We start from the raw sequence: 115,343 nt of genomic DNA, 5'->3' as shown, positions 1-115,343 counted from the left end.
CATAGTGATTTTTTAAACTATTTCTTCTTTCAAATAAAAATTTTTGTATTTACTCCACCACTCGGAGAAATTAATAGAGCATCAAGTTCAAAAACTCCCACTTTATTAATAAAAGCTATTTCTTACCTTCATAAAATTGTTATACACTAGAAAAATAAAAAACAAACTATTCGTTAGCAGGTGAAAGAATATGTATGATGTTACAATTATCGGCGCTGGAGTAAGTAGCATTTTTATGGCTTATTCACTAGCTAAAAGTAACAAAAAAGTTTTAATTCTTGATAAAGGTAAAGCGCTAGAAGATCGCCATTGTCCTTTAGACGAAGGAAAAGTGTGTAATTGTACTACATGTGATAAATATTTTGGGTTTGGTGGTTTAGGAAAATCTGAAGGGAAATTTAATTATACAAACGGATTTGGCGGAGAACTTGAGCAAAAAGTCGGTAAAGAGGGCTTTATACAACTCATGGCTGAAGTAGATGAAATTCTATGTCAGTTTGGTGGAAGTTCTGTCTCAAAATATTCTACTGAAAATTCAAGTCTCACTAAGAGAGCTGAAGCGTGTGGTTTACAAATGCTAACAACAGAAGTAAGACATCTTGGTACTACACTTTCCAGTAACATTTTTCAGCAGCTCTATGAATTTTTACTGACGAAAATAAAGATCCAATTTCATATAGATGTACAACATATTCTGAAACAGGAAGATCATTTTACAATAGAGACAAATCAAGGAACAGCTCAAACTAAGCAACTAGTATTTGCAACTGGGCGTTCAGGGGCTGACTGGTTAAAAGATATGTGCAGTTCTCTAAATATTTCTCAGGAGCAAACACGTGTAGATTTAGGAATTAGAGTAGAAATGAAAGAACATCAATTACGTTCTATATTAAAAGATACTTTTGAAACAAAACTTTCTTATCAAGGTGAGCATTTCACAGCAACTACTTACTGTATGAATCCAAAAGGACGCATCATTCGAAAGTACGAAGAAGGTTTAGTTATGCCTGACGGTCAAAATTTTCGAGAGCAAGGAACTGGCACTTCTAATTTAAATTTCACTTTATTTATTCCTCGCTATTTTCCAACTCTCAAAGAAGCAAATGTATACGCAAGTTCAATTATTAAAGGCATTAACCAAGGACGAGATCGGATTGTTATACAGCGCTTAGAGGACTTACTAAAGAAACAACCTACGGCGGAAAACAGCATGGAACATAATCGTATACAGCCTACACTACAGGGGGACTATGGAGATTTGAATCAAGAAATTCCTCAATTATATATTGAAGGGCTCAAAGAATTTTTATTACGCTTAGAACAATTTATACAAGAGCCTATCGATCAGCATACTTTACTATATGGAATTGATGGAAAGTTCTATGCTCCTACGATAAAAATTAATAATCATTTTGAAACTAGTATACATGGGCTATTTTTAATTGGAGATTGTTCAGGCGTTACGCATTCATTATCTCAAGCAGCTGCAAGTGGTCTGTATGTTGGAAAGTACTTATCTGACATTTAATTTCTATTATTAAGATGTCAGTCAAATATATTCAATTTCAAAATACTTTACTTATATAGAGTAAAAGTATATTAATAAGTCCCCTATTCTTCCCGGCTAATAATTAACCGACAAAAAGTCGAGATTTTACAAGATACATATGTAATATAACTGTATATTTAAAACGATTGACATTCAATTCTAATAAATTGAATGTCAACAGTTTTAAAAGTCTCTATCCATTTTCATTTTCATTTGTTCGATATTTTGTAACATCATCATAGTGTTTAATATGGTAGGATGTCTATAAGTCAATTTCACTACAACTATGACTTGTTCTGCCCGTTTCTCAAAAAGAGTTATATTTATGCTACTACGCTTTAAAAATCCCCATTGTATGTATATGAATACTTCAAATTATTCCCTTTAGAAAATAGAGTCTAAATGGTTCATTACACTCTAATAGTTATAAAAACATAATATATAACTTCAGTTAAATAAATTGTATAAAGAAGGTGTAAAAATGAAGAATAAAATAAATTTACAAATGCAAAATATAAGCTTTGTTATAATAATGGCTTTAGCAGTATGGTTAAAAACATATCTTATTACGCGATTCAGTTTTGATTTAAAAATCGAGTCTTCAACGCAAGAGCTTATTTTGTTTATTAGTCCTCTAGCCGCATCATTAGCATTTGTTGGATTAGCATTATTTGCAACTGGTGAAAAGCGAAATTATATAGCGCTATGTATTAATTTCTTATTAACAATCGTACTCGTTGGAAATGTAATGTTCTATGATTTTTATAGTGATTTCGTTACATTACCAGTACTTGGACAAACCTCAAACTTTGGACAATTAGGCGGCAGTATTATAGAAATATTAAACTACAAAATTATACTCGCATTCATAGACATTGTTTTCTTCTTTATTTTATTAAAAAAGAAATCATTGGTCTTTAAAACAGAACGTGTAACTCATTCTACACGCTTGTTATACTTTCTTTTAACAATTGGTGTATTCTTTGCGAATCTACATCTTGCAGAAAAAGAGCGCCCTGAATTATTAACGAGATCATTCGACCGAGTAATGCTTGTCAAAAATTTAGGCCTATATACTCACCAAGTATATGACTTAACACTGCAAGTAAAAGCCGGTTCACAAAAAGCTCTTGCTGATAGTAGTAAATTACAAGAAACTGAAAACTACGTAAAAGCAACCCAAAGCGAGCCAAACCCTAATATGTTTGGTACAGCGAAAGGAAAAAATGTAATTGTCGTCACTCTTGAATCCTTGCAAACCTTCTTAATAGGCGCATCAGTCAATGGGCAAGAAGTTACACCATTCCTAAATGAATTCATAAATGAAAGTTATTACTTTGATAACTTTTTCCATCAAACTGGTCAAGGGAAAACATCCGATTCTGAATTTCTAATCGATACGTCGTTGTATCCATTAAATCGAGGGGCTGTATTCTTCACACACGGTAACAATGATTATACTGCGACTCCAGAAATTTTACGTCAGCAAGGTTATTTCACTTCTGTATTCCATGCGAATAACGCAACATTTTGGAATCGTAATATCATGTACTCTGCTCTTGGTTATGATCGTTACTATAATGAGCTTGATTACAAAATTACACCAGAAACAAATTTAAATTGGGGATTAAAAGATATCGAATACTTTAATCAATCAGTAGATATATTAAAAACTGTTAATCAACCATTCTATGCTCGTTTCCTCACTTTAACAAACCATTATCCATTTACGTATGATGAAGATACAAAATTCATTGAACCATACAACTCTGGTAATGGCGTATTTGATCGTTACTTCGTAACAGCACGTTACTTAGACGAATCAATTAAAAAATTTATTGAACGTCTAAAGGCCGAGGGGCTTTACGATGATTCTATTATTGTGTTATACGGTGATCATTATGGTATTTCCGAAAAACATAATCGTGCAATGGCACAGTTTTTAGAAAAAGATCAAATAACAGAATTTGATACTTTAAATTTACAACGTACGCCTTTATATATTCATATTCCTGGACAAACAGAAGGTCAAACTATTTCAAAGCCTACGGGACAAATCGATATGAAACCTACTATTCTAAATTTATTAGGTGTTGATTCTACGAATGATATTCGTTTTGGCCATGATATGTTTTCAGATGAATATACTGGCTTTGTTGTTTTACGTGATGGTAGCTTCGTTACAGATAAGTATGCATACAAAAACAACACTTTCTACGACCGTATAACAGGTGAAATTGTAGATTTACCAAAAAAAGAAGCTCAAGCCCTCATTAAACGTGCCCAAAATGAATTACGAATGTCTGACAAAATTATTGAAGGCGATTTATTACGCTTCTCAGAAAGCAATAAAATTAAAACTGGCGAAGTACAAACTAAAATTAAAGAAACAGAAAAATAATCTATATATGAAAAAGGGAGCAACTTATTACAGTTGCTCCCTTTTTCTTTTATTCTACGCTTGTTTCTAAAGCTACATCCGTATAGGTATTATCATTACCAATATTTAAAATTACTTCACATTGACGCAATCTCAATTCAAAGAGCATGATAGAATCATGATAGATTTCAGGATTTGATTTCATCTTATGTAATATCTCTTGTTTTTCTTGTATTTCTATATGCGTGTTTTCTACAGCTTGCTTTAAGGAGTTAAATGGATTCCTAAAGAATATATTAATATCTCGCTCTTGTGTGTTTTCAAACAGCTCAAATTGCAAGAAAAATTTCTTCATAATAGAAGCCGTTACCTCAGTATAATCTTCATTTTCTACATACTGTTTGTATTTGTTATATAGCATAGATTTATTTTTAGGAAGAACTCCAAATAATTTACCGGCACTTTTCAGTAAAAATTGTGCTGGCGTAAATCGACGTAAAATATTTACTTCATCCATTTGTATTCTAGTCGTCATCCTGTCAGTATCTCTGCGCCAGTCATCAAGCACTTTAAAGTCACATTCTAACTGTATTCTATTTTCTCCAAATAGTGAATTAAGCCCTTCACTAAGTTCTTCTAAATACGTTTGACTTTGAAGAAGCTCATTATTAGAAGTTGCAATCCAATTTTGCATAGAAAGAGCAAGATTAGGTAATACAGTTTGTTCTAAATATTTATGCACTCTTTCATTCATTGCTTTATTTAGTTCCGTATCCATGTGCCCGAAATCACTTTCTTCACTAATTAAATTAGAACAGCTCTTTAATATCTTCGGAATATTTTCAGTAAGATCATTTGTAATTTCAGTTTTCATTGAACGATATGATTGTGTAATGAGATGAATTTTTTCCCGCTCAAATGCAGTAAGGTTATTAATGCTACCGTTTAGTTTCACTAGCATCTCTTCATTCCAATTAATAGCATCCACTAGATTGTTTTCTTTCTCAACACGTTTATCCAAAAGATATGTAATTGTTTTTCGAATGAAATATAATAACTTTTCAGTACGTTCTGCATCTATATGTTTATGATTAAAGTTAAAATGAATAAACTCAGTTAAATCATTTAATTGTTGACTACTTGTATATAACGAAGAATAAGGGAAAATTCTCGCATGCGGGAAATATGTGTTTATTCTCGTTGCCGTATCATGTAATACCCTTTTCACTTCTGCTTCACTGTAAATGTTATCGATTTTATTTAATAAGAAATGAATTTGTAAATTTGGCGTATGTTCTTGAATACTTAATAGAATGTCACGTTCCTTATCAGTAAAAGGTGAATCCGCATTCAATACGAATAGTAATTCGTCTACAGAATTTAAATATTCGAATATCTCATCTCTAGTGTCGTTATTCCTATTAAAGCCAGGTGTCACTACAAATGTAAGTTTATTTTCATTTAAAAATCTGCATGGTAATTTAAATTCAACACACGCTCTATCTCTATATGTTTGATGGTGCTGAGACATCATATTATGGTAATCAGAGACATCTTCCGTTGTTGTAATTGCTGAGTCTGTTATAGCGTTTATTTCTATATGAGCATCATTTTTTAAAACTACTACATTTGAAATTGATTTTTCTAATATATTTTCTCCTAATATAGAGTTAATAAATGTAGTTTTTCCGTTTCCTGAAGTTCCCGTTACTAAAATACGATTTGTTCTTAAATCTGCGAGCTCGTCAACTAGCCATTTAAACCGGTGACCTATTTCTATATTGTGCTTTTGTGCCCATTGTGTAATAGATTCAAAAAGGTGTAAGCTGTACTCTAAGCCATTTACATGATTAATAGAATGTGACAGTAAGTTTTCCGCATGTTCTATATTTGCTGAATCTATTTTGGAAGGGAAAATCTCATCCCATGCCAATACAGCTGCAGATGGAAATACAGCATAAGATGGATTGACTACCTTTAACCAATTTGCTAACAGATTTGGTATGATATCGTTTAATTGTCTAAGCGTATATTGACCTTGAATTAATGCAAAGTACGTTTCTTCGTAAAGAGCAGAAACTTTGTTCCATATATCGGACGAATGTATTTCAATATGTAAGAAAAATTCATTTATTGTGTTAAGCCACAATAAGTAATTTTTTTCATTTTTATAACTGTTCCAGAGTGATGAAACCATTTGCGTAAATTGTACTTGATCTACATTATTTAATGTAGCTAATGCATCATAAAAATAGTCTGGTGAAATATGTTTAGTAAACCCTTTATCGATATATCCTTTTAACACCTCAAACCAAGGATACGATTCTATGCGAATTAACTCATTCACAGCAAGCTCTACTGCACTATCAAAATCTTGCTGTTCCTCATAAAAGGAACGGGCAATTTTTGTGACATTCGGATAATCAGGATTTAAAGAAACTGCTTCTTTAATAACACCGAAAGCTGAGTCAAAATTATTTTGCTCAATGTAAAGAGAAAGTAATTGTAGTCTAATTTCGGTCATCAATATTTTATTATCAGTAGTAATAGAAGTATAAATATTTTCAGCAAATGATAACTGATTAAGTTCGAAATAAGCATCCGCAATATTTTTTTGTGCCCATGGTGCTAATTCATTACTAACCTTCTCCCATTTAAAAATAGCTGCTTCAAAATCTTGATGACGATAATAAAATTCACCTTGTGCAAAACGAATATAAGACCCATCAGAAATCTCATTTTTTTCTTCGTTTACATAAGCTTGTCCAAGTACGTCAAGAGTTGGTTTTGTTTCATTCTCCATTAGGAATGTTTCATAATACATCTTTTTTATTAATTGTTTTTCTAATCTCATCTTTTCCCCCACTATATCTTGAAAATACATTTTTAAGATATGTCAATACTTTTTGTATGTATGCTTTTTATCTTAACAAAGAATATCTTTTGGAAAATTTCATTTTCCTTTCATTTTTCAAGTTAGATTGAATTTTTATGAGAAAAGTTTCAGTTTTTTTTCAATTCCCTTTCAGTTATGAAACAGCATTAAATGTTCCTAATAACCTAATAACACTATAATATTCCACATTATATTATCAGGAAAACCCCATATAAACCATATTATAAAAACAATCTATATTGAATTTATATACACAATTCACTGTGCTGTCAAACAAAAAAAACAACAATAAGAGCCAACAGCTATTCATACCATTTCTTTCTCAAATTGTTTTCCTTTAAAATGTTTCAGTAGTTATGTAATTAAATTCCATTAACCTATATAAATAACTAGTCCAAAAAATATCTATATGCATATCATGTTATAGTAAAGAATTTAGGAGATCCTAAAAGGAGGCATTTTCATGTTTGAAGATAAATCTAAAATAAATTACCCATATGAATTTACTGAAACTACAACAGTTCCTCTAAAGAACCCCATTGACAAAAAATTCAAGAACGGGACAGGTACACATAACTTTCCAATTAAGAAGCACTATAAAGAGCAAGTTCTATACACTGAAAAAATCAATAATAATAAAAATAAATAATTGTATAGATCCTTATAACAATTAGCCAAATAAGAAGCAACATTTGGCCATGCATAGTTATTTGGTTAGTAATGTAGAAATCTTTATTATACAATTCATGCACCTTTTAAAAAGTGCTGTATACAGCGCTTTTTTATACATAGATAAATTTAAGCTAACGCAACCAAGAAATAAACTGCCAAATTACTCCACCTTATTTTCGTTTAACAATTAAATCTACATATTAAAAGGGAGCAACAGTAAATGTTGCTCCCTTTTGAAAAGTAATTTTATTCACTCTACATAACCCTCTTAAACATCTTTTCCAACTCATAAGTAGAATGATGCACAAGAATCGGTCTTCCGTGTGGGCATGTGTATGGGTTTGTTGTTGTACGTAATTCTTCCAGTAAGGCAAATATTTGATCGTTCGTTAAATATTGATTCGCTTTAATGGATGCTTTACAGCTCATCATGATGGCTGCTTCTTCACGTAACTTTTTAATATCAACTTTTTTTAGTTTAACAACTTGCTCCATCATTTCATCGATAATTTCTGTTTCTTGTCCTTTCGGGAACCATGTTGGATGCGAGCGGACGATAAATGATTGATGGCCGAATTGTTCTAAAAATAGCCCGACTTTTTTTAGTTCTTCTAACTGTTCTTCGACACGTAAAAATTCAGTAAGAGATAGATCAATACGGTACGGTACAAGTAACTCTTGTACTTCTTGCGCTACCCTTCCTACTTTATCACGGAAGTATTCATAATTAATACGTTCCTGCGCGGCATGCTGGTCAATCATATATAAGCCTTTATCATTTTGAGCGAAAATATATGTTCCATGCATTTGTCCAATTGGATAAAGTGGTGGTAAGTCATTCCCGTTCATTTCAATCTCTTTTATTTCCCGAACTTCTTCTTCTAATTCCTCTAGTTCAAAGTCCTCTTCATTACTGTCCCACGATTTCTCTTCTTGAATTGGTTCTTCGATTATCGGTTTAGTGGATGGTTGCCAACTTTGCTCTTCTCTTATGAGCGACTGTGGTGGTTGCCATTCTTGTTTCAGCGGTTGCCAAAGCTGCGCTGGCTGTTTCACAGCCTGCGGTTCTTCTTGTTTTGCATCCATGCCAGTTGGTAAAACAATGTCCGGCATAGATGGTTCTTTCGGCTTCGCATGCTCAAACTGGAACTGTTCTTGCACACTTTCGTCTTTTTCTTTTTTCTTCGTTGTTACGCCTGCATCTGGAATGAGCTGTATTTTTTTAAATGCAGCTTGCAATGTTTCTTCGATCAGCTTTAGCAATTCTTGTTCTTTACTAAAACGAACCTCTAACTTCGCTGGATGTACGTTAACGTCAACTAGCATTGGATCCATTTCAATAGATAAGAAGCCAATTGGATACCGGCCGACTGGCAGTAATGTATGGTATCCTTGCTGAATTGCTTTCATTAGTACAAAGTTTCGAACGTAACGACCATTTACGATCGTTGACATATAATTTCGAGATGCTCTCGTTACTTCTGGTAATGTTACATAGCCTTTAATTGTAAAGTCTAAAGATTCAGCTTCAATTGGAACAAGCTTCTTCGCAACTTGAATACTGTAAATCGATGCAAGTACTTGTCTTACATCACCGTTACCTGATGTATGAAGCAATTTCTTTTCATTATGAAACAGTTTTAACGATACTTCTGGATGTGACATTGCAATACGATACACGATATCTGTAATATTTCCGAGCTCTGTATGAATGGTTTTCATATATTTAAGACGCGCTGGTGTATTAAAGAATAAGTTTTGTACTGTAATATCTGTTCCTTTTCGGCTCGCAGTCTTCTCTTGCTTTATAATGTCTCCACCTTTAATAATAAGGTGTGTACCAGGTGCATCACCTGTGCTAGTAATTAATTCTAATTCACTAACAGAGGCAATACTCGGCAATGCCTCACCGCGGAAACCGAGTGTTCTTATGCGAAACAGATCATTTTCATCTTTAATTTTACTCGTCGCATGGCGTTCAAAAGCGACGATACAGTCTTCTTCTGCAATACCATCACCGTTATCAATGATACGAATTTTCGATAACCCAGCTTCTTCTAAGTGGATTTCAATAGATGTACTATTCGCATCGATAGAATTTTCCACAAGTTCTTTTACGACTGAAGCAGGGCGCTCTACTACTTCCCCTGCCGCAATTAAGTTAGAGAGTTGGTCATCGAGTTTGCGAATTTTCCCCATCTACTTACTCATCCTTTCTTTAACTTCTTCTGTAAGCGATACAATTCGTTCATCGCTTCTAAAGGTGTCATATCAAGTAAATCAATTTTTTTAATTTGCGCAAGTACTGCGCTTTCTTTTTGATCAAGCACAGGCTTGTCTTGTTTTTTTGAAGATTGGTCTCCTCCAAAGAAAGATAGTTGTGACTCTTCTTCAGTCTCTTCTTTCTTTTCTTGTATTTCTGCCGGTTCTTCTTTTACAACTACAGGTTCTGGAACAACTTCTTGTACCTTTACTTCTACACGCTTTGGAATAATAATTTCTTCCTGTCCTTCTAGTTGTGCTAACACTTCTTTCGCGCGGGCGATTAAGCTATCTGGAAGCTCTGCAAGTTGCGCAACGTGAATTCCGTAACTTTTATCAGCTGCTCCATCTTGAATTTTATGAAGGAATACTACTTTTCCATTCTCTTCAATTGCTGAAACGTGTACATTTTTCAGTTGATCTAAACTCTCTTCTAACACAGTCAATTCGTGATAATGCGTAGAGAATAACGTTTTTGCACCAATTTGGTCATGAATATGTTCAATAATCGCTTGTGCAAGTGCCATGCCATCATACGTAGATGTACCTCGTCCAATTTCATCGAATAAAATTAAACTTCTTTCTGATGCGTTTGCAATTGCATTTTTCGCTTCTAACATTTCGACCATAAATGTACTTTGACCTGATATTAAATCATCCGCTGCACCAATTCTCGTAAAGATTTGATCAAATACAGGTAATACTGCTTCTGTTGCTGGTACGAAACAACCAATTTGTGACATAACCGTTACAAGTGCTAACTGTCTCATATACGTACTTTTACCAGACATGTTCGGTCCTGTAATTAAAAAGACATCCATCTTCTCTGGCATAATACAGTCATTCGGTACATACAATTTCCCGTTCAATACTTTTTCAACGACAGGATGACGACCATCTTTAATAAAGATTTCACGCTTCGTTGTTAGTACAGGTTTTACAAACTGTTCTTCTTCACTAACTGTCGCAAAACTTTGCAGTACGTCTAATTCACTAATTACTTTTGCTAAATGTTGTAATTTCGGAATAAATACTTTTACTTCTTCACGAAGCGCTGTAAATAAATCGTATTCTAGTTGTACAATTTTTTCTTCTGCTTCTAAAATTAACGTTTCTTTTTCTTTCAGTTCATCTGTAATGAAACGTTCAGCATTAGCAAGCGTTTGTTTTCGTTCGTAGCGGCCTTCTGGAAGTGCTGCAAGATTCGCCTTCGTCACTTCAATGTAGTAGCCGAAAATACGGTTGTACCCGATTTTTAACGATTTAACTCCTGTAATATCACGCTCTCGTTTTTCAAGCTCAGCGATCCACGTTTTTCCGTTTTTACTAACGTAACGATATTGATCAAGCTTGTCATTATAACCGTCTTTAATAATATCTCCATCTTTAATAGAAAGCGGTGGGTTTTCTTGAATACTTCTTCCTAGTAATTCAGTTAAGCTCTCACATGGATCCGCTCCTTGAATTAACCTTGCTGCATAAGCATTATCTAACAAACTAATCGCTTCTAAAATAGCTGGCACTTGAAGTAAAGATCGTCTTAACTGTAATAAGTCCCTTGCATTGACATTACCAAATGCAACTTTTCCTGCTAAACGTTCTAAATCATATACTTCTTTTAATTTTTCTTTTAAATCTTCACGTAAGAAGTAATCATTTACAAATGTTTCAACCATTTCTAAACGCTCTTCAACTTTTTCTTTCTGAATAAGTGGACGTTCCATCCACTGTTTTAACATACGACCACCCATAGCTGTTTTTGTTTTATCCAATAGCCATAATAATGATCCTGTTTTTTCTTTCGTTCGAAGTGTTTCCGTCAGCTCTAAATTTCGCTTTGAATGCACATCAATTTTCATAAATTGATTCGTATAATAAATTTCTACAGGTTGTAAATGATCTAATGAACGTTTTTGTGTTCTTATCACATAGTTAAATAAGCGTCCAATTGCTTTAATTAACTTTGCTTGCGAAACATTTTTCACAAGATGTTCTAATCCTTCAGGAATTGCCGTTGCATCTTCATATGAAATTGTCATTTTTAACGTTTCAGTTAATTTATTTAATTCATCTTTAGAAAATGAAGAATCTACAACAATTTCTTTCGAACCAGTTGCATACACTTCCAATAAAATATCTTCTACTGAACCAGTCAATAACGTTACTGTATTTTGTCCAGTCGTTAAATCATTACAAGCTAAAGCATATGATCCATCTTCAAAATATGTTAATGCGGCTAAGAAGTTGTTTTCTTTCTCATCAATTGTACGCCCTTCCATCATCGTTCCTGGCGTAATTAGTTGTACTACTTCACGGCGCACTACACCTTTAGCTGTTTTTGGATCTTCCACTTGCTCACAAACAGCAACTTTATATCCTTTTTCAACAAGTTGTTCAATATAGTTTTTAGCTGCATGATGGGGTACACCGCACATCGGTATACGATCACTACTGCCACCATCTCGGCTCGTTAATGTAATCTCAAGCTCATGAGCTGCTTTAACGGCATCTTCAAAGAACATTTCATAAAAATCGCCTAATCGGAAAAATAAAAAGGCATCTTGATAGTCTGCCTTAACCTTTAAATATTGCTGTATCATAGGGGTATATTGCGTCATACTTTTCCTCCATAATTCTTACATAGTAATCAATTTTCATATATGTCACATTTCACGGACATCCATATCTCCTATTTCAGGAGTCTATCTTCATTATAACATATTTCATAAAGAATCATGTTCATTCAGCGCCACTTATGTAAAGTAAAAAGCTAGGAAGAACTTCTCCCTAGCTTTCTATTACTCTTCTTCTGCATCAACGATAAAGTTCGGATCTAATTCTTCAAATTCATCATCAGCAATTTGGAAATCATCATCTGATTCTACGCAGCCTTCAGGATTTACACTTACACAAATTTTCGTTTCTCCAACTACTTCTGTTACAAATTCACGTTCTACAGTTACAACAATTTTATTACCGTTTGGTGATACAAGCGCTTCTAAACAATTTGGTGGCTGAATAACACGAGCAATAATTTCTAAATCGTCACCAGAAAAGTTTTTATCACGATAACCAATGCTTACTTCGTCCGTGTAGTTCACACGTTCTGTTACAACTTCAGTCTTTGTATTTCCATCAAATGAATACCAAGTGTTCACATCATAGAAACCTTCAATTTCCACATGCTTCCCATTCTTTCTTGCTTCGTACGAGTGGTTAATTACCCAGCACCCTAAAATACTTGTTGGTTCATTATTCGATTCACATGTATGCGTTGACTTTGTATACTTACGTCCTTTTCCAACCACTGCTTTTGTAATAATCTCTCTAAATTCGGACATTCGTAACCCTCCTCAATCACTATTCACTTAATCATATGCGTGACAATAGCGGAATGTGTCATTCTTTTTTTGAGAAGAACTTACGTTTAATCAACTAAAAAAAAGAGATGTCAATATGACATCTCTTTAACAACCACAATTTCCTTTTTTACTTTCTACCGCTGCGCCAGTTTCACCCTTTAGTACATCGCCACCAGTTGAAATTAATATTTCATCTGTTACGTTGTTAGAAATTGTACTAGCAACTAACTGTAATAAGTCATTTACATATGTTTGTGAAGATTTAAATTCTTGTACAACTGGAATACTGTCTAACTTATCTTGCAATGCATCAATTTCAGCTTCTACCTTTTTTAAAGCTTCCCATTTCCCGTAATGTTGCAAGTTTACTGCTTGTTTTTGCAGTGCTTTAATTTCATCGATTGCGCGTTTTACATTTTCATTTTTATGAATTTGCGCCTCTGCTTTCTTAAAAAAATCAACTTCTTCTGTTTCAGAAATCATTTTTGCTAATTCTTTCGCTTGTTCAACAATGTCATCTTTCGAATATACTTTCATCTATTATTTCACCTCAATCGGCTCTTCAACTAATTCCCCGTTAAGAGACCAAGTTTTTGCTTCCGTTACTTTTACTTTCACAAGCTGACCAATTAAAGATTTTGAAGCGACGAAGTTTACAAGTTTATTCGTACGAGTATAACCTGCAAGTACTTCCGGATTATTTTTACTTTCCCCATCAACTAACACTTCTACAATTTGACCTTTATAACGACTATTCTTTTCAATTGCCAACGTATTTACTAGTGTATTTAAGCGTTGAAGACGTTCTTTCTTTACTTCCATCGGTACATTATCTTTCATTTTTGCAGCTGGTGTACCTTCGCGAGGAGAATAAATAAATGTAAAGGCAGTATCAAACCCTACTTCACGATATAACGACATCGTTTCTTCAAATTGCTCATCTGTTTCATTTGGGAAACCAACGATAATATCTGTTGTTAATACTGCATCTGGAATTGCTTCTTTAATTTTTCTTACAAGTTCTAAATAATGCTCACGCGAATATTTACGCGCCATAATTTTCAACATCTCTGTACTTCCAGATTGAACTGGTAAATGGATATGTTCTACTAGGTTGCCACCTTTGCCAAGTACTTCAATTAAGTGATCATCGAAATCACGTGGATGGCTCGTTGTAAAACGAATACGGGCTATATCAACTTTACGAAGTTCGTCCATTAAATCACCAAGACCGTATTTTACATCTTCAAAGTCTTTACCATATGCATTTACGTTCTGTCCAAGTAATGTAATTTCTTTATAACCATTCGCAGCTAAGTGACGAATCTCTTGGATAATATCTTCTGGACGTCTACTTCGCTCTTTTCCGCGTGTATACGGTACAATACAATACGTACAGAACTTATCACAGCCATACATAATATTTACCCAAGCTTTAATATCACCACGGCGTACTTTCGGAAGGTTTTCAATTACGTCCCCTTCTTTTGACCAAACTTCAACTACCGTTTCCTTCGAGAACATCGCATCTTTTAGAATGTACGGTAATCTATGAATATTATGCGTTCCAAACACCATATCTACATGCTGATTTTTTTGCATAATTTTATTTACAACAGATTCTTCTTGAGACATACAACCACATACACCAATTAAAAGGTCCGGATTTCTTCGTTTGAGTGACTTTAAATGGCCTAGTTCACCAAACACTTTATTTTCAGCATTTTCACGAATCGCACAAGTATTTAATAAAACTACATCTGCATCCTCAGTTGAAAAAGTTGGTTCATATCCAAGCGTTGTGAAAATACCTGCCATTACTTCCGTATCATGCTCATTCATTTGACAACCATATGTACGAATATAGAACTTTCTTCCTGTACCAAAATTACGAAACTCTTCAGGTAAGCCAAAATCCCGTTCAATTTTAACTTCTTCTTTCCCTCGCTTTTTCGCATCCTTTAAGGAAGGTGGTTGATATACACTTTCAAAGTATTTACTATAATCTTTCTCTTCTTTTTTCGTAGAGGAATTTGCTTGTTGACTTGCTAATCGTTGTTGCTCGTTCATCGGTAATCTCCTTTCACCCTTAACTATACACACTCTATAGTCCATTTTAATGCGCTTAGACTCACCTCAAAAATGGTTAGATAGCTTGGAGATAACTTGTCCTTTGAAACTTGAGTAATCAATCTAATCATTCATAAGAATGAAGTCTTCCCCACGCAAATAGACATTCCCTTTTTATTATTTCTTGTTGTCCTACCCAAAAGCATATTGCTTTATCCCTATAAACATTACCATAGTATGACGTGTTTCGCCAATTTTAACAATCCAGAGTCCCTTTATTATCTTACATTTCATAAGCAATGAACTTGCCATTTTCATACAACGATTTACATATTATTTTACCATTCTGAATTTTCTAAGTAAATAAAACTATCCTATATTTTTTGCACATAAAAAAGGTTGCCAAATCGGCAACCTCCTCTTCTTACATTACATAAATTCAGCAACAAGCTCATCAAACATTTTCTGATCCATATTTAAATCAGATTTCACTAAAGGCTCTTCACTATAGCCTTTAACAAGTTCTTGATATGATGGTTGCTTAGTATTTTGATAAATCAAACCTGTTACTAAACCGTTATTTTCCATTAACGTTTGCATAGCCATCATGCGATTAGATGGATCATATCCCTCTACTGTGCTTAGTTTCGTTAAGTTCTCTTTAAACCAATCGTAAGTATTTACTTTATTATAAGTAACACATGGACTGAATACGTTAATTAATGAAAATCCTTTATGGTTAATACCAGCTTCAATAATTTGTGTTAATTCTTTTAAATCACTCGAAAAGCTTTGCGCCACAAATGTCGCACCAGCTGTTAAAGCCATTTCCATTACATTTAGTGATGGTTCAATTGAACCTTGTGGTGTGCTTTTCGTTTTAAATCCCGCTTCACTACGTGGTGAAGTTTGCCCTTTTGTTAACCCGTAAATTTGGTTATCCATTACGATGTACGTAATGTCGATATTACGACGAATAGAATGGATTGTATGTCCCATACCAATCGCAAATCCATCACCGTCACCACCTGAAGCGATAACTGTTAAATCACGATTTGCCATTTTCACACCTTGTGCAATTGGAAGGGCACGACCATGAATACTATGCACACCATATGAATTAATATAACCTGAAATACGGCCTGAACAGCCGATACCAGAAATAACAGCAAGTTCATCTGGATTTAAGCCAACGTTAGCTGCTGCACGTTGAATTGCAGCTTGCACTGAGAAGTCTCCGCAACCTGGGCACCAGTTTGGCTTTACACTGTTACGAAAGTCCTTAAATGTTGCCATTTAATACAACCCCTTTTTTGCATTCGTTGTAAATCTCTTTCGGCAAGAATGGGTTTCCATCATATTTTAAAAGACTAGAAATTTTCTCACCATTACCAAGATTCATTTTCATAATGTTAGCAAGTTGACCTGTTGCATTGTTTTCTACTACTACAACACGCTTCGCCTTTTTCACAAGTGGATCGATTTCAGCTGTTGGGAACGGGTGAATTAAACGCACATGAGCATGGTTTACTTTCATACCCTCTTGTTCTAAACGCGTCATTGCCTCTTCGATCGCACCACGAGTTGAGTTAAATCCAACAAGCAATACGTCTGCTTCTTCATGCTTAACATTTTTATAAACAGGGGTATTAAACTTCAAGTTCTCCATTTTACGGAAACGTTTGTCCATTTGATCTTTACGGTTTATTGCTGATTCCGATGGTTTTCCAGTTTCATCATGTTCTACACCTGTAACATGGTGAACACCATTTTTCATACCAGGTAAAACACGCGGCGAAACGCCGTCTTCTGTTACTTCATAACGCTTGAAGTATGCTTTATTTTCACGTTCTGGTAATTCTGCTTCTAAATCAAGCTTACCACGACGAATTTCCACTTTATCTAATTTAAGTGGTTCTACTGTTTGTTTTCCTAACGAAAGCTGTAAATCTGTTAAGAAAATAACAGGAACTTGATATTCTTCAGATAAGTTAAATGCTTCTACAATGTCATAGAAAGCTTCTTCGACTGTACTTGGCGCCATTACGATTTTTGGAATTTCACCATGCGTACCGTAAATCATCGCCATTAAGTCAGACTGTTCTTGTTTCGTTGGTAATCCCGTACTTGGACCGCCACGTTGTGTATCAACAATTACTAATGGGGTTTCTGTAATACCTGCTAAACCGATTGCTTCCATCATTAATGAAAGACCAGGACCAGCAGATGCAGTTAATGTACGAACACCAGCATAGTTTGCACCGATCGCCATTGTACAAGCTGCGATTTCATCCTCAGTTTGAATTACTGTTCCGCCGACTTTCGGTAATTTTTTAATTAAGTATTCCATAATTTCTGATGCAGGTGTGATTGGGTATGCTGACATAAAACGAGCACCACCAGCTACCGCACCAAATGCGATTGCATCGTTTCCAATCATAAACATGCGTTTTTTACCATCAGCTTTTTCAAGCTGCATCATGTTTACTTTCTCGCCTAGTAATTCTTTCATATATTGAGAGCCGCGTTTAATTGCGTCCATATTCTTTTGAACGACTTGCTCTCCTTTACGACCAAAGATTTCTTCAACAACATCCAAATAAGCTGTTTCGTCTAATCCTAATACTGCACTTGATGCTCCAACAGCAACCATGTTTTTCATTAATGATGTGCCTAATTCTGAAGCAATATCTGTAAACGGTATCACATATAGATTTACATCTGTATTGTCGGGTATTGTTGGATTAAATTTCGCATCCGCAACTACAATTCCACCTGGACGTAGTTCGTGGAAGTTAAAATCAATTGTTTCTTGGTCAAAAGCAATTAAAATATCTAAATCATCTGAGATCGCGCGTACTTCTGTTGTACTTACACGAATTTTATTATTTGTATGGCCGCCTTTTATACGTGATGAGAAGTGGCGGTAACCGTATAGGTAATATCCTAATCGGTTTAATGCAATACAGAAGATTTCTCCTGTACTTTCAATTCCTTCACCTTGTTGGCCTCCAACTTTCCATGAAAGTTGACTAATCATCTCCTACACCCCTTTTGGCTGCATTCATTGTAGTGTATTTTTTTACAGTAATAGTTTAGCATTTTTTATGCAAATAAACTACAACGGACGCAAATTATGCCTCTTCTGATTTCCCTGAATCTTTAGTATAAAGCTATTTTGTTTTTCATTCTAGTATTAGGTCTTAAAAAAAGCAATAAAATCAAATGAATTAATTTTAATTTTTCTGAATTTTAAACCACAAACTTAAAAACTCATATGTTCAACAAAATTATCATATAAAAATCTTTCTACAGTAGATGCAGCATAGTATTTATAAAGCTCATTCATGACATTTTCATAATCTCCATAGGCAGATACATTGACAACCGTATCTACAATCCCATCAAAATCTGAACCAAACCCTATATTGTTTTCTCCACCTAGCGAGCAAATATATTCGATATGTTTTATGATATCAGTTATATTTGCTTGCCTTTCACTTGTTAGAAACTGCGGTACAAAAGTGACACCGATCATGCCATTTTTCTTTATAAGAGCTTTAAGTTGTTCATCGTTTAAATTACGTGGGTGCTCGCAAAGTTTCATACAATTTGAGTGGGAAGCAATAGGATTTTTTGCAATCTCTATAACATCCCAAAAACTTCTCTCATTTAAATGTGATAGATCCGTCCATAGGCCCAAAGTATTTAGCTCGTGTACAACTTGTCTACCAAAAGTAGTTAAACCTGCTCCACGTGTCTCTAGCGCCCCATCAGCTAACAAATTCGCATAGTTCCATGTTAATCCGAAAGAACGTACACCTAACCGATAAAACAAACGTAATTTCATCGCTTCTTTACCAATTGCTTCGCACCCTTCTAACGTTAATAGCGCGCCAACCTCGTCCTGTTTTAATCTATTTATATCCTCTTTCGTTCGGATAAATCTCACACCTGATAGCGATAAAATTTCATTATAAAAAATATCTACCATTTGTAATGCTGCTTCAAATCGGTTTTCATATGCCACTGTTTCTGGTACATATATAGCAAAACATTGTATACTTCCTTTTCTTCTCTTTAACTGTTCAAATGTAATATGTAATTGTGAATCATCGTTAAAATTCCTTTTCCCTTGTGCACTCCATAACTGAAGAAGCACGTCACAATGAGCATCAAAAATTTTCATTTTCATTCCTCCATTATAAAAACAACCTGTTTGCATACTGCAAACAGGTTGTTTAAAACTTAACGAGGTTCTACAATTAATTTTATTGCTGTACGCTCTTCGCCATCAATCATAATATCTGTAAACGCTGGGATACAAATCAGGTCCAAACCACTAGGCGCTACAAATCCTCTTGCGATTGCTACTGCCTTTACCGCTTGGTTCAATGCACCTGCACCAATAGCTTGAATTTCTGCTGTTCCGCGTTCGCGAATAACACCTGCAAGTGCACCAGCTACAGAATTAGGGACCGACGTTGCTTTAACTTTTAATATTTCCATTCCGCGTTTCCTCCTCGTTTCTTTAAAAAGTATTAGCAATTATTTCACTTTAACTTATATTCACGAGGAATGGCGCGTATTCCTGCTAAATTTTCGTAATTTTTCTAAAAAATTAAAATATAATAACTTATCTAAAATTTAACGGAAATTTACTCAAAAAATGGTTGATCGTCATTAATTAAAATGCGCTCAATTTTCTTTGCTTTTCCTGTATTTGGATCCACATCAATTAACACTGCACTTAATTGCGTTCTACCACTTGTTACTTCAAATCGTACCGGTAAGTTCGTTAAAAACTTCTTCAATACCGCTTCTCGGTCCATACCTAATATTCCATCATATGGCCCTGTCATCCCAACATCTGTAATATATGCCGTTCCGCTTGGTAAAATACGGTTATCCGCTGTAGGGACATGCGTATGCGTACCTACTACTGCTGTAGCACGTCCATCTACATACCAACCTAGCGCTTGTTTTTCACTTGTAGTCTCCGCATGGAAATCAACAAAGATAATATTCGTACGTTTTTTCGCAATATTAATTAATTCATCCACTTTACGGAATGGACAATCAATCGGAGGAAGGAAAGTACGTCCTTGTAAGTTAATAACTGCAACTTCTGTTCCATTACAGTTCACAAAGATAAGTCCTTTTCCTGGAGTTCCTTCTGGGAAGTTAGCTGGTCTTGCAAGATATTTTGCATCATCGATGAATTCAAATACTTCACGATTATCCCAAGCATGGTTTCCAAGTGTAACTGCTTGCGCCCCACACTCTAAAAAGTTTCGATATATTTTTTCTGTAATCCCACGGCCACCTGCTGCGTTTTCTCCATTAATGATTGTTACTGTAGGTGTATATTTTTTCTTTAATGCCGGTACGTATTGTTGAATCATACCTCTACCAGGAGATCCTACTACATCCCCAACAAATAATATTCTCATATGTCTTACCCTTTCTATGTACTGCATTTTTTATTGCTATAGCATCAAGGAAATTCCTTATAATATGTTTATTATAAGTTTGTTTCACTTTTACGCTATATAACTAACTGTCTTTATTTTATCCAATTCCAACACAAAAAAATAAAGTGGTGTTTCACCACTTTATTTTGCGTATTCCACTGCACGTGTTTCACGAATAACAGTTACTTTAATATGTCCTGGGTAATCCAGTTCATTTTCAATACGTTTTCGGATATCACGAGCTAAACGATGAGCTTCTAAATCATCGATTGTATCTGGTTTTACCAAAATACGAACTTCACGTCCTGCTTGAATTGCAAATGATTTTTCAACGCCTTCATAAGACTCTGAAATCTCTTCTAACTTTTCAAGACGACGAATGTAGTTTTCAAGCGTTTCACTACGAGCTCCCGGTCTTGCAGCTGATAAAGCATCTGCTGCTGCAACTAAAACTGCAATGATAGAAGTTGGTTCTGTGTCACCATGGTGAGATGCGATACTGTTTATAACTACAGGATGCTCTTTATATTTCGTTGCGAGTTCAACACCAATTTCAACGTGGCTACCTTCTACTTCATGGTCAATCGCTTTTCCGATATCATGTAATAGACCAGCACGTCTTGCTAGTTTTTCATCCTCGCCAAGCTCTGCTGCCATAAGTCCAGTTAAATATGCAACTTCCATAGAGTGTTTTAAGACGTTTTGTCCATAACTTGTACGGTATTTTAAACGACCTAAAATTTTAATTAAATCTGGGTGTAATCCATGAACACCCACTTCAAACGTTGTTTGCTCTCCGACTTCGCGAATATACTCGTCCACTTCACGTCTTGATTTTTCGACCATCTCTTCAATACGCGCTGGGTGAATACGTCCGTCCTGTACTAGTTTATCAAGAGCGATACGAGCTGTTTCACGACGAATTGGATCGAATCCAGAAAGGATTACCGCCTCTGGTGTATCATCGATAATTAAGTCAATACCCGTTAACGTTTCTAACGTACGAATATTACGACCTTCACGCCCGATAATACGTCCCTTCATTTCGTCATTTGGAAGATTTACAACCGAAACGGTTGTTTCAGCAACATGATCAGCTGCACATCTTTGCATTGCAAGAGATAAAATCTCTTTTGCTTTCTTATCCGCTTCTTCTTTCGCGCGAACTTCACTTTCTTTTACCATAACAGCGATTTCATGAGAAACTTCATTTTCTACTTTACCAAGAATAATTGCTTTCGCTTGTTCGCGTGTCAGATTGGAAATGCGCTCTAATTCTGTTTGTTGCTTTTGAACTAACTCTCCCACTTTGCTTTCCAACTCTTCAATCTGTTGTTGTCTCGCTACAAGAGAATCCTCTTTCTTCTCTAACTGCTGCTCGCGTTTATCGAGCGTTTCGTCTTTACGATCAAGGTTCTCTTCTTTTTGCATTAAACGATTTTCTTGTTTTTGTAATTCGCTTCTACGGTCACGAATTTCTAATTCAGCTTCTGTACGAAGTGTATGAATTTCATCCTTTGCTTCTAAAAGCGCTTCTTTCTTAAGTGCTTCAGCCTCACGATTCGCTTCGTCTAGAATACGTTTCGCTTCATTAGCCGCACCATTAATCTTCGCTTCAGCAATAGACTTTCGAACAAAAAAGCCAACAACTGCACCGACTGTTGTTGCAAGCAAAATGGAGATGAGTATCCAAACTGTACTACTCATGATTTCACCTCCCCTTGCTATGAATGAAAAAAGACTGTCGGCATGTACATTAAATTACAACATACAGCAAAGACCGTCGTCCCGCTTTTTTAAGGGACTTTCTTCATTTCACAATTAAAATGTCATATTATTATTTCGGTAAGTTTTAAACCTTACTCCGAATATTACTTCTCTTCTTGAGAAGAGTATATCGTATATAAGAAAAAATATACATTCTCATTGTATCTATCGTAATTTTCATTGTCAAGCGTTGTCTACTTTTACTTTCTTTACCTTCAGTCCTGAATGTTATCTGAATTTGAAAAATTGATAGCATATTATCCTGGAAAACCTTAGTAAATACCATTTTATTCCCTTAAAACGCATGAATATTCCTCTTTACACATCCCATTTGAGTCAAAAAAATATTTTAACCACTACGATAGATACCCCTTTAATAGAAGGTAAAAAATAAAAGACACGGGACCCGTGTCTTTTATTTTTTAATCTTGAAGAGTTGAATCTTCCGTGTCTTCCACACCAGAATCTTCACCAATTCCGTGATGATCACGAACAAAGAAGGCAATTTCCTCTCTTAAGTCCGTATTCTCTTTTAAGAATTGCTTCGAATTTTCACGACCTTGTCCTAAACGTTCTTCATTATAAGAATACCAAGCACCGCTCTTTTGAACGATATCAAGCTCAGAAGCCATATCCAAGATTTCCCCTTCTCTTGAAATACCTTCTCCGTACATAATATCAACTTCAGCAACACGGAATGGTGGCGCTACTTTATTTTTCACTACTTTTACTTTTGTTTTATTACCAACGATGTCGTTACCTTGCTTTAATTGCTCCGCACGACGCACTTCAAGACGAACAGTTGAATAGAATTTCAACGCACGACCACCTGGAGTTGTTTCTGGCACTATCTATAGATTTTCCATCTCTATAGTCTGGACTATCTCTTCATCTCTTTACAGAGAGCCTTGCACTTCCAGCAGTAGCCTATCATCTGCCGTACCCTACTCAGTTAACTAAAAGTCCTTTTCGGTAGTCTCTACACCTTCCCCATATCACTATGGAGCTTGGCACGGTATTACCCTAAATAATGGTGGGCTTCACCGTTAGCAACTATATGGATAGTTACACCCTTAGGCAATAAGGTTCACAAGGTTTTTTAACATGCTATCACTAGCAAGGGAAACCCATGGTAAACTCCTTAATCTTTTCGATTAAGCAACTTGTAGTTGATTTCCGAACATAACCCCAACTTTTTCACGAATTTGGTTAATAAAGATTGCAATTGTTTTTGATTTGTTGATTGCTCCTGAAAGCTTGCGAAGTGCTTGTGACATTAAACGTGCTTGTAAACCTACGTGTGAGTCACCCATGTCTCCTTCAATCTCTGCTTTCGGTACAAGAGCTGCTACAGAGTCAATTACGATAATGTCAACCGCACCACTTCGTACAAGTGCTTCTGCGATTTCTAATCCTTGCTCCCCTGTATCAGGCTGTGATAATAGTAATTCATCTATGTTAACGCCTAATTTTTGTGCATATACAGGATCCATTGCGTGCTCCGCATCGATGAATGCTGCTTGTCCACCTTGACGTTGTACTTCTGCAATTGCATGTAATGAAACTGTCGTTTTACCTGAACTTTCAGGTCCGTAAATTTCGATAATACGGCCACGTGGGTATCCGCCTACCCCTAGCGCCACATCAAGTGCTAAAGAACCACTTGAAATTGTAGAAATTCTACGTTCCGCTTGTTCTCCTAATTTCATAATTGAACCTTTACCGAATTGCTTCTCTATTTGTTTTAACGCCATATCTAATGCCGCTTGACGATCACTCATTCAAAATTCCTCCTTAACTGAATTGCTAATCTTATTATACCTATTTTCAATTCAATTTGCCAACAAAAATCGAACATTTATTCGTTTTTTTTATTTTCCATCACACAAATACGGAGTTTAACTATAAAAAAAGCTAGAAGAGACTTATATCTCTTCTAGCTTTTTATATAAATGATAAAATCCATATTTTGCTGATCGTTCTCTAATTTGTTGACGACTTCCACTTAAATTAAGAGGAAAGACTGCAGTTTGTTCACCTTTAATCGCTAATCCAACAAATACTGTTCCTGGCTCTTTCTGTTCTGAAGCATCTGGCCCTGCTACCCCAGTGAAACTAATTCCGATATCCGCTTTTAATAAATCCTTAACATTTTCAGCAAGATAACGAGCACATTCCTTACTAACTGCACCATCAGTATGCAATACTTCTTCAGGCACACGTAAAACATGTTGCTTCACATCATTATGATAACAAATGACACCGCCCTTAAATACAGAAGAAACACCAGCATTTTCAGTTACTTGATTTCCAAAAAGACCACCTGTTAAACTTTCTGCACATGCTAAAGTTAACCCTTTTCTCTTCAATAACTCGATTGCCTTATAATGCAAAAATTCTTGGTCATATCCGTAGAAAAATTCTCCTACTCTTTCTAAAATCAAATCTTCCACATGTTGAATTAGTTTCTCCGCTTCGCTAACATTTTGATGCTTAGCAGTTAAACGTAATGTCACTTCTCCATCATTTGCTAGCGGGGCAATTGTTGGGTTTGTTTGTCCATCAATTAAATCTTGAACTTTCACCTCTAATTGGGACTCCCCAATACCGAAGAAACGAAGCACACGTGAATAAATGTTTTCTCCTGTTGTAAAATTACGTAAAAAAGGCTCTACGTAACTTACATACATTGGTTTCATTTCTTTTGGCGGCCCTGGTAATAAAATATAAACTTTTCCGTTCTTATTTACCCCCATACCCGGCGCCATACCGTGGTCATTTGCAAATACTGTTGCTCCATTTAAAACGAGCGCTTGCTTTTTATTATTCTCCGTAAATTCACGGCCTGTACGCTTAAAGTAATTACTTATTAAGGCTAATGCCTTTTCATCATACACAAGCTTTTCATCTAAACTAGTCGCTATTGTTTCTTTCGTTAAATCATCTTTTGTCGGCCCTAACCCACCTGTAAAAATAAGGATATCAGCACGTTCTTCCGCAGCTTCAATTGCCTTTTGCAGTCGCTTATTATTATCACCAACAACAGTATGATAGTACACGTTAATTCCAATTGAAGCCAACTTTTCAGATAAAAACTGGGCATTTGTATTTGCAATTTGTCCAAGTAATAATTCAGTTCCAACCGCAATAATCTCAGCATTCATCCCAATTCCCCCATAAACTTCTATTTTGAGTTTACAAATGCAGCTCTATTTTTCCAGAAATAATCCCATCCTGAAATAACAGTAAAGATTAATGCAATCCATATGAAGATATCCGCAACTGGAATATGGATTAAATTTAAAGGTACATCGTGTAATAAATATGCTGCAATCGCAATAATTTGTGTCCATGTCTTAATTTTCCCTAGCTGATTTGCCGCAACTACTTCCCCTGTTCCAGCAAGTACAAGACGTAAACCTGTTACAGCAAACTCACGACTGATAATTACAATAACAATCCAAGCCGGTACATATCGCATCTCTACCAATGTAATAAGTGCTGCTGAAACAAGTAATTTATCAGCTAACGGATCAAGAAACTTTCCTAAGTTCGTTACAAGATTATACTTCCTTGCGTAATGTCCATCAATCCAATCTGTAGCTGAAGCAACGATAAAGATAAGTGCCCCCACTAAATGTTGAATTGGTAAATCAACATCACCAATTGTGTATGAACCCCAATTAAAGGGCGCTAACATAATTACCATGAAAATTGGAATTAAGAAGATTCTAGATATTGTAATTTTATTTGGTAAATTCACAGCTATTCCTCCATCATATCAAAAACATTTGTTCATTGAAAAAAGTCATCGAAGCGATGACTGTTATTGTGCAGGTTGCCCTATCCCTTGGTTTTTTATCACCAATCTTTGGTGAAGTTCTTTTTCTGGGTCCAATGGGAAAGCAACCACTTGGCCATTCAGTTTAACTTCAACATTCGTTGCATTTCCAATATTAAGTCGTACTTCTTTTAATGTTGATACATCACGTTTTTCTGTTTGACCACCTTGTACTGTAGTGTTTAAAATTTCGTTACCCGCATCATCTTTAACATCTACATAGCTTGTACCCTTCGCTATGATTTCCAATTCTAACGTTTTATTATTATGAATTTCCAAAGTAGATACCTTACCAGTTGTTCCAACTACTTTCACTTCTTGCTGTCCCGTTGGTGGTGCTGGTTGCTCTTCTTTCTTTGGTTCTTCTTTCTTTGGTTCCTCTTTTTTTGGCTCTTCCGCTTTCGCTTCATCTTTCTTCGTATCTAACGGAGAATCTTTTGCTTTTTGAACTTCAATTTTCTCACTTTGAGCACTCGGAACTTTTTCATCATCTTTTCCAGTTAACGCTTGAAACACAAACCAGATTACCACTCCAACTGCGATTACTAACAACGCAACTAAGATTTTCGGCATGTGATCTGCAATTGGCCATGATGAAGATTTTTGCATTGTTTCTTGTGTTTTTTGTCCCGTTGATACTTGTGGAACTTCACGCTTTTCAGATTGTGGTATCGTACTCTGATGTTCTACAAGCAGTTCCTCTCCATTTAATCCAACCGCATCTGCGTATTGTTTAATGAATGCACGCGCATAAAAAGCTCCTGGCAATACATCATAATTGCCTTCTTCAATTGCCACTAAATGGCGTTTTTGAATTTTTGTAATCTCATGCAGCTGATCAATAGTCAAGCCTTTCGCTTCTCTTGCTTCTTTCAGCTTTTGTCCCAATTCCGTCACTACTAACACCTCAATATTTCTTTAAAAGTCAAACATAGAGAAATTATTTTGCGTACCTTGCTCAATTTCATCTACTAAATTATATTGAATTTCTTCATCATAATCGTTGCGCAACTCGATAATATAATCAAAATCATCCAATGTGTATTCTGACTGACTCACAAATACATCAGGATGTTCTACAACTTTTGTTGCAGGCAATCTCATAATTTCACGAACGAGCTGCCAATGTCTTTCGTTAGCACGCTTCGTTGACACAATTCCATCTAGGATGAAAATATTGTCATCGCTATACTCATCTTCAATTAATTGACTACGAACAGTTTGCTTAATAAGAGTAGATGATACAAATAACCACCTTTTATTTGCACAAACACTTGCAGCAACAATGGATTCTGTTTTTCCGACACGAGGCATTCCGCGTATCCCAATTAGTTTATGGCCTTCTTTTTTCATAATTTCTGCCATAAAGTCTACAAGTAAGCCTAATTCATCACGCACAAATCGAAATGTTTTCTTATCATCTGCATCTCGTTGTATGTACCTACCATGCCTAACCGCTAGCTTATCTCTTAGCTTTGGCGGACGATATTTCGTTACCGTTATGTTATCCATCGTATTTAAAATTGATTCAAGTCTAGAGATTTGCTCTTGATTATCACACATAAGAAGTAACCCACGTCGTGCATTATCTACACCATTAATTGTGACAATATTAATGCCGAGCATACCGATTAACGAAGAAACGTCACCAAGCAAGCCAGGTCGGTTTTTATGTATTTCATATTCAAAATACCATTCAATCATCCAAGATCACTCCCCTTGCTTACTTTACACCTACGTACTATATTATATGATTTCACCTTAATAGGGAAGCTAAATGTATAATCTATCCTGTGTAATTATTATACAAAAAAAGTAGAGAGGAGAATCTCCTCTCTACTTTTACTTATGTTGTACAAACTTAACCATTAAGTTTGCAATGGTATGTTGCTCCTGTTCATCAGCAACTTTCCAAAGCTCAGCTAATAATTTCTCTTGGTCATTGCGTCCTTCTACTTCATTAGCAAGGTAGTCGCCAACACGAAATGCCATATCTGATACCGCACCGCCGTCTAAACCTTTTCCTTGCGCTTGCTCTAAACGATCTCCTAAAAAGCTCTTCCACTGATCAAAATTATCTAATACTGACATAATTAAGCACCTCACTATTGAGTAATAAAATCATGCTTAATTTGTGCAACTGTTCATTTTTTATGTAAGAAATTTTTAACAGTGCCAACCACCATTCACTCCAATGATTTGTCCAGTTATGTAAGATGCTCCTGGTGATACGAGGAATGCAACTGTTTTTGCTACTTCTTCTGGTAACCCTATTCTACCTAATGGTATATCTTCAGCAATTCCCATTTTATCTTCTTCAGAAAAAACACTTAACATTTCCGTTTCAATTGCTCCTGGTGCTACCGCATTCACACGTAATCCACTTAAAGACACTTCTTTCGCCAAAGCTTTCACATATGAATTTTGCGCCCCTTTTACCATTGAATAAAGCACTTCACAAGAAGCCCCTATTTGTCCCCATATAGATGAAACAATTACAATATTACCACTTCTCCTCCCAATCATAGGCGGAAGTGCCATTGAAAGTAATTTATATACGTTCTTCACTTGAAGTTCTACCATATAATCCAATTCATCGTTTGTTACATCTGTTACTAGTCCAAAAATACTCTTCCCAGCTGCATATACAATAACATCAATAGGATGTTCAATTTGTCTCCACAATTGCTCTGCTCCATCACTAGAAGCCAAATTCGCTTGCACAGGGATAACTTCCCCCCATGCTTTCTGCAATTCCAATACCTTTCCTTCACTGTTATTGTAATGAACATAAACTGTATATCCATCTTGAATTAATTGTTTCGAAATAGCAGAGCCAATCCCTCCGCTCCCTCCAGTTACTAACGCATACTTTTTCATAAATTCCCTCTCTTATCTCTACAAGTTCACTTTTTACACAACTAAATAATACCCTCATCTTACAATTTTTCAATGATAAGATGAGGGTATCTTTAAAATGTTATTTTTTCGGTAACACCTGACAAACACTCATTTTTTCTTCTGATAACAATAATTTTGCTACTTCTTGTAAGTCTTGAACGGTTAGCCCTTCTAATACAGTCAATGCATCAAATAGACTAGATTCATTAAACGCATATCGTGTAAATTGATTTGCAATATATTCTGGTGAATTCAACGAGCGTAAAAAACCACCAATTTTCTTTTTCTTCACTCGTTCTAATGCCGCCGCATCTAATTGATCATAATCTGTTTTTAATAAAATATCTTTTAAACGATCTGCCAATTCATCAGGTTGTTTCGTATCACCGCCAACCATTGCAAAACCGAAGTTATTTTCTTCTGTATAGTCATACGAGAATGAATCATCAATAAGCCCTTCATTATATAAAGCTTCGTAATGAACAGAACTTTTTCCAAATAAATAATCTAAAAGTAACGTAAGCGCAATTTCTTGTTTTAAAAGCGCTTGCCCTTTTTCTTTTAAATTAGTCGCTTTAATACCAACTAAACATTTCGGTGTTTGCACAGGCATTGAAATAATTTTTTTCTTTTCATTTACCTCATTTGGTTCCTCTTCAAATGAACGCACAATTTCTGGCTGGTTTTTATAATCTTTTTTTGCTTGATTTTCACGTACTAAATCCATTGTTTTCTCTGGATCAATTGCACCCACAACAAATAATAACATATTGCTCGGATGATAAAATGTTTCATAACATTCATATAATAAATCTTTCGTAATTTTACTAATAGATTCGATTGTCCCTGCAATATCAATTTTAATTGGGTGTTTTACAAACAAGCTATCAATTAACCCAAAGTACAAACGCCAATCTGGGTTATCTTGATACATTTGAATTTCTTGCCCAATAATCCCCTTCTCTTTTTCAACTGTTTTTTCAGAGAAATAAGGCTCTTGCACAAAGTTTAGTAATGTATTTAAATTTTGTTCTACGTTTGAAGTACATGAAAAAAGGTAAGCTGTTCGTGTGAAGGATGTAAAAGCATTTGCCGATGCTCCTTGTTTACTAAACAATTGGAAAGCATCGTGATCTTCTTTTTCAAATAATTTATGCTCAAGAAAATGTGCAATCCCATCAGGTACACGAATCATTTCTTCTTTCCCTAATGGTACAAATGTATTATCTACTGAACCATATTTCGTCGTAAACGTCGCAAATGTTTTATTAAATCCTTGTTTCGGTAAAACATATACATCTAATCCATTAGGAAGTTTTTCATAATAGAGTGTTTCTTTTAATTGCTCATAAATAATTTTCTCCATTTACTCTCCCTCCGTTCCTTGTAAAAAGTAAATTGTATCTAGTTCAATATTTTTAGCAACTTTTACAATTTCTTCTTTTGTCACACTTTCTATACCTGTAAGCCATTCTTCAACTGGACGTGTACGATCTGAAATAATACCATGATATAGCATTTCTACAAATCCACGCGGTGTATCAATCGCCTCTAATATTTGATTTTGGATGACACTTTTTGTTTGATGTATTTCTTCTTCAGAAAACTCTCCGTTTTGCATCGCAAGCATTTGTTCTTTAATAATCTCAACTGCTTTTTCATAATTTTTCGCTTCAATTCCTGACATAACAAATAATAAACCTTTATGACTTTCAAAGCGCGATGCTGCATAGTACGCTAAACTATTTTTTTCACGCACATTTACGAATAACTTCGAATGAGAAAAACCACCAAACAATCCATTGAACAATTGCAATGCAAAATAATCTTCATCTTTATATGTGACAAATGTACGATAACCGATGTGTAATTTACTTTGTTTTAATTCTTGTTTTTCAACAACTTCTTTTTCTTCATTATTTCGTCTATGAAGGAGTACATTTCTTTCTCTCACTGGACGAGCTGAAATAGAAAAATACTTACTTACAAGATCAACGGCGTTTTCTGAAATATCACCAATAATATATAGATCCATCTCATCTTCCGCTAACACCTTTTGATAATATTGATACAGACTTTCATTTGTAATAGAAGCAACACTCTCTTTTTTTCCATTTGCACTTAAACGATACGGTTCTACTTTGCACATTTCTTCAATTAAACGCTCGTTTGCATAACGCATTTTATCGTCATAAGTAGCTTCAATTCTCTGTAACAGTGCTCTTTTTTCACTTTCTACGATAGAAGGTAGGAAACCGTTCCCCTCCGTCGCTGGATGTAACACAATATCCGACAACATAGAAAGCGCTTTTTCAAATAACGGTGGTGCATCATGTAAATATACTTCATTTGCAATGTCTACATAAATCGAGATAATATGGTCTTCCCCTTTTTTACTTACATCTACTGCTAAAGAAGACCCGTATAATTCTTCTAAATATTGACGAAGACGAATTACAGAAGGTAATTTTTCTGTCGCACTTTGCAATACGTATGGCAATAGGGCACGCTCTGTCACCGTCTCCTCATTTAAAGGCGCTTTAAAACGAAATACAAAGGTATTCGTTTTATATTTATCAGTCGGAATAATATGTACGCGCAAACCACCTAACTCATGTAGTTGTTGTTCCATTAGTTTCATTTATAGCCCTCCTTTACGTATATAGGAATATTCCTCTTCAATATACAGTTTTTAGAAATAAAAAATCAACTTTTCTCCCTTATTATGCTTACATATGATTCTTTCTAAAAACTTTAATATGTAAGGAACATAGTAAAATTCCGTATTAAATATATTCTATGTAAAAAAGCCCACACTAATGTGCGAGCTTTTTTATACTTATAAAATACTTATCGTTTTCCTTTTTCATAAGGAGTTCCTAATGCTTTCGGAGCTTCAGAACGACCTACAAAACCAACAAGCGCTAATATTGTGAATACATATGGTAATATCGTTAATAAAACACTTGGAATTTGATCTAATACAGGAATTGTTCCGCCCGTTACACTAAGAGATTGTGCAAAACCAAAGAATAGAGCTGCACCTAGTGCGCCTAGTGGATTCCACTTTCCAAAAATCATAGCAGCTAAAGCTAAGAAACCTTGTCCTGTAATAGTTGCCCCTGAGAAGTTATTAGAAATTGACATTGCAAAAATCGCTCCACCAATTCCAGCAAACACTCCTGAAATACAGACTCCAATATAGCGCATTTTATATACGTTAATCCCCATCGTATCCGCTGCCATTGGGTGTTCACCAACAGCACGTAGACGAAGACCGAACGGTGTTTTATAAATAACATACCAAACAACGAATGCTAAAATAATGGCAATATACGACGTTATTGGTACGTTCGAGAAAAATATTTTCCCTAAAACCGGAATATCCGAAAGGCCTGGAATATCAATCTTTTCAATACGATACTGAATAAAGTCAGTCTGCCCTTTATCAAAAATCTTCTTAATTGCAAATACCGTTAAACCAAGAGATAAGAAGTTAATTGCTACACCACTTACAACTTGATCTGCTCGGAATGTAATAGAAGCTACCGCATGAAGTAATGCAAATAATCCACTACCAATTGCCGCAAATAATAACGCAATCCACGGAGTCATCGTTCCCCAAGTATCACCCATTAATAAGTTTGTAACAACTCCAATAAATGCACCAAATAGCATTAGTCCTTCTAATCCGATATTTACAACACCCGATCGTTCACTAAATACACCACCTAGTGCTGTGAAAATGATAGGTGCCGATGTATATAACGTACCCGTCACAAGAATGGCTAATATATCTAAAAAGCTCATTTATTTCCCCTCCTTGCTCATGCGTGTAAGCGCCCATCTTAACACATAACTACATGCAACAAAGAAGATGATACATGCAATAATTACATTAATAAGCTCTGATGGTACATCTGCCTCAAAGTTCATTTGAGGGGAAGCACTTTTCAAACCACCAAATAATAAAGCTGAAAGGATTATCCCAAACGGATTATTCCCTCCAAGTAATGCTACAGCAATCCCATCAAATCCTACTCCTGTAAACGAAGACATCGCTGTCATACTCTGGAATGTTCCTAATCCTTCCATCGCTCCACCAATCCCCGCAAATGCACCAGCAATTGTCATGGAGAATACTACATTACGAGAAACTTTCATACCTGCATATTGAGAAGCATGCTGATTAAATCCTACCGACTTTAATTCGTAGCCTAAAGTTGTTCGATCTAATAAGAACCACATTAAAATAGCAATTAATATTGCTACAATAATTCCCCAGTGAAGACGCGAACCATCAGTAATAGAAGCAAGCCAGTCTGAAGATAGTGATGCACTCTCTTTAATGTCATACGTTTTATCATTACCTTCATGTAAAAAGCGCTTAATGATGTCATATGTTACATATAATGCGATATAGTTCATCATAATTGTTACAATAACCTCATTAACTTGAAACTTTCCTTTTAAATATCCAGGAATGAAGCCCCAAATTCCTCCTACCAATGCTGCGAATAAAATAGATAATGGAATATGAAGGAAAGCTGGTAGTGAAACTGCATAACCGAACCAAACCGCTGCAAGCCAACCAACTAGCAATTGACCCTCTACCCCGATATTAAATAAACCTGTACGAAATGCAAACGCCACTGACAAACCAGCAAGAATAAGCGGTATCATTGTACGAAGCGTTTCACCAATCGCACTTGCGCTGCCGAACATCCCTGTCCAAAGTGCACTATAACCAACAATTGGATCATAACCACTAACTAGCATTACAATCGCTCCGACAAGTAAGCCAAAAATAACGGATAGTACTGGGACTAAAATATTTATCGTTCGTTCTGTTAAAAGTTTTTTAGCCATTTGTACCCACCTGCTCCTTCTTTGTTCCTCCAGCCATTAACAATCCAAGCTGTTGTTCATTCGTTTCTTTCGCATCAACTATTGCTACAATTTTCCCTTCATAAATAACAGCAATTCGATCGCTAACATTTAAGATTTCATCTAACTCTAGTGATAAAAGTAATACACCTTTCCCTTTATCCCTTTGCTCTATTAATCTCTTATGAATAAATTCAATTGCTCCTACATCTAAACCACGTGTTGGCTGTGCTGCGATTAATAAATCTGGATCACGGTCTACTTCACGTGCAATAATTGCTTTTTGTTGATTTCCCCCAGATAGAGCGCGTGCTAACGTTTGCTCACTAGGTGTACGTACATCAAACTGTTCAATAAGAGCCTTTGCTTTTTCTGTAATTTTGCTGAAATTTAAAATCCCTTTCTTTGAAAACGGATTCTTATAGTACGTTTGCAGAACTATATTATCTCTAACAGAAAAATCAAGGACGAGTCCGTGTTTATGACGATCTTCTGGAATATGACCAATTCCTTCTTCTGTTATTCTTCTAACAGGCCAATTTGTTATTTCTTTCCCTTTAATTGCAATAGAACCTGACTCAACTTTTCGTAAACCAGTAATTGCTTCTATTAATTCACTTTGTCCGTTTCCATCAATCCCTGCAATCCCAACAATTTCCCCCGCACGAACAGTTAAGTCAAGGCCTTTTACAGCAGGTAGTTGACGTGCATCGTGAACAACAAGGTTTGCAATTGAAAGTACCTCTTCTTTTGGTTTCGCGTCTATTTTTTCTGTTTTAAAATTCACTTGACGTCCGACCATTAATTCTGCAAGTTTATTTTCATCCGTATTTGCAACGTCAACCGTTCCAATTCCTTTTCCTTTACGAATAATCGTACAACGATCGCAAACTTCCATAATTTCTTTCAACTTATGTGTAATAAGAACAATAGATTTTCCTTCTTGCACAAGCTTTTTCATAATTTGAATTAGCTCATGAATTTCTTGCGGTGTTAACACAGCTGTCGGTTCATCAAATATTAAAATTTCTGCACCGCGGTAAAGAGTTTTCAAAATCTCAACACGCTGTTGCATACCAACTGAAATATCCTGTATTTTCGCATATGGATCTACAGCTAAACCGTATTGTTCAGACAGTTTTTGAATTTCTTTAGCAGCTTCCTCAACAGCAATTTTCCCTTTTTTCTTCGGTTCATTTCCGAGAATAATATTTTCTGTAACTGTAAAATTATGAACAAGCATAAAGTGCTGATGAACCATTCCAATACCAAGGTCATTTGCCACATTCGGATTGGTAATGTTTACAGACTTTCCTTTAATTTTAATTTCACCTTGTTCTGGTTGGTACAAACCAAATAGTACATTCATCAATGTGGATTTCCCTGCACCATTTTCTCCAAGTAAAGCATGTATCTCACCCTGCTTTACTTGCAGCGTAATATCATCATTCGCTACAATGCCTGGGAATACTTTCGTAATGTTATTCATCTCAATTACGTATTCCATTGTGTTCCTCCTTTTAACAGGGAACATTCCCTATTACACTATTAACTTATTAAGCAATTCGGAAGTTTTATACATACAAAGGTTAGTTCTATGAACTAACCTTTGCTATTTCTCTATTTATTTTTTTAGAGAAGCTTCATATTCTTTATACTCTTTATCTGTAGCTGGTACTTTAATTTCACCGTCTGTAATTTTCTTTTCAAGCTCTTCTACTTTTGTTAAAATTTCAGGGTTAACTTTTTTCACGTTGTCAGTTGTTTTTGCAATACCAACACCGTCATCTTTTAAACCAAACGCTTCTACTTTACCGCCTTTTAACTTACCGTCTTTCGCTTCTTGTGCTACTTTTTCAACAGCGATATCTACACGTTTTACCATTGAAGTTAATGTTACGTTTTCAGGCATACCTTCTTGGTTTTGGTCACGGTCAACACCGATTACCCAAACATTTTCACCTTTTTTCTTACGGTTTTTCGCTTCAGTGAATACACCGTTACCTGTACCACCAGCAGCATGGTAAATTACGTCTACGCCTTGACCGTACATTGCTGATGCAAGAACTGTACCTTTTTCAGGTTTATCAAATGCTTCTGCATATTCAGATACGATTTCAATGTTTGGATTTACTGCTTTTGCACCCGCTTTAAATCCATTTTCGAATTTACTAATTAAATCACTCTTCATCCCACCAACAAATCCTACTTTATTTGATTTTGTTGACATAGCTGCTACCGCACCTACAAGGAATGATCCTTCATGATCTTTAAATGTAATGCTCGTTACGTTTGGTGCATCTACTACAGTATCAACGATTGCAAATTGTTGTTTTGGAGATTCTTTTGCTACTTCTTTAATTGCACCTTCTAATTTATAACCAATTCCGAAAGATAAATCATACTTATCTTTTGAAAATTTCTTTAAGTTTGGAATATAATCCGCTTCTTTTTCAGACTGTAGGTAACGATAATTTGTCTTTTCCTTTAATCCATTATCTTTACCAAACTTTTTTAGTCCTTCCCAAGAAGATTGGTTGAACGATTTGTCATCAACGCCCCCAACATCCGTTACCATACCAACCTTGAAGTCTTTCGTGTCTTTCTTGTCACTGCTTGCCTTATCCGAGTTACCACATGCACCTAAAACTGTACTTGCTACTAATGTTAATGATAATAAAAGACCTGCTTTTTTCTTCATACTAGAAACCCCTCCAAAAATGATATATATTTATTTATTCTTTCGCTGCTGTCCCTTACTTCTTGCTGTCACCTCCCTAAAAAGGAACTTACCTACATACGCTTTCTTAATACGTGGAAGCTAAACTTATCAGCTCTAAAGTAATTGATAGAATATAAGATTGGCTCATCATTTTGATCATAGTGCATTTGTTTTAATACAAGCAGTGCTGTTTCAGGCTCACATTCTAAAATTGGTGAGATTTTAGGGTGATAGCCAATTGGCTCAATGTGAGCAACCGCATATGTTATGCGCTTATGCGTGTTATTATGTATCACCGTTAATAATGATTCCTCATTGTAACCCGATAAATCTGGCAATATTTCTTTTGCAAGTTTATCGATACAATATACAACAGGTTCCCCATCTGCTGTACGCACGCGTTCAATCATCACTGCATTAAAACCATCTTCACTATTAAACTTCTCTTTTTCCTCTTCTGTTAAAGTTGTAGTAGATGATGATAAAAAGATCGTTCCTGGTGTTTTCCCCACACTAGAAATCATATCTGTAATACTAGAAAGTTGTTCTATTCCAGAAGAAAATAATGGCTTTGCATTTACAAATGTCCCTACACCATGTCTACGAATGACAACATTTTCTTCTTCTAAAATACGTAATGCTTCCCTTAAAGTCGCTCTACTTACGCCAAGTTCTTTCGCTAAATCAAACTCCGATGGTAACTTTTGTCGTTCTTTATAAGCCCCATCTTTAATTTTTTCTTTGATGTGATCAATCACCCGTAAATATAGGTGACGACTATCGGATTTTACTGACATAAGACTCCCCCGCATTTCAATTATTCGACCTCTGATGTAAGACTTCTTTTCTCTTTTTTCAACTTACAACATAGTACAAATGACTAACCACTAAAAATAAGCACAATTGTCGAATAAATAATAATAATTTTTTAAAATGAAATTTTCACTCTTTACTGTATAAAAAAAACTTTGCACCATAAACATTCCTCATTTCGAGAAAAAGTTCGGCACAAAGATCCTTTACATCCTTTGTTACACACTTTTCCCCTCATAGTCTAGCAATTCATGGTTGCCAGGTAGAAACTTATGGACCTTATCTCCAAGATTATATGAGGCAGTGATTCTTTTCGAAGTAATCTTACCACTTGCTCTCATACGTGTCAACAAAATCCAACATTTTTCTGCATTAAATATCGAACATTTACATAAAACATACTCAAAGTATTCGTATTCTATAGGGACCCTATAAATGTAAGCCCTTTCTTTATTGCTGAGTATAGTATATAACAAAAACACTATATAAAAAAGCCTAATTGTAAAAACAATTAGGCTTTTTTTAAGAACTTTTTTCTTGTACATCATTAATGAGTACTTCTCTCGGTTTACTACCTTCATATGGACCTACTACACCATTCATTTCCATTGCATCAATTAGACGAGCAGCTCGCGTATAACCTACTCTAAACCTACGTTGTAGCATAGAAACAGATGCTGTTTGCATTTCCACTACAAGTTGAACCGCTTCATCATATAATTCATCTTCTACTTCCTGCTTCGTATCAGGAACATCTTGCGGAATCATATCTTCTTGATATTGTGCTTTTTGCTGTCCAATAACATATTCTACAACTCTCTCAACTTCATCATCTGATAAAAATGCGCCTTGTACACGTACAGGTTTCGATGCACCAATTGGTATAAACAGCATGTCGCCACGACCTAATAGCTTCTCTGCACCACCACCGTCAAGAATTGTACGAGAATCTGTTTGAGAAGATACAGCGAATGCAATACGTGATGGAATATTTGCTTTAATAACACCCGTAATAACGTCAACTGACGGACGTTGCGTTGCAATAATTAAATGAATACCAGCAGCACGAGCCATTTGCGCTAGACGCATAATCGCATCCTCTACATCAGACGAAGCAACCATCATTAAATCTGCTAACTCGTCCACAATTACTACAATATACGGTAATTCGGGTTGTTTCGCTTCTGATTGACTATTATGTTCTTTTATATAATCATTGTATCCTTCAATGTTACGTGTACCACTATGAGCAAATAATTCATAACGACGTTCCATCTCACTCACAACTTTTTTCAATGCTTGCGATGCTTTTTTCGGATCAGTTACAACTGGCGTTAACAAATGAGGCACACCGTTATATACATTTAACTCTACCATTTTCGGGTCAATCATCATTAATTTTACTTCATGCGGTTTTGCACGCATTAAAATACTAACAATAATACCATTAATACATACACTTTTCCCGCTACCTGTCGCACCAGCTACGAGTAAATGGGGCATTTTATTTAAACGGGCTAATACAGCTTCACCTGTAATATCTCGGCCAAGACCAATTAACAACTTCTCTTCCGGATGATTATTAGCCTTAGAATCAAGAACTTCCCTCAGCGTTACCATCGAAACTTCTGAGTTCGGAACTTCGATCCCTACAGCTGATTTCCCGGGAATTGGCGCCTCAATACGAATGTCCTTTGCAGCTAAAGCAAGGGCTAAATCATCACTTAAACTGACAATTTTGCTTACCTTTACCCCCATATCAGGATACACTTCATATTTTGTAACTGCAGGACCTCTATGCACTTTGGTTACTTTCGCTTTCACTCCGAAACTTTGGAATGTACGTTCTAATTTACGAGCATTCTCATAAATTTCCGCGTTTTCATTTGTAACTTGCTTATTCTTTGGAAATTTTAATATATCAAGTGAAGGAAGCTTGTAATCTTTATTTTCTACATTTGAAAATTGCATAGGAGGTGCTTGCGCTTCACTCTCTAACGATTCAACGATTTTTTCTCCACGCTTTTTCTTTGATTCTTCAATTGGTGGAGTCTCTTCAATAAACGGTGAAGTGATCAAATCTTCTTGCTCTACTTCAATTCGTTTATCCTCTTCTTCATTTACAGGATAATTCTCAGTGAAATTTGAAATAATTGGCGGATCAATTTGGATTTCTTCCATCGGCTCAATAACTTCTTCTTGTTCTGCAGCACGTTTGCTTCTTGTACTTCTTGTTGTTTTTTTCTTTTCTGTTTGTTCAGCCGTTCTTTTGGATCTCCAATCTTTATAATCCCCTTGTATCACTTGAAATTGACTTCTAAGAATTCTACCAACTGGAGCTAACACTTCTCCAATATGTTTATTTGTTATACAGAGTACCCCGAGAATAACTAAAATAATTCCAATGATATAGGCTCCTACTTCGTCGAATAGGAAGTAACATGTCGCGAACATAAGCGCACCAAACATACCACCACCTAAATGAACGCTATCTGGCCCTTTTTTCATTTCAAGAAAGAAGTTATCTTTCGTACTCACAATAACAGAAGTATTTTGCACTGCTCCATCTTTTGTAAGAAGGTTAAATAATGTAATATGACTAAACATTAATATTGCCAATACAATTAAATAAAATCCAATTAACCGTTTATTTAAAAGGTTCGGCCATCCGCGTTTTATAACAAAGGAAACCGATAAAGCTATTACACCTAACACACCAATTATGTACCACTCACCAAAGAAGAAGCGAAAAAATAACACAAACGATTTCCCTACAACGCCTAGCTGTAAAATCGTAATGATTGAAAGTGCAAAAAGAGTTAAACCGACGATTTCATAATACAAAGTTGGCTTTATCGTACGTCTTGCCTTTGCCTTCGTCCCTCTTTGCTTTTGTTTTGCCATTTCTTCACCTCGTGTTCTACATATAAGTAAAGCTCTCCTAAAAACACTCTATTTATATGTCTGTTTTCTCTATTTTTCAGGTCTTTATATCTTCTATTTTTACACTTCTTGTAAAATGCTAAATAAACAGAAGAAAGCAGCCTACTCATGGCTGCTCAACCGTCTTGTTTTTTATATTATACCATAGCTTCTAAACAAAATCCTTCTTTTTGCTAAAAGGTTATTTTCTGACCTGGCTCAAACTCTAAATAGTGAAGTGGGTCCGTACTTAGCACACGTACAATAGAATAACACCCATGTTCCTCTTCAGAAACCATTAATTCCACACCATTTATATTTACAACTTTTTGACTTTCACATTGTGAATAATCGGCCGGATACACAAGTTGCTCTGGCATAATTGTATATAAAATCATTGTAACATTGTCCCTTCTGCACTACCTTCCGCGCGAACATCGATTAATTCGTTTAATTTTCGAATTGCATTTCCAATACCACCAACATCATCTATAAGACCGTACTTTACTGCATCCCCACCAATTACATTCGTCCCAATATCTCGCGTTAAATTTCCTTTCGCAAACATAAGCTCTTTAAAACGATCTTCTGTTACTTTCGAGTGCTTCGTCACAAAACGAATGACTCTTTCTTGCATCTTATCCAAATACTCAAATGTTTGTGGCACACCTATGACAAGACCTGTTAAACGAATTGGATGAATTGTCATCGTCGCAGTTTCCGCAATAAACGAATAGTCAGTAGAAACAGCAATCGGTACACCAATGGAATGTCCCCCACCTAAAACTAAAGATACTGTTGGCTTTGAAAGTGAAGCTACCATTTCAGAAATTGCTAGTCCAGCTTCAACGTCACCTCCAACCGTATTTAATATTAACAGCAAACCTTCAATTTTTGGATTTTGTTCAATCGCAACAATTTGCGGAATGATATGCTCGTATTTTGTTGTTTTATTTTGCGGCGGTAATTGAACATGACCTTCCACTTGTCCGATAATCGTTAAACAATGAATACGTGATTCATTCATCTGTGGTACATTTGTCTGTCCAAGCTGTTGAATTTTTTCTACTATTGAAGCCTCTTTTCCAGCTTCTTTTGGCTCAGCTTCTTTTTCTTCATTTGTATATCGATCACGTTCTGTCATTTCGCATCCCCTTTCACTCGTATATAACTATTATTTCTTAAGTTATAAATTTCATTCGATAGGGTTAAAAAGAAAAAAAAGATCACCCATAAGGGTGATCTTTTTTATACTTCCATAATAATCGGTAAAATCATAGGTTTTCTCTTTGTCTCTTCGTACAAGAACTGTCCTAATAATTCACGAATATTTTGTTTTAACATTGACCATTCAATCGAATATTCTTTAATTGACTGCTCAACAATCATACGTACAATCTCTGTAGATCGTTCAATTAACGCTTCTGATTCACGAACATATACGAAACCACGTGAAATGATTTCTGGACCAGAGATAATTTTCTTTTCATCTTTACCAAGTGTTACAACAACTACTAATATTCCATCTTGAGATAACATCTTTCTATCTCGAAGAACGATATTACCAACGTCACCTACACCTAATCCATCAATTAAAACATTACCAGCTTGTACTTTACCGACTAAGTTCGCTTCATCGTCACCAAAAGCAATTACATCGCCTTTTTCTACGATAAAGATATTTTCTCTTGTAATACCTACATCTTCAGCTAAATACGCATGTGCTTTTTGCATACGAAACTCACCATGTACGGGTACAAAGTACTTCGGTTTCATTAAATTTAACATTAATTTTAATTCTTCTTGGCTACCGTGACCTGAAACGTGAACTTTTCTTTCGCCGTAATAAACAACTTCAGCTCCAGCTCTAAATAACAAATCAATAATTTTTGATACAGATATTTCATTACCCGGAATTGGCGAAGCAGCAATGATAACAGTATCACCTTTACGAATTGAAATTTGTTTATGTGCTTGTTTTGCCATTCTAGATAGAGCAGCCATCGGTTCACCTTGACTACCTGTCGTTAAAATAGCTACCTTTTTCTCTGGGAAGTTGTCTACTTCTTGTAATGAAATAACCATACCTTCTGGAACATCTAAATAACCAAGACGTCTTGCAATGTCTACTACTTTCACCATACTACGTCCTACTACCGCTACTTTTCGCCCTGTTTCGGCAGCTGCATCAAATACTTGTTGAATACGATGTACATTCGATGCAAATGAAGCAACGATAATACGACCTTCTGCGCCGTAGAACACTTTAGAAATTTCTACACCAACTTCTTTTTCTGAACCTGTATACCCTGGACGCTCTGCATTTGTACTATCAGATAATAGGCAAAGTACACCTTCATTTCCGATTTGCGCCATTTTCCCAAGATCTGCTCCACTATTTCCAATTGGAGTTTGATCGAATTTAAAGTCTCCAGTATATACGATTGCACCTTTTGATGTATGGAAACAAACGCCAACAGAATCCGGAATACTATGTGTCGTTCCGAAGAATGACACTGTTGTAGTGTTAAACTCTACTGTTGAATTTGAATCGATTGTTTTTAGGTCTACACGGCCTAACATGCCCGCTTCACCAAGTTTTTCTTGTATAAGTCCTACTGTTAATTTCGTTGCATAGACTGGAATAGATAATTTACGAAGCACATACACAATTCCACCAATATGATCTTCATGACCGTGAGTAATAAATAAACCTTTTACTCGCTCTTGATTTTCCACTAAATATGTAATATCAGGAATAACGATATCAATTCCAAACATTTCATCTCCCGGGAACATTAACCCCGCATCTACGATAAAGATTTCAGAATCAATTTCAACACAGTACATGTTTTTCCCGATTTCACCTACTCCACCAAGAGCAAATACTTTAACAGACTCATTCTCTTTTCTCTTCATGTTGTTGCCTGGTTTAAAAATCTTGCAAACACTGATTTCACTAAAATTGCAGAGACACCAGGGGAAACTCTACAACCACCATATTTTCACCGTCCAAGACGAATGTCCTTACCGTTATGCGATATCATGTCCTTGTTTATTTTTTAAACCAGGTTTCACCTCTCTTTCATTATATAAATCAAATATCTTATTCGATATGATATGAAAATTTAATTAAATTATAATTTTTCCCAATTTTGCTAAGCATACCCGTACTAAGCTACTTAGCCATATTATACCTGATACAAGAAATAGAACACAAGTTAAATCGTGCGAAAGAAAGAGGAAAAGAACGGAATGACAACAAAAGTATCGAACGTATTTCCTTTATATTTACTCCGATTTTATACTCCATATTATTTTGAAGAACTAGCCATACATACGCTAAATTCATTTCATAATAGGGAGTTTCAAGATTTATTTTTCTAGAATCCAACAAAAACACTTACAAAATGGAGTTTTTTTATGAATTACGTCACATTTGAGGGGATTTCTCTAAAAACAGACACCGTAGTTTATTACGTTTATGCCATAATATCTATCATTTTTTGACTCAGTTAAAGGGGTACGATTATTTTCTTATACACATAATGAAGAAGCGATTAATATTCTTATAAGAACACATATAAGTAAGAAAAAGAGGAAAAGATTTGCATATAATAAAAAATGACCTAGTCCTACACTAGGTCATTTTTTATTAACGAGGGATAGATTGCATTACAGATTGTAACGTTACTCTTTCTTCTTCTGTTAATGGAAGAAGTGGTAAACGTACAGAACCTACATCTAATCCAACCATTTGTAACGCTGTTTTTACTGGAGTTGGACTTGGCGCCATAAATAATGAATCAGTTACTCTTACAAGTAATTGATGTAATTTTTGTGCCTTCTTAAATTCTCCTGCTTGAAATGCTGTAATCATTTCTTGCATTTCGTTTCCGATAACATGAGAGGCTACCGAAACGATACCTTTCGCTCCAACTGCCATAGCTGGTAACGTTAAACCGTCATCACCGCTGTATACCGCAAAGTCGTCCGCTGTTTTTTCAATGATTTCTGTCATTGTTAACACATCGCCGCCGGCATCTTTAATAGCAACAATGTTTTCTATTTCTGATAAACGAACAACTGTATCAACGGAGATTTGTACAATAGATCGTCCTGGAACGTTATATAGCATAACCGGAAGCGGCGTGCTTTCAGCAATTGCTTTAAAATGCTGATACATTCCTTCTTGACTCGGTTTGTTATAATACGGTGCTACTAGCATTACTGCATCCACACCAACTTCTGTTGCCTTTTTAGTTAAGTCAATAGAAGCATGCGTATTATTGCTACCTGTTCCAGCGATTACGGGCACTCTTTTATCGACAACAGATACGACATGGCGATATAACGCTACTTTCTCTTCTGAAGTTAATGTAGGAGATTCTCCTGTCGTTCCTCCTACCACGATTGCTGTTGTACCGTTATCAATTAAATAATTTACCAATTTCGTTGTCTTTGCAAAATCGATATTCCCGTTTATATCAAACGGTGTTACCATCGCGGTTGCAATTGTCCCAAAATCTATCATGGTCTCACTCCTTATTGTTCCAGTTGCTTTTCTTTTGAAAGCTCAAACGCACTATGTAATGCATTTACAGCCTCCACTAAATCAGTTTCTTTTACAAGAACCCAAATTGTTGTATGACTATCTGCCGATTGCAGGATTTGAATACCTTTTTCCGTTAAAGCTGTAACGATTTTCGCAGTAACCCCTGGGTATCCTGCCATTCCAGCTCCAACGATAGATACTTTCGCACAATGCTCTGTCACAATTGGCTCATATCCAAGGTTCTTTAATAATTTAACTGCATGACTTGATACATTATCACTCACCGTATATGCTACACCAGTAGGTGAAATATTAATTAAATCGACACTTATTCCTTCGTTCGCCATCTCTTTAAACACATGTTGTTGCAAATCATATGCCGTTTCTTTTGCAAGCACTTTAATTTGCGTTACGTTTGATACGTGGGCGATACCTGTAACAGGACGTTCTTCTACATCACGACCTCTTGTAGCACCGTCATATGCTGAAATAAGCGTACCTTCACTATCAGAATACGTAGAACGTACACGAAGTGGCACTTTTGCATGCATCGCAATTTCAACTGCACGTGGATGAACGACTTTCGCACCTTGATAAGCCATGTTACAAATTTCGTTATACGTTACAGTTTGAAGATGACGTGCATCTTTTACAATACGAGGATCCGCAGTCATAACACCTTCTACATCAGTGAATATATCGATGTATTCAGCATGAAGTGCAACACCTAATGCTGAAGCTGAAGTATCACTACCTCCGCGTCCAAGTGTTGTCGTATCACCTTTTTTCGTTTGCCCTTGGAATCCTGTAACGACGATTACATCTACATTTTCTAACTCTTCATGTATACGATCGCAATTCATTTCAATAATCTTTGCATTCGTAAAGTCATCATTCGTTACAAAACCAGCTTGTGCACCATTTAATGCTGCTGCTTTTATACCGTTCTCATTCAACATATTAGAGAAAACAATTGCAGAGATTAACTCTCCGCACGATAATAATAAATCTTGCTCACGTTTAGAAATAGTAGATTCCTCTTGATTTACAAGACTTAATAACGTATCCGTTGCATATGGTTCACCTTTACGACCCATAGCAGATACGACAGTAACTACTTTATAACCAGCAGCTAATGATTTCTTTATATGATGAAGCGCATGCTTACGTCCATTGTCATCACGTACTGATGTGCCACCAAATTTTTGAACAATTATTTTCATATTTTGCACCTTCTCTTAGCCGTTTACACTAATTGTAATTTTACTAAGCGCTCTGCAATTTGAACAGAATTCCATGCAGCGCCTTTTAATAAGTTATCAGATACGACCCAAAGATGGAATCCTTTATCGTTATTTAAATCTTTACGGATTCTTCCAACGAATACTTCGTTTTTACCTACTGCAGTAGCTGGCATTGGATATAACTGCTCTTCTGGATTATCTTGCAGAACAATACCTTCCGCATTTGCAAGTAAGCTCTTTAATTCTGCTACTGTTACGCCTTCTTTTTCTACTTCGATGTAAACAGACTCAGAGTGTCCTGATACAACTGGTAAACGTACACATGTTGCCGCTACTTCTAATTCAGGCATATGCATAATTTTTTTTGTTTCGTTAATCATTTTCATTTCTTCAAATGTAAATCCATTATCTTGGAACTTATCAATCTGTGGAATCGCATTAAAAGCAATTGGGAAATGCTTCTTATCACCTGATACAGGAAGAACATTTGCCTTAACTTCTTCGCCATTTAAGATTGCTTGTGATTGTTCATGAAGTTCTTCAATAGCTGCCGCACCAGCACCTGATACAGCTTGATATGTGGAAACGATTACTCGTTTTAAACCATATTGCTGACGAACTGGCTCAAGAGCTACTACCATTTGAATTGTAGAACAGTTTGGATTTGCAATAATACCATTATGTTCTTTTAAGTCGTTTTCATTTACTTCAGGTACAACAAGTGGCACGTTTTCTGTCATACGGAATGCACTTGTATTATCAACAACAATCGCACCGCGTTTTGCTGCTTCTGGCGCTAATTGTTTCGATACAGATCCACCAGCACTAAATAGTGCGATATCTACTCCTTCAAAGCTTTCAGGAGTTGCCTCTTGAACTGTAAATTCTTCGCCTTTAAATACAAGTTTCTTACCTGCAGATCGTTTAGATGAAAGTAACGTTAATTTCCCGATTGGAAATTCTCGTTTCTCTAAAGTATTTAACATTTGTTCACCAACTGCGCCGGTTGCTCCAACTACAGCGACATGAAAAGTTTTTTGCTTTTCCATCACTATGCCCCTTTCTAGATACCAATCCTTCTATAACTTAGAATCAGAAGGAGTATACAATACCCCTTCTAATCTTAATAACGTTAATTTTATCATATTCTACAGTAAGAATGATGGTTTCATCAAAAATTGTCCGTTTTTTTTCGTTTTTTAATTCATATATCTGAATTTTTCTACGACCACCGGTTGCAATTGCTTTCCTTGCAGCGCTTCTAATACTGTATCTTCCAGTAACTCCATACGAGCTACCATTGAGTTCGGTTTTTTCTCTGGCGCATCTTGACCGAATGGGACGAAATAGATATTTTTTGTGGCCATTAGGCGCATGAGGTTTACCCCATTTAATCCTAAAGCATCATTCGTCGAAACTGCCAATACGACAGGCTTGCCATTTCTTAGCGTCGCTTTTGCTGCCATTAGTACTGGAGAATCTGTCATTGCATTTGCAAATTTACTCATAGAATTTCCTGTTAAAGGAGCGATTACCATGCAGTCTAATGGAATTTTAGGTCCAAGTGGCTCTGCTCCAACAATTGAATTAATTGCTTTAAAACCTGTTATTTCTTCAATCTTCTTAATCCACTCTGCTCCTTCTCCAAATCTAGTATTTGTTGATTGAACAGTGTATGAAACAACGGGACGTACTTCTGCCCCTTCAGCAATTAATTTTTCTAAGTGCGGCATAACTTCCTCATACGTACAATGTGAACCCGTAAATCCGAAACCAATTCGTTTCCCCTTCAAACTCATTTCTTTTCCTCCTCCTTTGCAATTGCATCTGCTGCTAATAACTGAGAAAGAACATTTGCTAAAATTTGCCCAGCCGTTTTTGGAGCAACAATACCTGGTAATCCAGGTGCTAGCAACGCTTTGACTCCTCTTTTTTCCGCATATCTAAAGTCAGTACCACCTGGTTTAGAAGCTAAATCAATCACTAACGTATGAGCTGGCATTTTTGCAATAACATTCGCTGTTACAACGAGGTGCGGAATTGTATTGATTACAATATCGATATTCCCTACTTCTTTCTCTATGTCTTGCATATGAAAAGGAGAAAACATCATTTCTGTAATACGTGCAATATGTTCAGATCGTCTTGCTCCAACTTTGACATGGGCTCCTAATGATTGAAATGCTCTCGCAACACTCATTCCTGTTCTACCAAATCCTAGAACCATTACATTGGACCCATGAATTGTATAGTCGGTATGTTGAATTACCATCATTAATGTACCTTCTACAGTTGGAATAGAATTGTATATTGCCACATCATCACGATCAAATAATTTAACAAGTTTTCGGTTCGTAGTAGATACGAGATTTTCCAAGTAAGGTGTACCAATACCCGAATATATAGTAAAGTGTTCTGGTGTATTTTCAATTTGTTCTTTCGTTATTGAAACTTTTTCATTTGAAAAAATAGTATCTACTTCTCCTTTAGCATTTGTACCTGCAACCGGCAAAATGATTGCGTCTACAGAAGTGAAATCTAAATTTTGTATACTTTCTTTTGCTGCCCCTGTGAAACCATGATCTAACTGATCAAACCCTATCAAAGAAAGTTTCGCATCCAATTCAACTAGCTTACGAATTACTTCTAGCTGCCTTGCATCTCCTCCTATGACAGCAATATGCATCTCAGTCAACATTCCCTAATTCACCTTCTTTTTCTGTCATTTATAAGAAAAGTGCCTACTTTTTCTTTTTCCTCCACATCATATGTAATGTACGAGTTTATGGTGATTGAAAATCCAAATGCACATATGATTTATCAGGTTTCTATGTAGATACAAAAAAAGATGACCAAAATGGCCATCCTTCACTCCGAATTTGAACGATCTATACTATCACAAAGAAGCATATCATGTCCGACTTTCTTTATTTGATTCCATGCCACCCTTACTTCTTGTGGTTCCTTTTTAAAACCTCCCCACTTCCCTACAGGTATTATAAGTGTTTGTATTTGTCCGTCTTTCTCATTAATCTCTAAATCCATATAACCTAAGACTCCCATTTTTTCCGCTTTTTCTATATCTACAACCTCTTTACCACTTAATTCACTTAATCGCATACATACTCCACTCCCCTACTGAATTTTTCATTTGCATTGTCTATAATTAGTACCTATTCTATATGTATAAAAAAATAACCTTCTCTCATTTAAAAAGAGAGAAGGTTATTATCAGATACATCATAAAAATCGATTATAGTTTTATTCCTTTTGGAAGTTTTCCGTCTGGACTAATAAGTGCCGCAGAGAATTCATCAGTAAACATGTTGCGAATTAATCCGTCCACATTTTCTTTTGTTACAGTGTTTACACTTTCAATAATCTCATCAAGTGAACGATGTTTACGAAGAAGCAATTCATTTTTACCGTTACGACTCATACGGCTATTTGTACTTTCTAAACTTAACATTAAGTTTCCTTTTAATTGCTCTTTACTATTCATAAGCTCTTTTTCTGTAATACCTGTATTTTTCAATGTCTCTAATGTTTCTTGCATTGTTTCATACAGTGTATCTAATTGTTGGCTACCTGTTCCACCGTAAAGTGTTAACATACCTGTATCTTCATAAGAAGAGTGGTAAGAAAATACCGAGTAAGCTAATCCACGTTGCTCACGTACTTCTTGGAATAAACGGCTACTCATGCTACCACCTAAAACATTATTTAATACAATTAAGTTATAAATATCTTCGTGTCCCATTTGTAAGCCTTTATATCCTAGACATAAATGAGCTTGTTCCGTTTCCTTTTTACGGGCTACCTTATTGAAATGGAAAATTGGGCTATGTACTTGTTCACGGTTTGTTGTTCCTTCATAACTACCGAAATATTGCTCCACTGTTTGTAAAAATGCTTCATCAATATTTCCTGCAACTGATACAACTACATTTTCAGGTGTGTAATGATCTTTTATATATTGACGTAACGTATCACCTGTAAACGTATTAAGCGTTTTTTCTGTTCCTAAAATAGGATATCCAAGTGGATGCGTTTCATATGTTGCTTTCGTTAACATATCATGCACAATATCATCTGGCGCATCTTCGTACATTTTAATTTCTTCACATACGACATTCTTCTCTTTTTTCAGTTCTTCCTCATCAAATGTTGAATTAAAGAACATATCTGCTAAAACATCTAAAGCATATTTAGCATGCTCATCTAATACTTTTGCATAGTAACAAGTATATTCTTTTGAAGTAAATGCATTCACTTGACCACCAATGCTATCAAATGATTCTGCAATCTCTCGTGCACTACGTGTTTCTGTCCCTTTAAAGAACATATGCTCTAAAAAGTGAGAAATCCCATTATTTTTTTCATTTTCATTTCTTGATCCCGCATGGATCCAAATACCAATTGCAACCGATCTTACAGTTGGTATATTCTCCATAACTATTCTTACACCATTTTTACAAGTATATTTTTTAATCAAAAACTTTCCTCCTACTGCCAGTTTCTCTAAATAAAACGCTATTATTTAATGATAACAAGTTTAAGGATGAATGTCATGCAAATGTATTTAATCCACACGTTTTTCATCCAGTAATTCAGTTATATTCCCCACTTTATATCCTTGTTCCTTCAATTTTATAATCATTGTTTCTAAAGCCTCTGCTGTAGACGAAGTAGGATGCATTAATATGATAGCACCTGGATGTATTTTTCTCATTACTCTCTGCAATAGTACATCCGGCTCAGGTCGCTTCCAATCAATCGTATCTACAGTCCACATAATCGTTCCCATTTGAAAATCATCTGCAATCTTTACGACTTCATCTCGAAAGCTTCCACTCGGCGGGGCAAACCATCTTACTTTTTGATTCGTTGCTACTTCTATCATTCGATTTGTTTTTTGTAACTGATCTCGTATTTCATCTGACGATAACGTTTTCATATTAGGGTGTGTGTATGAGTGATTTCCAACTTCTTGTTTTGCATCGACAATCATTTTTGCAAACCGCAAATTTTCTTTCACCCAACGTCCTTCTAAAAAGAAAGTGGCCTTCACATCATGCTTTTTCAAGATTTCTAATATGCGAGGCAAATACTCATTTCCCCATGCCACATTTATTGTTAATCCTACCATCTTTTTATTTGGATGCCCTCTATAAATTGGAGCTGGTGATAAATCTTCCAAATGAACACTCGGTGAGACTTCTTTGAATTCAAGATATTTTTGATCAAATTCCTTTAGCTTCTTCATATTATTATACGATGCTTCAATATCCACTTGTCTTCCATTATATCCAGGTGTTGCCTTCCATATTTTATCAATCATCGCATTTTGAGGTGCAATCTCATACTGTTTTGCATGCTTTTGAATTTCTTCATGCAAGTTATCTTGTGCAAAAACAGAATAAGAGCCTAAACTGACATATAAAGAAAATATACATATGTATGCCAATATACGAACTTTCATATAAACCCTCCCAAATTAACTATATAAAAACATTTTCTTCTTATCTTTGTTAATTTGAGCGTTATAATGAAAACTATACCTATACCGACATAAAAATATATGAACATCATGTTTTTTACATAACAAAAAAAGCCAGTTTAACTGGCTTTTACTTATTGCTGCTCTTGTTTGTTTTCTTCTTTAGCAGCTTCTTTTTCTTGCTCTTCTTTTAGCAATACTTTTCTAGATAGATTTACGCGACCTTGCTTGTCAATCTCGATAACTTTAACTGTAATTACATCACCGATTTTCACAACGTCTTCTACTTTACCTACACGCTCAAGTGCAAGTTCAGAAATATGAACTAATCCATCTTTACCGCTGAATAATTCAACGAAAGCACCAAATTTCTCAACACGTTTCACTTTTCCTTCGTAGATCTCACCTACTTGTACTTCGCGAACGATATCTTCGATAATCTTCTTAGCTTTGTCGTTCATTTCTTGATTTATTGATGAAATGAATACTGTACCATCTTGCTCGATGTCAATTTTAACGCCAGTTTCTTCAATAATTTTATTGATTTGTTTACCGCTTGGTCCAATAACGTCACGGATTTTATCTGGGTTGATTGTCATTGTAATAATCTTTGGAGCGTAAGCTGATAATTCAGTACGTGGCTCTGCAATAACAGATAACATATGATTTAGAATGTGCACACGACCAATTTTCGCTTGTTGTAATGCCTCTTCTAAAATCTCACGTGATAAACCATCGATTTTAATGTCCATTTGCAGCGCAGTTACACCTTGTGCTGTACCTGCTACTTTAAAGTCCATATCACCTAAATGATCTTCCATACCTTGAATATCAGATAAAATTGTGTAATGCTCACCAGATTTAACCAGACCCATTGCAATACCTGCAACTGGAGCTTTAAGTGGAACACCCGCATCCATCATTGCTAAAGTACTACCACAAATACTTGCTTGTGAAGTAGAACCATTTGATTCTAATACTTCAGATACAAGGCGTACTGTGTATGGGAAATCTTTTTCAGATGGAATTACAGGCTCAAGTGCGCGCTCTCCTAGTGCACCGTGACCAATTTCACGACGACCTGGTCCACGCATCGGTCTTGTTTCACCAACACTAAATGATGGGAAATTGTAATGGTGCATAAAGCGTTTTGATTCTTCTACACCAAGACCATCTAAAATTTGCACATCGCCTAATGCACCTAATGTACAAATACTTAATGCTTGTGTTTGTCCACGTGTGAATAAACCAGAACCGTGTGTACGAGATAAAATACCAACCTCTGATGCTAAAGGACGGATTTCGTCACCTTTACGGCCATCTGGGCGAATTTTTTCAACTGTAATAAGACGACGTACTTCTTCTTTTACAATTTTATATAAAATCTCATTTACTTGTCCTAATGTATCAGCGTCAGCTTCCTCAGCTTCGTAATGCTCAATTACACGCTTTTTCACTTCGTTAATTGCATCTTCACGTGCATGTTTCTCATGTACTTGAATTGCAGAATGCATATCCTTCTCAGCCATTTCGCGTACAGCTTGATTAAGATCAGCGTCAACTTCATAAAGTTTCACTTCTGATTTCTCTTTACCTACAGCTTCTACGATCTCTTCTTGGAATGCAATTAAACGTTTAATTTCATCATGACCAAACATAATTGCTTCTAACATTGTTTCTTCAGGCACTTGATCTGCTCCTGCTTCAACCATGTTAATCGCATCTTTCGTACCAGCTACAACTAAGTGGATATCACTTTGTTCTTGCTGTTCTACTGTTGGATTAATAACGAATTCGCCATTAATACGACCAACTGTCGCACCAGCGATTGGACCTTCAAATGGAATATCTGAAATCGATAACGCTAATGAAGAACCAAGCATAGCTGCCATTTCAGAAGAACAATCCTGATCAACACTCATTACAATGCTGACAACTTGTACTTCGTTACGGAAACCATCTGCGAATAGCGGACGAATTGGACGGTCGATTAAACGACTTGCCAAAATTGCTTTTTCACTTGGACGACCTTCACGCTTAATAAAACCGCCAGGAATTTTTCCGACTGCATATAAACGCTCTTCATAGTTTACTGTAAGTGGGAAAAAATCTACATTTTTAGCTTCTTTTGATGCAGTTGCTGTAGATAGAACCGCTGTATCGCCATATCTTACTAATACTGCTCCGTTCGCTTGTTTGGCAAGCTGACCAGTTTCAACTGTTAGCTGGCGACCAGCTAAATCTATCGAGAAGACTTGCTTTTCTTGACTCATTTAAGTACCCCTCTCAATTTAAAGTATTCAATTCTTCTATGTAAATGGATAGTATATCACAATATTCTACCTCTAGTATTGCCTAAAATTAAGTAAGCTATAAAGCGTAGAAGATATATTTTTACCTAACAAAAAAGCGGGAATATTCCCGCTTCTTTGACTATCGACGTAAGCCAAGCTTTGTGATTAATTCACGGTAACGTGTGATATCGCTATTACGAAGGTAAGTTAGTAAATTACGACGTTTACCAACCATCTTTAATAGACCACGACGTGAATGATGATCTTTCTTGTGAGTACGTAAGTGCTCGTTTAGAGTGTTAATTTGCTCCGTTAGGACAGCAATTTGAACCTCTGGAGAACCAGTATCAGTCTCATGAGTTCTAAATTGTGCAATGATTTCATTTTTACGCTCTTGTGTTAAAGCCATCCTATTTCACCTCCTATTAATTAAACCCCCAATTACCTAGCAAGCGTCGGTGAGTCGCAATGCCAAGCAATGGTTGTCATAAAGTACATAACATAGAATACTACTTTTCATTTGAAAAAGCAAGTATATTCTTTTCGCTCGCAAAATATTCTTGTGCTGTTTTCTTATCTTTTGCGATTTGTTCAACTAACTCATCAATGCCATTGAATTTCTTCTCTTCTCTTATACGCATATGCCACTCTACTGTAACATTTTGATCGTATATATCTTTGTTAAATTCAAATAAGTGCACTTCAATTGATAATTGACGCTCATCTTCTTTAAAAGTCGGTTTATATCCAATATTACATACACCATCGTACCATTCATCGTGAACTTTTAATCTCACTGCATAAACACCTACAGGTGGCAATAAATACTCATCACTTAAACCTACATTAGCTGTTGGAAAACCAATTTGACGCCCACGTTTGTCGCCGTGTATAACTGTTCCCGCTACAGTATAGGCTCTACCTAAAATAGATGGAATTTGTTCCATTTCGCCATTTCGAATTAACTTTCGTAATGCTGTAGAACTTACTTTCTCTTCTTGAAATTCAACTTTTTCAATCACAGTCTGTGTAAACTCCCCTCTTGCATGAAATGGTAAAGTCTCCATCTTTCCTTTTCCTAAACGTCCATATGAATAATCAAACCCTGCTACTACATGCTTTACATTTAAACCAATAATATAATCATCTACAAATTGTTGTGGTAATAACCCTGCAAATGATTCATCAAATTTAATCACATATAATATATCGATTCCTAAGCTTTCGACTATTTTTTCTTTATCACGCATTGGTGTAATATACTCCACATGCGCATCCTTTTTCCCTAAAACAACAGATGGATGAGGATGAAATGTCATAACTGCACTTTTATATCCTCGGTCGTCCGCTATTTTTTTCGCAGTTCGAATTACACATTGATGTCCTAAATGAATGCCATCAAAAAATCCTAATGCCATTACAGTAGGTGGTAATTCTAATTTATTTTGTTCATGTGGATGAGTTAAATGAATAAGTTTCACGCTTGAATTCACCTTTTTCTGTAATAATCCTTCCAATAATTCATTATAGCTTTAGTTCTTGATTATTCACAAGTACTTTCATCGGCTTTAACATGCCAGGATGTTTCGGATGATGTTCATAAATTGCTAAGCAACGATCATTTTTATTAAACACTGTAATAAATGGTGCTGTTATTTCTAATTCATTCTTTAAGAACATACCATTCTTGATTTTCTCTGCTTGCTTTTCATCTACAACCATTTTTGGAAACTTACTTAATGCTTCATCAATTGAAATGAGGATAGACTCTACTGTTCCATTTTGCACGTTTTCTTCAATTTCTTCAAATGATATGCAATCTTCTAATAAAAATTCACCAGATGCCGTTCTTACAAGGTGAGACATATGTGATGGGAAACCAAGTTTCTCCCCGATCATTACCGCTAACGTTCTTACATATGTTCCTTTACTACACGTTACACGGAAACGGAATGAAATATTTTCTCCTTCAAAAACTTCACGGTCATCAAGTAATACGAATTCATGAATCGTAATTGTACGAACTGGACGTTCCACCTCTTGTCCTGCTCTTGCATATTCATATAATTTTTTCCCGTTTACTTTTACAGCTGAGAACATTGGTGGCATTTGTTCAATCGTGCCTGTTAATTCCGCTAGTACCTCTTCTACTTCTTTACGTGTAATAACACGGTTTACATCTTGTTTCTCCACAACTTCACCAGAAGCATCTTCTGTTGTTGTTGAAAACCCTAATGTTACTTCACCTTCATATGTTTTCGTTTCACTTGTTAAAAATTGTGCAATCTTCGTTGCTCTCCCCACACAAAGTGGTAATACTCCCGTTACATCTGGGTCTAATGTTCCCGTATGACCAATTCTCTTTTCTCGCAATATCTTTCTTAATTTAAATACACAATCATGTGATGTCATGCCTTTTGGCTTATGTAATAATACTACACCTTCCATATATGTTCACCTCATCATAATTCTTTCGTAGTAAATATCCAAAACTTATTTTGCATTGAAAAAATGGATAGACAAATGTCTATCCATTATTCTTCACGTTTACCGTCTTTATTAATTTCATGTAAAAGTGTATCAATTCGATGACCATATCCGATAGACTCATCAAACTCAAAGGTAATTTCCGGTGTTTTACGAAGACGAATACGTTGGCCAATTTCTGAACGAATAAAGCCTTTTGCCTTCGCTAAACCTTTTAACGTATTTTCTTTCTGTTCTTCGTCACCTAAAACAGAAATATATACTTTGGCAATTTGCAAATCACCACTCACTTGTACATCTGTTACTGTAACAAATCCGATACGTGGGTCTTTAATTTTACGACTAATGATGTCGCCTAATTCTTTTTTCATTTGCTCGCCTACACGGTTTGCACGTAATTTCATAACTCTTCACCTCATTCAATACCATTCCAATTGTGTTATCGTACGTTCAATTTCAGGAAATGAATCGATGTACTCCAGTACACGATTCATTTCTTTTTCACAGATAACACGATTTGAGGATACGGAAACAATCGCAATTTCTGTACGTTGCCATACATCTTGATGCCCAACTTCAGAAACAGCTACATTATAGCGCTGTTTCACACGAGTTAGCACTCGTTGCAAAATTGCCCGTTTCTCTTTTAAAGAATGCACATCGTAAATCATACACTCGAATGAGAGTGAAGCGACAATCATCGCTTCACTTCTTCCATAACGTATGCTTCAATGATGTCCCCTTCTTTAAGGTCATTATATCTCTCAATTGTAATACCACACTCATAGTTTTGTGCAACTTCTTTTACGTCGTCTTTGAAACGTTTTAACGTATCAAGTTGTCCTTCGAAAATTACGATACCATCGCGGATAATACGAACGCCACTATCGCGTGTAATTTTACCGTCAATTACGTAACAACCTGCGATTGTTCCAACTTTTGTTACCTTGAATGTTTGACGAACTTCCGCTTGACCGATTACTTTTTCTTCGAATTCTGGATCCAGCATACCTTGCATTGCTAATTCAATTTCTTCGATTACTTTGTAGATAATGCGGTGTAAGCGAACATCAACGTTCTCTAATTCAGCTGTACGCTTCGCGTTCACATCCGGACGTACGTTAAATCCAATTACAATTGCATTAGATGCAGAAGCTAAAATGATATCAGATTCTGTAATCGCACCTACACCAGTGTGAATGATTTTAACTTTTACGCCTTCAACATCAATTTTACGAAGTGACGCTGCCATCGCTTCAACAGAACCTTGTACGTCTGCTTTTACGATTAAGTTGATTTCTTTTACATCGCTCTCTTGGATTTGTTGGAATAAATCTTCAAGGCTTAATTTAGATTTCTCACCACGTTGTGCAACTAACGCTTCTTGTGCACGTGATTCACCGATTTGACGAGCTTTCTTCTCATCAGCGAATGCCATGAAACGATCTCCAGCCTGTGGTACTTCATTTAAACCTGTAATTTCAACAGGAGTTGATGGACCAGCAACTTTTACACGACGACCAATATCACTTACCATTGCACGAACACGTCCGAATGAAGTTCCAACAACGATTGGATCTCCAACTCGAAGTGTACCGTTTTGAACTAATAATGTCGCGATAGTTCCTTTACCTTTATCAAGCTGTGCTTCAATTACAGTACCCGTTGCATAACGATTTGGGTTTGCTTTATATTCTTCTACTTCACTTACAAGAAGAATCATCTCTAGCAAGTTGTCAATTCCCTCGCCTTGGATTGCAGAAATTGGTACGAAAATTGTATCTCCGCCCCAAGCTTCTGGAACTAATTCATATTCTGTTAATTCTTGCATTACACGATCAGGATTCGCCGCTGGTTTATCCATTTTATTCACAGCAACAATAATTGGTACTCCAGCTGCTTTTGCATGGCTAATCGCTTCAACTGTTTGAGGCATAACACCGTCATCAGCTGCAACAACAAGGATTGTAATATCAGTTACTTGCGCACCACGAGCACGCATCGTTGTAAATGCCGCGTGACCAGGCGTATCTAAGAATGTAATTTTCTTATCATTTACTTCAACTTGGTATGCACCAATATGCTGAGTAATTCCACCCGCTTCGCCAGCAGTTACTTTTGAATTACGAATTGAGTCAAGTAATGTTGTTTTACCATGGTCAACGTGTCCCATAATCGTAACAACAGCTGGACGCTCTTTTAAGTTTTCTTCATCATCTTGCTCATCAATGAATGTTTCAAACTCAGTTTCACTTACAACTACTTCTTCTTCTACTTCAATACCGTAATCAGTAGCAATTAACTCAATTGTATCTTTATCCAAGTCTTGGTTAATTGTTGCCATAATTCCAAGCATGAAGAGCTTTTTAATAATTTCAGATGGCTCTTCACTTAACTTTTTAGCAAGTTCACCTACTGTAAGGCTTCCAGAGAAAGTAATTTTATCTGGTGTTTCTACTATTTGCGTTTGTTGTCTTCCAGCAAAGTTATCTTGACGTTTGTCTTCATTTCCTTTGCCTTTTTTCTTTTTCTTATTGCTGTTCTTTTTACTGCGAACAACTTTCTCTTCTACTTCAAACTCATCTGCAACAGAAGGTTTTTCCGCTCCAGTGTTATATTCATTATCTAATTTATTTACTACTTCATCTTCTAACATTGTCATATGATTCGAAACCTCGATATTCATCTCTTTAAGTTTTGTCATAAGATCTTTACTTGAGATATTATTTTTTTTTGCATATTCATGTACTCGAATTTTACTCATACCTTCACCCCCGGTAATTTGTATCGAGCATGCTACGTAGCTTTTTCGCAAAGCCTTCATCTAACACAGCTACAACGACTCGCTCGTCTCTCCCAATCGCATGCCCTAATTGTTGTCGATTTTCGACTTTTTTCATTGGTACGTTGTAGTACGTCGTTTTATCAGTGATACGTTTAGTAGTGTTCGCTGACGCATCTTCAGAAAGCAATACGAGCTTTGCTTTACCACTTCGTACTTCTTTTAAAACGAGTTCTTCACCCGAAATGATTTTTCGAGCGCGATTTGCTAGTCCTAAAAACGATTTCCAATCGGACACTTATTTCGACTCCTTCTCAACAAGCTCAAGAAGCTCTTCGTACAGAGAACTGTCGATTTTCGCTTTTAGATGATGTTCCAAAATGTTTTTCTTTTGGGCTTGCATAATGCATTCTTTATCTTTTGACAAATATGCACCTCGTCCTGATTTTTTTCCAGATAAATCAATAGACACTTCGCCCTCTTTGGAACGAACAATGCGAACGAGCTCTCGTTTTGATTTCATCTCTTGCGTCGCGATACATTTTCGTAACGGAACTTTTCGATTGCTCATACTCATCACCTCTATTCGATTTCGTCTTCAACTGAATCGAATCCGAATGCGATTACGCTATCTTCTTCTGTTACAATTCCAAGTTGTTTCGCATCAGACTCACTTTTAATATCAATTTTCCAGCCTGTTAATTTAGCTGCAAGACGCGCATTTTGTCCACGCTTACCGATAGCTAATGATAGCTGGTGGTCTGGAACAACAACAGTTGTTGCTTTTTCATCTTCATCTACAAGTACTTTAACAACTTGTGATGGGCTTAAAGCATTTGCAACATATTCAACTGGATCATTTGACCAGCGAACGATGTCAATCTTTTCACCTTTTAGTTCATCTACAACACGTTGTACACGTTGTCCTTTCGGTCCTACGCAAGAACCAACTGGATCAACATCAATGTTTTCTGCATGCACAGAGATTTTAGAACGATCTCCTGCTTCGCGCGCTACAGAGCGAATTTCTACAGTTCCATCATAAATTTCTGGAACTTCCATTTCGAATAAACGTTTTAAAAGACCAGGATGTGTACGTGATACGTAAATTTGTGGTCCTTTTGTTGTCTTTTCTACTTTTGTAATAAATACGCGAATACGATCATGTGGCTTATATTGCTCATTTGGCATTTGCTCACTTACAGGTAATAAAGCTTCTACTTTACCTAAGCTTACGTAGATGAAACGAGCATCTTGGCGTTGTACAATACCAACCATAATGTCTTCTTCACGATCACTAAATTCTGAGTAAATAACACCACGTTCTGCTTCACGAACTCGTTGTGTTACAACTTGTTTTGCAGTTTGCGCTGCAATACGACCAAAATCTTTTGGCGTTACTTCAATTTCTAGTACGTCGCCATCTTGGTAGTTTGGATTAATTTGTCTTGCCTCTTCTACAGAGATTTCAAGACGTGGATCAAACACATTATCAACAACGTCCTTACGTGCTAAAACTTGAATTGTTCCCACTTCTGGGTTAAAGCTCACACGAACGTTTTGTGCTTGGTTAAAATTGCGTTTATAAGCAGAGATTAACGCTGCTTCAATCGCATCAATAATAATATCTTTACTAATACCTTTTTCTGACTCTAATACGAGCAAAGCATCTAACAACTCAGTGCTCATGAAGATCCCCCTTCTTACTAAAACGTAACAGCAAGTCGCGCATTTGCAACTTTATCCATTGGAATTTGGATTTCTTTTTTACGTGTTTTAATTGTTAATAGTAGTGTAATTGTAGTACCGTCGTAGGAAAGTAACTTTCCTTCAAACATCTTTTCGCCATCAATCGGCTCATATGTTTTAATTGCCACTTGTTTTCCTACCGCTTGCTGGAAGTCTTTCTCTTTCTTTAATGGGCGTTCTGCTCCAGGAGATGATACATCCAAAAAGTAAAGGTGAGGAATTGGATCCTCTTTATCTAAAGCTTCGCTTAAACGTTCACTTACCGCACCGCATTCTTCAATGTCGACTCCCTTTTCAGAATCGATGAATACGCGTAAGAACCAGTCTTGTCCTTCTTTCACATACTCTACATCTACAAGTTCAAGATTTAACTCTTCAACGATTGGCTGCGCAAATGCTTCTACAACTTCTGTGACTTTCTTATCCATAAACAGCCTCCTTCCTGCCGCCATGTACCATTTACAAGAAAAGATCCCGTTCATAAAGACGGTCTATCTTATTCTTTCTCGTTAGCTAACAAAAGCCCCTGCCGTTAAGCAGGGAATATCTGTCTTAGTATTACCAAATTTAAGAAGTAAAACTTGTAACAAAATATGTATATACGACAGAAATGTCTTTACTATCTACATGAATAAAATGTAGATAGTAACACGAAAGAGTGGGTTTCCCCACTCTCTTTTTCACAAAATATACATGACATGGTTATCTCGGTTTATAGTATACCATAGCAAATATTGATTTGCAAAGACTTTTCCTACCTATTAGAACAGTGATAATTGGTTTTGATCCGGCAAATCTCCTAAACAACCTTGGCTATCTAAATACTCAATAATTGTTTTCGAAACCTTACTTCGTTGCTGTAAGTCTTCTTTTGATAAGAAGTCTCCATTTTTGCGCGCTTCCACAATACTTAAGGCTGCGTTCGTACCAAGACCAGGCACTGCATTAAACGGAGGGATTAATGAGTCCCCATCAATAATAAATTCCGTTGCATGCGAACGGTATAAATCAACCTTTTGGAATGAGTATCCACGCTCGCACATTTCAAGCGTCATTTCTAGTACCGTTAATAAACTTTTCTCTTTCGGCGCTGCATCCAATCCTTTTTGAGCTATTTCATCAATTTTCACACGTATGGATGCTGAACCTTTCGCCATCGCCTCTACATCAAAATCATCTGCACGGACTGTAAAATATGCCGCATAGAATAAAAGTGCAAAATGTACTTTAAAGTATGCGATACGCACAGCCATAAGTACGTAAGCAGCCGCATGGGCTTTAGGGAACATATATTTAATCTTCTTACATGAATCAATATACCAACCTGGTACATTATTACCTTTCATGTCATCTTCCCATTCTTCCGGTACACCTTTACCTTTACGAACCGACTCCATGATTTTGAAGGCTAATGATGGATCTAAACCTTGATAGATTAAATATACCATGATGTCATCACGACAACCGATAACTTCACTCAGCGTACATGTACCGTTATAAATTAACTCATTTGCATTACCCAGCCATACGTCAGTACCATGTGACAGTCCAGAAATTTGGACCAATTCTGAGAATGTCGTTGGTTTTGTCTCTTCTAACATCTGTCTTACGAATTTCGTACCGAATTCTGGGATACCAAGTGTACCTGTTTTACAGTTAATTTGTTCTTCCGTTACCCCTAACGTTTCTGGACCAGAGAAAATTTTCATTACCTCTGGATCATCCGTTGGGATTGTTTTCGGATCAATACCACTTAAATCTTGTAACATACGAATAACGGTCGGATCATCGTGTCCTAGTATATCAAGTTTCAATAAATTATCATGAATCGAGTGGAAGTCAAAATGCGTTGTTCTCCACTCAGCACCAATTGAATCAGCAGGAAACTGTATTGGGGAGAAATCAAAGATATCCATGTAATCTGGCACAACGATTATACCACCTGGATGCTGTCCAGTTGTACGTTTTACCCCTGTACATCCCGCTACTAAGCGGTCAATCTCTGCATTCCGAATTGTTAAATTGTGATCATTTGCATAACCTTTTACATATCCATAAGCTGTTTTTTCCGCAACTGTACCAATCGTTCCAGCACGGTATACATAATCTTCACCGAACAGTACTTTCGTATAGTTATGGGCACGTGGTTGGTATTCCCCGGAGAAGTTCAAATCGATATCGGGTACCTTATCTCCTTTGAATCCAAGGAACGTTTCGAATGGGATATCATGTCCATCTTTTACATATGCCACATTACATGTCGGACAATCTTTATCTGGTAAGTCGAAACCAGAGCCTACCGAACCATCATTAAAGAATTCAGATTGCTTGCATTTTGGACAGACATAATGTGGTGGTAATGGGTTTACTTCTGTAATTTCCATCATCGTTGCAACGAACGATGAACCTACTGAACCACGCGAACCTACTAGATATCCGTCGACTAACGATTTTTTCACAAGCTTATGTGAGATTAAATAAATAACGGCAAATCCATGTCCAATAATACTTTTCAATTCTTTTTCTAAGCGAGCCTCTACAATTTCTGGTAGTTCTTCACCATATATACTGCGTGCCATTTTATAACTCATATCACGTGTTTCATCATCGGCACCCTCAATTTTCGGTGTATATAGATCATCTTTTACCGGACGAACATCACCAATTAATGACGCAACTTTTTGTGTATTCGTTACAACAACTTCTTTCGCTTTGTCCTCACCTAAAAATGAAAAACACTCTAGCATTTCATCAGTTGTACGGAAATGTACTGGCGGTAATGAATGTCGATTTAACGGATTTGCCCCGCCCTGTGAACTAACTAAAATTTTACGATACATTGCATCTTCTGGATCTAAGTAATGCACGTTCCCTGTAGCGACAACTGGTTTATCTAACGTCTCACCTAGTTTTACTAAGTTAGAGATAATTGTTTTTAATTGTCCTTCATCTCGAACGAGTTCTCGCTCTACTAAATGACGCAACACCTCTGGAGGCATTACTTCAATGTAATCATAGAACTGTGCAATTTCTTCTACCTCTTCAGGAGCTTTTTGCATCATTGCCTCAAATACTTCACCTTTATCACAAGCCGTTCCTACTAAAATTCCTTCACGGTATTTTTTTAATAGTGACCTCGGTACTCGTGGTACACGGTAAAAGTAATTAAGGTGAGAATATGAAACAAGTTTATATAAATTTTTCAACCCAACATCTGATGTGGCAAGTAACGTCATATGACTTGGACGGCCACGCTTATACGCATCCCCTTGTCCCATGCTATCATTTAATTGATCGTGATATTCAAATCCCTTTTCAATTACATCTTTCAACATTTTCACAAGTAAATATCCCGTCGCTTCTGTATCATAAATCGCACGGTGATGTTGCGTTAATTCAATATCAAGTTTTTTACACATCGTATTTAATCGATGATTTTTCATTTCTGGGAATAAGAATCGTGCAAGTTCTAACGTATCAATAACGGGGTTATTCGTTTTTTCTAACCCAGCCTTTTTAAAACCTACGTTAATAAAGCCCATATCAAAGCTTGCATTATGGGCAACAAGTGTCTGGTCACCCATCCATTCCTCAAACTTTTTAAACACTTCGTCCACTTCTGGTGCATCAGTTAACATATCATCTGTAATACCTGTTAATTCAATAATCGTCGCTGATAATGGTTGATGTGGATTTGCGAAAGATTCAAAGCGATCAATGATTTCGCCACCCTTTACTTTTACGGCAGCCAACTCAATGACTGTGTCGTATACAGCTGATAAACCTGTCGTCTCAACGTCGAAAACAACATACGTTTCCTCTGCAAGTAAACGATGCGCCTCGTTATACGCTATCGGTACACCATCATTAACTAAATTCGCTTCTACACCGTATATAACTTTAACTCCAGCTTTTTTCCCCGCAGAATATGCCTCCGGGAACGACTGAGCCACAGCATGGTCTGTAACCGCAATAGCTTCATGTCCCCATTTACCAGCTTGGGCAACAAGCCTAGAAACAGGAGTAACAGCATCCATTTGGCTCATCGGAGTGTGAAGATGAAGTTCTACACGCTTTTCGCCTTCTGGCGCTTTATCTTTACGAGACGGCCCTGTTATTTCATTAATATCATTTGCAATCATTACTAAATCTCGAACGAATGTATCGTTTTGAACAGAACCACGCGCTTTCACCCACATTCCTTTTTTCAAGGATTGCAGCATTGGAATATCTTCTTTGTCACGCGAGAACATTTTAATCATAATAGAATCCGTATAATCCGTTATTTTTAAAGTTAATAACGTACGTCCACTACGAAGCTCTTTTGTTTCTACATGGAAGACATATCCTTGAACCGTTTTTCTTCTTTCTTCATCTTGAATTTCTCGCATCGGTGTAATCTCTTCATCCGGCTTAATAAGATACCCGAGTGTAATCGGTCCTTCATGCACAACGCTGCTTTCTTCAGCTTGCTTCTTCGCCATTTCTTCCATAGCTTGTATAACACGCTCGCGGTCTTCTTGCTGCGTTTGCTCACGAAACTTTTGCATTTCTTCTGCATTTTGCTGTATATGTGTGTCTAACTGGAAACGCGGGAATCCAAAAGCTTCGTATTGATCCCCCACTGGTTTCGCAACGTTTTTCTTTAAAGCAGTAGACTCCAGCTCATTATTTACATTTATTAACAACTTCACTCCATTCACCTGCGGAAGTTGCTTCTTTAAGTACGCGAACATGGGTGAAAATGTAATTCGTTCCGTACAAAGTGGCCAATACGCCCTTACTTCTTCTTCTGTAAATTGTTTATTCTCTGTTTCTAATGCAAATGTTGTTCTTGCAATATGAGAAAATGATTGCTTAAGCTTTGTTTCTAGCAATTCATATAATTCTGTAGGCAAAATACGTGGCACTTGTAAATCAAAATGCCAACTTTTATTCGCTTTATCAATAACGAGCCTTTCAATACCACCGCCTTGTAAATATTGATTTATAAGGTCGTCTGGTATTTGCAACTGCTGGAGCAAAATTTGAAATCGCTCTTGTTGTTCATTTGTTAAAGACATAAGCACTCTCCTTCCATTTGCTATTATAAATTGAAACGTACTACAAAGAAAGATTTCTTCCTTCTTCTTTTACAAAATACGTTTACAAAGAAAGAGAAGGTACCCCATTACGAGGTACCTCTTCTTATTTTAAAATATTTGCAATATATGTTTGAAGTTCTTCTACTTTTACTTCTTCAGACTCACCTGTAGCACGTACTTTCACTTCTACAATACCTTCGTCTGCTTTTTTACCAACTGTAACGCGAACTGGAAGACCGAATAAATCTGCATCTGCAAACTTAACACCTGCACGCTCTGCACGATCGTCTAATAACACTTCATAGCCTTGTTCTTGTAATGAGTTGTAGATATTTTCACCCATTTCACGTTGTGCATCAGATTTCATATTTACTGGAATTACATGCACATGGAATGGTGCTACAGCTTTTGGCCAAACTAAGCCGTTCTCATCGTTAAACTGCTCTGCAATTGCTGCCACTGTACGAGATACACCGATACCGTAACAACCCATAATAAGTGGTTGTGTTTTTCCGTTTTCATCTAGGAATGTCGCGTTCATTGCTTCACTATAACGAGTTCCTAATTTGAATACATGACCAACTTCAATTCCGCGTGCGAAAAGAATTGTTCCGTTTCCATCTGGAGATTGGTCTCCTTCTTGAATGAAGCGTAAATCTGTATATTGACTTACTTTAAAGTCACGTTCTGGATTTACATTTACATAATGGAATCCTTCTTCGTTCGCTCCTGAACATCCGTTAACAATTGATGCTACAGCGTGATCAGCAATAATTTCAATATCACCTGTTACACCAATCGGCCCTAATGAACCAATTTCACAATTTAATAATTCTTTTACTTCTTCATGAGAAGCAAGCTCAACAACTGAAGCGCCGTATACATTTTTCACTTTCACATCGTTTACTTCGTGATCACCACGAACAAGTACAACTACTAATTTCTCATCTACTTTAAATACCATAGACTTAATGCACTTGTCAGCTGCAATGTTTAAGAATGCAGATACTTCTTCAATTGCTTTTTGGTCTGGTGTTGCTACTTTTTCAAGAGCTTTTTCTGCTTCGTCACTCTTCGTATACGTATCTACAACAGGAGCCATTTCGATGTTTGCTGCATAATCAGATGTGTCAGAGTATGCAATTGTATCTTCACCAACATCAGATAATACCATAAATTCATGTGTATCTTTTCCGCCCATTGCTCCAGAATCAGCAATAACTGCACGGAAATTCAAGCCACAACGAGCAAAAATGTTAGAGTATGCTTTATATAAGCGATCGTATACTTCATCTAAGCTCTCTTGTGTAGCATGGAAAGAGTATGCATCTTTCATTAGAAACTCTCTTCCACGTAATAAACCGAAACGAGGTCTTTGCTCATCACGGAATTTTGTTTGAATTTGGTATAATGTTAACGGTAATTTTTTATATGATTTCACTTCATCACGCACAAGATCCGTAATTACTTCCTCATGTGTCGCTCCTAATGCGAATTCACGAGCGTTACGATCTTTCATACGCATTAATTCAGATCCGTATGAATACCAACGACCTGATTCTTGCCATAATTCTGCAGCTTGCATAGCTGGCATTAATAATTCTACAGCTCCTGCACGCTCCATTTCTTCTCGAACGATACGTTCTACTTTGTGTAATACTTTTAATCCAAATGGTAGAAAACTATAAATACCAGAAGCATTTTGACGCATAAAACCTGCGCGAAGTAATAATTGATGACTCTTAATTTCAGCATCAGCTGGAACTTCACGTAATGTAGGACTGAATACCATACTTTGTTTCATTTATTTGCACCTCTTCATTTTACTCTTACACGCAGTAAAACCCCTCACCTCGAATTAGGTGAGGGATTTTATTCTACGAGCTCTATTTCATTATTAGTTTCATTCTATTTTACAAGAAAAACTTACGAATGTCATTCCATGTTACAACTAACATTAATAACATTAATAATGCAAAACCAATAAAATGAACCATTCCTTCTTTTTGACGGTCAATTGGTTTCCCTCGTAACGCTTCAATTAAGAAGAAGAATAAACGGCCACCATCTAAAGCAGGAACTGGTAATAAATTAAATAAACCAAGATTAATGCTTAGAACTGCCGCTAAACTTAGTACACGCGTAAATCCATAATCTACAACTTGATCTGTTAGATTATAAATTCCTACTGGACCTGACAACTCATTAATAGAAAATTGACCAGTTACTAATTTCACAAGAGATTCAAAAATTAGTTTCGTCCATTGGTACGTTTGTTCAAATCCTGATTTAATAGAACCCATTACTGTTTTCTCTACAGGAGAATAAACACCAATTCTACCAACTTCGTCTTTTCCTTCTTTATCAAGTGTTGGCGTTACTTTCACATTAAACTGTTCATTATCACGCTTTACTTGTAACGTAATTTCTTTATTCGGGTTTTCACGTACAATAGTAACAACATCTTTCCATGTACTTGTGTTTTTCCCATCAATCGCTTGAATTGTATCATTCTCTTTCAGGCCAGCTTGCTGTGCTGCACTATTATCCATCACTTTTCCGACCATTGGTTTGTCAATAGGAACCCCTTGTACAAATCCAAGAATCACAAAAATAACAAATGCTAAAATGAAGTTCATTGCAGGACCCGCAAAGATTGTTAAAGCGCGTTGACCCAATTTTTTAGAGCCAAATTGCCTGTTATATGGAGCAATTTGAATTTCTTCTCCAGCAGTAATGATGCGAGCCTTTTCATTCACTCGGAATGTTTGAAGCTCTTCCTCATACTCTTCATAGCCTGAAATCGTTAGATTATGCTCTAAATCAGCTTGTTCGACTTCAATAACACGAACATTTGGATATTTTTCATATCCATCAAAAACTAATTTCACAGCTTCGTCTTTTTCATTTAGCACAAGGCCAACCTTTTTCCCTGGCTTTAACTCAACTGTGTCTGCATCCTCGCCAGCCATTCTTACATAGCCACCCAGAGGCAGTAATCGAATCGTATACACCGTTTCATTCTTTTCAAATGAGAATATTTTCGGACCAAAACCAATCGCAAACTCGCGGCATAAAATGCCTGCTCTTTTCGCGAAGTATAGATGCCCTAGCTCATGGAAAAATACGAGTGCACCGAAAATTAATATAAAGGCAATCGCTGTATTCAATTCCATAACCACCTTTGCTAAATTTGTTCCATCACAAACCGTCTTGTGGCTGCATCAATTTCCAGAATTTCCTCTAAGCTCGGACGTGCAATGACATTGTGATGGTTCATTGCTTTTTCAATGAGGTCTTCCACTGTTAAGAAACCAATTCTCTTTTGTAAAAAAGCTTCAACAGCTACTTCATTCGCTGCGTTCATTACAGCTGGCATACTTCCACCTGCTTTTCCAGCTTCATACGCAAAACGTAAACAACGGAATCGTTCTTGGTCCATTTTCTCAAAATGCAACGTCCCTATTTCCCATAAGTTTAACTGTTTTGTGTCTGAAAGAGGCAATCTATCAGGATATGTAAGTGCGTATTGAATTGGTACTCGCATATCAGGTGAACCAAGCTGCGCCATTACACTACGATCTTCAAATTCAACCATAGAATGGATAATACTTTCTTTATGTAAAACAACATCGATTTGCTCATAAGGGATACCAAAAAGCCAATGTGCTTCAATTACTTCTAGTCCCTTATTCATCATTGTAGCAGAATCAATTGTAATTTTCGAACCCATTGACCAGTTTGGATGTCGAAGCGCATCTTCTACGGTCACATGATGCAATTCATCTCTCGTTTTATCACGGAAACTTCCACCAGAAGCCGTTATAATAAGACGAGAAATTCTTTTTTCATTTTCACCATTCAAGCATTGAAAAATAGCCGAATGTTCACTATCTACTGGAAGTAACGAAACATTATGTTTTCGCGCTGCTTCCATTACAAGATGTCCTGCAGTTACTAACGTTTCTTTATTTGCAATTCCAATTGTTTTTTTCGCCTCAATCGCACGAAGTGTCGGTAACAACCCTACGCTACCTACAACAGCATTTACTACAATCTCCGCATCTGGATGTAATGCTACTTCTAAAAGTCCTTCACTACCATATACAATTTTTGTATTACCAGAAACAGTTTGTAATTTTAAAACATCTTCCTCTCTTTGCACAGAGACGATTTGCGGAGAAAATTCTTGAATTACCTTTACTGCGTAGTCAATATTTTTCCCTACAGAAAAAGCAACGAGACGGAATTGGTCTGGGTGCGAGCGTAATACATCTAAAGTTTGTGTACCAATTGATCCGCTTGCACCTAATAAACTAATGTTTTTCATGACTCCAACCCCTCGTTCATTTATTAATTGTATTGTAATAAGAAGTAGAGAATTGGTAAAACGAATAACCAACTATCTGTTCGATCTAATATACCACCATGCCCAGGTAAAATTGTACCTGAATCCTTTACGCCATAATGACGTTTAAAAGCAGATTGTACTAAATCACCAATTTGTCCAAAAATAGAAATGATAATTGTCAGCACAATTAAAATTACTACATTCGATTCGACTGGGAAGAACACGTTGTAAACAAGTGCCACAATAATTCCACAAACGATGCCGCCTAATGAACCTTCAATCGTTTTATTTGGACTAATTTCTGGCCACAATTTTCTCTTGCCCAATGCTTTTCCTACGAAATATGCGCCTGAATCAGTAGCCCATATAACAAATAATGCACAAAACACATATTTAATTCCTAATATTCTCGTTTCATTTAAATATAAGAATCCCATTGCCACATATGTCGTTGCCATTAGTAAAAATGAAGCATTATCAAAAGTAAATGTATTCTTAGAAAGGACTGTATATGATAAAAGTAATAAAACAATCACAAATGTGATTTCCAATTTACCTAATCCAATCCATGTAAACAGTTCTGATGCACTACTTGGAATTAAAAGAATCCACAATAATACTGCAGCTAAAACTGTCGGTACTGAAATAAGCGTAAGCTTATTCATACGAATTAATTCATATAAACCTATAGAAGCAAGTGCATACACTAAAACCGTAAAAGGCACGCCACCGTATATTACGATGGGAATGAATAGCGCGGCAGCAACCACTCCAGTAATAATTCTCTGTTTCACTACCAAACCCTCTCTTTCTACACGCCTCCGAATCTGCGCCCTCTATGTTGAAAGTCAGTAATCGCATTTAGCAAATGTTCTTCTTTGAAGTCTGGCCAATACACATCTGTAAACCAAAACTCCGAATATGCAATTTGCCATAACATGAAATTACTAATACGTAGCTCTCCGCTTGTTCGGATTAACAACTCTGGATCGGGTAAAGAACTCGTCATTAAGTAGGAGGAAAGCATTTCTTCACTTACCTCTTCAGAACGAATTTTTCCTTCCTCATTATCTTTCATCATATGTTGCACAGCAGAAACGATTTCATCTCGACTTCCATAGTTTAACGCGAAATTAAGAATTAATCCCGTATTCTCTTTCGTATCTTCCATGGCTTTCTCCATCGCTCTGCGTGTATGCGTAGGAAGACGATCTTTTTGCCCTATTACTCGGACTTGTACGTTTTCTTCAATCAATTCTGGTAAAAATGTACCTAGAAATTCTTCTGGAAGCTTCATTAAATAATCAACTTCCTTTTTCGGTCTTTTCCAGTTCTCAGTTGAAAAAGCATAAAGAGTTAACACTTTCACATTAAGTTTACTTGCAAATTTTGTAATTTTCTTTACAACTTGCATACCTTCATGATGTCCCGCAATACGAGGCATTGCTCTCCTCTTTGCCCATCTTCCATTCCCATCCATAATGATGGCAATATGTTCTGGGATATATCCTTTTTTCACTTCTTCAACGAGATGATCAAACGATGTGTCCTTTTTACCTTTAAAAAAAGGAAAGTTTTTAAACATCATTCATACCCTCCAACAAGCAGACGTATGCCTAAAAGTGTAAAAAGACCCCCTTAAGAAGAGGGTCATATTTGCGAAGTTATCGCTATTACACTTCCATGATTTCTTTTTCTTTGTTTTTTGCGATTTCGTCAACTTTTGCAATATATTTATCTGTTTCTTTTTGGATATCTTCAGTATATCCTCTTAAATCATCTTCTGTAATCTCGCCAGCTTTTTCAAGCTTCTTAAGATCATCATTTCCGTCACGACGTACGTTACGAACAGCTACTTTTGCTTCTTCAGCATATTTTTTCACAACTTTAACAAGATCACGACGACGCTCTTCTGTTAATGCAGGGAATGCAATACGAATTACAGTTCCATCATTAGAAGGGTTTAAGCCTAAATCTGCTTTTAAAATTGCTTTTTCGATATCACCGATAGAAGTTTTATCATAAGGTTGAATTACAAGTAAACGTGCTTCTGGAACTGTAATGTTCGCTAATTGCACAACTGGTGTTGGTGCACCATAGTAATCAACTTGTACCTTATCTAATACAGACGAGCTTGCACGACCAGCGCGAACTGTTGCTAATTCACGAGAATAAGCAGCAACTGCTTTTTCCATTTTTTCATTTGAAGACTTCAATACTTGTTGTCCCATATTTATTTCCCCCTTACAACTGTTCCAATATTTTCGCCTAAAACGGCACGTTTAATATTACCTTTTTCCATAACTGAGAATACAATTAATGGAATATCATTATCCATACATAGAGAAGAAGCTGTAGAATCCATTACACCTAAACCTTCTTTTAATACATCTAAGTAAGTAAGCGTTTCGTATTTCGTAGCTGTTGGGTCAATAGATGGATCTGCGCTATATACGCCATCCACATTATTTTTTGCCATTAAAATAACGTCTGCTTCGATTTCCGCTGCACGTAATGCTGCTGTTGTATCTGTAGAGAAGTATGGATTACCTGTACCTGCTGCAAAGATAACAACACGTTTTTTCTCTAAGTGACGAACTGCTTTACGGCGAATGTAAGGCTCTGCCACTTGACGCATCTCAATTGAAGTTTGTACACGAGTTTGGATTCCAATATTCTCCAAGCTATCTTGAAGAGCTAATGAATTCATAACTGTAGCTAACATGCCCATGTAATCTGCTCCTGCACGATCCATGCCCATTTCACTTCCAATTTTCCCACGCCAAATGTTACCGCCACCAACAACAACAGCAACCTCTACATCAAGTTCTGCAATTTCTTTTACTTGTTCTGCAACTGACTTAATAACAGTTGGATTAATTCCAAATCCTTGCTCTCCAGCTAAAGCTTCTCCACTTAGCTTTAAAACGACACGATTATATTTCGGTTTACTCATAATGAACCTCCAATTGCTTACATCTTTATTTTAAAAAAGGGAACACAATGTGTTCCCTAATCTGTATTAGTTACTACCTTTTACTTGGTTCATTACTTCTTCAGCAAAGTTGTCTTCGCGTTTTTCGATACCTTCACCAACAGCGTAGCGAACGAATCCTTTTAATGTTCCGCCTTTAGACTCAACGAACTGACGAACTTTCATATCAGGGTTTTTAACGAATGCTTGGTCAAGTAAGCAAATCTCTTCGAAGAATTTGCCTAGACGGCCTTCAACCATTTTTGCAACGATTTTTTCAGGCTTGCCTTCGTTTAATGCTTGTTGTGTTAATACTTGACGCTCATGCTCAACTTCTTCAGCTGTTACAGCATCGCGGTCGATGTATTTAGGGTTAACTGCAGCGATGTGCATTGCAACATCTTTAGCAGCAGCTTCATCAGTAGAACCTTCAAGAACTGTTAATACACCAATGCGTCCACCCATGTGTAGGTAAGCGCCGAATGCATCTGCATCAGTTTTTGATACGATTTCGAAACGACGAAGTGTAAGTTTTTCACCAATTTTAGCGATTGCTTCGTTGATGTGCTCTTCAACGTTTTTACCGTTTTCCATTGTTTGAGCCATAGCTTCTTCAACGTTAGCTGGTTTGTTAGTTAATAAGTGAGCAGCTAATTCTTTAATTAGTGCTTGGAAACCTTCGTTTTTCGCAACGAAATCAGTTTCAGAGTTTAATTCTAAGATTAAAGCGTCGTTACCGTTTGTTTCGATGAAAGTTAAACCTTCAGCAGCAATGCGGTCTGCTTTTTTAGCAGCTTTCGCAATACCTTTTTCGCGTAAGAAGTCAATTGCCTTCTCCATGTCGCCGTTAGTTTCTGTTAAAGCTTTTTTGCAGTCCATCATACCTGCGCCAGTTTTTTCACGTAATTCTTTTACCATTTGAGCAGTGATTGCCATATTTTTCATCCTCCTAAAATATGTATTTATACCTTTTATAAAGGTGTTTATACCTTAAAAAAGGTGATAAAAGGCCGAACCCCTTATCACCTTTCCAACTTTGTTACGCAGTAACAGTTTCTTCACCTTGTTTTGCTTCAAGGATCGCGTCTGCCATTTTAGATGTAAGAAGTTTTACAGCACGAATTGCATCATCGTTTGCTGGGATAACGTGATCGATTTCGTCTGGATCACAGTTTGTATCAACGATACCGATGATTGGAATGTGTAATTTGCGTGCTTCAGCAACTGCAATACGCTCTTTACGAGGGTCTACTACGAATAATGCACTTGGAAGACCTTTCATATCTTTAATACCGCCTAAGAATTTCTCAAGACGCTCTAACTCTTTTTTAAGTTGAACAACTTCTTTCTTAGGAAGTACTTCGAAAGTACCATCTTCTTGCATTCTTTCGATGTCTTTAAGACGCTTGATACGCTTTTGGATTGTTTGGAAGTTTGTTAAAGTTCCGCCTAACCAACGTTGGTTAACGAAGTACATACCAGCACGAGTTGCTTCTTCTTTAATAGCTTCTTGTGCTTGTTTTTTAGTACCTACGAATAAGATGTCTCCACCTTCAGCAGCGATGTCGCGCATCGTTCTGTAAGCTTCCTCAACTTTTTTCACAGTTTTTTGTAAGTCGATGATGTAGATACCGTTACGCTCTGTGAAAATGTAACGCTTCATTTTTGGGTTCCAACGACGAGTTTGATGTCCGAAATGAACACCAGCTTCAAGCAATTGCTTCATAGAAATTACTGACATAATATAGTTCCTCCTAAATGGTTTTTGATATCCTCCGTTTACTTCATCTCTAAGCGAAACTACAAACGTAGCACCAACACTTAAATCAGTAAACGTGTGTACTTTGTACTGACACCACTGCTTACTATATCATACTGAAATATTACAATCAAGTCGAAAATGCGAACAATGTAAAACTTTCTTTGTTCATACTCGAATTCTAGTATTACCAACCTTCATTTCTTTTAAGCAAAAAAGTAAAACACAATTAATAGTTTTCCCAGAAAACACGCTTATAGCACTTTTCACAAGCGCCATCAATCCATTGCACAAAAAAACTCTCCTCGATCGAGGAGAGTTTTTTATAAATTAGTTTGTTTTTAATTTAGCAAGTTCCTGTAGAAACTTGTCGTTTAGTACTTTAATGTATGTTCCTTTCATACCTAAAGAGCGAGACTCAATTACACCAGCACTTTCTAATTTACGTAGTGCATTTACGATTACAGAACGAGTAATTCCTACACGATCAGCAATTTTACTTGCAACAAGTAAACCTTCTGTTCCATTTAATTCTTCGAAGATATGCTCAATTGCTTCTAACTCACTGTAAGATAATGAGCTGATCGCCATTTGAACAACAGCTTTACTACGTGCTTCCTCTTCGATTTCTTCTGCTTTTTCACGTAAGATTTCCATGCCTACAACAGTTGAGCTGTACTCAGCAAGGATTAAATCGTCATCTAAGAACTCTTGACCAAGACGAGCTAATACTAATGTACCTAGACGCTCACCACCACCAACGATCGGTACGATTGTAGTTAAACCTTGACCAAATAATTCTCTGTTTTCTACCGGGAATGCTGTGTAAGCACTGTTCACATCTAAGTTTGAAGATGTTTCTGTAATGTTGAATAAGCTTTGTGTATATTCTTCTGGGAATTGACGTTCTGCAAGCATTTGCTTCATGCGTTCGTTTTCGATTTGTTGGTGAATTGCATAACCTAGTAATTTACCACGACGACTAACTACGAATACGTTTGCTTCGATTACTTCACACATTGTGTCAGACATTTCTCTAAAGTTTACAGGCTTCCCTGCTGCGCTCTGTAATAACGCATTTAATTTTCTTGTTTTTGCTAATAATTCCATTTCAAAAGTTCCTCCTACATGTTACTCACATATTTTTTCATCACTTGGAAACTAGGGCGAGTCACCTGATGACACTATTACAAAATAAACTGGCTCACATCTTTATTTTTAGCAATTGTTGCTAATTTCTCCTCAACGTATTGAGGGGTTATCGTTATTTTCTCTAACGTAATTTCAGATGCTTCAAACGATAAATCTTCAAGGAGCTTCTCCATAATCGTATGAAGTCTTCTTGCTCCAATATTATCTGTATCCTGATTAACTTGATAAGCAATCTCAGCAATCTTACGAATAGCTTCGTCTGAAAATTCAATTTCTATACCTTCAGTCGCTAATAATGCCATATATTGTTTAATTAACGCATTGTCAGGCTCGATTAATATTTTAACAAAATCGTCTGTCGATAATTTTGTTAATTCTACTCGAATCGGAAATCTCCCTTGCAATTCCGGAATTAAATCCGACGGTTTAGACATATGGAACGCTCCAGCTGCAACGAATAAAATATAATCCGTTTTTACTGATCCGTATTTTGTCGCAACATTCGCCCCTTCTACAATTGGCAAAATGTCACGTTGCACACCTTCACGTGATACATCTACGCTATTCGACTGCTTACCAGCAATTTTGTCAATTTCATCGATAAAAATAATCCCGAGCTGTTCAGCACGATAAACAGCCTCTTGTGTAACTTCATCCATATCAATTAAGCGCTGTGCCTCTTCATTTGTCAAGAGTTTTCTTGCTTCTTTTACAGAAAGTTTACGTTTTTTTGTTTTTTTCGGCATAAAACTCCCTAACGCATCTTGGAAATTCATTCCCATTTGCTCCATGCCAGTTCCTTGTAACATATCAAACATTGACGACTGTTGCTCAGTCACTTCAATCGATACAATCTCTTCTTCAAGAAGCCCTGCAGCAAGCTTTCTCTCCACATCTTGACGTTTCTTTTCGATTTCACCATCTTCTTGTGTATCAGACGTTTGACTCGAATTTTGAGCGCCCCCAAAAAGCATCTCTAATGGATTTTTAAATCCAGATTGCTTCTCTGGACTCGGTACTAAAATTTCAACAAGACGTTGATTCGCTTGCTCTTCTGCTTTATCTTGAACTTTCACTACCATTTCTTCTTTTACGATACGAACCGATGTTTCCACAAGGTCACGTACCATCGACTCTACATCTCTACCCACATATCCAACTTCTGTGAATTTTGTAGCCTCAACCTTAATAAAAGGTGCTCCAACGAGTTTCGCCATTCGTCGTGCTACCTCTGTTTTCCCAACACCTGTCGGTCCAATCATCAAAATGTTTTTAGGTGCTATTTCATCACGTAAATTTTCAGCTAATTTACTGCGACGGTATCGATTTCTCAACGCTACAGCAACCGCTTTCTTTGCGTCTTTTTGACCGATGATATATTGATCTAATTTTTCCACAATTTGGCGCGGAGTAAAATGTAAATGCATATAAAATGCCTCCCTTACGATTCTACAATTCTTCAACAATTATGTTGTGATTCGTATAAACACAAATATCACCAGCAATCTCTAAACTCGCTTTCGCAATTTGTTTCGCTGTTAAGTGTTCACTTGCATATTGCTTTAAAGCACGACCTGCAGAAAGCGCATAATTTCCACCAGATCCAATTGCTAAAATACCATCATCCGGTTCAATCACTTCTCCTGTACCTGAAACAAGAAGCATAGTTGTTTTATCCATGACAATGAGCATCGCTTCTAGTTGACGTAACATTTTATCGCCACGCCATTGTTTTGCCATTTCAACAGCAGCACGCTGCAAGTTGCCATTATACTCTTCTAATTTCCCTTCAAACATTTCAAAAAGAGTAAATGCATCAGCAACTGAACCTGCAAAACCAGCTAAAACTTTACCTTGGAAAAGTCTGCGAACTTTACGAGCTGTATGTTTCATTACAACAGCATTTCCCATTGTCACCTGACCATCTCCAGCCATTGCACATTCTCCATTATGATGAACTGCAAATATCGTTGTAGCGTGGAAATTCCCCATAGAAAAAACTCCTTTATTTGTTTTTATAGCTTTTAAAGCAATTTATGCCCGCGGGTGATGCTTCATGTAAACAGAACGCAATCTTTCTTTAGAGACATGCGTATAAATTTGTGTAGTCGACAAATTCTCATGACCTAATAGCTCCTGTACAGTACGTAAATCCGCCCCTTCATCTAACATGTGTGTAGCAAATGTATGCCTTAACATATGGGGACTTATCCGCATTGTCAGTGACGCCTTTTTAATGAGTTCATTTAAAACATAACGTACTCCACGACTTGTTAGCGGTGTACCTTTCGCATTTAAAAATACCATACGAAAGTCTTCGTCAGTCTTATTAACTAACTGTTTTCTCCCATTCTCTATATAAGTAATTAAAGAATCTTGCGCATAGCTTCCGAACGGAATATACCTTTGTTTTTTTCCTTTTCCCATTACTAAAATTGTTCCCACCGCAAAGTCAATATCGGTAAGTTGTAAATTGACACATTCACTCACACGGATTCCAGTCGCATACATCAACTCTAATAAAGCTTGATTCCTTTGACCTAATGGTGTTCCCATGTCAGAAACTTCAAATAATTCCTCTAACTCTTCAGCATATAAAAACTTTGGGATTGACAATTCTTTTTTGGGGAGTGACGCAAGTGCAAACGGATTATCTTTTCGATAACCTTCACGCATCAAAAAACGATATAAACTTCGTAAGCTTGATACTTTTCTTGCGACAGATTTACGGGCTAACTTTTCATCGTGCAACGTCGTTAAGTACAAACGAACATCCGCGTATGTAACGTCTAAAAAAGAGGATATGCCTTCTCGCTCCATAAATTGCACAAAATGTTCTAAATCATTTTGATAACTTGCAATTGTATATTTTGAATAATTTCTTTCAATTTGTAAATATCCAACGAATAATTGTAACAATTTCTTCACATTCACACAACTCACCTCAATAAAGGCTACTAAATCGTATCACAACTTAGTAGCCTTTGCAAGAAATTTAACTAAATATTTACAAAATTTTGAATTGTTTCTAAAGCGCGTGTTGCGTATGCTTCATTTCGTTCCGCTTTCTTTTTGATCTTTTTCTCTAACGGTGCAAATAGACCGAAGTTCGCATTCATCGGTTGGAAGTTTTTAGCATTCGTTGCCGTAATGTAATTTGCCATGCTACCCATTGCAGTTACTGACGGTAATACAACTGGCTCTTCACCTTGCACAAGACGTGCAGCATTAATTCCCGCTAATAATCCTGATGCTGCTGATTCAACATATCCCTCTACTCCAGTCATTTGACCAGCGAAGAATAAATCATCACGTTGTTTATATTGATATGTTGGACGAAGCAAATTAGGTGAATTAATAAACGTATTACGATGCATTACACCATAACGTACAATCTCTGCATTTTCCAGTCCCGGAATTAACTGTAGCACTTCTTTTTGTGGTCCCCATTTTAAATGCGTTTGGAAACCTACGATATTGTATAAAGTTCCCGCTGCATCATCTTGACGCAACTGAACAACAGCATATGGCGTTTTTCCTGTTTTTGGATCTTCCAATCCAACAGGTTTCATAGGTCCAAATACTAGTGTCTGTCTCCCTCTACTTGCCATAACTTCTACTGGCATACAACCTTCAAAGAAAATTTCTTTTTCAAACTCTTTTAAAGGCACTGTCTCAGCAGCAATTAAAGCCTCATAAAAACGGTCAAACTCTTCTTCTGTCATTGGGCAATTTAAATATGCAGCTTCACCTTTGTCATAACGCGATTTTAAATATACTTTATTCATGTCAATGCTGTCTTTTTCTACGATTGGTGCTGCCGCATCGTAGAAATAGAAATAATCTTCACCTGTTAGTTCTTTTAATTGTGCAGCAAGATCAGGAGATGTAAGTGGACCTGTTGCAATAATTGTTGGTCCTTCTGGAATTTCAGTAAGCTCTTCGTTCACTACAGTTACATTCGGATGGTTTTTTACGTATTCTGTTACTTTAGCTGCGAACTCATGACGGTCTACAGCTAAAGCACCTCCAGCTGGTACAGAGCACTCGTCTGCCGCACGAATAATTACAGAATCCATTAAACGCATTTCCTCTTTAATAACTCCAACTGCATTTGTTAAAGTGTTTGCACGAAGTGAGTTACTACATACTAATTCAGCAAATTTATCTGTGTGATGAGCTGGTGTTTGCCTTACCGGCCTCATTTCATATAATCTAACTTGGACACCACGTTTTGCAATTTGGTAAGCTGCTTCACTTCCTGCAAGACCTGCGCCAATGACGTTTACTACTTGTGTTGTCATTTATATCACCTTTCCTTTTCTTCCCGAAAAAAATGTGAGCAGTTACGCTCACATTTGTTGTTCTTCTTCATAATCGCACGAAATACATTGTACTTGCACGCCTTTTTTTAACTTTTTCTCTACAAGCATGCCTTCACACTTCGGACATTTACGACCAATTGGCTTATCCCAAGATACAAAGTCACACTCTGGATACGTACCGCATCCATAGAAAAGACGTTTCTTTTTGTTACTGCGACGCTCAATAATTTGTCCTTCTTCACATTTCGGACAAGTTACACCGATTTCTTTCACAATCGCTTTTGTATTACGACAATCAGGGAAATTCGAACAAGCCATAAACTTCCCGTATTTACCCATTTTAAAGACCATTGGATGTCCGCATAATTCACAGTCTTCCCCAGCTGGCTCATCTTTAATTTCCACTTCACGCATTTCTTTTTCCGCTTTTTCTAAGCGCGGTTCAAATCCTACGTAGAAATCATCAACAATTTTTACCCAATTGGCATTTCCTTCTTCTACTTCATCAAGGCTTTGCTCCATATTGGCAGTAAATTCAATGTTAATAATTTCTGGGAAAAACTCTAAAATAAGTTCAATTACTATTTCACCAAGTTCAGTCGGAACGAAGCGTTTATTATCCAAACCTACATATCCACGTTTTTGAATCGTTTCAAGTGTAGGTACATAAGTCGACGGTCTTCCAATTCCAAGTTCTTCAAGTGTTCTTACTAGACGGGCCTCTGTATAGCGCGGAGGAGGTTGTGTAAAATGTTGCTTCGGTTCTAAATCCTTTGAAAATACAGTTTCCCCTACTTCTAAAGGCGGCAACATCTTATCCTTTTCTTCCGCACCATCATCTTTCGACTCTACATACACTTTCATAAATCCTGGGAACTTTACAACCGATCCACTTGCACGGAACTGAACATTGTTATTAATGAGTCTCGCTGTCACAGTATCCATTATAGCAGACGCCATTTGACTTGCAACAAATCGCTCCCAAATCAATTTATATAATCGAAGTTGATCACGACTTAAGAAACTTTTCAGTTCCTCTGGCTTTCTCATTACCGAAGTAGGACGAATTGCCTCATGTGCATCTTGTGCATTTGACTTTTTCGATTCTTTCTTCTTTTCTGTTCCTATGTATTCCGTACCATACGCTTCAGTGATGTAAGTACGTGCCTCTGTTTGAGCTGTTTCTGAGATACGTGTTGAATCAGTTCTCATATACGTAATAAGACCTACAGTTCCTTGTTTTCCAAGATCTATCCCTTCATACAATTGCTGTGCAAGCATCATCGTTTTCTTTGCTCGCATATTTAACTTACGTGCTGCTTCTTGTTGCAAGGAAGATGTTGTAAACGGTAATGCAGGATTACGTTTTCGCTCTTTGCGCGTTACATTTTCAACTGAAAACGCATTGTCTTTCATCTGTTCAATTATTTCATTCACTTGCGTTTCATTCGTTAATTGAACTTTTTCACCATCTACACCGTAAAAACTTGCTTCAAATGTGTCTTTTCCTTTTACAAATTCTGTTTTAATTGTCCAGAATTCTTCAGGTTCAAAGCTTTGAATTTCCTTTTCACGTTCGATGATTAAACGAACTGCTACAGATTGTACACGCCCTGCACTTAATCCTTTTTTTACTTTCTTCCATAATAAAGGACTAATATTGTAACCAACAAGACGATCAAGTATGCGTCTTGCTTGTTGTGCATCTACTAAATCCATATTAATTGCGCGAGGATGTTTAAATGATTCTTTGATTGCATCTTTCGTAATCTCATTAAACACAACCCGACAATCTGATTCAACGTCCACATTTAACGTATTCGCTAAATGCCAAGCAATCGCTTCCCCTTCGCGGTCTGGATCGGCCGCGAGATAAACTTTCTTTGCTTTTTTCGCCGCTGATTTTAAATCCTTTAAGACGGGACCTTTACCACGAATGGTAATATACTTCGGGGTGAAGTTGTTCTTTACTTCTATCCCCATTTGACTTTTTGGCAAATCGCGAACATGTCCCATAGACGCGACAACTTTGTATTTTTTCCCTAAATATTTCTCAATGGTCTTCGCCTTAGAAGGCGACTCCACGATTACGAGGTAATCTGACATGCTAGTGCCTCCTTAAGAGGTGGATTCAAGTCTTCATTAATCTTATTGATTTCTCTTGTTTTTGTCAATCAAGAATGAATATACCATACAGTGCCAATCTACCATTTGTCAATAATTGTTTAATAAAAATTTAAAAATATAAGGTTAATTTAAAATCTCCTCCAAGATATCTTCTGCATTTCTTACTAATTTTGCTCCTTGTTGAATAAGATGATTCGTTCCCGATGCCCCCTCTATAAATATAGGTCCAGGAAGCGCAAACACCTCTCTATTTTGCTCTAACGCAAGGTCTGCAGTAATAAGTGTTCCACTTCTCGATTTGGCTTCTACAACTAAAACACCTTTACTTATACCACTAACAATCCGGTTCCTTTTTGGAAAATACCATTTTTTCGGTGCATAGTGCGGAGGATACTCTGTCAATAACAATATATATTCCTTCCACATTTCATATAAATGTCTATTTTCTTTCGGATACATAAACGACAATCCGTGCCCTAATATCGCAATAGTCGGGCAATGATGCCTTACTGTAATCTCATGAGACATTGTATCTATCCCTTTTGCAAACCCACTGACAATAAGCCACTCTCTTTCTAATAAAGGGTGTAAAATAAACTTCAAACTCTCATGACCATATAATGATGGTTCTCTCGTTCCAACAACTGCTAATTTATTTACTTTATTGAGAAAATCTTTCTCTCCTTTTCCATATAAAACGAAGGGAGGGTCTTGTATTTCACGTAATAATTGCGGATAATTTTCATCCCATATCGTTATATAAAAAATACGATTTTTCTCTAAATAAGATATATATTGCGGAAGATTTGAACTTTGAAGAAATTTCACTAGTTCTGAAGATTTTTTCGAGGATATTCCAGTGTAGTATTCCATTTGTTTTTCGTTAAAAGTATATATGTTCTTTAATTCTGGATCGACATATAGTAGCCTCTCCACCGCTTTCCAATAATCTGCTAGCAAGTAATGAAGGTGTAATAATCGCTCTCTTTTCATCTCAATTCTCCTTACCCATAATTTTTATTATGTAAACAGAAAAAGTGTAAAAAGACACCCTCAAGTAAGAAGGTGTCTTTCAACAGATTAATAGTTTTTGCAAGTCTCAAATAAACCTTTTTCTTTTAAAACAGAGATTAGCGTTTCTCCCATAACTGCTGGAGTTTCAGCTACTTTAATGCCACAAGCTTCCATTGTTTTAATCTTTTCAGCAGCAGTTCCTTTACCGCCAGAAATGATTGCACCAGCATGGCCCATACGTTTGCCAGCAGGCGCTGTTTGACCACCAATGAAGCCTACAACAGGTTTTGTCATATTAGCTTTTACCCATTCAGCTGCCTCTTCTTCTGCTGTACCGCCGATTTCACCAATCATAATTACAGCATGTGTTTCTTCATCTTCATTAAATGCTTTTAACGCATCAATAAAGTCTGTACCGTTAACAGGGTCCCCGCCGATACCTACAGCAGTAGATTGTCCAATACCTTCTTGTGTTAACTGATGTACAGCTTCATACGTTAAAGTACCAGAGCGCGATACGATACCTACATGACCTTTTTTATGAATGTATCCTGGCATAATACCGATTTTACATTCATCAGGCGTGATAACACCTGGGCAGTTTGGTCCAAGTAAACGTGTATGTTTACCAGCCATATATCTCTTTACGTTTACCATATCTAATACAGGAATTCCTTCAGTAATACATACTACTAAATCAATTTCTGCATCAACTGCTTCCATAATTGCATCAGCCGCAAAAGCGGGTGGAACGTATACAACTGAAGCGTTTGCGCCTGTTGCTTTCACTGCATCTTCTACAGTATCAAATACTGGTACACCTTCAATATCAGTGCCACCTTTACCTGGCGTTACACCACCGACAATTTTCGTACCGTATTCAATCATTTGTTTTGTATGGAATAAACCTTGAGAACCTGTAATACCTTGAACAATAACTTTTGTATCTTTATTAACTAATACGCTCATTTTTCTCCCCCGCTTTCTATTAGCCCACTAGTGAAACAATTTTTTGTGCACCGTCTGCCATAGATTCTGCTGCAACAATATTTAAGCCAGACTCATTTAAAATTTTCTTACCTAGTTCTACGTTTGTACCTTCAAGACGTACAACTAAAGGTAACTCAAGACCTACCTGTTTCGTTGCTTCAATAACACCTTCTGCAATAACATCACACTTCATAATGCCACCAAAAATGTTAACGAAGATACCTTTTACATTTTTGTCAGAAAGGATAATTTTGAATGCTTCTGTAACTTTTTCAGCAGTTGCACCGCCACCAACATCTAAGAAGTTAGCTGGGTCACCGTGGTAATGTTTAATGATATCCATTGTAGCCATCGCTAAACCTGCACCATTAACCATACAACCGATATTTCCATCTAAAGGAATGTAGTTTAAGTCGTATTTTGAAGCTTCAATTTCTTTTGCATCTTCTTCATCAAGATCACGAAGCTCTAAAATGTCTTTATGGCGATATAACGCATTAGAATCAAAGTTTAATTTTGCATCTAGTGCCATAACTTTACCTTCACCTGTTGTAACAAGTGGGTTAATCTCAGCGATAGAGCAATCTTTTTCGATAAACGCACGGTATAAGCCCATCATAAACTTCACAGCTTGTCCTACAAGCTCTTTTGGAATATTGATGTTAAATGCAATTCGGCGCGCTTGGAAACCTTGTAAGCCTACTGCCGGATCAATATATTCTTTAAAGATTTTTTCAGGTGTTTTTTCTGCTACTTCTTCAATTTCTGTTCCGCCTTCTTCAGAAGCCATTAAAACAACTTGAGAAGTTGCACGATCTAAAACTAGACCTACATAATATTCTTTTTTAATATCGCAACCTTCTTCGATAAGTAAGCGTTTTACTTCCTTACCTTCAGGACCTGTTTGATGTGTCACAAGTGTAGTTCCTAAAATGCTTTCTGCATATGTACGAACTTCATCTAAATTTTTTGCAACTTTTACTCCGCCAGCTTTGCCGCGTCCACCAGCGTGAATTTGTGCTTTCACTACACATACATCTGTTCCTAATTCTTTCGCTGCTTCTACAGCTTCTTCTACTGTAAATGCAACCTTCCCGTTCGGAACGCTAACCCCATAGCTTCTAAGGACTGCCTTACCTTGGTACTCATGGATATTCATGGTCCCATCCTCCCCTGTTTTCCTGTTTTACTCGAAAAGTTTTTTAATGTTTAAAAAACATTACATTGCCATTGTATAAGATGATTGGCACGCTGTCTACAATAAAGTGTCAGAAAACTGAAATCGCTTTATTCTTTTTCGGAAATAGTAATGTTTATATGCCAAAATAAAAAATAAGCTGTATATTTACAGCTTATTTTTGAATCATATCTTTAATTGGCGCGAATGACTTTCGGTGTTCCTCTAATACTCCATGCACTTCAATTGCCTCTAAATGTTGCTTTGTGCCATATCCCATATGTTGCTCAAATCCGTATTCAGGATACTTCTCTCCCAGTTCTTTCATCATACGATCTCTCGTTACTTTTGCGATAATGGATGCAGCTGAAATCGAAACACTTTTCGCATCACCTTTAATAATTGAAGTTTGCGGAATTGGTGTGGGAAGCTTCATCGCATCAATTAATAAATGTTGGGGTGTATAAGATAAATTTGCAACAGCATCTAACATCGCTTGTTTCGTTGCTTGGTAAATATTAATTTCATCAATAACTTGCGGTGATACAATTCCAACTCCAATTGCAATCGCTTGTACTTTTATTTCATCATAAAAACGCTCACGTTTCGCTTCACTCAGCTTTTTTGAGTCATTTAACCCTGGAATATAAAAATCCTCAGGAAGAACGACAGCTGCCGTCACAACAGGCCCAGCCAATGGCCCGCGCCCTACTTCATCAATACCCGCGATATATGTGACCCCTTTTTCACGCAAAGCATTTTCATACTTGGACATTTCAAAAAACTTCTCTTTTTCTTTCTGTTCTAACTCTTTTTGTTTATACCACTTCAAAACGAGCTTTTGAACGCCTTTTCGCTCATCTTTCATTAACAGTTGAAAGCGATCATCTTCTTCATTCATAATTTCTTTCAATACATTTTCCGCTTCTTTTATCGTCATTGTTTGCATTTATACAAGCTCCTTTTTAAACGTATCCAAAAAGAAAAGACGCACAAACGCACGTCTTATACTTCTTCTATTTTTTCCACATCTTCTACTTGCTCTGCAAACTCTTCCGGTGTTTCAAACGTCATTTTTCCAAGTTTGCCACCACGAAGCTCACGAAGTACAAGCTCAGATGTCTTATCATAATCAATCATTCCGCCGCCCATTAAGCAGCCTCTATTTTTTCCAATCGCATCGAATAATTCCACAATATCTTCTGGAATCTCATTTAAATTGTAGCGTTCTTTCAAGCGTTCTGGATAATGTTTCTCCATAAAACGTAATGCGTAAACAGCTACATCTTGTAAATTTAAAATTGAATCTTTAATTGCACCCGTCGTCGCTAAGCGAAGACCCACTAATTGATCTTCAAATTTAGGCCACAGAATACCTGGCGTATCTAACAATTCCATTTCCTTCCCAACTTTAATCCATTGTTGGGCTGTTGTCACACCTGGACGATCTCCTGTTTTAGCAATATTTTTCTTTGCCAATTTATTAATTAATGTAGATTTACCAACATTTGGTATACCTACAATTAATGCGCGAATCGCTCTCGGTCTAATACCTTTTGCAACCATTTTATCAAATTTTTCTTTAACAAGCACTTTACAAGCTGCTGCAATTTCTTTCATACCTTGTCCAGCTTGCGCGTTAATCGAAATTGCCATATGGCCTTTTTCTTTAAAATATGCGATCCATTGTTTTGTTAAACGATCATCTGCCATATCCGCTTTATTTAAAACAACAAGCCTCGGCTTATGTGTAATGATTTCATCAATCATTGGGTTTCGAGATGATAATGGTAATCGAGCATCTACAAGCTCAATTACAACATCAATTAATTTTAATTTCTCCGTTACTTGGCGTCTAGCTTTCGCCATATGCCCTGGAAACCATTGAATTACCATGTTGCCACCTTCTTTTTCATTTATTTCACAATACGTGCGTCTTCTAACGGCCAATATAACATATTAGCTTTACCAATTACTTGATCCTTTGAAATCGTACCGATTGAACGGCTATCTTTACTAAAACGACGATTATCACCTAAAACAAATAATTGATCTTTTGGGACAGTTTTCTTGCCTGTCATTTCTTCAAGATTAAAATCATATGTAAGCGGTCCGTCAGCAATTTGCTTTTTCTGCTTGTCTAAATACGGCTCCTCATAAGCCTTTCCGTTAACATACAGTTTATCATTACGATACTCTATTTCATCGCCTGGCAGGCCTATAATGCGCTTAATGTAATCTTTATCTTCTGTTGCTCGAAATACGATAATATCAAAGCGTTTTGGATCTCCAATGTGATAACCAATTTTATTCACAATCATTCGATCACGATCATGTAAAGTAGGTGCCATCGATACCCCGTCTACGAGAATTGGAGCAAAGAAAAACTGTCTAATAACACCAGCTAATACAACAGCAATCAAAATTGCTTTAATCCATTCCCAAAGTGAACTCTTCTCTTTTTTCATGCATTTCCCCTCCACGGTTATGTAAGCTGTTCGTATTATACCAAAATTTCATATAGATTGGAAAAAGGGAGCTTGTGCATTTACAAGCTCCCATACATGTCTTATCGAATTTCTTTAATACGTGCTTTTTTACCGCGAAGGTTACGTAAGTAGTATAACTTAGCACGACGTACTTTACCACGGCGAAGTACTTCGATTTTCGCGATTCTTGGCGTGTGAACTGGGAATGTACGCTCAACACCTACACCGTAAGAAATCTTACGAACTGTGAATGTTTCACTAATTCCGCCACCACGACGTTTAATTACAACACCTTCGAAAAGCTGAATTCTTTCACGAGTTCCCTCAACAACTTTTACGTGTACACGTAAAGTGTCACCAGGACGGAATGAAGGAAGGTCAGTTTTTAATTGGCCTTTTGTAATTTCTGCGATTAATTGTTGCATATTAAATTCTCTCCTTTAAACAGATGCTCTTATAAAGTCTTAATAAATTACAGCGGAACATCGTTAATACGGCTACTGATTTCAGTAGCACAAATGTTATAATAGCATATTACTAGGCCTGTTGCAATAGCAAATATATGAAGTTATTACTGCTCTCGCTTTATTTCCTCAAGCCATTTTTTCTCTTGTTTAGATAGATCTCTATCATCTAACAAATCAGGTCTACGCGTATACGTACGGCGCAAAGATTCCTTATGTCGCCATTCGTCAATATTTTTATGATTCCCTGACATTAATACATCCGGTACCTTCATACCACGAAAATCAGCCGGACGTGTATAATGAGGATGCTCTAATAAACCTGTACTAAACGAATCCTCCACTTGTGAAGCATGATTTCCTAGCACGCCTGGCAAGAGACGTACAACACTATCAGTAATAACCATAGAAGCTAATTCTCCGCCCGTTAACACATAGTCACCAATAGAAATCTCATCCGTTACGAGATGCTCACGAATTCGTTCGTCATACCCTTCATAATGCCCACATACAAAGATCAAATGTTCTTCCTCTGCAAGCTCTTCCGCTTTCTTCTGCGTAAATCTTTCGCCCTGCGGACACATTAAGACAACTCTCGGCTTACGCTCTGTCTCTTTCGTCAAATCTTCTACAGCATCAAAAATAGGCTGAGGAGTAAGCACCATACCAGCTCCTCCGCCGTAAGGATAATCGTCTACGCTATTATGCTTACTTGTTGTATAATCACGAAAGTTAACAACACGAAGGTTTACCGCTTCTTTTTCTTGCGCCTTCTTTAATATAGAAGATCCAAATACACCGGTAAACATGTCTGGGAACAACGTTAAAATATCAATTTTCATTATAGCAACCCTTCCATTACATGAATGGTTACTAATTTATTTTCAATATTAACTTGAAGTACAACGTCATCAATATAAGGAATTAAAAGATCTTGACCCTTCGGACGTTTAATCACCCAAACATCATTCGCACCAGGAGAGAGAATTTCTTTGATTGTCCCTAGCGCTTCTCCTTCTTCCGTTACAACGCTGCAACCAATAATTTCGTGATAGTAGTATTCACCTTCAGCAAGTTCGCCTAACTGCTCTTCTGGTACTTTTATTAAAGAACCTTTAAACTTCTCTACTTCATCTACATTGTTATATCCTTCAAATGTTAATAAATCGAATGTCTTATGTTGGCGATGAGAAGTTACCTTCACCGGAAGGTAGTCTGTGTCTTTCTCATTCGATATGTATAGTGTGTTTCCTACTTTATATCGCTCTTCTGGAAAATCAGTACGAGAAATAACACGGATTTCTCCTCTTACGCCATGAGTATTTACAATTTTCCCTACGTTAAACCACTTTGTCATAAATAGTATGTCACCCCTGGTTTCTATATAAATTAAGCATCTCCATTTCATAGATGGAACATGCAATCTCTATTTAAATGTTAAAAAAGGGAGAGGAATAACTCCTCGCCCTTTTTACGTTTATTGAATTTCCAGTGTTACTTTTTCATCATTATGATGTCCCACTGAATACAAGAGCATCCGAATCGCTTTCGCAACTCTCCCTTGCTTTCCAATGACTTTTCCAACATCCTCAGGATGTACAGTTAATCGATACTTTATCTCTCCGTTGTAAAGTTCCTGTGTAACTTTTACATCTTCAGGATGATCGACAAGAGGCTTGACAATCGTCTCGACTAACTTCTTCATAGTCATTGCCTCAATTACTTACCTTGTTTAGATAAGTGGAATTTCTCCATGATACCTTGGTTAGAGAATAAGTTACGAACTGTATCAGATGGTTTAGCACCATTTCCTAACCATTTTAATGCTGCTTCTTCGTTGATCTTAACTTCAGCTGGTTGAGCAACTGGATTGTAAGTTCCGATTTCCTCAATGAAACGTCCGTCACGAGGAGAACGAGAATCTGCAACAACTACACGATAGAAAGGAGTTTTTTTAGCTCCCATACGTTTTAAACGAATTTTAACTGCCATTTATAAAGCACCTCCGAATTTATTTCACACAGATAATTATATTAGCAAAAAGACTATTGCTTTGTAAAGTATTTTTTCTTAACAGAGCCATCTTTTTTTCCTTACATGAATGGAAACTTCAATCCACCTAGTCCTTTTTTCTTGCCTTTTTGCATTCCAGTCATCGTCTTCATCATTTTTTTCATGTCATCGAATTGTTTGATTAGACGATTGATTTCTTGTACAGTTGTACCGCTACCTTTGGCAATGCGCTTTTTGCGACTAGCATTGATTATTTCCGGTTGTTCTCGTTCTAATTTAGTCATAGAACGAATAATTGCCTCAATATGCCCAATTTGTTTTTCATCAACTTGCGCATTTTTCAGCCCTTTAATTTTATTTGCACCAGGAAGCATTCCTAACAATTCATCAAGCGGCCCAAGTTGACGCACTTGTCCAAGTTGTTCTAGGAAATCGTCAAGCGTAAACGAAAGCGTACGCATTTTTTGCTCAAGTTCTTTTGCTTTCTCTTCATCAACTGTAGCTTGCGCTTTTTCAATCAATGTTAAGACATCGCCCATCCCTAAAATACGGGATGCCATACGCTCTGGATGGAACGCTTCAATTGCATCTAGTTTTTCACCCATACCAGCAAATTTAATCGGTGTGTTTGTTACAGCCTTAATAGATAATGCAGCACCACCGCGCGTATCACCATCTAATTTCGTTAATACAACACCTGTTAAACCTAACTGTTCATGGAAACTTTGTGCAACATTTACCGCGTCTTGTCCCGTCATCGCATCGACAACAAGGAAAATTTCATCCGGTTTCGCAACTTCTTTAACTTTCGCTAATTCATCCATTAGTTCTTCATCGATATGCAGGCGACCCGCTGTATCGATTAAAACATAATCATGATGATCTTCTTTTGCTTTTGCAATCGCTTGTTTCGCAATTTCAACAGGACTTACTTGATCTCCTAAAGAAAATACAGGCATGTCCAATTGCTTCCCTAATGTTTCAAGCTGTTTAATTGCTGCTGGACGGTAAATATCAGCTGCAACAAGCATCGGTTTACGATTATGCTTTTTACGAAGCAAATTCGCAAGCTTACCTGTCGTCGTTGTTTTACCCGCACCTTGCAGACCAACCATCATAATAACAGTCGGTGGCTTATTAGCAACAGCAATTTTGCTTTGCTCTCCGCCCATAAGTTCTGTAAGTTCTTCCTGTACAACTTTAATTACTTGTTGTCCAGGTGTCAAACTTTTCATTACATCTTGTCCGACAGCACGTTCAGACACACGCTTCACAAAATCTTTTACTACTTTAAAGTTAACATCTGCTTCTAAAAGAGCTAGACGAACTTCTCTCATCATTTCTTTCACATCGGCTTCAGAAACTTTTCCTTTGCCGCGGATTTTTTGCATTGTCTGTTGAAGTCGGTCGGCTAATCCTTCAAATGCCATATTGCCGCCCTCCTAATCTAATTTTTCGATAGCTTCAACAACTTGTTTCATTTCTTCATTCACATGCTCTTCTTCGCTGATTAGCTGTTTTATCTTTGCAACAAGTCGCTGTCGCTCTTGAAACTTTTGAAGTAATACTAATTTTTCTTCATATTCTTCAAGCATCGCTTCAGTCCGTTTAATGTTATCATACACGGCTTGGCGACTTACATCAAATTCTTCCGCAATTTCACCAAGAGATAAATCATCTAGATAATAAAGCGACATATAACTTCTTTGTTTTTGCGTTAACAACGATTGATAAAAATCAAATAAATAGTTCATTCTCGTTGTTTTTTCGAGCATGTTGGATCATCCTTTGTTAAGTGATTTCCCTTTACATGAATTAGTTTACATGGAGTCCAAAAGAGTGTCAAGTTTTTTTCTTAACATCATATATTTTTATAGAAAAAGAAGCGGAAATACCGCTTCTTTCGCTTATACTTCTTCTGTTTCTACTAAGTTCGCAAATAAACCATACACATATTGTTCTGGATCAAACTGCTGCAAATCATCCATTTGCTCTCCTAATCCAACAAACTTCACCGGTACATCCATTTCGTTACGAATCGCTAATACAATACCACCTTTAGCAGTTCCATCTAACTTCGTTAAAACAATACCAGTTACATTCGTTGCCTCCCGGAATGTTTTCGCTTGGCTTAAACCGTTTTGTCCTGTTGTTGCATCAATAACAAGCAATACTTCATGAGGAGCACCTGGTACTTCACGCTCAATTACACGCTTCACCTTCTCTAACTCTTTCATTAAGTTTACTTTATTTTGCAAGCGTCCTGCTGTGTCACATAGTAATACATCTACCTTACGTGCTTTCGCAGCTTGTACAGCGTCATACATAACCGCCGCTGGATCAGATCCAGATCCTTGTTTAATCACTTCTACACCAACACGATCGCCCCATACTTCTAATTGTTCAATCGCCCCAGCACGGAATGTGTCTCCTGCTGCCAATAGGACTGACTTACCTTCTGATTTAAACTTATGCGCCAGTTTACCAATTGTTGTCGTTTTTCCTACACCGTTAACACCAACAAATAAAACAACCGTTAATTGGTCCTCTTGCATATTAATTTCGTTACTAAAATCGCTGTCACCTTTGTAAATTCCCACTAGTTTTTCTGAAATAACAGCTTGTACTTCTTTTGGATCTTGAATGTTACGACGTTGTACTTCTTCTTTCAATTGATCAATTAATTCCATTACCGTCGCAACGCCAACGTCTGCACCAATTAAGATTTCTTCTAACTCTTCGAAGAAATCTTCGTCCACTTTACGGTAACGATACACTAAATCATTCACTTTATCCGCAAATGAATTTCTAGTTTTTTCTAATCCGTGTTTAAATTTCTCTGTTACTGTATCCGTTTGTTTTGAAATTTTTTCTTTTAGTTTTTTAAAAAAACTCATACTTTCCCATCCTTCCTATTCACTTGCAATAAGTTCTTCTCCGGCATCTAAACGAACCGAAACAAGTTTAGATACCCCTGATTCTTGCATTGTTACACCGTACAACACATCAGACTCTTCCATTGTACCTTTTCTATGTGTAATTACAATAAACTGCGTCTCATCACTAAATTTCTTTAAATACTGTGCAAAACGAGCTACATTCGCTTCATCAAGGGCGGCCTCTACCTCATCTAGTACACAGAACGGTACTGGGCGCACTTTTAAAATACCAAATAAAAGCGCAATTGCCGTTAAAGCACGCTCTCCACCTGAAAGTAAACCTAAGTTCTGCAATTTCTTCCCTGGCGGTTGTGCTACAATATCAATACCCGTATTTAGTAAATCCTCTGGATTAGTCATTACTAAATCCGCTCTACCGCCTCCAAATAATTCAGAGAATACCGATTGAAATTCCATTCTAATGCCTTCAAACGTAGTAGAAAAGCGTTTTTTCATTTCTTCATCCATTTCGGTAATAAGCTGGTGCAATGTCGTTTTCGCTTCTTCTAGATCGTCTCTCTGCTCTAGTAAGAATGTATGACGCTCCGCTACACGTTCATATTCATCAATTGCCCCTAGGTTCACTGTACCTAACTCTTCTATGGATAATTTGATTAATTTTACTTTCTTACGCGCATCTTCTGCAGGCATTGTCATTGTATATTTTAGTTTCGCCGCTTCAAATGAAATCGTATATGTTTCACGTAAATGTTGTAATCTATTTTCCAACTCTACATCAAGTCGGTTTATTCTCACTTCTTGATCTTTCAACATTTCAAGAATATATTTATGTTTACCTGTCGTTTCTTTCAAATTGCGTTCTAAATGTTCTACTCTCTCTTGCAACGATACACGTTGTTCACGACGAGAGCGAATTAATTCTGAAGTTTGATTACGATCATACGCTTTCTTCTCAATCATATTCGTAATTTGCTCTTCACCACTTGAATTAGATGTCATTTCTTGTTTTAAGAATGCTAAATCCTCTTTCGTTTTTACAAGTGTCGTATCCGTTTCTTCTTTTTCCTTCGTCAATCGTTCAACTTTTTCTTTTTGATTAGATAAGCGTTGTTGCTTTTCAGCTGCCAGCACTTTTAATTCAGTCATTTCTTTTTGAACTTTTTCTTTCGAAGAATGTTGCTCACTTTTTTGTTTTGTTAAAGCTACAATTTTACTATCTAACTCAGTGATATCAGCTTGAAGATTCGCTAAAATCCCTTCTAACTCCTCTTTACGCCCTTGCATTTTTACTCGATCTTGTAAAAACCCTTCAATCTCTAAATCATAAATAGACAAGCGGTCATTAATACGATGTTCTTCTAATTCTAAACGATTAATCTCTTCTCTTAATTTCTGCTCTTCTACACGATCCACTTCTACAGTTTGCCTTAGTTCGCGTATTTTCACTTCTTTTTCTTGAATCTCTTGTTTTACTGCTTTAACAAAGTTTTCTAACTTCGTTGTTTTTTCTTCCATATCAGTTAACTTGCGAGTCCACTCTTCCAGTTCACGTTGGCGTCCTAATAAAGAAGATTTCGCTTGTTTTACCGCCCCACCAGTCATAGAACCGCCAGGATTCACTACGTCACCTTCAATTGTTACAATGCGATAACGGTATTGCAGTTGTTTCGCCAACTCATTTGCTCCGCGTAAATCTTTCGCAACAATAACAGTACCTAATAAATTTGAAACTACATTTTCATATTTATTGTTGTACTGCACAAGTTCTGCCGCCACACCTACAAACGATGGGTGTTGATTTACAATGCGTAATTGCTCAAATGATAACGATCTGCTTTTAATAACAGCTTGCGGTAAAAACGTTGCACGTCCATGTTTATTTTGCTTTAAAAATGCAATCGCATTACGAGCATGCTCCTCTGTTTGTACAACAATATGCTGCATCGCTGCACCTAGAGCGATTTCCATTGCAACTTCGTATTCTTTCGGAACCGTTAACAGTTCCGCAACAGCACCCTCGATACCTTGCAACCTATTTTCTCTAGCTTTCAATACTTCACGTACACCTTGATAGAAGCCAGAATAATCTTCTTGCATCTCTTCAAGCATTTCTTTTCGAGAACGTGCCTGTTGCACAAATTGGTATGCTTGGTATAGTTTTGTTTCATTTTCACTATACTGCGTCTTACATTTCCCAAGTGCCGCCTCTGTCTTCTGTATGTTTGAGAGAATGCCAGCTACTTTTTCTTTCGCTTGTTCGTAACTTTCTACAAGTTTCGTCTTTTTCGCTGTAATTTCCATACGCATTTCTACATATTTCGCATTCTCTTCATCTAGACGCTCGTTTTTAGACGTTTGCTGTTTAGATTGTTCTTCAATCATAGATAATTCATTGCGATGACTAGCTTGTTGATTTAAAAGTTCAATATAGTCACCTTTTAAATTCTCAATCTGTTCCTCTAAATTGTCAGCAAAAGTAGCAAGCAATTGCTCATTATCATGCAATTTTTGCTCCAACTCTTTTACTTCATTCACAAATTGCATTAAAGCTTCTGTACTTGACTCAATCTCACCATCGTAAATTTTAGCTTTCTCTGTTAATTCAACAATTAACTGCTCAAGTTGCGCACAATGCGTCGTAGCATTTTGCTTTCTCTCTTTTAACAACTCGCGCTGCCCTTCTAGTTTTTCTAGCTCTTTACTAGAAAGAAGAAGTACCTCTTGCAACGAGTCTACAGACTCATCTACCGCTTGTAATTGTCCTCGTAATTCCTCAAGTTCTTCTTCACTTTTTTGTAAATTCGTTGACATTTTAGCTTCTTCGTTTTTATTATGCCCAAACTGATTTCGAAGTGCTTCCCATTTCTCATGCAATTCTTCAATTTCATGGACAATAAGCGCAGCTTCTACTTTCTCTAATTCTTCTTTATTCTCAAGATAATCTTTCGCAATAGAAGCTTGTCTTTCTAAAGGTTCTACTTGACTACTTAATTCATGAATTATATCTTGTACACGATTTAAGTTTTCTTGTGTTTCTTCTAATTTTCCTTCAGCTTTCTTTTTGCGAAGTTTGTATTTTAGTACGCCTGCCGCTTCTTCAAATACACCTCGACGCTCTTCTGACTTACTACTTAAAATCTCTTCCACTTTCCCCTGGCTAATAATTGAAAAAGCTTCTCTTCCCATACCAGAGTCCATAAATAAATCAATAATATCTTTCAATCTACATGATTGTTTATTAATATAAAAATCACTTTCACCTGAACGAGATACACGACGTGTTACACACACCTCATTGTATTCAATTGGTAAACGTTGATCTTCATTATTTAAAGTTATTGTTACTTCAGCAACATTAACCGCTCTCCTCGTATCACTGCCTGCAAAAATAATATCCTCCATCTTTGCACCACGTAATGATTTTGCAGATTGTTCACCAAGTACCCAGCGAATTGCATCAGTAATATTACTTTTCCCACTTCCATTAGGTCCTACTACAGAAGTTACACCCGGGACAAAATCAACAGATACACGCTCAGCAAAAGACTTAAACCCTGCTATTTCTAATCTTTTTAAAAACACGAAAGGCCTTCCTCCTATTCTCCGTCGTTATAAATGTTCTCTATACAAAAACAAGCTATTATACGGATTTACCTTCTTTTTATTTACAAACAAAAAGAAAGTTTCATTCTATGCACAAGGAATCCCCCTCATTCAAAGGGGGATTCCTTATAGTTGTTCTTTTAATTTTTTCAATGCTTCTGCAGCAGCTTGTTGCTCTGCTTCTTTTTTCGACTTACCACTACCAAGACCTAAAGCTACGTTATTTAACGTAACACGTGACACAAATTCTCGATTGTGAGCTGGTCCTTTTTCTTGCAAAATTTGATACTCAACATTGCCACTACCATCACGCTGAATCAATTCTTGTAACTGACTCTTATAATCCATCACATGAGAAAAAGCACCCTCATTAATTTTCGGATATACAATTTCTTTTAAGAATTCCCAAACTGTTTCTAACCCTTGATCAAGATAAAGGGCACCAATAAACGCTTCAAAGACATCCGCTAATAAAGCTGGTCGTTCACGTCCACCTGTCATTTCTTCACCTTTTCCTAATAAAACAAGGCTACCAAATGACAATTCGTTCGCAAAACGAACAAGAGATGGCTCACATACAATAGCTGCACGTAGTTTTGTTAACTCTCCTTCGCTCATTGTCGGATATTTTTGAAACAGATACTGCGATACAGTAAGTTCCAATACTGCATCTCCAAGAAATTCAAGACGCTCATTATCTTCATGCGGTTTTTTTCGATGCTCATTCACATACGATGAATGCGTAAATGCTTGAATCAATAATTTTTCATCTGTAAACGTAATACCTATCTTTTCTTGAAACACTTTAAATGCTTCACGATATTTTGTTTCGTATTTTTTTTCTCTATATTTTCGGTACGGCATAGGTCCCTCCAGATATAAGCCAGAAAGCCCCGCTAAAAAACGGGACTTCACTTAAGCATTATAGATGACTCTCTATGTAAGTCACAGCATCGCCAACAGTAGCAATCTTTTCAGCATCTTCATCAGAAATTTCCATTTCGAATTCATCTTCTAATTGCATTACAAGTTCTACTACATCTAGGGAGTCTGCTCCTAAATCTTCCTTGAAGCTTGCAGCTGGTACTACCTCAGTCTCTTCTACTCCTAAACGATCAACGATGATTTTTGTTACGCGCTCTAAAACATCTGCCATTCCATTCACCTCCCCTCAAATATTATATTAAATATTGACCAAAAAAACTAGGTGAAATCGATTCTTTTATTACATTACCATACCGCCATCAACATTTAACGTTTGACCTGTAACATATTTGCTTTGATCAGAAGCAAAAAACGTTACAGCATTCGCGATATCTTGCGCTTCACCAAATTGAGCAGCTGGAATAACTTTTAACATTTCGGCTTTAATATTCTCATCTAGTACATCAGTCATATCAGTCGCAATAAAGCCTGGCGCAATTGCATTCACAGTAATATTTCGACTTGCTAACTCTTTTGCAGATGTTTTTGTTAATCCAATAACACCCGCTTTAGCAGCAACATAATTAGCTTGCCCTGGGTTTCCTATAACACCCACAACAGAAGCGATATTTATAATTCTACCGTGACGTTGACGCATCATATAACGAGATACTGCTTTTGTACATAAGAATACACCTTTTAAGTTTGTATTAATAACTGTATCCCATTCTTCTTCTTTCATACGCATTAATAAATTATCTTTTGTTACACCAGCATTATTTACAAGAATATCAACTTGTCCAAATGTATCTACTGTTTGTTTCACCATATTTGTAACATCATCAGCATTTGCAACATCTGCTTTTACCGCAATTGCATCAGAACCTAATTTCTTAATTTCATCTACTACTTCATTTGCTTTTTGTTCATTACCTGCATAATTTACTACTACATTTGCCCCTTGTTTCGCTAAATCAATCGCAATCGCGCGACCAATTCCACGTGAAGCGCCAGTTACTAATGCTACCTTCCCTTTTAACATCAGTTTTCTCCTCTCAAATTTGAAATGGTATCTTTTAATGTCTCTTCATCATATATCGCATATGCTTTCACTGATGAATCAATTGACTTCATAAGTCCAGCAAGTACTTTTCCAGGTCCAATTTCAATAAATGTATCTACTCCCTGCTTCACCATACATTCAATAGACGGGTACCATAATACAGGCGAATAAAGCTGTTCGATTAACTTTTCTTGAATGTCGGCACCACGTGTAATAACATCCGCCGTAACATTTGCAATAACAGGAATATTCGTATCATGAATTGTAATTTCATTCAAAACACTTTGGAACTTCTCAGCTGCCGGCTTCATAAGTGAGGAATGGAATGGCCCACTTACTTTTAGTGGAATTGCTCTCTTTGCACCATTTTCTTTCGCTCTTTGAGAAGCAAGCTCTACGCCTTGCTTCGTTCCAGAAATTACAATTTGCTTCGTACTATTCATATTAGCGATTTGCACTGCATATCCTTCACTTGTTACTTCTTCTGTAACTTGTTTCAGCATATGTGGGTCAGCACCTAATATAGCTGCCATTGCACCTTCCCCGCCCGGAACAGCTTCTTCCATATATTCCCCGCGTTTCCTTACAGCATATACCGCATCTTCAAAAGTTAATGCACCAGCTGCTACAAGAGCGCTATATTCACCTAAACTATGACCAGCGACAAAGTCAGGTGTAATGTCATACTCTTTCAAAGCTGTCAAAATAGCAAAACTCGTTGTTAATAATGCAGGCTGAGCATTTGTTGTTAATGTAAGCTTTTCCTGCGGTCCTTCAAAAATCACTTCTGAAAGTGAATCTTGTAACACCTCATCTGCTTTTGCAAACACTTTTGCAACCTCTTTATTATTCTCTGCTAATTGTTTACCCATTCCAACTGCCTGTGAACCTTGGCCCGGAAAAAGAAATGCTATTTTTCCCATTTCAAATCCTCCTCTTATTGGAGTGACTCTTTCTCCATTACGCTTGAAATTGTAGGAATTACTTCTTTCGCTACCATTTCTCTCGTTTGACGAATCGCACTAAATATCGACTGGTCATTAGAAGAACCGTGAGCCTTAATGACAGGTGCTTTCAATCCAAATAATGCAGCTCCCCCATACTCCGAATAATCCATTTTATCTTTTAATACCATAAGTTTTGGCTTTAATACCGCCGCTGCTAATTTGCTCGTAAACGAACTCATTAGTTGTTCTTTCAACATAGAGAATAGCGCAAGTGCTGTTCCTTCTAATGATTTCAACGCTACATTCCCTGTAAAACCATCACATACAACAACATCTGCTACACCTTGCAATAAATCTCTCGATTCAACGTTCCCAACGAAATTAATTGGCGCATCCTTAAGCATTGCAAATACTTGCTTTGAAAGCTCGTTTCCTTTTCCATCCTCTGTTCCAACGTTTAATAGTCCAACACGAGGATTTTCAATTCCTCTTACCTTCTCAGCATAAACAGATCCCATTACTGCATATTGATATAAATGAATTGGTTTTGCATCAACATTTGCTCCAACATCTAACATAACAAAACCTTTTCCATCTACAGTTGGCATTGTAGGCGATAAAGCTGGTCGCTCAATTCCTTCCATACGACCGACAACAAATAATCCAGCTGCCATTAAAGCTCCTGTACTACCTGCGGATATACAAGCGTCTGCTTCTCCATCCTTTACTTGCTGTGCCGCAAGTACCATTGAAGCTTGTTTTTTTCGACGAACCGCTCTTACTGGTTCCTCCGTCGATTCTATTTTTTCGTCTGTATGAAGAATAGTAATTCGTTCATCACTCGTTAAATATTGACGAATTTCCTCTTCTTTCCCTACTAACGTAATATGTAAATCAGAATATTCCTTAATAGCTTTCATTGCCCCTAATACTACAGCCTTTGGAGCGTGATCTCCGCCCATTGCATCTATTGCGATTTTCATAAGTTGTTACCTTCCTCACTATAATTACTAGATCGATACATTTCAAAAGTGCCTGTAAAAACAAGTTCTTCTCCAACGAAGCTACGCACTTTGACAACCGTCCGTCCCTTATCATTCTCTACATCTTCAACGCGCGCTTTTGCAACAACACGCTCTCCTAATTTTACAGGGCGAATGTATCGAATGGTAGACTTTGCAGTTAAAGCTAATTCTTCATCAATAACCGCAACAGCTAGTGAGTTTGCTTGCGCAAACAGATGATGCCCACGGGCAATTTGATTTCTTTTAAATACATGTTCTACCTTTACTTCAAAGATAGAGATTGCATGTCTATCTAATTCAATATCAATAATTTCTCCGACAACCTCTTCTAACGGTAAAGATTTCACATCTTCTTCATGTTGCTTTGTAGCTACATGTTTAATTCTCTCTCTTAATTCAGGAATAGACAATTCCATACGATCCAGTCGTACTGTTTGTATACTCACTTGAAATTTTTCCGCTAAATCTTCATCCGTAATAAAAGGATTTGATTCGATTGTTTGTTGTAATAATTCTTGTCTTTCTTTTTTACTTCTTCTTTTCTTCATACCGCACCATCCATTTTTATGACTAGGTACTAACAGTAGTATATAATCATTAAAAGTAGAATGCAACAAAAATTTTTGTTGACTCCCTTTAATCGAGCTTCTCTCCTTGGAACACACCTGTCCCATCAAGATACGTACGCAAGGCAGCGTACTGATCATTGTGCCAAAATGCTTCTGAATCTACTAGTATCGCCGCATCTTGCCTTGCTGTTTCTAACGCTCGATAATCGTGTACCATGTCAGCAACCTTAAATTCTGGTAAGCCACTTTGCTTACTCCCAAAGAAATCTCCAGGACCTCGTAATTCTAAATCTTTTTCTGACAATACAAATCCATCATTTGTTTCAGTCATTATGCGCATTCTTTCTTTTCCTGTTTCTGATTTAGGGTCTGCTATTAATAAACAATATGATTGTTCACTACCACGCCCGACACGCCCTCTAAGCTGATGAAGCTGCGATAAACCGAAACGTTCTGCATCATAAATAACCATCACAGTCGCATTCGGTACGTTCACACCCACCTCAACAACTGTTGTCGATACAAGAATTTGCACTTTATTTTCACTAAACTGGCCCATTATCTCTTCTTTTTCCTGAGACGATAATCTCCCATGCATCAATCCAACTTGGCATTTCCCTTGGTAATGATGCGTCAGCATACTATGTAAGTCGATAGCATTTTGCACATCAAGTTTCTCAGATTCTTCAATTAGAGGACAAATAACGTATGCCTGTCTTCCTTTTTTTATTTCCTTCTCAACAAAACCGAGGACGCGATCTAACATATCATGTTTTGCCCAGTATGTTTCAATCACCTTTCTACCTGCTGGCATCTCATCGATTATCGAAACATCCATCTCTCCAAATGCAGTAATTGCAAGCGTACGCGGAATTGGTGTCGCTGTCATAAATAATACATCTGGACTTTCACCTTTCTCCCGTAAAACTCGGCGCTGCGCTACACCAAATCGATGCTGTTCATCTGTAATAACGAGACCCAACCTATGAAATATAACTTCATCTTGAATTAAAGCGTGCGTTCCAACAAGAATATCTATTTCTCCTTGTTCTAACTTCGCTAAAATTTCTCGGCGTCTTGCACCTTTAACAGAACTTGTTAGCAGTTCCACCTTCATACCAAAATGCGAAAACGTTTCAGCAAGCGACTGATAATGTTGCTCAGCTAAAATTTCTGTAGGAACCATTAAAGCACCTTGATAATGAGCTAATTTCGATGCATAAAGGCCAATCGCAGCAACAACTGTTTTCCCAGAACCAACGTCACCTTGTAATAGTCGGTTCATCCGATAAGGAGATGTCATATCTTTTAAAATTTCATCTACAACTCGGCGCTGCGCACCAGTTAACGGGAACGGCAATGCATCGATAAATTCTTGTAATTCTACTGACGGAATCTCTTTCTTCGTCCCTTTTGAATTTTCCCTCTCCATTTTCCTCAGTGTTTGCATTTTCAGCTGAAATAAGAAAAATTCCTCATATACAAAACGGCGACGCGCTTGCTTTAAATCCTCCTGTCCTACCGGAAAATGCAAAGCCTTAAGTGCTTCATATCTTGGTAATAATTTATACCGGCCTAACAAACCATCCGGTAACACTTCGACTATAGAATCTCCATATTCCTTTAACGCTTGAGCAATAAAACGACGCATCTGTTTTACTGTAAGTTTCCCCTTTACTGAGTAAACAGGCTCCACTTCTTGTTGACGTACAACTGGCCCAAAATGAAGTTCTGATACAGCAATTGTTTGACGATGTTGATCCCATTTACCAGTAATCGTTACCGTTTCATCTAACGTTAATTTTTGCTTATAGTAAGGCCTATTAAAACATACCGCCGTAATTAAATAACGACCGACGAGAACACGAACTGTTAGACGCGATTTCTTCTTACCATAATATTGCAGCAAAGGAGCACTATGAACCTTCCCTTCAACCGTTACACGTTCATCATGCTTTACTTCAGCAAGATCTTTCATCGCATAATCTTCATAACGGTACGGAAAATGTTCTAATAGATGAGAAACTGTATAAATCCCCATCTCATGTAGTAACTCAGATGTTTCTCCTCCGATCCCCTTTACATCCGTAACAGGAACTTGTAAAACATCATTCAAGATTCTCACACCCCGTCACATTATTTTCTTTATTGCATTTTATTTGAGTACCAATTAGCATCTGTAATCGCTCTCTTTCACCTTATATATTCTATCATAGGCATTCTAAGAGAAACTACTCAAATCCCTTATATAAAACAAGTAAAAAAGAGCCTCACTATTAGCAGCAAGGCTCTTTTCTCTCTTCAATATGCTAGCCTTTTGAATAAAAACTAGTAATAAACTTCATATTACTACTTCTTATCCATTAGCAAGTAAGTAATCCATTTATTTTCAAAACGAATCTTATCTTATTCTACAGAGAAGATGAAAGAATACACTGGTTGGTTTCCAGAATGCACTTCTACTTCTGCATCTTCAAATTTCTCTTCTACAAATTCAACTAACTCCGCTACTTCTTCGTCAGTTGCATCTTCACCTTGTAGAATCGTTACGATTTCAGAATCTTCATCAATAAGCGCTTCTAGTAATTGCTTCGCAGCTCCTACTTTTTCAGCATTTGTAGATACAATTTTTCCATCTGCAATACACATGAAGTCATCTTTTTGAATTGCTACACCATCAATTTCCGTATCACGTACAGCATACGTAATTTGACCTGTTTTCACATGAGATAAAGCTTCTTGCATGTTTTCTTCATTCTCTTCTAACGTTCCAACTGGGTTAAATGCTAACATTGCTGCCATACCTTGAGGAACTGTTTTCGAACGAACAACAATAACTTCTTGATCTACAACTGATGCCGCTTGTTCTGCTGCCATTACAATATTTCCGTTATTCGGTAAAATAATGATTTTTTCAGCATTTGCTTCTTCAATTGCCTTCACGATATCCTCCGTACTTGGATTCATCGTTTGACCACCTTCGATAACTTTCGTTGCGCCGATGCTCTCAAATAAAGTTTTAATACCAGACCCCATTGCCACAGTTACGATACCATATGGTTGTTTTTCTTTCGATTGAGCTGGTTGTTCAGGAACCATAGCAGGTTCATCTAATAAAGCAGTATGCTGTTCACGCATATTTTCTACTTTAATCTTAATTAAACTACCGTATTTTTGCCCGTAGTTCATAGCGTCTCCAGGATGTTCTGCGTGGATATGAACTTTTACAATTTCATCATCAGACACAACTAGTAGAGAATCACCATATACACTAATATCTTCACGGAATTTTTGTTCAGAGAAATTATGCTCCTTCACCTTTTCAGCCTCTAATTTCACCATGAACTCCGTACAATATCCATACTTAATATCTTCTGTACTCAATTGGCTTTGTACACTACGGTGATGTTCTGCGCGTACCATCTCATTCATAGATGTTTGCGTCGGTGCATCAGAAGAAATCGTTTCTCCTTTTAAGTCAGCTAAAAATCCTTCGTATACTACTACAAGACCTTTACCACCGCTATCTACAACGCCAACTTGTTTTAATACAGGTAATAAATCTGGCGTACGATTTAACGATGCGTTTGCTTCTTTCACAACGTCTTCCATAAACAAAACAAAGTCGCGCTGTTTTTTCGCAACTGTTACTGCATATTTACCCGTTTCTCTTGCAACCGTTAAAATCGTTCCTTCAATCGGTTTCATAACCGCTTTATAAGCCGCCTCTACTCCAGCTTCTAGTGCTGCAGCAAAATCAACTGTTGTTAATTCTTCTTTTTGTTCAATGGATTTAGAGAAACCACGGAACAACTGAGATAGAATAACTCCAGAGTTACCACGAGCTCCCATTAATAATCCTTTGGCTAAACTTACGCCGACTTTACCAGCATGCTGTGAAGGATTTGCTTTCACTTCACGCGCACCTGAAGTCATAGATAAGTTCATGTTTGTACCGGTATCGCCATCTGGAACTGGAAATACGTTTAATGCATCAACAAGCTGAACATTATTTGTTAAATTATTCGCTCCTTGCATGATCATTTGTGATAAACGTTTTCCATCAATTTTTTGAATTGACACAGATTTTCCTCCTTAATGCACATTACAAGTTTATTACTTTAACTCCTTGTACGTAGATGTTTACAGAATCTACTGCTAGTCCTACAGTTTGATCTAATGTATATTTCACTTTCGTCTGCACATTATGTGCCACTTCTGAAATTTTCGTACCATAGCTCACAATAATATACATATCAATATGTACTTCATCTTCATCTTTACGAACAATAACACCTCTAGTGAAGTTTTCTTTTCGTAAAATGTCTGTTAATCCATCTTTTAACTGATTTTTTGATGCCATACCTACGATACCGTAGCAATCTACCGCGGCACCTCCAGCAATTGTTGCAATTACATCTGTACTAATATCAATTTGACCGTACTTCGTTTTAATTTCAATTGACATCTCGTTTCCCCCTTCATAAATGGTGAAAGTGAGCTAGACTACTTTAGTTACTATCATATAATCTTTTTAAAGAAAATTCCATCGTTCTTTCTTTTCACTCTCATATTTTATGTTTTAAATTACACTTTTTTATGATGAGCAAAATAGTCCATTGTTATTATACAACATGTACCACTATAATATGTCAAGCAATTTTTATGGATTTTAACTTTTCTTCATTGACATATAGTGTCAAGTAAATTTTCTTGATTTCTTTTTTCTACGGTGTTGCATTCTCTTTTTAGTTGTGTTAAATTATAGTAGTGTTTTTAGCATCGCATAAAAGACTAACATTGAAAAATTACGTATGGTAAGGTATCAAGGGAGGGAAATATAAATGGCTCGTGTTTGTGCTATTACTGGAAGAAAAGCTCGTTCTGGTAACTCTCGTTCTCACGCAATGAACGCTACAAAACGTAAGTGGGGCGCTAACCTTCAAAAAGTTCGCGTACGCATCGACGGAAAAGTTCAACGTGTTTACGTTTCTGCTAGAGCATTAAAATCTGGCAAAATCGAACGTGTTTAATAATAAAAAAAAGAGCCGATAGGCTCTTTTTTTACTATAACAATGGAAAAAGCACCGGTGATAGGTGCTTTTTTTAATCTTTTTTGAAGGTATTTAACATTGCACGAACAATTCCACCAAGAAATTTAGGTAACTTAATTGTATAAAATCTCATGGTTTCCCTCCTAATCCCCATTACTCCACTTGGTCACTATATGATGTAAGGAGCAAAATTGTTTCTTCAATCAGTGCTTCTTATCAACATTAATATGCCAGAAGTAAATGAAAAAGTACCTTTTTCCTCAACGAGTTCGTTACTAATACAAAGTGTTGATCCCCACTCTATTGTTTTATTAGTAAGAGGGTACTTAAAACCAAACAATGTAATCCCTTCCACTATTTCAGTAACTGGTACAAAAGATACATAAGGAAAATTTTTATTTTCTTCAATTATATGTGTACCCACTTTTTTAACTGTTATTTCATTTTTATTGTCCACAATACACATTTCTATCTCTACTTCTAACCCTTTTAAAAGCATTTGTATATTTGCCAAACCGTGATCAAGTCTTCCACCGGTAGCACCAAAAATACGAATTAGTGCCGGCTTCTGTCCTAATGCCCAGTTGATTGCAATTTCTAAATCCGTTTGATCTTTTTCCCGCGGAACAATATGTAATTCGTTTGTTTGCTGTCCCATCCATACTAATTCTTCTTCAGTAACTGAATCGTAATCTCCAAACGCAACAGCCGGGGTAATCCCTTTCTTTAATAGACGGTATACTCCCCTATCAACCGCAGCCCACACTACTTCCTCATTCTCATATCGAGCAAAATCTGCGCAATATTCCGAAGGTCCTCCTGCCAAAATATGAATAATCATTTTTTCTTCCCCTTCCATTGTAAAAAGGCAATCTGCCATTCGGTAGATTGCCTTTTTACATATTTTTACCCTATCCTATGAATACCTTACTAGGATAAAAGTTCATCACTACCCACGAATTACGCGAATTGCTTCACCGCGGTCTTTTTGATTGTATACTGCTGATCCAGCTACAAGTACATTTGCTCCTGCTTCCACACAAAGTCTTGCTGTTTCAGCATTTACACCACCATCAACTTCAATTTCTACTTCTAGATTGCGCTCTTTCACCATGTCTGCAACTTGTTTAATTTTCGGTAATACAGAATGGATAAACTTCTGTCCACCAAATCCAGGGTTTACTGTCATAAGTAATACCATATCTATATCTTCTAATACATGCTCAATCACTGAAACTGGCGTATGTGGATTTAATACAACGCCCGCTTTAATACCGTGAGATTTAATTAACTGAATTGTACGATGCAGATGTGGACACGCCTCTACGTGAACAGTAATAATATCCGCTCCCGCTTGTGCGAAAGTCGGGATATAGTTATCAGGATTTTCAATCATTAAATGTACATCTAATGGTAATGATGTAATTGGACGGATAGCTTCTACAATTAATGGTCCAATCGTAATATTTGGTACGAAATGTCCATCCATTACGTCAACGTGAATGTAATCCGCTCCGCCCTTTTCTACATCTTTAATCTCTTCCCCTAATTTTGAAAAATCTGCTGATAAAATCGATGGTGCAATTTTAATCATAACTAATACCTCGGCTTTCTCTCTCTAATTTCTTCTACGAATTGTTTATAGTTCTTATAGCGATATTCTGTAATCTTCCCTTCTTCAACCGCAGCTTTCACAGCACATTTCGGTTCAGAAAGATGTGTACACCCTCTAAATTTACAGTATTGGCTCGCTTCTTTCAACTCTGGAAAACAATATGTAAGATCTTCTACTTCTATATCAATGAAATCTAGTGAACTAAAACCCGGTGTATCTGCTACTAGTCCACTCCCAATTGCAATTAATTCTACGTGTCTTGTCGTATGCTTCCCGCGTCCTAAATGGGAGGAAATATCATTTGTTTTCAGCTCTAATTCTGGACGTAGCACATTAAGCATTGAAGATTTCCCAACACCAGATTGACCCGCAACGACAGAAACACAATTTTCTAAGTATGGTTTTAATATATCAATACTTTCTGACGTATTAATAGAAGTAAATAAAACATCATAACCCATCTCACGATAATCATTCGCATAAGCTTCAACAGTTGCTTTCATCTTTTCATCTACTAAATCCATCTTGCTAATACAAATAATTGGCTTAATGTTATGATATTCAATCAGCACTAAAAATCGATCTAACAGTCCAGGATTAAAATCTGGTTCTACTGCAGAGAACACAAGGATCGCTTGATCGACATTAGCAATAGGAGGTCTAACAAGTTCATTTTTTCGATCAAACACTTCAAGCACATAACCTTCAGTTGGATTATCTGCCTGAAAAACAACTTGGTCTCCTACAAGTGGTGTAATTTTATTTTTTCTAAATACACCTCGCCCACGACATTGCGTAACCCCTTCTTCATGCTGCACGTAATAAAACCCACTTAAAGCTTTTATAATTTTTCCTTCTGGCATAGAATTCTCCTTTTTTTGTATAAGGTGATGCTGAATTTAAAAATGAATGGATTTAAATTTTCCAAATAACGATTTCAAAACCTACCATATATACTTTCGCTAATATATATTAAATTTCCCATTAAATGCAAAAAAATATTTACAGCTGCATCACTTTACTAGCTTTTTGAATCATATATTTTTGCCTGCTATACCGTCCACTTTGTAGACAGCATAACAGGCAATAATAATAATAATAATAAGTAGACTTTCACTATTATTGAGTTGGATATGGTACTTCTTTATCAATAATCGTTACTCCATCTCGTACAATTTTATAGTGTCCCTTTGAACCTTCTTGAATTACAAATTCTAAAGAAATAGTCGCTGATTCAGTAATTGTTCTCGTTTCAACCGGTCTATCCATTTTTTGCTGCATGTCTTCTTTATAAATTTCTATTGTTTGCGGCTTTTTTTCACCTGTTACAGCAGGCTCATATGGGATAGAGATATTGTCCACTTTTACCGTTTTAGTCACTTTAGGCTTTTGACCATCAGAGATAATAATAGTTACTTTATCTCCCTCTTTTAATGGTGTACCTGGTTTTGGAAATTGCGAAATTACAAGTCCTTTTTCGACTGAATCTGAATACTCTCGTTTTATATCTGACGTTAGTTTTCTCTCATTCAAATAACCAGTTACACTATTTTCAGTCCATCCCGAAAAGTCACCTGGTCTAATTTGATAAGGACCTTTACTTACCCAGATTTTCAGTTCTTGCTCCGCTTCTATAACCATTTGATCAGGCGTCGGAATTTGCTCTACAATTTCACCTTTCGGCTTATCATTTTCAATATAATTTACTGTAACTTGTTTATATTTTTCTTCTAACTCAGCTTTTACACTCTCAAAGTTTTGCCCTGTGAAATTCGCCATCTTACTTTTCTTTTTTCCACCTGATTGATAGATAGTAATTTTAGCGTTTTCTTTTACGACTCTTCCTGCTACAGGTTCCGTTTTTATTACATCCCCAACTTCAATATCATCTGTATATACAATATTAGGCTCCGTCACCTCAAAGCCCTTTTCTACTAACGTATTTACAGCTGTCGTGTATTTCATACCAGCCACATCAGGAACTTTCACATCTTTCGGAATAAATAATCCTGGAATAACCGTAAGCGCTAATGTTATTCCTATTGCTAAAAATAAAAATGTTGAAATTAAAACTTTAAGCCACTTGTTACTCCGTTTTTTCTTCTTATCTAACTCAGCTGCTTCTGCTCTTATCGGTTCTTCCACTTTACTCCCTTTTAAAACAATCGTTTCATCACTTACATTTTCAAATAATTGTTCTTGTTGAATAATCGGAATCGCTTTCGTCGCTTCCATATCTTCTGGTATGTAAAATGGTTGCTCATTTATCCTCTCTGGATATAGCGCAGTTTCAATATCTCGCTTCATAGCATTGGCAGATTGATATCGATGGAAAGGATCTTTTGCAGTTGCCTTTAATATAATATTTTCAACACTTTGCGGAATATTTTCATTCCATCTTTTTGGTGATGGGATTTCACTTTGTAAATGTTTTAAAGCTATAGCAACAGCAGATTCGCCAGAAAACGGTTGTCTTCCTGTTAACAATTCAAACATAACTATTCCAAGAGAATAAATATCCGATTGTTTATTTGCTATCCCGCCACGTGCCTGTTCTGGTGATAAATAATGGACTGAACCCAGTACTGAATTTGTATGTGTAATTGTTGTTGCACTTGTAGCTGTCGCAATTCCAAAATCTGTTACTTTTATTATTCCATCAGCTCGAATTAAAATATTGTGCGGCTTTATATCACGATGCACAATTTCAAAATGATGGGCGTGTGCCATGGCGGATGTTAACTGCTCCATAATATCAAGAGCTTCTCCTATAGGTAACATACCTCGCTCAATTATGTATTGCTTCAATGTTTGCCCGGGTACATATTCCATGACAAGATAATATATACCATCTTCTTCTCCGACATCATACATATTCACAATATTTGGATGCGACAACGTTGTAACAGACTGCGCTTCTCGATGGAAACGTTTAATAAACTCTTCGTTATTTGAGTAGTCGAGTCTTAATATTTTTACCGCTACATCTCGGCCAAGTATATCATCATGAGCTAAATATACATTGGCCATTCCGCCACCACCAATCATTTTCAGCAGCTTATAACGGTCATTTAAGCGTTTTCCAATCAGCACGTTGCACTTCACCTACTTTCGTTTGTCGAACCCGCATAATCAATAAGAACAAGTGTGATATTATCTTCTCCACCGCGATCATTCGCCAATTGAATGAGACGCTGCCCTTTACCTTCAAGCTGTTCATTTAACTGTAAAATTTGGTGCATATCATCAATAGAAACTTTGTTTGATAACCCATCAGAGCAAAGAAGTAATTGATCATCTTCCTCAAGCACCAACGTTTTAACATCTAATCCAACTTTTTCTTCTGTTCCTAGCGCTCTTAATAACACATTCTTTTTCGGATGATACTCTGCATCTTCCTTTGAAATTTCACCATGTCTCACAAGCTCATTTACAAGCGAATGATCTTCCGTTACAAGCGTCATTTCTCCTTCTGATACCATATAGCAACGACTATCTCCTATATGCCCTATCGTCACAAAACTTGGTGTACAAACAGCTATTATAAGCGTTGTTCCCATACCATTACATTCTACATTTTGCTGAGCGTATTCATATATGCGCTCATTAATAATCCCAACACTAGTATGTAACCATTGTTCTACTTTTTTCGGTTCATTCATATTATGCGTTTGCTTCCAATAATCATGGAATAATTGAATGGCCATCGAGCTAGCTACATCACCAGCTCGATGACCTCCCATTCCATCTGCTACTACCGCTAAAACATTTCCATCTAAATTGTGAAAAACTCCTGCACTATCTTCATTATGTTGACGAACTTTTCCTTTATCCGATAGAAATACGGCTTTCATCTCGTCACCTCGTCTCTTCTTTGCGCTCCTTCGCACGCAACTGACCGCAGGCTGCGTCAATATCATGACCTTGTTCACGGCGAATCGTTACATTCACTCCACGATCTTTTAACGTTTTCTCGAACAAGAAAATTTGCTCACGTGGTGTACGTACATAATCACGTTCAGGTACGTAGTTTACCGGGATTAAGTTTACATGACATTTTACACCTTTTAAGAGCGCAGCAAGCTCTTCAGCGTGCTCAACTTGGTCATTTTCTCCTCCAAATAATCCATATTCAAAAGTAATACGGCGCCCTGTTCTATTTACATAGTATTTAATAGCTTCCATTAAATCCGGTAATTTATAAGCACGGTTAATCGGCATTAATTTTGAACGTAATTCTGAGTTTGGAGCATGCAATGAAATCGCAAAATTAATTTGTAGTTCTTCTTCAGCAAACTTATAAATTTTCGGGATAATTCCACTCGTCGAAACAGTCATATGTCTAGCACCAATATGAAGTCCTTTTTCATGGTTAGTGATGCGTAAGAATCCCATTAAATTATCGTAGTTATCAAATGGTTCTCCAATTCCCATAACAACAAGAGAACTTACACGTTCTTCTGTTTCATCAAGCGCACGCTGAACTTCTACTACTTGCGCTACGATTTCTCCAGCTTCTAGGTTTCGTTTTAGTCCACCAAGTGTCGAAGCACAGAACGTACATCCAATACGACAACCAACTTGCGTTGTTACACAAATGGAATTTCCATATTCATGTCGCATTAATACCGTTTCAATAGAATATCCGTCATATAATTGGAATAAGAATTTAATCGTTCCATCTGAAGACGTTTGTTTTACTAACGTGTTTAAAGTAGTAATATCAAAGGAATTCGACAATTTATCACGCAATCCTTTAGAAAGGTTTGACATATCCTCATAATTTTTTACACGTTTTTTATATAGCCAGTCAAAAATTTGTCCAGCGCGGAACTTCGGTTCTCCTTGTTCCTTTAACCAATCTTGCATTTCATGAAGTTGTAAAGAGTAAATTGATGGTTTCTTCGTTTCTACATTTTTCTTTTGTTTTCTTACAGTTGTTTCCATGATGCTACACCTTCTTCCTTAAACAAGCAATATAAAAGCCATCCGTTGCAAAATAATGCGGTAAAATTTGTACTTGACCTTCATTAATATACGGACTTAATTTTTCTGGCATACGTTCTTTTATCGTAGTATCCCATTCAAATTCAGGATGTTCTTTTAAAAATTTATCTATTACTTGTTCATTTTCTATTTTCTCAATTGTGCACGTACTATAAACAAGACGACCGCCTTGTTTTAATAATGGTGCTATTTTTTCTAGTATCGCAAGTTGAATCGTCGATAATCTTTCACTATCGCCTTTATCTTTTCCTAACTTAATATCAGGCTTACGTCTAATTACACCAAATCCAGAACACGGTGCATCTACCAATATTTTATCAAACGTTTCATTTGCAAAGTGCTCTTGCACTTTTCTAGCATCTAGCGCTTTTGTTTCGACATTTTCTAGACCAAGTCGCTCTGCTTGCTGTTTAATTAAACGTACTTTGTGTGCATGTAAATCAAGGGACATGACCTTACCAGTTCCCTTTAATCGTTCCGCGATATGCGTTGTTTTTCCGCCTGGAGCAGCACAACTATCAAGAACTGCATCTCCCGTATCCGGTTCTAAAGCGCGTGCTACAAGCATAGAACTTTCATCTTGAATAGAAAGAAATCCTTTTTTAAACGCTTCTGTATGCGCTACATTTCCTCTTTCAATCTGAATTGCATCATCTGACAAGTCACCACGTTTTGCTTCTATACCTTCACTTGCCAACAACTCAATCGCTTCTTCTACCGTTACCTTATCAACATTCACACGTGCTGTTGGTACAGGTGGTAACATGTTTACTTCGCACATTTTCTCTGCAGTTTCTAAGCCATATGCAGAAGTCCACTCTTGTACAAGCCAAACTGGATGACTCGTCGCAATTGCAAGACGTTCTACTGGATCCTTGATTTCATCTACAGAAGGTACACCTTCTCTCTGAATCGAACGTAATACACCGTTCACCATACCAGCAATTCCTTTATGCCCGCGACGCTTTGCAATCTCAACCGCTTCATGAATAGCCGCTCTTTCTGGCACTCGGTCTAAATAAATCATTTGATATAAAGATAAGCGAAGCAATACCCTTACCCACGCCTCAACCTTCTTTTTTAAAAAAGGCTGTAAATAATAATCTAATGTGTCACGACGTTGAATCGTTCCATATACAATTTCAGTTAATAAACCAATATCTTTTCTATCAATTGCACTTTTTTCAATTAGATTATTTAAAAGTAAGTTGCTATATGCACCACTTTTTTCCACTTGAATTAAACCATCAAGAGCTAATTCACGAACATTTTGTCTCATGCATTTTCTCCTAACTTCGTTCCAATTTCAGGTTTTGTTCCACGTAAAAATTGTGAACAACTCATACGCTTTTTACCAGAAGGTTGCAATTCAGTAATTTTAACACCTGTTTCATTACTAGTTGCTACAACAAAACCATCTTCTTCGATTGCAACAATCGTACCTGCTTCAGCCGGTTCAGTTACAGGCACTTTTTCTCCCCACCATACTTTAACAACTTGTCCTGCTAAAGTTGTATAAGCAACTGGCCATGGATTCAATCCGCGAATGTGATTGTATACTTCCTCACCTGTTTTTGTCCAATCAATT

101 protein-coding genes, 2 pseudogenes and 1 riboswitch (1 of these 104 running past the window's edge) are annotated in these 115,343 nt (G+C 36.6%); of the genes and pseudogenes, 4 read left to right on the top strand and 99 right to left on the bottom strand.

The window, feature by feature from the left end; genetic code table 11:
* Positions 1–190: 190 nt before the first annotated feature.
* Together MRP26_RS08045 and MRP26_RS08040 are read left to right on the top strand one after the other, a co-directional pair.
* Positions 191–1,528, top strand: coding sequence for an NAD(P)/FAD-dependent oxidoreductase (locus tag MRP26_RS08045; protein ID WP_029443099.1), 1,338 nt, complete (start codon positions 191–193; stop codon positions 1,526–1,528).
* Between the two features lie 502 nt (positions 1,529–2,030).
* Positions 2,031–3,950, top strand: a complete 1,920-nt coding sequence (locus MRP26_RS08040; RefSeq protein ID WP_242806095.1) for an LTA synthase family protein — start codon at positions 2,031–2,033, stop codon at positions 3,948–3,950.
* Between the two features lie 49 nt (positions 3,951–3,999).
* On the opposite strand, the gene MRP26_RS08035 is transcribed toward MRP26_RS08040, so the two are convergent.
* Positions 4,000–6,783, bottom strand: a complete 2,784-nt coding sequence (locus MRP26_RS08035) for a dynamin family protein (protein ID WP_197242673.1) — start codon at positions 6,781–6,783, stop codon at positions 4,000–4,002.
* 505 nt (positions 6,784–7,288) lie between these two features.
* Between MRP26_RS08035 and MRP26_RS08030 the strand changes: the two genes are divergently transcribed.
* The gene (locus MRP26_RS08030) at positions 7,289–7,474 is read left to right on the top strand and encodes a hypothetical protein (protein WP_000461138.1); all 186 of its coding nucleotides are present in this window, start codon (positions 7,289–7,291) and stop codon (positions 7,472–7,474) included.
* A gap of 278 nt (positions 7,475–7,752) precedes the next feature.
* Here MRP26_RS08030 and mutL read toward each other — a convergent pair whose 3' ends face one another.
* The 89 genes and pseudogenes from mutL to MRP26_RS07585 form a co-directional block, all read right to left on the bottom strand.
* Positions 7,753–9,696, bottom strand: a complete 1,944-nt coding sequence (mutL, locus tag MRP26_RS08025; RefSeq protein WP_242806094.1) for a DNA mismatch repair endonuclease MutL — start codon at positions 9,694–9,696, stop codon at positions 7,753–7,755.
* An 8-nt stretch (positions 9,697–9,704) separates the two neighbouring features.
* On the bottom strand, positions 9,705–12,377 hold the full coding sequence (gene mutS / locus MRP26_RS08020; RefSeq protein WP_078400452.1) for a DNA mismatch repair protein MutS: 2,673 nt from the start codon (positions 12,375–12,377) through the stop codon (positions 9,705–9,707).
* A gap of 180 nt (positions 12,378–12,557) precedes the next feature.
* Positions 12,558–13,100, bottom strand: coding sequence for an outer spore coat protein CotE (gene cotE, locus MRP26_RS08015; protein WP_001288799.1), 543 nt, complete (start codon positions 13,098–13,100; stop codon positions 12,558–12,560).
* A gap of 126 nt (positions 13,101–13,226) precedes the next feature.
* Positions 13,227–13,658, bottom strand: coding sequence for a YlbF/YmcA family competence regulator (locus MRP26_RS08010; protein WP_000870460.1), 432 nt, complete (start codon positions 13,656–13,658; stop codon positions 13,227–13,229).
* Between the two features lie 3 nt (positions 13,659–13,661).
* A complete protein-coding gene (gene miaB / locus MRP26_RS08005; RefSeq protein WP_078400453.1) occupies positions 13,662–15,191 on the bottom strand; it encodes a tRNA (N6-isopentenyl adenosine(37)-C2)-methylthiotransferase MiaB in 1,530 nt (509 codons plus the stop codon).
* Positions 15,192–15,620: 429 nt separating this feature from the next.
* Positions 15,621–16,487 (bottom strand): 2-oxoacid:ferredoxin oxidoreductase subunit beta, encoded by an 867-nt coding sequence (locus MRP26_RS08000; protein ID WP_000190155.1) that lies wholly within the window; start codon positions 16,485–16,487, stop codon positions 15,621–15,623.
* A complete protein-coding gene (locus tag MRP26_RS07995; RefSeq protein ID WP_000625417.1) occupies positions 16,474–18,231 on the bottom strand; it encodes a 2-oxoacid:acceptor oxidoreductase subunit alpha in 1,758 nt (585 codons plus the stop codon). Before MRP26_RS07995 ends, MRP26_RS08000 begins: the two co-directional genes overlap by 14 nt.
* A gap of 225 nt (positions 18,232–18,456) precedes the next feature.
* Positions 18,457–19,380, bottom strand: a complete 924-nt coding sequence (locus MRP26_RS07990) for a dipeptidase (RefSeq protein WP_078400454.1) — start codon at positions 19,378–19,380, stop codon at positions 18,457–18,459.
* Between the two features lie 59 nt (positions 19,381–19,439).
* Positions 19,440–19,700: a stage V sporulation protein SpoVS gene (gene spoVS, locus MRP26_RS07985; RefSeq protein WP_000404341.1), complete on the bottom strand. Its 261-nt coding sequence runs from the start codon at positions 19,698–19,700 to the stop codon at positions 19,440–19,442.
* Between the two features lie 149 nt (positions 19,701–19,849).
* On the bottom strand, positions 19,850–20,644 hold the full coding sequence (locus MRP26_RS07980; protein WP_001221097.1) for a TIGR00282 family metallophosphoesterase: 795 nt from the start codon (positions 20,642–20,644) through the stop codon (positions 19,850–19,852).
* A 162-nt stretch (positions 20,645–20,806) separates the two neighbouring features.
* A complete protein-coding gene (gene rny, locus MRP26_RS07975) occupies positions 20,807–22,372 on the bottom strand; it encodes a ribonuclease Y (protein ID WP_000099769.1) in 1,566 nt (521 codons plus the stop codon).
* Positions 22,373–22,854: 482 nt separating this feature from the next.
* Positions 22,855–23,277: pseudogene (locus MRP26_RS07970) on the bottom strand (recombinase RecA family protein); the annotation flags it as partial.
* 327 nt (positions 23,278–23,604) lie between these two features.
* Positions 23,605–24,213 (bottom strand): annotated as a pseudogene (gene recA, locus MRP26_RS07965) (recombinase RecA); the annotation flags it as partial.
* A gap of 144 nt (positions 24,214–24,357) precedes the next feature.
* The gene (gene cinA / locus MRP26_RS07960) at positions 24,358–25,596 is read right to left on the bottom strand and encodes a competence/damage-inducible protein CinA (protein ID WP_029443109.1); all 1,239 of its coding nucleotides are present in this window, start codon (positions 25,594–25,596) and stop codon (positions 24,358–24,360) included.
* A gap of 20 nt (positions 25,597–25,616) precedes the next feature.
* Positions 25,617–26,195, bottom strand: coding sequence for a CDP-diacylglycerol--glycerol-3-phosphate 3-phosphatidyltransferase (pgsA, locus tag MRP26_RS07955; RefSeq protein ID WP_001052977.1), 579 nt, complete (start codon positions 26,193–26,195; stop codon positions 25,617–25,619).
* Between the two features lie 63 nt (positions 26,196–26,258).
* Positions 26,259–27,170, bottom strand: coding sequence for a helix-turn-helix domain-containing protein (locus MRP26_RS07950; RefSeq protein WP_000137474.1), 912 nt, complete (start codon positions 27,168–27,170; stop codon positions 26,259–26,261).
* Positions 27,171–27,191: 21 nt separating this feature from the next.
* Positions 27,192–27,977: a DUF3388 domain-containing protein gene (locus MRP26_RS07945; protein WP_000574107.1), complete on the bottom strand. Its 786-nt coding sequence runs from the start codon at positions 27,975–27,977 to the stop codon at positions 27,192–27,194.
* A 138-nt stretch (positions 27,978–28,115) separates the two neighbouring features.
* The gene (locus MRP26_RS07940; RefSeq protein ID WP_000114444.1) at positions 28,116–28,364 is read right to left on the bottom strand and encodes a DUF3243 domain-containing protein; all 249 of its coding nucleotides are present in this window, start codon (positions 28,362–28,364) and stop codon (positions 28,116–28,118) included.
* Positions 28,365–28,439: 75 nt separating this feature from the next.
* Positions 28,440–29,153 (bottom strand): elongation factor P 5-aminopentanone reductase, encoded by a 714-nt coding sequence (gene ymfI, locus MRP26_RS07935; protein WP_000759626.1) that lies wholly within the window; start codon positions 29,151–29,153, stop codon positions 28,440–28,442.
* Positions 29,154–29,253: 100 nt separating this feature from the next.
* Positions 29,254–30,540 carry an EF-P 5-aminopentanol modification-associated protein YfmH gene (gene yfmH, locus MRP26_RS07930; protein ID WP_000411277.1) on the bottom strand — a complete coding sequence of 429 codons (1,287 nt, stop codon included), beginning with the start codon at positions 30,538–30,540 and terminating at the stop codon, positions 29,254–29,256.
* Positions 30,541–31,815, bottom strand: coding sequence for an EF-P 5-aminopentanol modification-associated protein YfmF (gene yfmF, locus MRP26_RS07925; RefSeq protein WP_000772413.1), 1,275 nt, complete (start codon positions 31,813–31,815; stop codon positions 30,541–30,543). It lies immediately after the preceding gene.
* 209 nt (positions 31,816–32,024) lie between these two features.
* Positions 32,025–32,984, bottom strand: coding sequence for an ABC transporter permease (locus tag MRP26_RS07920; RefSeq protein WP_000008857.1), 960 nt, complete (start codon positions 32,982–32,984; stop codon positions 32,025–32,027).
* Positions 32,985–34,043 (bottom strand): ABC transporter permease, encoded by a 1,059-nt coding sequence (locus MRP26_RS07915; protein WP_001085255.1) that lies wholly within the window; start codon positions 34,041–34,043, stop codon positions 32,985–32,987.
* A complete protein-coding gene (locus tag MRP26_RS07910) occupies positions 34,036–35,568 on the bottom strand; it encodes an ABC transporter ATP-binding protein (protein ID WP_000456925.1) in 1,533 nt (510 codons plus the stop codon). The genes MRP26_RS07915 and MRP26_RS07910 overlap by 8 nt, the downstream gene beginning before the upstream one ends.
* 117 nt (positions 35,569–35,685) lie before the next feature.
* The gene (locus MRP26_RS07905; RefSeq protein ID WP_000725773.1) at positions 35,686–36,762 is read right to left on the bottom strand and encodes a BMP family lipoprotein; all 1,077 of its coding nucleotides are present in this window, start codon (positions 36,760–36,762) and stop codon (positions 35,686–35,688) included.
* 92 nt (positions 36,763–36,854) lie between these two features.
* Positions 36,855–37,580 (bottom strand): GntR family transcriptional regulator, encoded by a 726-nt coding sequence (locus MRP26_RS07900; RefSeq protein ID WP_000114182.1) that lies wholly within the window; start codon positions 37,578–37,580, stop codon positions 36,855–36,857.
* A gap of 233 nt (positions 37,581–37,813) precedes the next feature.
* Positions 37,814–37,915, bottom strand: a riboswitch (purine riboswitch).
* A gap of 203 nt (positions 37,916–38,118) precedes the next feature.
* On the bottom strand, positions 38,119–40,500 hold the full coding sequence (locus tag MRP26_RS07895) for a DNA translocase FtsK (RefSeq protein ID WP_001118792.1): 2,382 nt from the start codon (positions 40,498–40,500) through the stop codon (positions 38,119–38,121).
* Between the two features lie 212 nt (positions 40,501–40,712).
* Positions 40,713–40,916: a YlzJ-like family protein gene (locus MRP26_RS07890; RefSeq protein ID WP_000605020.1), complete on the bottom strand. Its 204-nt coding sequence runs from the start codon at positions 40,914–40,916 to the stop codon at positions 40,713–40,715.
* A complete protein-coding gene (gene tepA, locus MRP26_RS07885) occupies positions 40,913–41,662 on the bottom strand; it encodes a translocation-enhancing protein TepA (protein WP_000139807.1) in 750 nt (249 codons plus the stop codon). The genes MRP26_RS07890 and tepA overlap by 4 nt, the downstream gene beginning before the upstream one ends.
* A gap of 104 nt (positions 41,663–41,766) precedes the next feature.
* Positions 41,767–43,437, bottom strand: a complete 1,671-nt coding sequence (locus tag MRP26_RS07880) for a ribonuclease J (protein WP_000823089.1) — start codon at positions 43,435–43,437, stop codon at positions 41,767–41,769.
* 736 nt (positions 43,438–44,173) lie between these two features.
* On the bottom strand, positions 44,174–45,052 hold the full coding sequence (gene dapA / locus MRP26_RS07875) for a 4-hydroxy-tetrahydrodipicolinate synthase (protein WP_000564763.1): 879 nt from the start codon (positions 45,050–45,052) through the stop codon (positions 44,174–44,176).
* Between the two features lie 11 nt (positions 45,053–45,063).
* On the bottom strand, positions 45,064–46,296 hold the full coding sequence (gene dapG / locus MRP26_RS07870; protein ID WP_242806093.1) for an aspartate kinase: 1,233 nt from the start codon (positions 46,294–46,296) through the stop codon (positions 45,064–45,066).
* Positions 46,297–46,319: 23 nt separating this feature from the next.
* Positions 46,320–47,366 carry an aspartate-semialdehyde dehydrogenase gene (gene asd, locus MRP26_RS07865; protein WP_000414846.1) on the bottom strand — a complete coding sequence of 349 codons (1,047 nt, stop codon included), beginning with the start codon at positions 47,364–47,366 and terminating at the stop codon, positions 46,320–46,322.
* 150 nt (positions 47,367–47,516) lie between these two features.
* Positions 47,517–48,116: a dipicolinate synthase subunit B gene (dpaB, locus tag MRP26_RS07860; RefSeq protein WP_000053596.1), complete on the bottom strand. Its 600-nt coding sequence runs from the start codon at positions 48,114–48,116 to the stop codon at positions 47,517–47,519.
* On the bottom strand, positions 48,113–49,015 hold the full coding sequence (gene dpaA / locus MRP26_RS07855; RefSeq protein WP_000954735.1) for a dipicolinic acid synthetase subunit A: 903 nt from the start codon (positions 49,013–49,015) through the stop codon (positions 48,113–48,115). Before dpaA ends, dpaB begins: the two co-directional genes overlap by 4 nt.
* A gap of 170 nt (positions 49,016–49,185) precedes the next feature.
* Entirely contained in the window at positions 49,186–49,437 is a 252-nt protein-coding gene (locus tag MRP26_RS07850; protein ID WP_001239757.1) for a YlmC/YmxH family sporulation protein, read from the bottom strand.
* Between the two features lie 133 nt (positions 49,438–49,570).
* Complete coding sequence (locus tag MRP26_RS07845) at positions 49,571–50,812, bottom strand: M16 family metallopeptidase (protein WP_242806092.1); 1,242 nt, start codon at positions 50,810–50,812, stop codon at positions 49,571–49,573.
* A gap of 87 nt (positions 50,813–50,899) precedes the next feature.
* On the bottom strand, positions 50,900–51,799 hold the full coding sequence (locus tag MRP26_RS07840) for a polysaccharide deacetylase family protein (protein WP_053563762.1): 900 nt from the start codon (positions 51,797–51,799) through the stop codon (positions 50,900–50,902).
* 152 nt (positions 51,800–51,951) lie between these two features.
* Positions 51,952–54,090 carry a polyribonucleotide nucleotidyltransferase gene (pnp, locus tag MRP26_RS07835; protein WP_242806091.1) on the bottom strand — a complete coding sequence of 713 codons (2,139 nt, stop codon included), beginning with the start codon at positions 54,088–54,090 and terminating at the stop codon, positions 51,952–51,954.
* Positions 54,091–54,250: 160 nt separating this feature from the next.
* Complete coding sequence (rpsO, locus tag MRP26_RS07830; protein ID WP_001229392.1) at positions 54,251–54,520, bottom strand: 30S ribosomal protein S15; 270 nt, start codon at positions 54,518–54,520, stop codon at positions 54,251–54,253.
* Between the two features lie 100 nt (positions 54,521–54,620).
* The gene (ribF, locus tag MRP26_RS07825; protein WP_000766703.1) at positions 54,621–55,592 is read right to left on the bottom strand and encodes a bifunctional riboflavin kinase/FAD synthetase; all 972 of its coding nucleotides are present in this window, start codon (positions 55,590–55,592) and stop codon (positions 54,621–54,623) included.
* A gap of 43 nt (positions 55,593–55,635) precedes the next feature.
* Positions 55,636–56,559, bottom strand: a complete 924-nt coding sequence (truB, locus tag MRP26_RS07820; RefSeq protein ID WP_242806090.1) for a tRNA pseudouridine(55) synthase TruB — start codon at positions 56,557–56,559, stop codon at positions 55,636–55,638.
* Positions 56,560–56,645: 86 nt separating this feature from the next.
* The gene (gene rbfA, locus MRP26_RS07815; RefSeq protein WP_000776437.1) at positions 56,646–57,002 is read right to left on the bottom strand and encodes a 30S ribosome-binding factor RbfA; all 357 of its coding nucleotides are present in this window, start codon (positions 57,000–57,002) and stop codon (positions 56,646–56,648) included.
* A 15-nt stretch (positions 57,003–57,017) separates the two neighbouring features.
* On the bottom strand, positions 57,018–57,299 hold the full coding sequence (locus MRP26_RS07810; RefSeq protein ID WP_000634349.1) for a DUF503 domain-containing protein: 282 nt from the start codon (positions 57,297–57,299) through the stop codon (positions 57,018–57,020).
* Positions 57,296–59,362: a translation initiation factor IF-2 gene (gene infB / locus MRP26_RS07805; protein WP_242806089.1), complete on the bottom strand. Its 2,067-nt coding sequence runs from the start codon at positions 59,360–59,362 to the stop codon at positions 57,296–57,298. The genes MRP26_RS07810 and infB overlap by 4 nt, the downstream gene beginning before the upstream one ends.
* A gap of 4 nt (positions 59,363–59,366) precedes the next feature.
* Positions 59,367–59,678: a YlxQ family RNA-binding protein gene (locus MRP26_RS07800; RefSeq protein WP_001286522.1), complete on the bottom strand. Its 312-nt coding sequence runs from the start codon at positions 59,676–59,678 to the stop codon at positions 59,367–59,369.
* Positions 59,679–59,951 carry an RNase P modulator RnpM gene (rnpM, locus tag MRP26_RS07795; RefSeq protein WP_000071125.1) on the bottom strand — a complete coding sequence of 91 codons (273 nt, stop codon included), beginning with the start codon at positions 59,949–59,951 and terminating at the stop codon, positions 59,679–59,681. It lies immediately after the preceding gene.
* An 11-nt stretch (positions 59,952–59,962) separates the two neighbouring features.
* Positions 59,963–61,069 carry a transcription termination factor NusA gene (nusA, locus tag MRP26_RS07790; protein ID WP_000102598.1) on the bottom strand — a complete coding sequence of 369 codons (1,107 nt, stop codon included), beginning with the start codon at positions 61,067–61,069 and terminating at the stop codon, positions 59,963–59,965.
* 17 nt (positions 61,070–61,086) lie between these two features.
* Complete coding sequence (gene rimP / locus MRP26_RS07785; RefSeq protein ID WP_000359095.1) at positions 61,087–61,557, bottom strand: ribosome maturation factor RimP; 471 nt, start codon at positions 61,555–61,557, stop codon at positions 61,087–61,089.
* Positions 61,558–61,890: 333 nt separating this feature from the next.
* Complete coding sequence (locus tag MRP26_RS07780) at positions 61,891–66,192, bottom strand: PolC-type DNA polymerase III (RefSeq protein WP_242806087.1); 4,302 nt, start codon at positions 66,190–66,192, stop codon at positions 61,891–61,893.
* Positions 66,193–66,316: 124 nt separating this feature from the next.
* The gene (locus tag MRP26_RS07775; protein ID WP_016080534.1) at positions 66,317–68,017 is read right to left on the bottom strand and encodes a proline--tRNA ligase; all 1,701 of its coding nucleotides are present in this window, start codon (positions 68,015–68,017) and stop codon (positions 66,317–66,319) included.
* Positions 68,018–68,126: 109 nt separating this feature from the next.
* Positions 68,127–69,383: an RIP metalloprotease RseP gene (rseP, locus tag MRP26_RS07770; RefSeq protein WP_001090233.1), complete on the bottom strand. Its 1,257-nt coding sequence runs from the start codon at positions 69,381–69,383 to the stop codon at positions 68,127–68,129.
* A gap of 17 nt (positions 69,384–69,400) precedes the next feature.
* Complete coding sequence (gene dxr / locus MRP26_RS07765) at positions 69,401–70,543, bottom strand: 1-deoxy-D-xylulose-5-phosphate reductoisomerase (protein ID WP_000790379.1); 1,143 nt, start codon at positions 70,541–70,543, stop codon at positions 69,401–69,403.
* A gap of 23 nt (positions 70,544–70,566) precedes the next feature.
* Entirely contained in the window at positions 70,567–71,358 is a 792-nt protein-coding gene (gene cdsA / locus MRP26_RS07760; protein WP_000813592.1) for a phosphatidate cytidylyltransferase, read from the bottom strand.
* 17 nt (positions 71,359–71,375) lie between these two features.
* Positions 71,376–72,152: an isoprenyl transferase gene (uppS, locus tag MRP26_RS07755; RefSeq protein WP_000971296.1), complete on the bottom strand. Its 777-nt coding sequence runs from the start codon at positions 72,150–72,152 to the stop codon at positions 71,376–71,378.
* 85 nt (positions 72,153–72,237) lie between these two features.
* Positions 72,238–72,795 (bottom strand): ribosome recycling factor, encoded by a 558-nt coding sequence (frr, locus tag MRP26_RS07750; RefSeq protein ID WP_000531505.1) that lies wholly within the window; start codon positions 72,793–72,795, stop codon positions 72,238–72,240.
* 2 nt (positions 72,796–72,797) lie between these two features.
* Positions 72,798–73,520: a UMP kinase gene (gene pyrH / locus MRP26_RS07745; protein WP_000042669.1), complete on the bottom strand. Its 723-nt coding sequence runs from the start codon at positions 73,518–73,520 to the stop codon at positions 72,798–72,800.
* Between the two features lie 66 nt (positions 73,521–73,586).
* The gene (tsf, locus tag MRP26_RS07740) at positions 73,587–74,474 is read right to left on the bottom strand and encodes a translation elongation factor Ts (protein ID WP_001018577.1); all 888 of its coding nucleotides are present in this window, start codon (positions 74,472–74,474) and stop codon (positions 73,587–73,589) included.
* 103 nt (positions 74,475–74,577) lie between these two features.
* The gene (gene rpsB, locus MRP26_RS07735; protein ID WP_000111485.1) at positions 74,578–75,279 is read right to left on the bottom strand and encodes a 30S ribosomal protein S2; all 702 of its coding nucleotides are present in this window, start codon (positions 75,277–75,279) and stop codon (positions 74,578–74,580) included.
* Between the two features lie 348 nt (positions 75,280–75,627).
* Complete coding sequence (codY, locus tag MRP26_RS07730; RefSeq protein WP_000421290.1) at positions 75,628–76,407, bottom strand: GTP-sensing pleiotropic transcriptional regulator CodY; 780 nt, start codon at positions 76,405–76,407, stop codon at positions 75,628–75,630.
* A gap of 77 nt (positions 76,408–76,484) precedes the next feature.
* Positions 76,485–77,876, bottom strand: coding sequence for an ATP-dependent protease ATPase subunit HslU (hslU, locus tag MRP26_RS07725; RefSeq protein WP_242806080.1), 1,392 nt, complete (start codon positions 77,874–77,876; stop codon positions 76,485–76,487).
* Between the two features lie 22 nt (positions 77,877–77,898).
* Positions 77,899–78,441, bottom strand: coding sequence for an ATP-dependent protease proteolytic subunit HslV (hslV, locus tag MRP26_RS07720; RefSeq protein ID WP_000526274.1), 543 nt, complete (start codon positions 78,439–78,441; stop codon positions 77,899–77,901).
* A 42-nt stretch (positions 78,442–78,483) separates the two neighbouring features.
* Positions 78,484–79,383 carry a tyrosine recombinase XerC gene (gene xerC / locus MRP26_RS07715; protein ID WP_242806078.1) on the bottom strand — a complete coding sequence of 300 codons (900 nt, stop codon included), beginning with the start codon at positions 79,381–79,383 and terminating at the stop codon, positions 78,484–78,486.
* Positions 79,384–79,448: 65 nt separating this feature from the next.
* Positions 79,449–80,753, bottom strand: coding sequence for an FADH(2)-oxidizing methylenetetrahydrofolate--tRNA-(uracil(54)-C(5))-methyltransferase TrmFO (gene trmFO / locus MRP26_RS07710; RefSeq protein ID WP_000213006.1), 1,305 nt, complete (start codon positions 80,751–80,753; stop codon positions 79,449–79,451).
* Between the two features lie 48 nt (positions 80,754–80,801).
* Positions 80,802–82,880 (bottom strand): type I DNA topoisomerase, encoded by a 2,079-nt coding sequence (gene topA / locus MRP26_RS07705; RefSeq protein WP_001286955.1) that lies wholly within the window; start codon positions 82,878–82,880, stop codon positions 80,802–80,804.
* Positions 82,881–83,024: 144 nt separating this feature from the next.
* Entirely contained in the window at positions 83,025–83,894 is an 870-nt protein-coding gene (gene dprA / locus MRP26_RS07700) for a DNA-processing protein DprA (protein WP_098125830.1), read from the bottom strand.
* 87 nt (positions 83,895–83,981) lie between these two features.
* Positions 83,982–84,884 (bottom strand): succinate--CoA ligase subunit alpha, encoded by a 903-nt coding sequence (sucD, locus tag MRP26_RS07695; RefSeq protein ID WP_000115178.1) that lies wholly within the window; start codon positions 84,882–84,884, stop codon positions 83,982–83,984.
* A gap of 19 nt (positions 84,885–84,903) precedes the next feature.
* Entirely contained in the window at positions 84,904–86,064 is a 1,161-nt protein-coding gene (gene sucC / locus MRP26_RS07690; protein ID WP_001020790.1) for an ADP-forming succinate--CoA ligase subunit beta, read from the bottom strand.
* 193 nt (positions 86,065–86,257) lie between these two features.
* Entirely contained in the window at positions 86,258–87,031 is a 774-nt protein-coding gene (locus tag MRP26_RS07685) for a ribonuclease HII (protein ID WP_001194269.1), read from the bottom strand.
* 56 nt (positions 87,032–87,087) lie between these two features.
* The gene (ylqF, locus tag MRP26_RS07680; protein ID WP_000236702.1) at positions 87,088–87,978 is read right to left on the bottom strand and encodes a ribosome biogenesis GTPase YlqF; all 891 of its coding nucleotides are present in this window, start codon (positions 87,976–87,978) and stop codon (positions 87,088–87,090) included.
* A 20-nt stretch (positions 87,979–87,998) separates the two neighbouring features.
* Positions 87,999–88,550, bottom strand: coding sequence for a signal peptidase I (lepB, locus tag MRP26_RS07675; protein ID WP_000711852.1), 552 nt, complete (start codon positions 88,548–88,550; stop codon positions 87,999–88,001).
* 101 nt (positions 88,551–88,651) lie between these two features.
* Positions 88,652–88,996, bottom strand: coding sequence for a 50S ribosomal protein L19 (gene rplS, locus MRP26_RS07670; RefSeq protein ID WP_001186516.1), 345 nt, complete (start codon positions 88,994–88,996; stop codon positions 88,652–88,654).
* A gap of 146 nt (positions 88,997–89,142) precedes the next feature.
* Positions 89,143–89,877: a tRNA (guanosine(37)-N1)-methyltransferase TrmD gene (trmD, locus tag MRP26_RS07665; RefSeq protein WP_000686899.1), complete on the bottom strand. Its 735-nt coding sequence runs from the start codon at positions 89,875–89,877 to the stop codon at positions 89,143–89,145.
* Entirely contained in the window at positions 89,877–90,392 is a 516-nt protein-coding gene (gene rimM / locus MRP26_RS07660) for a ribosome maturation factor RimM (RefSeq protein WP_000170272.1), read from the bottom strand. Before rimM ends, trmD begins: the two co-directional genes overlap by 1 nt.
* 120 nt (positions 90,393–90,512) lie before the next feature.
* A complete protein-coding gene (locus tag MRP26_RS07655) occupies positions 90,513–90,740 on the bottom strand; it encodes a KH domain-containing protein (protein WP_000737399.1) in 228 nt (75 codons plus the stop codon).
* 14 nt (positions 90,741–90,754) lie between these two features.
* On the bottom strand, positions 90,755–91,027 hold the full coding sequence (rpsP, locus tag MRP26_RS07650) for a 30S ribosomal protein S16 (protein WP_000268750.1): 273 nt from the start codon (positions 91,025–91,027) through the stop codon (positions 90,755–90,757).
* Between the two features lie 101 nt (positions 91,028–91,128).
* A complete protein-coding gene (gene ffh, locus MRP26_RS07645; RefSeq protein WP_000863460.1) occupies positions 91,129–92,478 on the bottom strand; it encodes a signal recognition particle protein in 1,350 nt (449 codons plus the stop codon).
* Between the two features lie 12 nt (positions 92,479–92,490).
* On the bottom strand, positions 92,491–92,823 hold the full coding sequence (locus tag MRP26_RS07640) for a putative DNA-binding protein (RefSeq protein ID WP_197242676.1): 333 nt from the start codon (positions 92,821–92,823) through the stop codon (positions 92,491–92,493).
* Between the two features lie 132 nt (positions 92,824–92,955).
* Positions 92,956–93,945 carry a signal recognition particle-docking protein FtsY gene (gene ftsY, locus MRP26_RS07635; RefSeq protein WP_000007642.1) on the bottom strand — a complete coding sequence of 330 codons (990 nt, stop codon included), beginning with the start codon at positions 93,943–93,945 and terminating at the stop codon, positions 92,956–92,958.
* Positions 93,946–93,960: 15 nt separating this feature from the next.
* Positions 93,961–97,530 (bottom strand): chromosome segregation protein SMC, encoded by a 3,570-nt coding sequence (smc, locus tag MRP26_RS07630; protein ID WP_075717457.1) that lies wholly within the window; start codon positions 97,528–97,530, stop codon positions 93,961–93,963.
* 147 nt (positions 97,531–97,677) lie between these two features.
* Positions 97,678–98,415 carry a ribonuclease III gene (gene rncS, locus MRP26_RS07625; RefSeq protein ID WP_001146875.1) on the bottom strand — a complete coding sequence of 246 codons (738 nt, stop codon included), beginning with the start codon at positions 98,413–98,415 and terminating at the stop codon, positions 97,678–97,680.
* Between the two features lie 58 nt (positions 98,416–98,473).
* Positions 98,474–98,707, bottom strand: a complete 234-nt coding sequence (acpP, locus tag MRP26_RS07620; RefSeq protein ID WP_000786062.1) for an acyl carrier protein — start codon at positions 98,705–98,707, stop codon at positions 98,474–98,476.
* A 69-nt stretch (positions 98,708–98,776) separates the two neighbouring features.
* Positions 98,777–99,517 (bottom strand): 3-oxoacyl-[acyl-carrier-protein] reductase, encoded by a 741-nt coding sequence (fabG, locus tag MRP26_RS07615; RefSeq protein ID WP_000911769.1) that lies wholly within the window; start codon positions 99,515–99,517, stop codon positions 98,777–98,779.
* Positions 99,517–100,461, bottom strand: coding sequence for an ACP S-malonyltransferase (gene fabD / locus MRP26_RS07610; protein WP_000515902.1), 945 nt, complete (start codon positions 100,459–100,461; stop codon positions 99,517–99,519). Before fabD ends, fabG begins: the two co-directional genes overlap by 1 nt.
* A gap of 14 nt (positions 100,462–100,475) precedes the next feature.
* A complete protein-coding gene (gene plsX, locus MRP26_RS07605; RefSeq protein ID WP_000684100.1) occupies positions 100,476–101,468 on the bottom strand; it encodes a phosphate acyltransferase PlsX in 993 nt (330 codons plus the stop codon).
* On the bottom strand, positions 101,465–102,058 hold the full coding sequence (gene fapR, locus MRP26_RS07600) for a transcription factor FapR (RefSeq protein WP_000747349.1): 594 nt from the start codon (positions 102,056–102,058) through the stop codon (positions 101,465–101,467). Before fapR ends, plsX begins: the two co-directional genes overlap by 4 nt.
* A gap of 88 nt (positions 102,059–102,146) precedes the next feature.
* Entirely contained in the window at positions 102,147–104,195 is a 2,049-nt protein-coding gene (recG, locus tag MRP26_RS07595; RefSeq protein WP_197242677.1) for an ATP-dependent DNA helicase RecG, read from the bottom strand.
* 290 nt (positions 104,196–104,485) lie between these two features.
* Positions 104,486–106,162, bottom strand: a complete 1,677-nt coding sequence (locus tag MRP26_RS07590) for a DAK2 domain-containing protein (RefSeq protein WP_242806076.1) — start codon at positions 106,160–106,162, stop codon at positions 104,486–104,488.
* Positions 106,163–106,184: 22 nt separating this feature from the next.
* Positions 106,185–106,547 carry an Asp23/Gls24 family envelope stress response protein gene (locus MRP26_RS07585; RefSeq protein ID WP_000021109.1) on the bottom strand — a complete coding sequence of 121 codons (363 nt, stop codon included), beginning with the start codon at positions 106,545–106,547 and terminating at the stop codon, positions 106,185–106,187.
* Between the two features lie 376 nt (positions 106,548–106,923).
* Here MRP26_RS07585 and rpmB point away from each other — a divergent pair, with 376 nt between their 5' ends.
* Entirely contained in the window at positions 106,924–107,112 is a 189-nt protein-coding gene (rpmB, locus tag MRP26_RS07580) for a 50S ribosomal protein L28 (RefSeq protein ID WP_000124776.1), read from the top strand.
* Positions 107,113–107,185: 73 nt separating this feature from the next.
* Here the strand turns inward: rpmB and spoVM are convergent, their stop codons facing one another.
* The 9 genes from spoVM to fmt all read right to left on the bottom strand — a co-directional run.
* Entirely contained in the window at positions 107,186–107,266 is an 81-nt protein-coding gene (spoVM, locus tag MRP26_RS07575) for a stage V sporulation protein SpoVM (protein ID WP_001213599.1), read from the bottom strand.
* Positions 107,267–107,332: 66 nt separating this feature from the next.
* On the bottom strand, positions 107,333–108,013 hold the full coding sequence (locus MRP26_RS07570) for a thiamine diphosphokinase (protein WP_000752665.1): 681 nt from the start codon (positions 108,011–108,013) through the stop codon (positions 107,333–107,335).
* A gap of 69 nt (positions 108,014–108,082) precedes the next feature.
* Positions 108,083–108,727 (bottom strand): ribulose-phosphate 3-epimerase, encoded by a 645-nt coding sequence (rpe, locus tag MRP26_RS07565; RefSeq protein WP_000589974.1) that lies wholly within the window; start codon positions 108,725–108,727, stop codon positions 108,083–108,085.
* 2 nt (positions 108,728–108,729) lie between these two features.
* Positions 108,730–109,611, bottom strand: coding sequence for a ribosome small subunit-dependent GTPase A (rsgA, locus tag MRP26_RS07560; RefSeq protein WP_001113932.1), 882 nt, complete (start codon positions 109,609–109,611; stop codon positions 108,730–108,732).
* Positions 109,612–109,867: 256 nt separating this feature from the next.
* Positions 109,868–111,841: a Stk1 family PASTA domain-containing Ser/Thr kinase gene (gene pknB / locus MRP26_RS07555; protein WP_000904746.1), complete on the bottom strand. Its 1,974-nt coding sequence runs from the start codon at positions 111,839–111,841 to the stop codon at positions 109,868–109,870.
* Between the two features lie 8 nt (positions 111,842–111,849).
* Complete coding sequence (locus tag MRP26_RS07550; protein WP_197242678.1) at positions 111,850–112,602, bottom strand: Stp1/IreP family PP2C-type Ser/Thr phosphatase; 753 nt, start codon at positions 112,600–112,602, stop codon at positions 111,850–111,852.
* Positions 112,603–112,606: 4 nt separating this feature from the next.
* Positions 112,607–113,695, bottom strand: a complete 1,089-nt coding sequence (rlmN, locus tag MRP26_RS07545) for a dual-specificity RNA methyltransferase RlmN (protein WP_000450550.1) — start codon at positions 113,693–113,695, stop codon at positions 112,607–112,609.
* Between the two features lie 4 nt (positions 113,696–113,699).
* The gene (gene rsmB / locus MRP26_RS07540; protein ID WP_197242679.1) at positions 113,700–115,034 is read right to left on the bottom strand and encodes a 16S rRNA (cytosine(967)-C(5))-methyltransferase RsmB; all 1,335 of its coding nucleotides are present in this window, start codon (positions 115,032–115,034) and stop codon (positions 113,700–113,702) included.
* Positions 115,031–115,343 carry the 3' portion of a methionyl-tRNA formyltransferase gene (fmt, locus tag MRP26_RS07535; protein WP_000598805.1) on the bottom strand. It continues 632 nt past the right edge of the window, so 313 of the gene's 945 nt are visible here — the last part of the coding sequence; its start codon lies beyond the right edge, outside the window; the stop codon is at positions 115,031–115,033. The genes rsmB and fmt overlap by 4 nt, the downstream gene beginning before the upstream one ends.

The organism is Bacillus sp. CCB-MMP212 (assembly GCF_022748145.1).
In the GTDB taxonomy this organism is placed as follows: domain Bacteria; phylum Bacillota; class Bacilli; order Bacillales; family Bacillaceae_G; genus Bacillus_A; species Bacillus_A cereus.
This window is presented reverse-complemented; position numbering and strand designations above follow the sequence as displayed.

Bases quoted from the DNA above. Each gene is read 5' to 3' on its own strand.
- MRP26_RS08045 (WP_029443099.1), top strand. From the start codon at position 191: ATGTATGATGTTACAATTATCGGCGCTGGAGTAAGTAGCATTTTTATG.
- MRP26_RS08040 (WP_242806095.1), top strand. From the start codon at position 2,031: ATGAAGAATAAAATAAATTTACAAATGCAAAATATAAGCTTTGTTATA.
- MRP26_RS08035 (WP_197242673.1), bottom strand. From the start codon at position 6,783: ATGAGATTAGAAAAACAATTAATAAAAAAGATGTATTATGAAACATTC.
- MRP26_RS08030 (WP_000461138.1), top strand. From the start codon at position 7,289: ATGTTTGAAGATAAATCTAAAATAAATTACCCATATGAATTTACTGAA.
- mutL (WP_242806094.1), bottom strand. From the start codon at position 9,696: ATGGGGAAAATTCGCAAACTCGATGACCAACTCTCTAACTTAATTGCG.
- mutS (WP_078400452.1), bottom strand. From the start codon at position 12,377: ATGACGCAATATACCCCTATGATACAGCAATATTTAAAGGTTAAGGCA.
- cotE (WP_001288799.1), bottom strand. From the start codon at position 13,100: ATGTCCGAATTTAGAGAGATTATTACAAAAGCAGTGGTTGGAAAAGGA.
- MRP26_RS08010 (WP_000870460.1), bottom strand. From the start codon at position 13,658: ATGAAAGTATATTCGAAAGATGACATTGTTGAACAAGCGAAAGAATTA.
- miaB (WP_078400453.1), bottom strand. From the start codon at position 15,191: ATGAACGAGCAACAACGATTAGCAAGTCAACAAGCAAATTCCTCTACG.
- MRP26_RS08000 (WP_000190155.1), bottom strand. From the start codon at position 16,487: ATGGCAACATTTAAGGACTTTCGTAACAGTGTAAAGCCAAACTGGTGC.
- MRP26_RS07995 (WP_000625417.1), bottom strand. From the start codon at position 18,231: ATGATTAGTCAACTTTCATGGAAAGTTGGAGGCCAACAAGGTGAAGGA.
- MRP26_RS07990 (WP_078400454.1), bottom strand. From the start codon at position 19,380: ATGAAAATTTTTGATGCTCATTGTGACGTGCTTCTTCAGTTATGGAGT.
- spoVS (WP_000404341.1), bottom strand. From the start codon at position 19,700: ATGGAAATATTAAAAGTTAAAGCAACGTCGGTCCCTAATTCTGTAGCT.
- MRP26_RS07980 (WP_001221097.1), bottom strand. From the start codon at position 20,644: ATGAGAATATTATTTGTTGGGGATGTAGTAGGATCTCCTGGTAGAGGT.
- rny (WP_000099769.1), bottom strand. From the start codon at position 22,372: ATGAGTAGTACAGTTTGGATACTCATCTCCATTTTGCTTGCAACAACA.
- cinA (WP_029443109.1), bottom strand. From the start codon at position 25,596: ATGAATGCTGAGATTATTGCGGTTGGAACTGAATTATTACTTGGACAA.
- MRP26_RS07945 (WP_000574107.1), bottom strand. From the start codon at position 27,977: ATGATTGAATGGTATTTTGAATATGAAATACATAAAAACCGACCTGGC.
- MRP26_RS07940 (WP_000114444.1), bottom strand. From the start codon at position 28,364: ATGTCAGTATTAGATAATTTTGATCAGTGGAAGAGCTTTTTAGGAGAT.
- ymfI (WP_000759626.1), bottom strand. From the start codon at position 29,153: ATGAAAAAGTATGCGTTAGTAACTGGAGGGAGCGGAGGGATTGGCTCT.
- yfmH (WP_000411277.1), bottom strand. From the start codon at position 30,540: ATGGAGAAAATTATTTATGAGCAATTAAAAGAAACACTCTATTATGAA.
- yfmF (WP_000772413.1), bottom strand. From the start codon at position 31,815: ATGAAACTAATGGAACAACAACTACATGAGTTAGGTGGTTTGCGCGTA.
- MRP26_RS07920 (WP_000008857.1), bottom strand. From the start codon at position 32,984: ATGAGCTTTTTAGATATATTAGCCATTCTTGTGACGGGTACGTTATAT.
- MRP26_RS07915 (WP_001085255.1), bottom strand. From the start codon at position 34,043: ATGGCTAAAAAACTTTTAACAGAACGAACGATAAATATTTTAGTCCCA.
- MRP26_RS07910 (WP_000456925.1), bottom strand. From the start codon at position 35,568: ATGGAATACGTAATTGAGATGAATAACATTACGAAAGTATTCCCAGGC.
- MRP26_RS07905 (WP_000725773.1), bottom strand. From the start codon at position 36,762: ATGAAGAAAAAAGCAGGTCTTTTATTATCATTAACATTAGTAGCAAGT.
- MRP26_RS07900 (WP_000114182.1), bottom strand. From the start codon at position 37,580: ATGTCAGTAAAATCCGATAGTCGTCACCTATATTTACGGGTGATTGAT.
- MRP26_RS07895 (WP_001118792.1), bottom strand. From the start codon at position 40,500: ATGGCAAAACAAAAGCAAAGAGGGACGAAGGCAAAGGCAAGACGTACG.
- MRP26_RS07890 (WP_000605020.1), bottom strand. From the start codon at position 40,916: ATGATTTTATATACAATTATGCCAGAGCAACTTGTGTATCCGGCCGAT.
- tepA (WP_000139807.1), bottom strand. From the start codon at position 41,662: ATGACAGAACGTGATCGATATACAAATGAAGAAAAAGAAGCTGAGCCA.
- MRP26_RS07880 (WP_000823089.1), bottom strand. From the start codon at position 43,437: ATGAAGAGAAAAGAGAATGAGTCTGTTAAAGTATTTGCTCTTGGTGGA.
- dapA (WP_000564763.1), bottom strand. From the start codon at position 45,052: ATGATAGATTTTGGGACAATTGCAACCGCGATGGTAACACCGTTTGAT.
- dapG (WP_242806093.1), bottom strand. From the start codon at position 46,296: ATGAAAATAATTGTTCAAAAATTTGGTGGCACATCAGTACGTGATGAC.
- asd (WP_000414846.1), bottom strand. From the start codon at position 47,366: ATGGAAAAGCAAAAAACTTTTCATGTCGCTGTAGTTGGAGCAACCGGC.
- dpaB (WP_000053596.1), bottom strand. From the start codon at position 48,116: ATGAGTTTGAAGGGGAAACGAATTGGTTTCGGATTTACGGGTTCACAT.
- dpaA (WP_000954735.1), bottom strand. From the start codon at position 49,015: ATGTTGACTGAGATGCATATTGCTGTCATAGGAGGAGATGCAAGGCAG.
- MRP26_RS07850 (WP_001239757.1), bottom strand. From the start codon at position 49,437: ATGCGATTAAGTGAATTAAGTGGTAAAGAGGTTGTAGATATAGAAAAA.
- MRP26_RS07840 (WP_053563762.1), bottom strand. From the start codon at position 51,799: ATGAAAGTTCGTATATTGGCATACATATGTATATTTTCTTTATATGTC.
- pnp (WP_242806091.1), bottom strand. From the start codon at position 54,090: ATGAGTCAAGAAAAGCAAGTCTTCTCGATAGATTTAGCTGGTCGCCAG.
- rpsO (WP_001229392.1), bottom strand. From the start codon at position 54,520: ATGGCTTTAACACAAGAGCGTAAAAATGAAATCATTGCACAATTTAGA.
- truB (WP_242806090.1), bottom strand. From the start codon at position 56,559: ATGGAAGGTGTAGTATTATTACATAAGCCAAAAGGCATGACATCACAT.
- rbfA (WP_000776437.1), bottom strand. From the start codon at position 57,002: ATGAAATTACGTGCAAACCGTGTAGGCGAGCAAATGAAAAAAGAATTA.
- MRP26_RS07810 (WP_000634349.1), bottom strand. From the start codon at position 57,299: ATGATTGTCGCTTCACTCTCATTCGAGTGTATGATTTACGATGTGCAT.
- infB (WP_242806089.1), bottom strand. From the start codon at position 59,362: ATGAGTAAAATTCGAGTACATGAATATGCAAAAAAAAATAATATCTCA.
- rnpM (WP_000071125.1), bottom strand. From the start codon at position 59,951: ATGAGCAATCGAAAAGTTCCGTTACGAAAATGTATCGCGACGCAAGAG.
- nusA (WP_000102598.1), bottom strand. From the start codon at position 61,069: ATGAGCACTGAGTTGTTAGATGCTTTGCTCGTATTAGAGTCAGAAAAA.
- rimP (WP_000359095.1), bottom strand. From the start codon at position 61,557: ATGGATAAGAAAGTCACAGAAGTTGTAGAAGCATTTGCGCAGCCAATC.
- MRP26_RS07780 (WP_242806087.1), bottom strand. From the start codon at position 66,192: ATGTCTTTAACAAATGAACAACAAGAGCGATTTCAAATTTTGCTCCAG.
- MRP26_RS07775 (WP_016080534.1), bottom strand. From the start codon at position 68,017: ATGAAACAAAGTATGGTATTCAGTCCTACATTACGTGAAGTTCCAGCT.
- dxr (WP_000790379.1), bottom strand. From the start codon at position 70,543: ATGAAAAACATTAGTTTATTAGGTGCAAGCGGATCAATTGGTACACAA.
- uppS (WP_000971296.1), bottom strand. From the start codon at position 72,152: ATGATGTTTAAAAACTTTCCTTTTTTTAAAGGTAAAAAGGACACATCG.
- frr (WP_000531505.1), bottom strand. From the start codon at position 72,795: ATGGGACAACAAGTATTGAAGTCTTCAAATGAAAAAATGGAAAAAGCA.
- pyrH (WP_000042669.1), bottom strand. From the start codon at position 73,520: ATGAGTAAACCGAAATATAATCGTGTCGTTTTAAAGCTAAGTGGAGAA.
- tsf (WP_001018577.1), bottom strand. From the start codon at position 74,474: ATGGCAATCACTGCTCAAATGGTAAAAGAATTACGTGAAAAAACTGGC.
- rpsB (WP_000111485.1), bottom strand. From the start codon at position 75,279: ATGTCAGTAATTTCTATGAAGCAATTGCTTGAAGCTGGTGTTCATTTC.
- codY (WP_000421290.1), bottom strand. From the start codon at position 76,407: ATGGAATTATTAGCAAAAACAAGAAAATTAAATGCGTTATTACAGAGC.
- hslU (WP_242806080.1), bottom strand. From the start codon at position 77,876: ATGCATTTACATTTTACTCCGCGCCAAATTGTGGAAAAATTAGATCAA.
- hslV (WP_000526274.1), bottom strand. From the start codon at position 78,441: ATGGGGAATTTCCACGCTACAACGATATTTGCAGTTCATCATAATGGA.
- trmFO (WP_000213006.1), bottom strand. From the start codon at position 80,753: ATGACAACACAAGTAGTAAACGTCATTGGCGCAGGTCTTGCAGGAAGT.
- topA (WP_001286955.1), bottom strand. From the start codon at position 82,880: ATGTCAGATTACCTCGTAATCGTGGAGTCGCCTTCTAAGGCGAAGACC.
- dprA (WP_098125830.1), bottom strand. From the start codon at position 83,894: ATGAAAAGAGAGCGATTATTACACCTTCATTACTTGCTAGCAGATTAT.
- sucD (WP_000115178.1), bottom strand. From the start codon at position 84,884: ATGAGCGTATTAGTTAATAAAGATACAAAAGTTATTGTTCAAGGTATT.
- sucC (WP_001020790.1), bottom strand. From the start codon at position 86,064: ATGAATATCCATGAGTACCAAGGTAAGGCAGTCCTTAGAAGCTATGGG.
- MRP26_RS07685 (WP_001194269.1), bottom strand. From the start codon at position 87,031: ATGCAAACAATGACGATAAAAGAAGCGGAAAATGTATTGAAAGAAATT.
- ylqF (WP_000236702.1), bottom strand. From the start codon at position 87,978: ATGGTAATTCAATGGTTTCCAGGGCATATGGCGAAAGCTAGACGCCAA.
- lepB (WP_000711852.1), bottom strand. From the start codon at position 88,550: ATGAAAAAAGAGAAGAGTTCACTTTGGGAATGGATTAAAGCAATTTTG.
- rplS (WP_001186516.1), bottom strand. From the start codon at position 88,996: ATGCAACAATTAATCGCAGAAATTACAAAAGGCCAATTAAAAACTGAC.
- trmD (WP_000686899.1), bottom strand. From the start codon at position 89,877: ATGAAAATTGATATTTTAACGTTGTTCCCAGACATGTTTACCGGTGTA.
- rimM (WP_000170272.1), bottom strand. From the start codon at position 90,392: ATGACAAAGTGGTTTAACGTAGGGAAAATTGTAAATACTCATGGCGTA.
- MRP26_RS07655 (WP_000737399.1), bottom strand. From the start codon at position 90,740: ATGAAGAAGTTAGTCGAGACGATTGTCAAGCCTCTTGTCGATCATCCT.
- rpsP (WP_000268750.1), bottom strand. From the start codon at position 91,027: ATGGCAGTTAAAATTCGTTTAAAACGTATGGGAGCTAAAAAAACTCCT.
- ffh (WP_000863460.1), bottom strand. From the start codon at position 92,478: ATGGCATTTGAAGGATTAGCCGACCGACTTCAACAGACAATGCAAAAA.
- MRP26_RS07640 (WP_197242676.1), bottom strand. From the start codon at position 92,823: ATGCTCGAAAAAACAACGAGAATGAACTATTTATTTGATTTTTATCAA.
- ftsY (WP_000007642.1), bottom strand. From the start codon at position 93,945: ATGAGTTTTTTTAAAAAACTAAAAGAAAAAATTTCAAAACAAACGGAT.
- rncS (WP_001146875.1), bottom strand. From the start codon at position 98,415: ATGCCGTACCGAAAATATAGAGAAAAAAAATACGAAACAAAATATCGT.
- acpP (WP_000786062.1), bottom strand. From the start codon at position 98,707: ATGGCAGATGTTTTAGAGCGCGTAACAAAAATCATCGTTGATCGTTTA.
- fabG (WP_000911769.1), bottom strand. From the start codon at position 99,517: ATGTTAAAAGGGAAGGTAGCATTAGTAACTGGCGCTTCACGTGGAATT.
- fabD (WP_000515902.1), bottom strand. From the start codon at position 100,461: ATGGGAAAAATAGCATTTCTTTTTCCGGGCCAAGGTTCACAGGCAGTT.
- plsX (WP_000684100.1), bottom strand. From the start codon at position 101,468: ATGAAAATCGCAATAGATGCAATGGGCGGAGATCACGCTCCAAAGGCT.
- fapR (WP_000747349.1), bottom strand. From the start codon at position 102,058: ATGAAGAAAAGAAGAAGTAAAAAAGAAAGACAAGAATTATTACAACAA.
- MRP26_RS07585 (WP_000021109.1), bottom strand. From the start codon at position 106,547: ATGTCAATTGAAATTAAAACGAAGTACGGTCAAATTGATATTAGTACA.
- rpmB (WP_000124776.1), top strand. From the start codon at position 106,924: ATGGCTCGTGTTTGTGCTATTACTGGAAGAAAAGCTCGTTCTGGTAAC.
- spoVM (WP_001213599.1), bottom strand. From the start codon at position 107,266: ATGAGATTTTATACAATTAAGTTACCTAAATTTCTTGGTGGAATTGTT.
- MRP26_RS07570 (WP_000752665.1), bottom strand. From the start codon at position 108,013: ATGGCAGATTGCCTTTTTACAATGGAAGGGGAAGAAAAAATGATTATT.
- rpe (WP_000589974.1), bottom strand. From the start codon at position 108,727: ATGATTAAAATTGCACCATCGATTTTATCAGCAGATTTTTCAAAATTA.
- rsgA (WP_001113932.1), bottom strand. From the start codon at position 109,611: ATGCCAGAAGGAAAAATTATAAAAGCTTTAAGTGGGTTTTATTACGTG.
- MRP26_RS07550 (WP_197242678.1), bottom strand. From the start codon at position 112,602: ATGAAAGCCGTATTTCTATCGGATAAAGGAAAAGTTCGTCAACATAAT.
- rlmN (WP_000450550.1), bottom strand. From the start codon at position 113,695: ATGGAAACAACTGTAAGAAAACAAAAGAAAAATGTAGAAACGAAGAAA.
- rsmB (WP_197242679.1), bottom strand. From the start codon at position 115,034: ATGAGACAAAATGTTCGTGAATTAGCTCTTGATGGTTTAATTCAAGTG.